The sequence below is a fragment of the Paracoccus stylophorae genome (assembly GCF_028553765.1).
Classification (GTDB): domain Bacteria; phylum Pseudomonadota; class Alphaproteobacteria; order Rhodobacterales; family Rhodobacteraceae; genus Paracoccus; species Paracoccus stylophorae.
Map to the genome: position 1 here is coordinate 57,672 of NZ_CP067134.1, position 94,829 is coordinate 152,500.

The 94,829-nt window shown below is 66.4% G+C and carries 97 protein-coding genes (2 of these 97 cut by a window edge); 49 read left to right on the plus strand and 48 right to left on the minus strand.

Annotated features, from left to right (window positions below; genetic code table 11):
* On the plus strand, nucleotides 1–45 hold the final stretch of the coding sequence (locus JHW45_RS00260) for an urease accessory protein UreD (protein ID WP_272858985.1). 741 nt of this gene lie to the left of the window's left edge; the window shows 45 of its 786 coding nt (coding positions 742–786); its start codon lies beyond the left edge, outside the window; it ends in the stop codon at nucleotides 43–45.
* Between the two features lie 18 nt (nucleotides 46–63).
* On the plus strand, nucleotides 64–810 hold the full coding sequence (gene ureG, locus JHW45_RS00265; protein ID WP_272858986.1) for an urease accessory protein UreG: 747 nt from the start codon (nucleotides 64–66) through the stop codon (nucleotides 808–810).
* A gap of 85 nt (nucleotides 811–895) precedes the next feature.
* On the opposite strand, the gene JHW45_RS00270 is transcribed toward ureG, so the two are convergent.
* On the minus strand, nucleotides 896–1,312 hold the full coding sequence (locus tag JHW45_RS00270) for a CHRD domain-containing protein (protein WP_272858987.1): 417 nt from the start codon (nucleotides 1,310–1,312) through the stop codon (nucleotides 896–898).
* Between the two features lie 280 nt (nucleotides 1,313–1,592).
* Here JHW45_RS00270 and JHW45_RS00275 point away from each other — a divergent pair, with 280 nt between their 5' ends.
* The gene (locus JHW45_RS00275; RefSeq protein WP_272858988.1) at nucleotides 1,593–2,717 is read left to right on the plus strand and encodes a patatin-like phospholipase family protein; all 1,125 of its coding nucleotides are present in this window, start codon (nucleotides 1,593–1,595) and stop codon (nucleotides 2,715–2,717) included.
* Between the two features lie 33 nt (nucleotides 2,718–2,750).
* On the opposite strand, the gene JHW45_RS00280 is transcribed toward JHW45_RS00275, so the two are convergent.
* From JHW45_RS00280 to JHW45_RS00315, 8 genes are all read right to left on the minus strand, one after another.
* Nucleotides 2,751–2,963 carry a hypothetical protein gene (locus tag JHW45_RS00280; RefSeq protein WP_272858989.1) on the minus strand — a complete coding sequence of 71 codons (213 nt, stop codon included), beginning with the start codon at nucleotides 2,961–2,963 and terminating at the stop codon, nucleotides 2,751–2,753.
* Nucleotides 2,960–3,310, minus strand: a complete 351-nt coding sequence (locus JHW45_RS00285; RefSeq protein ID WP_272858990.1) for a hypothetical protein — start codon at nucleotides 3,308–3,310, stop codon at nucleotides 2,960–2,962. Before JHW45_RS00285 ends, JHW45_RS00280 begins: the two co-directional genes overlap by 4 nt.
* Nucleotides 3,307–4,212 (minus strand): peptidylprolyl isomerase, encoded by a 906-nt coding sequence (locus tag JHW45_RS00290; RefSeq protein ID WP_272858991.1) that lies wholly within the window; start codon nucleotides 4,210–4,212, stop codon nucleotides 3,307–3,309. The genes JHW45_RS00285 and JHW45_RS00290 overlap by 4 nt, the downstream gene beginning before the upstream one ends.
* Nucleotides 4,209–4,994: a respiratory nitrate reductase subunit gamma gene (narI, locus tag JHW45_RS00295; protein WP_272858992.1), complete on the minus strand. Its 786-nt coding sequence runs from the start codon at nucleotides 4,992–4,994 to the stop codon at nucleotides 4,209–4,211. The genes JHW45_RS00290 and narI overlap by 4 nt, the downstream gene beginning before the upstream one ends.
* A gap of 13 nt (nucleotides 4,995–5,007) precedes the next feature.
* Nucleotides 5,008–5,706, minus strand: a complete 699-nt coding sequence (gene narJ / locus JHW45_RS00300) for a nitrate reductase molybdenum cofactor assembly chaperone (protein ID WP_272858993.1) — start codon at nucleotides 5,704–5,706, stop codon at nucleotides 5,008–5,010.
* Complete coding sequence (gene narH / locus JHW45_RS00305; protein WP_272858994.1) at nucleotides 5,703–7,229, minus strand: nitrate reductase subunit beta; 1,527 nt, start codon at nucleotides 7,227–7,229, stop codon at nucleotides 5,703–5,705. The genes narJ and narH overlap by 4 nt, the downstream gene beginning before the upstream one ends.
* A complete protein-coding gene (locus JHW45_RS00310) occupies nucleotides 7,226–11,011 on the minus strand; it encodes a nitrate reductase subunit alpha (protein WP_272858995.1) in 3,786 nt (1,261 codons plus the stop codon). Before JHW45_RS00310 ends, narH begins: the two co-directional genes overlap by 4 nt.
* 422 nt (nucleotides 11,012–11,433) lie before the next feature.
* On the minus strand, nucleotides 11,434–13,011 hold the full coding sequence (locus JHW45_RS00315; protein ID WP_272858996.1) for an AfsR/SARP family transcriptional regulator: 1,578 nt from the start codon (nucleotides 13,009–13,011) through the stop codon (nucleotides 11,434–11,436).
* Nucleotides 13,012–13,107: 96 nt separating this feature from the next.
* Here JHW45_RS00315 and JHW45_RS00320 point away from each other — a divergent pair, with 96 nt between their 5' ends.
* The 4 genes from JHW45_RS00320 to JHW45_RS00335 all read left to right on the plus strand — a co-directional run bounded on the left by JHW45_RS00320 (nucleotide 13,108) and on the right by JHW45_RS00335 (nucleotide 16,826).
* The gene (locus JHW45_RS00320; RefSeq protein WP_272858997.1) at nucleotides 13,108–14,253 is read left to right on the plus strand and encodes a phosphatase PAP2 family protein; all 1,146 of its coding nucleotides are present in this window, start codon (nucleotides 13,108–13,110) and stop codon (nucleotides 14,251–14,253) included.
* Complete coding sequence (locus tag JHW45_RS00325) at nucleotides 14,253–14,468, plus strand: hypothetical protein (RefSeq protein WP_272858998.1); 216 nt, start codon at nucleotides 14,253–14,255, stop codon at nucleotides 14,466–14,468. Before JHW45_RS00320 ends, JHW45_RS00325 begins: the two co-directional genes overlap by 1 nt.
* Nucleotides 14,465–16,219 carry a hypothetical protein gene (locus JHW45_RS00330; protein WP_272858999.1) on the plus strand — a complete coding sequence of 585 codons (1,755 nt, stop codon included), beginning with the start codon at nucleotides 14,465–14,467 and terminating at the stop codon, nucleotides 16,217–16,219. The genes JHW45_RS00325 and JHW45_RS00330 overlap by 4 nt, the downstream gene beginning before the upstream one ends.
* A gap of 166 nt (nucleotides 16,220–16,385) precedes the next feature.
* Nucleotides 16,386–16,826: a hypothetical protein gene (locus JHW45_RS00335; protein WP_272859000.1), complete on the plus strand. Its 441-nt coding sequence runs from the start codon at nucleotides 16,386–16,388 to the stop codon at nucleotides 16,824–16,826.
* A 127-nt stretch (nucleotides 16,827–16,953) separates the two neighbouring features.
* On the opposite strand, the gene JHW45_RS00340 is transcribed toward JHW45_RS00335, so the two are convergent.
* Genes JHW45_RS00340 through JHW45_RS00370 form a run of 7 tightly spaced genes read right to left on the minus strand, consistent with a single transcriptional unit; the run spans nucleotide 16,954 to nucleotide 23,913 of the window.
* A complete protein-coding gene (locus tag JHW45_RS00340; protein ID WP_272859001.1) occupies nucleotides 16,954–17,586 on the minus strand; it encodes a PqiC family protein in 633 nt (210 codons plus the stop codon).
* Nucleotides 17,587–17,590: 4 nt separating this feature from the next.
* On the minus strand, nucleotides 17,591–19,945 hold the full coding sequence (locus JHW45_RS00345) for an MlaD family protein (protein WP_272859002.1): 2,355 nt from the start codon (nucleotides 19,943–19,945) through the stop codon (nucleotides 17,591–17,593).
* 26 nt (nucleotides 19,946–19,971) lie between these two features.
* Nucleotides 19,972–20,628: a paraquat-inducible protein A gene (locus tag JHW45_RS00350; protein ID WP_272859003.1), complete on the minus strand. Its 657-nt coding sequence runs from the start codon at nucleotides 20,626–20,628 to the stop codon at nucleotides 19,972–19,974.
* Nucleotides 20,625–21,305 (minus strand): paraquat-inducible protein A, encoded by a 681-nt coding sequence (locus JHW45_RS00355; RefSeq protein ID WP_272859004.1) that lies wholly within the window; start codon nucleotides 21,303–21,305, stop codon nucleotides 20,625–20,627. Before JHW45_RS00355 ends, JHW45_RS00350 begins: the two co-directional genes overlap by 4 nt.
* 57 nt (nucleotides 21,306–21,362) lie before the next feature.
* On the minus strand, nucleotides 21,363–23,156 hold the full coding sequence (locus JHW45_RS00360; protein ID WP_272859005.1) for a histidine kinase dimerization/phosphoacceptor domain -containing protein: 1,794 nt from the start codon (nucleotides 23,154–23,156) through the stop codon (nucleotides 21,363–21,365).
* Between the two features lie 7 nt (nucleotides 23,157–23,163).
* The gene (locus JHW45_RS00365) at nucleotides 23,164–23,730 is read right to left on the minus strand and encodes an RNA polymerase sigma factor (RefSeq protein WP_272859006.1); all 567 of its coding nucleotides are present in this window, start codon (nucleotides 23,728–23,730) and stop codon (nucleotides 23,164–23,166) included.
* Between the two features lie 36 nt (nucleotides 23,731–23,766).
* Complete coding sequence (locus JHW45_RS00370; protein ID WP_272859007.1) at nucleotides 23,767–23,913, minus strand: NepR family anti-sigma factor; 147 nt, start codon at nucleotides 23,911–23,913, stop codon at nucleotides 23,767–23,769.
* A 97-nt stretch (nucleotides 23,914–24,010) separates the two neighbouring features.
* On the opposite strand from JHW45_RS00370, the gene JHW45_RS00375 reads away from it, so the two are divergent.
* Nucleotides 24,011–24,814 carry a response regulator gene (locus JHW45_RS00375; protein WP_272859008.1) on the plus strand — a complete coding sequence of 268 codons (804 nt, stop codon included), beginning with the start codon at nucleotides 24,011–24,013 and terminating at the stop codon, nucleotides 24,812–24,814.
* Between the two features lie 15 nt (nucleotides 24,815–24,829).
* Here the strand turns inward: JHW45_RS00375 and JHW45_RS00380 are convergent, their stop codons facing one another.
* The 4 genes from JHW45_RS00380 to JHW45_RS00395 all read right to left on the minus strand — a co-directional run bounded on the left by JHW45_RS00380 (nucleotide 24,830) and on the right by JHW45_RS00395 (nucleotide 27,898).
* A complete protein-coding gene (locus JHW45_RS00380; RefSeq protein WP_272859009.1) occupies nucleotides 24,830–25,702 on the minus strand; it encodes a YihY/virulence factor BrkB family protein in 873 nt (290 codons plus the stop codon).
* A gap of 63 nt (nucleotides 25,703–25,765) precedes the next feature.
* Nucleotides 25,766–26,470, minus strand: coding sequence for a DNA polymerase III subunit epsilon (gene dnaQ, locus JHW45_RS00385; RefSeq protein WP_272859010.1), 705 nt, complete (start codon nucleotides 26,468–26,470; stop codon nucleotides 25,766–25,768).
* Complete coding sequence (gene coaE, locus JHW45_RS00390; RefSeq protein WP_272859011.1) at nucleotides 26,463–27,047, minus strand: dephospho-CoA kinase; 585 nt, start codon at nucleotides 27,045–27,047, stop codon at nucleotides 26,463–26,465. The genes dnaQ and coaE overlap by 8 nt, the downstream gene beginning before the upstream one ends.
* A complete protein-coding gene (locus JHW45_RS00395; protein ID WP_272859012.1) occupies nucleotides 27,044–27,898 on the minus strand; it encodes a shikimate dehydrogenase in 855 nt (284 codons plus the stop codon). The genes coaE and JHW45_RS00395 overlap by 4 nt, the downstream gene beginning before the upstream one ends.
* Nucleotides 27,899–28,375: 477 nt before the next feature.
* Here JHW45_RS00395 and JHW45_RS00400 point away from each other — a divergent pair, with 477 nt between their 5' ends.
* The 7 genes from JHW45_RS00400 (at nucleotide 28,376) to JHW45_RS00430 (ending at nucleotide 35,638) form a co-directional block, all read left to right on the plus strand.
* Nucleotides 28,376–28,822, plus strand: coding sequence for a CopD family protein (locus JHW45_RS00400; protein WP_272859013.1), 447 nt, complete (start codon nucleotides 28,376–28,378; stop codon nucleotides 28,820–28,822).
* A gap of 128 nt (nucleotides 28,823–28,950) precedes the next feature.
* Nucleotides 28,951–30,222: a transcription termination factor Rho gene (gene rho, locus JHW45_RS00405; RefSeq protein ID WP_272859014.1), complete on the plus strand. Its 1,272-nt coding sequence runs from the start codon at nucleotides 28,951–28,953 to the stop codon at nucleotides 30,220–30,222.
* A gap of 10 nt (nucleotides 30,223–30,232) precedes the next feature.
* Nucleotides 30,233–31,498, plus strand: coding sequence for a tRNA uridine-5-carboxymethylaminomethyl(34) synthesis GTPase MnmE (mnmE, locus tag JHW45_RS00410; protein ID WP_272859015.1), 1,266 nt, complete (start codon nucleotides 30,233–30,235; stop codon nucleotides 31,496–31,498).
* 12 nt (nucleotides 31,499–31,510) lie between these two features.
* Complete coding sequence (mnmG, locus tag JHW45_RS00415; RefSeq protein WP_272859016.1) at nucleotides 31,511–33,370, plus strand: tRNA uridine-5-carboxymethylaminomethyl(34) synthesis enzyme MnmG; 1,860 nt, start codon at nucleotides 31,511–31,513, stop codon at nucleotides 33,368–33,370.
* Nucleotides 33,367–33,963: a 16S rRNA (guanine(527)-N(7))-methyltransferase RsmG gene (rsmG, locus tag JHW45_RS00420; RefSeq protein ID WP_272859017.1), complete on the plus strand. Its 597-nt coding sequence runs from the start codon at nucleotides 33,367–33,369 to the stop codon at nucleotides 33,961–33,963. The genes mnmG and rsmG overlap by 4 nt, the downstream gene beginning before the upstream one ends.
* Nucleotides 33,956–34,741, plus strand: coding sequence for a ParA family protein (locus tag JHW45_RS00425; protein WP_272859018.1), 786 nt, complete (start codon nucleotides 33,956–33,958; stop codon nucleotides 34,739–34,741). Before rsmG ends, JHW45_RS00425 begins: the two co-directional genes overlap by 8 nt.
* A gap of 3 nt (nucleotides 34,742–34,744) precedes the next feature.
* Complete coding sequence (locus JHW45_RS00430; RefSeq protein WP_272859019.1) at nucleotides 34,745–35,638, plus strand: ParB/RepB/Spo0J family partition protein; 894 nt, start codon at nucleotides 34,745–34,747, stop codon at nucleotides 35,636–35,638.
* Nucleotides 35,639–35,673: 35 nt separating this feature from the next.
* On the opposite strand, the gene JHW45_RS00435 is transcribed toward JHW45_RS00430, so the two are convergent.
* Genes JHW45_RS00435 through rph form a run of 4 tightly spaced genes read right to left on the minus strand, consistent with a single transcriptional unit; the run spans nucleotide 35,674 to nucleotide 38,552 of the window.
* Nucleotides 35,674–36,033 (minus strand): YbaN family protein, encoded by a 360-nt coding sequence (locus tag JHW45_RS00435; protein ID WP_272859020.1) that lies wholly within the window; start codon nucleotides 36,031–36,033, stop codon nucleotides 35,674–35,676.
* Nucleotides 36,034–36,035: 2 nt separating this feature from the next.
* Nucleotides 36,036–37,241 carry a radical SAM family heme chaperone HemW gene (gene hemW, locus JHW45_RS00440; protein ID WP_272859021.1) on the minus strand — a complete coding sequence of 402 codons (1,206 nt, stop codon included), beginning with the start codon at nucleotides 37,239–37,241 and terminating at the stop codon, nucleotides 36,036–36,038.
* On the minus strand, nucleotides 37,234–37,842 hold the full coding sequence (gene rdgB, locus JHW45_RS00445; protein WP_272859022.1) for an RdgB/HAM1 family non-canonical purine NTP pyrophosphatase: 609 nt from the start codon (nucleotides 37,840–37,842) through the stop codon (nucleotides 37,234–37,236). The genes hemW and rdgB overlap by 8 nt, the downstream gene beginning before the upstream one ends.
* The gene (gene rph, locus JHW45_RS00450; RefSeq protein WP_272859023.1) at nucleotides 37,839–38,552 is read right to left on the minus strand and encodes a ribonuclease PH; all 714 of its coding nucleotides are present in this window, start codon (nucleotides 38,550–38,552) and stop codon (nucleotides 37,839–37,841) included. Before rph ends, rdgB begins: the two co-directional genes overlap by 4 nt.
* A 72-nt stretch (nucleotides 38,553–38,624) precedes the next feature.
* Here rph and hrcA point away from each other — a divergent pair, with 72 nt between their 5' ends.
* The 18 genes from hrcA (at nucleotide 38,625) to JHW45_RS00540 (ending at nucleotide 54,488) form a co-directional block, all read left to right on the plus strand.
* Nucleotides 38,625–39,680, plus strand: coding sequence for a heat-inducible transcriptional repressor HrcA (gene hrcA / locus JHW45_RS00455; protein WP_272859024.1), 1,056 nt, complete (start codon nucleotides 38,625–38,627; stop codon nucleotides 39,678–39,680).
* An 8-nt stretch (nucleotides 39,681–39,688) separates the two neighbouring features.
* Nucleotides 39,689–40,222: a nucleotide exchange factor GrpE gene (locus tag JHW45_RS00460; RefSeq protein WP_272859025.1), complete on the plus strand. Its 534-nt coding sequence runs from the start codon at nucleotides 39,689–39,691 to the stop codon at nucleotides 40,220–40,222.
* A gap of 129 nt (nucleotides 40,223–40,351) precedes the next feature.
* Nucleotides 40,352–40,936 (plus strand): S-(hydroxymethyl)glutathione synthase, encoded by a 585-nt coding sequence (gfa, locus tag JHW45_RS00465; protein WP_272859026.1) that lies wholly within the window; start codon nucleotides 40,352–40,354, stop codon nucleotides 40,934–40,936.
* A gap of 99 nt (nucleotides 40,937–41,035) precedes the next feature.
* Nucleotides 41,036–42,163: an S-(hydroxymethyl)glutathione dehydrogenase/class III alcohol dehydrogenase gene (locus JHW45_RS00470; protein ID WP_272859027.1), complete on the plus strand. Its 1,128-nt coding sequence runs from the start codon at nucleotides 41,036–41,038 to the stop codon at nucleotides 42,161–42,163.
* Nucleotides 42,164–42,241: 78 nt separating this feature from the next.
* Entirely contained in the window at nucleotides 42,242–42,880 is a 639-nt protein-coding gene (locus JHW45_RS00475) for an ATP-dependent Clp protease proteolytic subunit (protein ID WP_272859028.1), read from the plus strand.
* The gene (locus tag JHW45_RS00480; RefSeq protein ID WP_272859029.1) at nucleotides 42,877–43,401 is read left to right on the plus strand and encodes a GNAT family N-acetyltransferase; all 525 of its coding nucleotides are present in this window, start codon (nucleotides 42,877–42,879) and stop codon (nucleotides 43,399–43,401) included. Before JHW45_RS00475 ends, JHW45_RS00480 begins: the two co-directional genes overlap by 4 nt.
* Nucleotides 43,391–44,224 (plus strand): S-formylglutathione hydrolase, encoded by an 834-nt coding sequence (gene fghA, locus JHW45_RS00485; protein ID WP_272859030.1) that lies wholly within the window; start codon nucleotides 43,391–43,393, stop codon nucleotides 44,222–44,224. Before JHW45_RS00480 ends, fghA begins: the two co-directional genes overlap by 11 nt.
* Nucleotides 44,225–44,392: 168 nt before the next feature.
* Complete coding sequence (locus JHW45_RS00490) at nucleotides 44,393–46,246, plus strand: methanol/ethanol family PQQ-dependent dehydrogenase (protein ID WP_272859031.1); 1,854 nt, start codon at nucleotides 44,393–44,395, stop codon at nucleotides 46,244–46,246.
* Nucleotides 46,247–46,357: 111 nt separating this feature from the next.
* Nucleotides 46,358–47,041 carry a c-type cytochrome, methanol metabolism-related gene (locus tag JHW45_RS00495; protein WP_272859032.1) on the plus strand — a complete coding sequence of 228 codons (684 nt, stop codon included), beginning with the start codon at nucleotides 46,358–46,360 and terminating at the stop codon, nucleotides 47,039–47,041.
* Nucleotide 47,042: 1 nt separating this feature from the next.
* Nucleotides 47,043–47,855 (plus strand): quinoprotein dehydrogenase-associated putative ABC transporter substrate-binding protein, encoded by an 813-nt coding sequence (locus JHW45_RS00500; protein WP_272859033.1) that lies wholly within the window; start codon nucleotides 47,043–47,045, stop codon nucleotides 47,853–47,855.
* Nucleotides 47,852–48,385 (plus strand): PQQ-dependent catabolism-associated CXXCW motif protein, encoded by a 534-nt coding sequence (locus JHW45_RS00505; RefSeq protein ID WP_272859034.1) that lies wholly within the window; start codon nucleotides 47,852–47,854, stop codon nucleotides 48,383–48,385. Before JHW45_RS00500 ends, JHW45_RS00505 begins: the two co-directional genes overlap by 4 nt.
* Nucleotides 48,386–48,506: 121 nt before the next feature.
* A complete protein-coding gene (locus JHW45_RS00510) occupies nucleotides 48,507–49,709 on the plus strand; it encodes an ABC transporter substrate-binding protein (RefSeq protein WP_272859035.1) in 1,203 nt (400 codons plus the stop codon).
* A complete protein-coding gene (locus JHW45_RS00515) occupies nucleotides 49,706–50,665 on the plus strand; it encodes a YVTN family beta-propeller repeat protein (RefSeq protein WP_272859036.1) in 960 nt (319 codons plus the stop codon). Before JHW45_RS00510 ends, JHW45_RS00515 begins: the two co-directional genes overlap by 4 nt.
* Before the next feature lie 142 nt (nucleotides 50,666–50,807).
* A complete protein-coding gene (locus tag JHW45_RS00520; protein WP_419181873.1) occupies nucleotides 50,808–51,272 on the plus strand; it encodes a cupredoxin domain-containing protein in 465 nt (154 codons plus the stop codon).
* Nucleotides 51,273–51,336: 64 nt separating this feature from the next.
* Complete coding sequence (locus JHW45_RS00525) at nucleotides 51,337–52,062, plus strand: ABC transporter ATP-binding protein (protein ID WP_272859038.1); 726 nt, start codon at nucleotides 51,337–51,339, stop codon at nucleotides 52,060–52,062.
* Nucleotides 52,059–52,880, plus strand: coding sequence for an ABC transporter permease (locus tag JHW45_RS00530; protein WP_272859039.1), 822 nt, complete (start codon nucleotides 52,059–52,061; stop codon nucleotides 52,878–52,880). The genes JHW45_RS00525 and JHW45_RS00530 overlap by 4 nt, the downstream gene beginning before the upstream one ends.
* The gene (locus JHW45_RS00535) at nucleotides 52,877–53,470 is read left to right on the plus strand and encodes a hypothetical protein (RefSeq protein WP_272859040.1); all 594 of its coding nucleotides are present in this window, start codon (nucleotides 52,877–52,879) and stop codon (nucleotides 53,468–53,470) included. The genes JHW45_RS00530 and JHW45_RS00535 overlap by 4 nt, the downstream gene beginning before the upstream one ends.
* A 112-nt stretch (nucleotides 53,471–53,582) precedes the next feature.
* Nucleotides 53,583–54,488 (plus strand): ornithine cyclodeaminase family protein, encoded by a 906-nt coding sequence (locus tag JHW45_RS00540; protein ID WP_272859041.1) that lies wholly within the window; start codon nucleotides 53,583–53,585, stop codon nucleotides 54,486–54,488.
* Here the strand turns inward: JHW45_RS00540 and JHW45_RS00545 are convergent.
* From JHW45_RS00545 to JHW45_RS00560, 4 genes are all read right to left on the minus strand, one after another.
* Nucleotides 54,485–56,113, minus strand: a complete 1,629-nt coding sequence (locus JHW45_RS00545; protein ID WP_272859042.1) for a Na/Pi cotransporter family protein — start codon at nucleotides 56,111–56,113, stop codon at nucleotides 54,485–54,487. The two genes, JHW45_RS00540 and JHW45_RS00545, sit on opposite strands and share 4 nt — an antisense overlap.
* A gap of 147 nt (nucleotides 56,114–56,260) precedes the next feature.
* Nucleotides 56,261–56,953, minus strand: a complete 693-nt coding sequence (locus JHW45_RS00550; protein WP_272859043.1) for a 5'-nucleotidase, lipoprotein e(P4) family — start codon at nucleotides 56,951–56,953, stop codon at nucleotides 56,261–56,263.
* A 62-nt stretch (nucleotides 56,954–57,015) separates the two neighbouring features.
* On the minus strand, nucleotides 57,016–57,789 hold the full coding sequence (locus JHW45_RS00555) for a 5'-nucleotidase, lipoprotein e(P4) family (RefSeq protein WP_272859044.1): 774 nt from the start codon (nucleotides 57,787–57,789) through the stop codon (nucleotides 57,016–57,018).
* Nucleotides 57,790–57,911: 122 nt separating this feature from the next.
* Nucleotides 57,912–58,496 (minus strand): LolA family protein, encoded by a 585-nt coding sequence (locus JHW45_RS00560; RefSeq protein ID WP_272859045.1) that lies wholly within the window; start codon nucleotides 58,494–58,496, stop codon nucleotides 57,912–57,914.
* A gap of 193 nt (nucleotides 58,497–58,689) precedes the next feature.
* Here JHW45_RS00560 and JHW45_RS00565 point away from each other — a divergent pair, with 193 nt between their 5' ends.
* The 3 genes from JHW45_RS00565 to JHW45_RS00575 are packed head-to-tail and all read left to right on the plus strand — an operon-like array spanning nucleotide 58,690 to nucleotide 62,057.
* Nucleotides 58,690–60,006 (plus strand): MFS transporter, encoded by a 1,317-nt coding sequence (locus JHW45_RS00565; protein ID WP_272859046.1) that lies wholly within the window; start codon nucleotides 58,690–58,692, stop codon nucleotides 60,004–60,006.
* Between the two features lie 53 nt (nucleotides 60,007–60,059).
* A complete protein-coding gene (locus JHW45_RS00570) occupies nucleotides 60,060–61,034 on the plus strand; it encodes a glutathione S-transferase family protein (protein ID WP_272859047.1) in 975 nt (324 codons plus the stop codon).
* A 48-nt stretch (nucleotides 61,035–61,082) separates the two neighbouring features.
* Nucleotides 61,083–62,057: a cation diffusion facilitator family transporter gene (locus JHW45_RS00575; protein ID WP_272859048.1), complete on the plus strand. Its 975-nt coding sequence runs from the start codon at nucleotides 61,083–61,085 to the stop codon at nucleotides 62,055–62,057.
* Between the two features lie 342 nt (nucleotides 62,058–62,399).
* On the opposite strand, the gene JHW45_RS00580 is transcribed toward JHW45_RS00575, so the two are convergent.
* Entirely contained in the window at nucleotides 62,400–63,086 is a 687-nt protein-coding gene (locus tag JHW45_RS00580) for a response regulator transcription factor (protein ID WP_272859049.1), read from the minus strand.
* A gap of 135 nt (nucleotides 63,087–63,221) precedes the next feature.
* On the opposite strand from JHW45_RS00580, the gene ribA reads away from it, so the two are divergent.
* Nucleotides 63,222–64,280, plus strand: a complete 1,059-nt coding sequence (ribA, locus tag JHW45_RS00585) for a GTP cyclohydrolase II (RefSeq protein WP_272859050.1) — start codon at nucleotides 63,222–63,224, stop codon at nucleotides 64,278–64,280.
* Nucleotides 64,277–64,795, plus strand: coding sequence for a L,D-transpeptidase family protein (locus tag JHW45_RS00590; protein ID WP_272859051.1), 519 nt, complete (start codon nucleotides 64,277–64,279; stop codon nucleotides 64,793–64,795). The genes ribA and JHW45_RS00590 overlap by 4 nt, the downstream gene beginning before the upstream one ends.
* A gap of 9 nt (nucleotides 64,796–64,804) precedes the next feature.
* Here the strand turns inward: JHW45_RS00590 and JHW45_RS00595 are convergent, their stop codons facing one another.
* Nucleotides 64,805–65,458: a YggS family pyridoxal phosphate-dependent enzyme gene (locus JHW45_RS00595; RefSeq protein WP_272859052.1), complete on the minus strand. Its 654-nt coding sequence runs from the start codon at nucleotides 65,456–65,458 to the stop codon at nucleotides 64,805–64,807.
* A 71-nt stretch (nucleotides 65,459–65,529) separates the two neighbouring features.
* Complete coding sequence (locus tag JHW45_RS00600) at nucleotides 65,530–66,498, minus strand: porin (protein WP_272859053.1); 969 nt, start codon at nucleotides 66,496–66,498, stop codon at nucleotides 65,530–65,532.
* A gap of 269 nt (nucleotides 66,499–66,767) precedes the next feature.
* Between JHW45_RS00600 and JHW45_RS00605 the strand changes: the two genes are divergently transcribed.
* From JHW45_RS00605 to JHW45_RS00625, 5 genes are all read left to right on the plus strand, one after another.
* Nucleotides 66,768–67,244, plus strand: coding sequence for a DUF3576 domain-containing protein (locus JHW45_RS00605; protein ID WP_272859054.1), 477 nt, complete (start codon nucleotides 66,768–66,770; stop codon nucleotides 67,242–67,244).
* Nucleotides 67,245–67,348: 104 nt separating this feature from the next.
* Entirely contained in the window at nucleotides 67,349–69,886 is a 2,538-nt protein-coding gene (gene leuS, locus JHW45_RS00610; protein WP_272859055.1) for a leucine--tRNA ligase, read from the plus strand.
* On the plus strand, nucleotides 69,873–70,388 hold the full coding sequence (gene lptE / locus JHW45_RS00615; RefSeq protein WP_272859056.1) for an LPS assembly lipoprotein LptE: 516 nt from the start codon (nucleotides 69,873–69,875) through the stop codon (nucleotides 70,386–70,388). Before leuS ends, lptE begins: the two co-directional genes overlap by 14 nt.
* On the plus strand, nucleotides 70,385–71,413 hold the full coding sequence (holA, locus tag JHW45_RS00620) for a DNA polymerase III subunit delta (RefSeq protein WP_272859057.1): 1,029 nt from the start codon (nucleotides 70,385–70,387) through the stop codon (nucleotides 71,411–71,413). Before lptE ends, holA begins: the two co-directional genes overlap by 4 nt.
* Nucleotides 71,410–72,621: a BaiN/RdsA family NAD(P)/FAD-dependent oxidoreductase gene (locus tag JHW45_RS00625; RefSeq protein WP_272859058.1), complete on the plus strand. Its 1,212-nt coding sequence runs from the start codon at nucleotides 71,410–71,412 to the stop codon at nucleotides 72,619–72,621. Before holA ends, JHW45_RS00625 begins: the two co-directional genes overlap by 4 nt.
* A gap of 6 nt (nucleotides 72,622–72,627) precedes the next feature.
* Here JHW45_RS00625 and JHW45_RS00630 read toward each other — a convergent pair whose 3' ends face one another.
* From JHW45_RS00630 to glpD, 10 genes are all read right to left on the minus strand, one after another.
* Complete coding sequence (locus JHW45_RS00630) at nucleotides 72,628–73,215, minus strand: glutathione S-transferase family protein (RefSeq protein ID WP_272859059.1); 588 nt, start codon at nucleotides 73,213–73,215, stop codon at nucleotides 72,628–72,630.
* A 97-nt stretch (nucleotides 73,216–73,312) separates the two neighbouring features.
* Nucleotides 73,313–73,894, minus strand: a complete 582-nt coding sequence (locus tag JHW45_RS00635) for a transglycosylase SLT domain-containing protein (RefSeq protein WP_272859060.1) — start codon at nucleotides 73,892–73,894, stop codon at nucleotides 73,313–73,315.
* 70 nt (nucleotides 73,895–73,964) lie between these two features.
* Nucleotides 73,965–75,440, minus strand: coding sequence for a glycerol kinase GlpK (glpK, locus tag JHW45_RS00640; RefSeq protein WP_272859061.1), 1,476 nt, complete (start codon nucleotides 75,438–75,440; stop codon nucleotides 73,965–73,967).
* A gap of 65 nt (nucleotides 75,441–75,505) precedes the next feature.
* Complete coding sequence (locus JHW45_RS00645; protein WP_272859062.1) at nucleotides 75,506–77,218, minus strand: ABC transporter substrate-binding protein; 1,713 nt, start codon at nucleotides 77,216–77,218, stop codon at nucleotides 75,506–75,508.
* A 40-nt stretch (nucleotides 77,219–77,258) separates the two neighbouring features.
* Nucleotides 77,259–77,522 (minus strand): DUF2160 domain-containing protein, encoded by a 264-nt coding sequence (locus JHW45_RS00650; RefSeq protein ID WP_336385813.1) that lies wholly within the window; start codon nucleotides 77,520–77,522, stop codon nucleotides 77,259–77,261.
* A gap of 232 nt (nucleotides 77,523–77,754) precedes the next feature.
* On the minus strand, nucleotides 77,755–78,576 hold the full coding sequence (locus JHW45_RS00655; RefSeq protein WP_272859064.1) for a carbohydrate ABC transporter permease: 822 nt from the start codon (nucleotides 78,574–78,576) through the stop codon (nucleotides 77,755–77,757).
* Nucleotides 78,576–79,442 carry a carbohydrate ABC transporter permease gene (locus JHW45_RS00660; RefSeq protein WP_272859065.1) on the minus strand — a complete coding sequence of 289 codons (867 nt, stop codon included), beginning with the start codon at nucleotides 79,440–79,442 and terminating at the stop codon, nucleotides 78,576–78,578. Before JHW45_RS00660 ends, JHW45_RS00655 begins: the two co-directional genes overlap by 1 nt.
* Complete coding sequence (locus JHW45_RS00665) at nucleotides 79,442–80,533, minus strand: ABC transporter ATP-binding protein (protein WP_272859066.1); 1,092 nt, start codon at nucleotides 80,531–80,533, stop codon at nucleotides 79,442–79,444. The genes JHW45_RS00660 and JHW45_RS00665 overlap by 1 nt, the downstream gene beginning before the upstream one ends.
* A gap of 21 nt (nucleotides 80,534–80,554) precedes the next feature.
* Nucleotides 80,555–81,625 (minus strand): ABC transporter ATP-binding protein, encoded by a 1,071-nt coding sequence (locus JHW45_RS00670; RefSeq protein ID WP_272859067.1) that lies wholly within the window; start codon nucleotides 81,623–81,625, stop codon nucleotides 80,555–80,557.
* Complete coding sequence (gene glpD, locus JHW45_RS00675; RefSeq protein WP_272859068.1) at nucleotides 81,622–83,172, minus strand: glycerol-3-phosphate dehydrogenase; 1,551 nt, start codon at nucleotides 83,170–83,172, stop codon at nucleotides 81,622–81,624. Before glpD ends, JHW45_RS00670 begins: the two co-directional genes overlap by 4 nt.
* A 140-nt stretch (nucleotides 83,173–83,312) precedes the next feature.
* On the opposite strand from glpD, the gene JHW45_RS00680 reads away from it, so the two are divergent.
* Entirely contained in the window at nucleotides 83,313–84,074 is a 762-nt protein-coding gene (locus tag JHW45_RS00680) for a DeoR/GlpR family DNA-binding transcription regulator (RefSeq protein WP_272859069.1), read from the plus strand.
* A gap of 185 nt (nucleotides 84,075–84,259) precedes the next feature.
* Here the strand turns inward: JHW45_RS00680 and JHW45_RS00685 are convergent, their stop codons facing one another.
* Nucleotides 84,260–84,559 (minus strand): winged helix-turn-helix domain-containing protein, encoded by a 300-nt coding sequence (locus JHW45_RS00685; protein ID WP_272860656.1) that lies wholly within the window; start codon nucleotides 84,557–84,559, stop codon nucleotides 84,260–84,262.
* Nucleotides 84,560–84,798: 239 nt separating this feature from the next.
* Here JHW45_RS00685 and JHW45_RS00690 point away from each other — a divergent pair, with 239 nt between their 5' ends.
* Nucleotides 84,799–85,980, plus strand: a complete 1,182-nt coding sequence (locus tag JHW45_RS00690) for an acetyl-CoA C-acyltransferase family protein (RefSeq protein WP_272859070.1) — start codon at nucleotides 84,799–84,801, stop codon at nucleotides 85,978–85,980.
* A 338-nt stretch (nucleotides 85,981–86,318) separates the two neighbouring features.
* Here JHW45_RS00690 and JHW45_RS00695 read toward each other — a convergent pair whose 3' ends face one another.
* From JHW45_RS00695 to JHW45_RS00715, 5 genes are all read right to left on the minus strand, one after another.
* The gene (locus JHW45_RS00695) at nucleotides 86,319–86,921 is read right to left on the minus strand and encodes a queuosine precursor transporter (RefSeq protein WP_272859071.1); all 603 of its coding nucleotides are present in this window, start codon (nucleotides 86,919–86,921) and stop codon (nucleotides 86,319–86,321) included.
* 208 nt (nucleotides 86,922–87,129) lie between these two features.
* On the minus strand, nucleotides 87,130–87,960 hold the full coding sequence (locus JHW45_RS00700) for an esterase-like activity of phytase family protein (protein WP_272859072.1): 831 nt from the start codon (nucleotides 87,958–87,960) through the stop codon (nucleotides 87,130–87,132).
* A 41-nt stretch (nucleotides 87,961–88,001) separates the two neighbouring features.
* Nucleotides 88,002–88,865 (minus strand): penicillin-insensitive murein endopeptidase, encoded by an 864-nt coding sequence (gene mepA / locus JHW45_RS00705; RefSeq protein ID WP_272859073.1) that lies wholly within the window; start codon nucleotides 88,863–88,865, stop codon nucleotides 88,002–88,004.
* Nucleotides 88,862–90,232: an MFS transporter gene (locus tag JHW45_RS00710; protein WP_272859074.1), complete on the minus strand. Its 1,371-nt coding sequence runs from the start codon at nucleotides 90,230–90,232 to the stop codon at nucleotides 88,862–88,864. The genes mepA and JHW45_RS00710 overlap by 4 nt, the downstream gene beginning before the upstream one ends.
* Nucleotides 90,233–90,278: 46 nt before the next feature.
* The gene (locus JHW45_RS00715; RefSeq protein ID WP_272859075.1) at nucleotides 90,279–90,839 is read right to left on the minus strand and encodes an acyl-CoA thioesterase; all 561 of its coding nucleotides are present in this window, start codon (nucleotides 90,837–90,839) and stop codon (nucleotides 90,279–90,281) included.
* A 134-nt stretch (nucleotides 90,840–90,973) separates the two neighbouring features.
* Between JHW45_RS00715 and JHW45_RS00720 the strand changes: the two genes are divergently transcribed.
* Together JHW45_RS00720 and recQ are read left to right on the plus strand one after the other, a co-directional pair.
* Nucleotides 90,974–91,267: a YggT family protein gene (locus JHW45_RS00720; RefSeq protein ID WP_272859076.1), complete on the plus strand. Its 294-nt coding sequence runs from the start codon at nucleotides 90,974–90,976 to the stop codon at nucleotides 91,265–91,267.
* Nucleotides 91,267–93,330 carry a DNA helicase RecQ gene (recQ, locus tag JHW45_RS00725; RefSeq protein ID WP_272859077.1) on the plus strand — a complete coding sequence of 688 codons (2,064 nt, stop codon included), beginning with the start codon at nucleotides 91,267–91,269 and terminating at the stop codon, nucleotides 93,328–93,330. Before JHW45_RS00720 ends, recQ begins: the two co-directional genes overlap by 1 nt.
* A gap of 12 nt (nucleotides 93,331–93,342) precedes the next feature.
* On the opposite strand, the gene JHW45_RS00730 is transcribed toward recQ, so the two are convergent.
* Entirely contained in the window at nucleotides 93,343–93,801 is a 459-nt protein-coding gene (locus JHW45_RS00730; protein ID WP_272859078.1) for a DUF302 domain-containing protein, read from the minus strand.
* Nucleotides 93,802–93,877: 76 nt separating this feature from the next.
* Here JHW45_RS00730 and msrP point away from each other — a divergent pair, with 76 nt between their 5' ends.
* Nucleotides 93,878–94,774, plus strand: a complete 897-nt coding sequence (msrP, locus tag JHW45_RS00735) for a protein-methionine-sulfoxide reductase catalytic subunit MsrP (protein ID WP_272859079.1) — start codon at nucleotides 93,878–93,880, stop codon at nucleotides 94,772–94,774.
* A protein-coding gene (locus tag JHW45_RS00740; RefSeq protein WP_272859080.1) for a protein-methionine-sulfoxide reductase heme-binding subunit MsrQ crosses the window boundary here: on the plus strand, nucleotides 94,774–94,829 show its beginning. Its footprint extends 565 nt past the window's final position; the window shows 56 of its 621 coding nt (coding positions 1–56); its start codon is at nucleotides 94,774–94,776; its stop codon lies off the right edge, out of view. The genes msrP and JHW45_RS00740 overlap by 1 nt, the downstream gene beginning before the upstream one ends.

Below are 94,829 nucleotides of genomic sequence, written 5' to 3' on the forward strand. Positions count from 1 at the left end.
CTGACCGGCGGATTGACCCGCCTTGGCCCGCCTTGGGCGATTTGACATGAAGGAGATCACGACATGACGGACAAGGATCAGAACGGAACCCGCGCCCTGCGTCTGGGCGTGGCCGGGCCGGTCGGCACCGGCAAAAGCTCGGTCATTGCGACGCTGTGCCGGCATCTGCGCGACGAGTTCGACCTGGGCGTCATCACCAACGACATCTACACCGACGAGGATGCGCGTTTCCTGAAATCCGAAGGCGTCCTGCCCGAGGACCGCATCCGCGCGGTCGAGACCGGCGCCTGCCCGCACACGGCGATCCGCGACGACGTGACCATGAACCTGATGGCGGTCGAGGATATGGAACGCGATTTCGCGCCGCTGGACATCGTGCTGGTCGAAAGCGGCGGCGACAACCTGACCGCGACGTTTTCGCCCGCACTGGTCGATGCGCAGCTGTTCGTGCTGGACGTGGCCGGTGGCGGCGACGTGGCGCGCAAGGGCGGGCCGGGCATCGCGCGCGCCGATCTGCTGATCATCAACAAGATCGATCTGGGCGAATATGTCGATGTGGACGTGGCGCAGATGGTCGCGGATGCCGAAAAGGCCCGCGACGGCGCGCCGGTCCTGGCGCTGTCGCGCAAGCGGCCCGAAACCATCGACCGCCTGTGCGACTGGGTCCGCCAGCTTCACGCGCGCCATGCGCGCGGCGATCACACCCCGGTCGATCCCGGCCCGATGGCCCCGCATCATCACGCCCATGACGATGGCCACGGGCAGGGCCATCATCACCACGGCCACGATCACGCGCATCACCACGACTGACCGCCGCGGCTGAACCATGAAAAAAGGGCGGGATCGCATCCCGCCCTTTCCGATCTGTCAGCCGGGTCGGCTGTCTGACCCTACGTCATTCCGCCGCGGCAAGCTGCCCGCGGATTTCGCCGTCCGGATACTCTTCGGTGTGGACGTTCACGTAATATTGCCCGTCCTGCAATTCGCCGATCTGTTCATCGGTGATGTCGGCGCTGCCTTCCATGATGGAATCGGACATGTCGATGACCGGCGGCGCATTCTCATCCTCGCCCGCAGGGCCATGGATATGCGCGGCGGTCGGCTCTCCGGTCAGGTCCTGAACGCTTACCGTCCACGACACCGTCTTGGCCTCGGTATCGACGGTCACATCGGCGCTGCCGGTCGCGGCGCTTTCATTCGCCGGAACCTCGGACGCGCCGCTCAGATCGGCGGTGTATTTCATCTCTTCCGCTAGGGCCGGCAGCGCGAACATGGCGCAGGCGGCAATCGCGGCGGTGGATTGTCTGATCATCGGCAACAGCATTGTGGAATCCTCCTGTTTCCCGTGTGGCCAGACAACGCGGGTCCGGGCGACAAGTTTCCGCCCGTGGCCCGTTCCGCCGCCGATTCACCCCCGGATCACCCGACCGTGACCGGACGCGGCTTGTTCGGGCTTGGCGGCCACCCCTTGTCCTGCGGACAGAACGACAGGATCGCGCCTCCGGTCCGTCCCTGCATGGCCGGTTGATCTTGCCGGCGGATCGAATAGGCTTGGGCTTTTCCAAACGTCATTGCAGATGCCACGATCACCCTTGCCCCGACCCAAGATCGCGCTTGTCCTGCAAGGCGGCGGCGCGCGCGGCGCCTATCAGATCGGGGCGCTGAAGGCGGTGGCGGAAATCACCCGGCGGAAACGGTCGCCGTTCCAGATCGTCTGCGGCTCGTCGGTGGGCGCGATCAACGCGGCCCCGTTCGCCGCAAGCTCGGGCGATATCCAGCACGGCATCCGGCACCTGGAACGGCTGTGGCGCGGGCTGCATTGCGGCAAGGTCTATGACGCGCGCGGCCTGACCCTGTTCGGGACAAGCGCGCGGTGGGTCTGGACGCTGCTGTTCGGCCATCTGGGCGCCGAGGCGCCGGCCGCGCTGCTGGACAACGCACCCTTGGGCCGGCTGCTGGAGCGCGAGTTCAACCGCCGCCACATCGTCGGCGCGATCCGGTCGGGCGTGCTGCATGCGCTGTGCATCACCGCCTCCAGCTATGACGAGGGCAAGGCGATCACCTTTTTCGAGGGCGCGCCCGAACTGCGCAACTGGGAGCGCGCCCGCCGCCGCGGCGTGCGCGCCGATATCGGCCCCCGGCATCTTCTGGCGTCCTCGTCGCTGCCCTTTGCCTTCGCGCCGGTGCGGGTCGGGGACCGGTTCTTCGGCGACGGCTCGTTGCGGCTGACCGCGCCGCTGTCGCCCGCCATCCACACCGGCGCGGACCGGATCATGATCATCGCCGCCCGCGACAACCGCCCCGATCAGCCCGATCCCGCCGCCGCATCGCCGACATTCGGCGAGATGATCGGCCACGCGCTGGACATCCTGTTCAACGACAACCTGGACTCCGACCACGAGCGGCTGTCGCGCATCAACCACACCCTGTCCCTGCTGACCGACGAGGCGCGGTCGCAGACGCCGCTGCGCAACATCGACACGCTGATGCTGTCGCCGTCCCACGATCTGCGCAGCATCGCCAGCCGCTATCAGCACGAATTGCCGCGCGCGATCCGGCTGATGATGCGCAGCGTCGGATCGTGGGGCAGCGATGGGCGCCTGGTCAGCTATCTGCTGTTCGAGGCCGGCTATATCGGCGCGCTGATCGACCTTGGCCATGACGACACGATGGCCCGCGCCGACGAGATCCGCGAATTTCTGGATGTGCGCGCGTGAGTTTCGCCCGCCCGAAAACGTCCCCGGATCGCCTCAGCCGACGATGATATAGATCGCCGCCAGCACGCAGATCACGACCACGACCAGCCAGGCTACCGGCCAGCCGCCGCCTTCCTCGCGCTGGACCGATGCGCTTTCGGCAGGCGGGCGGGTCGGGGTGTCCGTGTCCCGAGAGGTGTCGGTGCGCGATTGCAGATCGGGATTCAGCCCGCCGCGGTCGGCATCGTCGGCTTTCTTGTCGGTCATCGCGTGTCTCCTTCATGTGCCGGCGCGGCTGGCGGGGTGCGTGCGGGCCGCAGGGACGCTGCGGCCGCATCCATGGCGTCCAGCCGCCAGCGCATCATCGTCAGCAGCAGGCTTCGACCGGGATCGTCGGCGTCGCGCAGTCTTGAGACCAGCATCGCCCAATCCTCTTCGCCCGCGCGTTCCGAGAACGCGGCGACAGCCTCGCGGGCCAGATCGCCGGGCTCCCTGCCGTGCGCCGCGGCCTCGCGCTGAACCCTGTCCCACAGATCCGGATCGGCGGGCTTCAGCCAGGATGCGATATCGGCGCCCGAATCGCGGGCGGCGGCAAGAACGTCGCCCAGCATCATGGCCCTTCCTCCGGTTCGATGACGATCCCCTCGATCCGCGCCTGATTGGCGAGATGGGCGACATAGCGGGCGGCGCCCATCGTCCAGGCGCGGGCGGCCAGCATGTCGGCGATCTTGTCGTGAACCGCCTCGAAGGGCAGGATATGGCCCTCGATGCGACGCGCCAGCCGGACCACGTGCCAGCCAAAGCGCGACCGGATCGGTCTGCGGCAGGTTTCGCCGGGCGCAAGCGATTCGATGGCCTGCTGCATCTCGGGCACCAGTTCGCCGCGCCGCACCTGTCCCAAGGTGCCGTCCTGCTGCGCCGAGGGGCAGGCGGACAGTTCCCGCGCGGCGGCGGCGAAGGCGGTCGCATTGTCGCCGACCTCGTTCGCGATCCGGCGCGCCTCGATGCCGGCGGCGGACCATGCCTGCGGGCCGTCGCCATCGGGTTCGATCAGGATATGGGATGCCTCGAACAGATCCGGCGTGCGGAACCGTTCGCGGTTGGCGTCGTAATAGCGGCGGCAGGCCGCCTCGTCAGGCTCGTCCGGCGCCACGTTGGCGTCCAGCAGATCCGAGATCAGCGCATCCGCAGCGGTTGCGGTGCCGTGATCGTCGCCGGGACTTGCGGACAGATCCAGCCGCCGCGCCTCCTGCAGCATCAGTTCGCGCACCGCCAGCGCGCGGGCGGCCTCGCGCCACGCGGCGTCCGCGTCGGCGGCCGGGTGGTGCTGGATTTCCCGGGCGATGGCGTCGGGGTCGATCTGGACCCCGTTCACGCGCACCACCGAGAATGTCGGGGGCGGCGGCGCGCGACGCGCGGGCGCGGCCCCGCCGCAGCCGTTCGATTGACAGGCCTGCATCATCTGGGGCTGCGGGCGCGGGTCCGGTTTCAGCCTTGGAACTTCATGTCTGCTCATGCGCCTGATCCTCCGCTTTCGGATGCCTGCCGGGCCACGGTCTGCCCGCCTGCCGGGCGCGCGGGGCCGGGCGGGATGTTGCGGCTTTCGCCGATGGGATGGCGCGAGCGCACGATCTGATAGCCGGGGCGGAAGAAGAACCAAATCGGCACGCTCCAGATATGGACCAGCCGCGTGAAGGGGGTGATCAGGAACAGCGTCAGGCCCAGCACGATATGCAGCTTGAAGATCCAGGACACCTCCTCGATCATTCCGGGCGCGGTGGCGTCGAACAGGACGATCGCGTTGGCCCAGCCCATCAGCTGCACCATCTCGCTGCCGTCAAGATGCTGGGCAGACCACCAGATCGTGCCGACGCCCAGCACCAATTGCAGCCACAACAGCACCAGCACCGCGATATCGCCGATGGAGGAACTGCGCCGGATGCGCGGGTCGAACAGGCGCCGGTGCAGCAGCAGGGACGCGCCGACCAGTGCGGCCAGACCGGCCAGCCCGCCGATGGCCATGGCGGTCAGCTGTTTCAGCATGTGGGGCACGCCGAACACCTCGAACACCCAGATCGGGGTCAACAGCCCGATGAAATGCCCCACGAAAAGGACCAGCACGCCCATGTGGAACAGGTTCGAGCCGATCATCATCTGACGCCGGCGCAGGAACTGGCTGGACTGCGACCGCCACGAATACTGATCGGCGTCGAAGCGCAGGATCGAACCGACGATCAGCACCGTGATGGCGAAATAGGGATACCAGCCGAAGGCCAGTTGGTTCAGAAATCCGCTCATTCTTTCCTCCTCCTCAGCTTCTGGTGCCGCGTGCTGCGGTCATCGCCTTGCCCTTGGCGCGCAGGCGGGCGACGATTCCGGTCGGTCCCCCCATGTCGTGCGCGCCCGAGAAGGTGACCTCCTTCTCCTCCCATTCCTCGTCGATCAGCGCCGGATCTTCCGACGGCACGTTCTTCTGCAATTCGTCCAGCGCGTCGCGGTCGGGCACGGCGTTCGCCAGCGCCAGGATCGCGCCGAAGACGGCGGCATAATCCGAATCCCGGTCGCGCAGCCGCGCGTCCAGCGCGGCAAACACATGGGCGGGCTGGCCCAACGTCTCGCGCGCCTCGGGCGCGGGCAGGCAGGATGCGTATTCCAGGAAGATCGGAATGAAATCGGGCAATTCCTGCGAATCGAGCAGCAGCCCCGCCTCGATATATTGCTGGTTCAGGTCCAGCATGGCCTGTCCCCGCTCGCGGTTTTCGCCGTGAACATGTTCGAACAGGTGCAGCGACAAGGCGCGCGAGCGGTCGAACAGGTCGGTATAGCCGGCCTGCGCGTCGATCACCTCGTCGCGCTGCAACCGGTCGAGGATCGGCTCCAGCCCGTCCCGCGCCTGTCGGGGCAGCGCCGCTTCGCTATCCAGCGCCGCGCGAATGTCGCCGATATGTGCGCGAAGTTCCGCGGACGGATAGCTTAGCAGCGCGGCGAGTGTGCGTAATGTCAGCCTCATGTCGGCGAATCCATATAGGGTTTTCTGGGTGTCCGTTTCGAGCCGCCGAACAGGTTGGTCTTGCTGGACCCGCCGCGCGGCTCGCGAAAGGCAAAGCCCGCCGACCCGCGCAGCGCATAGGCATCCTCTTCCACCTCGCGGTGGGTCGTGGGGATGACATAGCGATCCTCGTAGGCGGCAAGCGCCATGGTCTTGTACATGTCCTCGATCATGTCCTGGGTAAGGCCGACGCGTTCGGGGATCGAGGGGTCGATCCGCCCCTCGACGCTTTTGGCGCGCATATAGGCGCGCATGGCCAGCATCCGTTCCAGCGCGCTGGCCACCGGGGCCTCGTCGCCGGCCGTCAGCAGGTTCGCCAGATAGCGCAGCGGGATGCGCAGGCTGCGCACATCGGGCATCCCGTCCCGGCCGCTGATCTTGCCGGCCTCGTGCGCCGACTGGATCGGCGACAGCGGCGGCACATACCACACCATTGGCAGGGTGCGGTATTCGGGATGCAGCGGGAAGGCGATCTTCCAATCCATCGCCATCTTCCAGATCGGCGAACGCACCGCCGCCTCGATCCACTGGTCGGGAATGCCCTGTGCGCGCGCCTCGGCCTGCACCTCGGGATCGTGCGGGTCAAGGAAGACGCCAAGCTGCGCCGGATACAGATCCTTGGGGTCCTCGACCGAGGCCGCGGCCTCGATCTTGTCGGCGTCATACAACACGACCCCCAGATAGCGGATGCGCCCGACGCAGGTTTCCGAACAGACCGTCGGCTGTCCCGTCTCGATCCGGGGATAGCAGAAGATGCATTTCTCGGATTTTCCGGTGGACCAGTTGTAATAGATCTTCTTGTAGGGACAGCCCGACACGCACATCCGCCAGCCGCGGCATTTTTCCTGGTCGATCAGCACGATCCCGTCTTCCTCGCGCTTGTAGATCGCGCCCGAGGGGCAAGAGGCAAGGCAGGACGGGTTCAGACAGTGCTCGCACAGGCGCGGCAGATACATCATGAAGGTTTCTTCGAACTGGCCGTAGATCTCCTTTTCGATGCCTTCGAAATTGTAATCGCGGCTGCGGCTTGAAAACTCGCCGCCCAGCATGTCCTCCCAGTTGCCGGACCATTCGATCTTGTTGATGACCTCGCCGGTCAGCAGCGATCGCGGCTTGGCCGAGGGCTGCGCCTGCATCTCGGGCGCTTTCTGAAGCCAGTCGTATTCGAATGTGTAAGGCTCGTAGAAATCGTCGATCTCGGGCAGATGCGGGTTGGCGAAGATCTTGGCAAGGATCCGCCATTTCGACCCCTGACGCGGCACGATGCGGCCGTTCTTCCGGCGGACCCAGCCCCCTTGCCAGCGGTCCTGGTTTTCCCAGTCCTTGGGATAGCCGATGCCGGGTTTGGTCTCGACGTTGTTGAACCAGACGTATTCCACCCCCTCGCGGTTGGTCCACACGTTCTTGCAGGTGACCGAACAGGTGTGACAGCCGATGCATTTGTCGAGGTTCAGCACCATCGAGATCTGCGCGCGAATCTTCATGCCTGTGCTCCTGTCGTGTCCTGCATGGGGGCGGATCGGCTTTCGTCGGCCGCGCCATCCTCGGCCGGGTCGTGCGAGGCCTTGTCGAACCAGTTGACCTTGCTCATCTTGCGCAGGATCACAATCTCGTCGCGGTTCGCGCCGACGGTGCCGTAATAGTTGAAGCCATAGGCAAGCTGCGCATAGCCGCCGATCATGTGGGTGGGCTTCATGTTGATCCGCGTGACCGAGTTGTGGATGCCGCCGCGCTGGCCGGTCATCTCCGAGCCCACCACGTTCACCAGCTTTTCCTGCGCGTGATACATGATGCAGGAACCGGGCATGATCCGCTGGCTGACGATGGCCCGCGCCGTCAGCGCGCCGTTTATGTTGAACGCCTCGATCCAGTCATTGTCGACGATCCCGGCTTCGCGGGCGTCGTCCTCGCTGATCCAGACGGCGGGACCGCCGCGGTTGAGGCTGAGCATGATGAGGTTCTCGGTATAGGTCGAGTGGATGCCCCATTTCTGGTGCGGCGTCAGGAAGTTCAGCTGGATTTCCTTGTTCCCGTTGGGCAGCTTGCCCAGTGCCGCGGCAACGCTGCGGGTGTCGATGGGCGGCTTCCACGTCACGAACGCCTCGCCGAATGCCCGCATCCAGTGATGATCCTGGTAAAGCTGCTGCCGTCCGGTCAGGGTCCGCCACGGGATCAGTTCGTGCACGTTGGTCCAGCCGGCGTTATAGCAGACCTTTTCGCTTTCGATCCCGGACCAGGTCGGGCTGCTGACGATCTTGCGCGGCTGGCTGACGACGTCGCGGAAACGGATCTTTTCCTCTTCCTTGCCCTCGGCCAGATGCGCATGGCTGCGCCCCGTCGCCTTCGACAGCGCCGCCCAGGCCTTCAGGGCCACCTCGCCGTTGGTTTCCGGCGCCAGCATCAGGATCGTTTCGCAGGCGTCGATATCGGCGTCGATCTTCGGGCGGCCCTTGGCCGGGCCGTCGGCGACGGTTCCGTTCAGCCGGCCCAGCAGGTCGACCTCATGCCCGGTGTCCCAGTTCAACCCCTTCGATCCGTTGCCCAGCTTTTCCAGCGCCGGCCCAAGCGAGGTGAAGCGGGCAAAGACCTCGGGATAGTTCCGCTCGACCAGGGCCACGCTTGGCATCGTCTTGCCGGGGACCGGTTCGCATTCGCCGCGACCCCAGTCCTGCGGCACGTAGGGCTGGGCAAGCTCGCCCGGGCTGTCGTGCTGGATCGGGGTCAGCACGACGTCATGTTCGACGCCCAGCACTTCGGGGGCGACCTCGGAAAACGCCTGCGCCAGACCGCGGAAGATGTTCCAGTCGCTGCGCGCCTCCCATGACGGGTCCACGGCGGCCGTCAGCGGGTGGATGAAGGGATGCATGTCCGTGGTGTTGAGATCGTGTTTCTCGTACCAGGTCGCGGTCGGCAGCACGATGTCGGAATAGAGGCTGGTGGTGGACATGCGGAAATCGATGTTCACCATCAGGTCAAGCTTTCCGACCGGCGCCTTGTCGTGCCAGACGACCTCGTCGGGGCGCACCAGCCCCTCGGCCGTGTCGGTGCCGATCACGCCATGCATCGAGCCGATGAAATGCTTGAGGAAATATTCGTGGCCCTTGCCGCTGGCCCCCAGCACGTTCGAGCGCCAGAAGAACATGTTGCGCGGCCAGTTCCGGGGATGGTCGGGATCGGCATTCGCAAAGCTCAGCTCTTTCGATTTCAGCTTCGCGGCCACGGCCTCGCCGGCATTGCCGCCTTCCTTGGCCAGCTCCGCACCGACCGTCAGCGGGTTCTGGTGCAGCTGCGGCGCCGAGGGCAGCCAGCCCATCCGTTCGGCGCGCACGTTGTAGTCGATCATCGCGCCGGACCAGTCGCCTTCGGGTGCGGTGGGCGACAGAAGCTCGGACACCTTCATCGATTCGTATCGCCACTGATCGCTGTGGGCATAGAAGAAGCTGGTGCCGTTCATCTGCCGCGGCGGCCGCGTCCAGTCCAGCGCGAAGGCCAGGGGCAGCCAGCCGGTCTGCGGGCGCAGCTTTTCCTGGCCCACGTAATGCGCCCAGCCACCGCCCGACTTGCCGATGCAGCCGCACATCACCAGAAGCTGGATGATGCCGCGATAGCTCATGTCCATGTGATACCAGTGGTTCAGCCCGGCCCCCAGGATCACCATCGACCGGCCCTGCGTGGTTTCCGCGTTCTGGGCGAATTCACGCGCGATCTGGATGATCGCATCACGCTTGACCCCCGTCACCTTCTCGGCCCAGGCAGGGGTGAACGGCACATCGTCGTTGTAATCCGTGGCGACGTTCTCGCCGCCAAAGCCCCGGTCCAGCCCGTAATTGGCGCAATAAAGGTCGAACACCGTCGCCACCTTGACCCGGCCGCCATCCCTGGTCGCGATCTCGCGCACGGGAATGTTGCGGGTCAGGACCTGTTCGTGGGCGGTCGCGGTCCAGTCATGCGCGGCCGTTCCGCCGAAATAGGGGAATCCGACCGGCTCGATGGCGTCGTGACGGTCGGCCAGCGTCAGCGTCAGCCGGATGTCGCGGCCCTGGCCGTCCTTTTCCTCCAGGTTCCACTTGCCCGATTCGCCCCAGCGATAGCCCGAGGACCCAAGGGGCGCGACCAGTTCACCGCTGTTCTCGTCGATGCCGACCGCCTTCCAGTCGGGGTTGTTGGTCTCGCCCAACGCATCGGGCAGATCGGCGGCGCGCAGCATCCGGTCGGGCACAAGCTGTCCGTTTCGTTCGCTCAGCGTCACAAGCAGCGGGAAATCGGAATATTTGCGCGTATAGTCGGTGAAATATTCCGACTTCCGGTCAAGATAGAACTCGCGCAGCGCGACATGGCCCAGCGCCAGCGCCAGGGCCGCATCGGTGCCCTGCTTCGGATGCAGCCAGATATCGGCGAATTTGGCCGCCTCGTTATAATCGGGCGCGATCACCGCCGATTTCGCGCCGCGATAGCGCACCTCGGAATAGAAATGCGCATCGGGCGCCCGCGTCATCGGGACGTTCGACCCCCAGACCAGCAGAAAGCCGGCATTGTACCAGTCGGCCGATTCCGGCACGTCCGTCTGTTCGCCCCAGGTCTGCGGACTGGACGGCGGCAGGTCGCAATACCAGTCATAGAAGCTGAGGATCGTCCCGCCCAACAGGCTGAGATAGCGGCTGCCGGCGGCGTAGGAGATCATCGACATCGCCGGAATGGGCGAGAAGCCCGCCACCCGGTCGGGGCCGTATTCGCGCACCGTATAGGCGTTAGCGGCGGCGATCATCTCGTTGATCTCGTCCCAGCTGACGCGCACAAAGCCGCCGCGCCCGCGTTTCGACACCCAGTCGCGACGCTTGTCGGCATCCTCGACGATCGAGCGCCATGCCGCGACCGGGCTCATCTGGGCCCGCGCCGCGCGCCAGTGGCGGATCAGCCGGGCGCGCGCCAGCGGATATTTCACCCGCGTCCCGGAATAGAGATACCAGGAATAGCTGGCCCCGCGCGGGCAGCCGCGCGGTTCGTGGTTGGGCAGGTCCGGGCGGGTGCGCGGATAGTCGGTCTGCTGCGTTTCCCATGTCACGATGCCGCCCTTGACATAGATCTTCCAGGAACAGGACCCGGTGCAGTTCACGCCGTGGGTCGAACGCACGATCTTGTCGGCCGCCCAACGCTTGCGATAGGCGTCCTCCCATGCGCGGCTTTCGTTCGTGGTGATGCCGTGACCTTCGGAATATTTTTCACGCTTGGCGCGGAAGAAGGTCAGGCGGTCGACGAAATGGCTCATGGGTGGATACCTCTTCCTTCCAGATGGGTCGTTGCCGGATGGGCCGGCGATGCGGCAGCCCCGGTCATCCAAGATGTCGTGCAGGCGGGAAAACGGGCGGCGGGGCGCGCGCACCATGAAGAAAAGGCGATCCGCGAAGCTTCGCCCGATGCGGGCCATGGCGTCGTGTGCGTCACGCTGGCGTCCCCCTTGTTCCGGGCCGATGACGCGGCGAGGTCGGTGGACCTCATCCTGCGTCGTGGCCGGGTATGGACACAGCTTTATCAGGACGCGGCCACCGTTCCTTGACTTAGATCAAGGATGGCCGCGTGCACCCGATGATTCGCGCGCAATCGGAAGGACGTGCATCGCCGCCGGTCAGGACGCTGACTTTCTTCGGGTTTTCGGTGGTGTCAGCCCCGTCGCGCCGGGGAATCGCGCCTCTAGATCAGCCCGGATCGCGTGATCCCCAGCAGTTTCCCCTCGCGCAGCGAATCGACCGGATAGCTGGGGCTGGCCATCAACTCCAGCGTGAAATCGGGTTCCAGCTTTTTCAGCGATTGCAGCGCCTGTTGCGCGCCGGCCTGATCGTTCAGGTGAAAGCGCAGGGCCGACAGGAACCGCAGCGCGGGCCGGTTGTCGGGCGCGTGCTGATGCACCGCCTCAAGATGGCGCAGCGCGTTCGTGTAATCCCCGCGCTGCAACGAGGCCAGCCCGATTTCCATGTGCCAGTTCGCCGGGTTCAGGTTGGAATACGCGCTTTGCAGACCCGCCTGCGCCTCGGCCGCGGCCTGATCGAACCGGCGGATGCGCGACAGCGACCGCGAATAGGCCAGCCGCGCCATCGGGTTCTGCGGGTCCAGCTGCACCGCGCGGCTGGCGAATTCGAAGGCCAGTTCGCTGTGACGCTTGTTGATGTCGACATGCGGGTGCGCCAAATAGGATTCGACGAACGAGCTGACCGCGAACGCCGTCGCGTTCAGCGGCCCCTGATCCCGCGCCTGCGCCGACAGATCGGCGGCCTCGGCCAGCGTGCCCAGCGGATCGTCGGTCAGCCTTTCGAATGTCAGCGTGCTGCGCAGCCACGCCCGCAGCGACAGCACCACCGCCGGGTTGATCCGCTCTCCGACATTGGCAAGCGTCCGGTCCGCCCGCAGCAGCCGGTCCTTGGTAAAGCTGAAAATGTCCGAGAACGAGATGCTGAGAACCGCGTCATAGGTCGCGGCGGCATCCATCACCCGCACCACCGCCAGACACACATTCGCCGCGAATTCGTGCATCTTGGCGGTCACGTCCCGCATCTGCCACTGAAAGCGGCGCGAGAACATGATCCGCCCGCTGGGCTGATGGGTGATCTTCACGACCAGATCGAAATCGTCGTCGCTGCGGCTGGCAAGGGATTCGACGATCAGCGCCGATCCCGCGGCCTGGCTGCGATCCGTCACCACCTCGACCGGCAGCAGATCGGCGACGCGGCCCAAAGCCTCGGACATGATCATCTCGGCCATGACCGCCGCGCCCTCGTCCACGCCGGCGGCGGGCCGGGCGACGATGGTCGGAAAACGGTCGTCGGGTCCGGGCGCGGAGGACACGACCGGGGCGTGGGCCGCCATGTGCTGACGGACATCGCGGATCCAGTCCTCGAATTCGGGGTCGTCGATATCCAGATCGGACGCGAATTCGGGAACCTGCCCGTCCAGCGACAGTCTTGCGGTCAGGTCCAGCGCAAGCATGTCGCCATCCAGCCCGACCCAGCCCGGTCCCGTCGTCAGGGTGTCGCGATATTTGCCCAGGGCGAGACGAATCTCGCGCAGCACCTGACGCAGGCTGGCATTGCCGTGTTCGGGGTCGCGGTCGCTGAACAGCAGATCCTGCAACCGGGACCGGGTGACGCGCATGCCGTGGGATGCGCCGATGATGGCCAGCGCCCCGCGCGCCTTCATGCCGCGCGGATTCAGGTTTTCGCCGTCGGGGCCGACCATTTCGACCGGCCCCATCAGCCGAAGTGTCAGCCTTGGCATCCCCCCACCCGAGACGAAGAAGGTTAATGGTATGTTTTGGCGCGATTTTACCGTAAACTGACAAAACCGTTGGCCAGACAGACAGGAAAACACATTATGTCTATCCTTAACGCTAACAACGCCAACAATGCAAATAATGCCAACAACGCCAATAATGCGAATAACGCCAATAATGCAAATGCCATCGGAAATGGCGGCCCCTCGCCGCTGCTGACCGCGGCCCTGATGCGCAGCCGGGACGCCATCGCCGGGGCCGAGCTGATCACGCCTGCCTCTGGCGAACCCTCGGCGCTGGACATGGCGCAGCGGTTGCGGCGGCTGGCGGGCGATGATCGCGCGGCGGTGCTGACCGGCGAATTGCTGGAGGATCTGTCGTTCGAGTTTGCACCTGACGACCCGGACCAGACGACCACGCGCATGGTGACGGTGCTGCGCCGGGCGGCGGGGGGCGACGCGCGGAACGCAAGCTATACGCCGCTGGTGGCGATCACCCGGCCCGGCCTCGACGATTTCCGCAATGCGGTGCAGATCGTCGCCAACTATGCCGAGTTGCGGGCCGACCGGCTGGCCGAGATCCAGACCCAGACACAGGTTCTGGTGCCGTTCTTCGCCAGCATCCTGCCGATCGAGCCGGGCCGGTCGGACAACATCCTTGAAATGCTGGCGATGGCGCAGGACATGGCGACCTTCGTGGTGATGCGCGTCAAGCTGGCGCTTGGATGCCCGCGCGTGACGCAGTTCAGCGACCGCATCCAGCCGATGATCGCCTGCCCCACCCACGCCACGCTGCCCAGCGGCCATGCGACGCAGGCGTTCACATTGGCCACCGTTCTCAGTCTGTTGCAGGACCCCGGCGCAGAGGTTGCCGCAGACAGCCAGCTTTACCGGCTGGCCTGCCGGATCGCGATCAACCGCACCGTCGCCGGCGTGCATTTCCCCGCCGACAGCGCGGCCGGCGCGATCCTGGGCATCCAGCTGGGCCGGTATCTGGCCGCGCGCGCTTATGCGCCGGACGCGGACGGGCAGGTCGGATCGGCCAGCTTCGACGGCACCGAATTCAAGGATGGCGACCGCGCGCAGGATTTCCATTACGACATCCTGAACCGGATGCTGGACCCCGATCACCCCCAGCACGTGCCCTCGGCCAGCTTTCCCGACGACGCCAGCGGCGCGCGGCCCGCGCCGATGTGGCGCTCGGTCTGCGCGGCGGCGCTTGGGGAATGGCAGAACAGGTGGAGCTGATGGTTGAATGGAACCCGACGCGGCAGGATCGTCCGGCGACACGGTGGACCCCGCCGCTAAACGCCTACGAAAGCGATTTGCCCGGCGTCTCGGCCTATCTGCATTACTGGCTGGACTTGCGGCATGCGCGAAACGAGGCTGCCGCCGACACCGAACCCGCCGCGGAGATGCGACAGGCGCTGAACCGGCTGGTCAGGCAGGGCTTTGGCCCATGATCGCGCACGCCACCATCTCGGCGTTCGAGGCGTTTCTGAACGATCCCTCGGGCATCCTGCCGGACGACGCGATCAATCCCGATCCGCAGCCGATGGGCGACCAAGACCTGTCCGATCCGGCCCTGGCCTATCTGGCGGACGAGGCGCTGCCCGATCCCGAATCCGGCTGCATCATCGGCATTGTCGATGACGCGATTCCGTTCGCGCATGAACGGCTGCGGCTGGCGAACGGGCGCACGCGGATTGCCTCGATCTGGGTGCAGGATGCGCGGTTCCGGCCGGAATCGGGGGCCGGCATCGACCTGTCCTCGGGGATCGAGCTGCGCGGCGCCGAGATCGACGCCCTTCTGGCCGACGCCGCCGCCGGGCACCTGCCCGGCGAGGACGCGATCTATCGGCGCAGCGGCGTGATCGACATGACCCGCGAAAGCGTGCAATCCGCCGCCTTCGCGGCGGGGCACGGCGCGGCGGTCGCGGGTCTGGCGGCGGGGTTCGCGCCGGGCGATCCGGCGGCGCGCAACCATCCGGTTCTGGCGGTCAACCTGCCGCCGAAAGTGACCGAGGATTCGATGGGCCAGCTGTCGCCCATCTCGATCCTGTCGTCCTTCCTGTTCATCATCATCCGCGCCCATCGCCTGTGCCGGTTCATCGAGGTTCGGCGCAACCTGCCGCAAGGCTCGGTCCGGCTGCCTGTGGTCATCAATCTCAGCTTCGGCCTGACGGCGGGCGCGCGCGACGGGTCAAGCCAGATCGAAAGCTTCATGGACGCGGTGTCCCGGCAGGGCGCGCCGGGGCTGGGGCCGATCCATTTCGTGCTGCCGACCGGCAATCACCGCCTTGCCCGGCTGAGCGGCCGTCTGAAGCCGGGCGAGGATCTGGGCTGGCGGCTGCCGCCCGACGACCGCACCGTCACCCCGCTTGAGGTCTGGGGTCCGCCGCTGGACGCCCTGCCCGACGACAGGTTGCAGATTTCGCTGACGCCGCCCGGCATGGCTGCGGCGACGACGGAATTTACGTCGAACGGCGATCTGTCCTTTCTGACCGGTGCCGGGGATCGCGAGCTGGCGCGCGCCTATTACCAGCCGCGACAACGACCCGACGGCACGTGGCGCGAAAGCGTCACGGTGATGATCCGGCCCACCTGTCCCGAACGGCTGGACGAGCCCTGCGCGCCGTCGGGCGAATGGCGCATCGGCATCGGCGGATCGTCGCACCCGGCGGAATACGAAATCTGCGTGCAGCGCGACGAGGTGATTCGCGGCTTTCACCGCGAGGCGCGGCAAAGCTGGCTGTACGATCCCGACTACCGCGTCCATGACGAAAGCGGCCGGATCATCAGGACCGATGCCCAGAATGGCGGGCATCCCAAGGTGCTGCGGACCGGCGCGTTCAACGCCTATGCCGGCGGCGATTGCACCTTGCGGAGCGGCGCGGCGGTGCAGCAGGACATGCAGCTTGCCGCCTATTCCTCGCTGCTGCCCGACGATCAGGGCGGCGACACGCTGGCCCCGGTGGACCGTTCCGTCACGCATCCCGGCATGATCGTCTGCGCGCGGGGCAGCGGGTCGTTCGATCTTCTGTCGGGAACGTCGATGTCTGCCCCGCAGATGACGCGCTGGCTGGCCGCACAACTGGCAGCGGGCCAAGGCCTGCCCGACCGGGCGGCGATTCGCGCCCTGGCCGAATCGCTGTCCCATATCGGCGGCCCGACGCCGGTTCTGGACGATCTGAACCACTTTCCCCCCTACTGAATCGCGAAAATCGCACTGCATCGGGGCGATTTGTGCAATTTTCACGCCGATCGGGCGTTCGGATTCACGCCGCTTTCACGGCGATGGTGCAAAACTTCCTCAACACCGCGATCAACGGCCCGAACGGGTTCCGGCGACCGCGGCCAACGCAGAGGGGGGTCAGACGATGTCTGCCACACCGAAATCGAACTTCAACAACGTGATTGCCGCCCTTCAGCTTCTGGGCTCGGCACCGGGGGGTGCAGAGAATGAGCCGGTTCGCCGGGCTCTGGAAACCCTGGGGGCGGCATCGCCGGGGCGGTCGGAACCGGAGGCTCCTCTGTCCGGTTCCGACCGCCCTACCTGGACCGCGTTCCGGCGGATCGAGCGGGAAAACCGTCTTCTGATCGACCATGCCGAAATGCTTGCCTGCGCGCTTGGCGCCTGTCCGAACTGCTGGGGCACGATCCCCGATTGCGAGGATTGCGGCGGCATTGGCAAACCCGGCGCGTTCGGCCCGGACCGCGCCTGTTTCGATCACTATGTCCTTCCGGTCATCACCCGCGTCATGGGGTGCCAGGCCGATTCCCCGAAGGACGACCAGGATCCCGCGCGCATGTCTGCGTAAGGCGGGTCCACCCTGTGAGGTTCACGTTTTAAAAAGTTTCCTCCTGTTCGGTTTGTCTCACAGGTGGCGTGGCGGATGGCCCGGAGAGAGGGCCATCCGCCAAAGTTTTTACGGCTCCGGCCTGCGCCTAGAACAGCGGGTCCAGCGCGAAGGGATCGGCGGTGGCGGCGCGCGTGGCGATGGTGCGCCCCGGCCCCGACAGGGTGGCGATCTGGCGCGCAAGCTGCGCGATGGCCTGCGACAGGGCCGCCGCAATCGCCGAAGGATCGTCGCTGGCCAGCGGCACCGAGATGTCGAAGCTGCGGGCGTGGTTGGCCGCGCCGCCGGCGGCGTCGGCCACGAAATAGCGCCCGCTGAGGCGATAGACCCCGTTCGCCTGCGCCAGCGCCTTTTCCACCCGCACCTCCAGCACGCGCTGCGGCGGCTCGGCCAGGGGCCACGGCTCTCCGATGACGGTGGCGCCCGACTGGTCCGAGATCGACCGCGCCAGCGCCAGCGTAAAGGCGCGGCGCGGGCCGTCGGCCCACAGATTGTCGGGCGAGGATCGCACCGCCCCATCCGCCGTCTGCCACATCACCTCCTGGTCCGCGGCGTATTCGGGCAGCGACACGTCCTTCAGTTCGGCGGTGCCCAGCCGGTTGGCGACCTGCGCCCCCGTCGCCGGCGGGTCGATCAGGAATCGGCCGGTCTTTTCGGGGTTCGAACAGGCCGTCAGCGCCAGCGTCGTCAGGATCAGCGCGGCGGATATGCGTTTTGTCATCGTCTTACCGTCCCAGAATGAAGGCGCGCGGGTTGCGTTCGATCATCCGCACCAGCGACCCGAAACTTTCGGTCGCACGGCGCAGTTCGCGCAACATGCTGATTGCCTCGGTGTTGAAGGCAGACCGGTCGCCATAGGCCGCAAAGACCGAATCCGCCCGCGCGGCGGTGTTTTGCAGCCGCTGGACCAGCTGCGGCAATTGCTGGACCGATTTGGCGACCTCGTCGGCGGCGACGCTGGCCGAGGCCAGCGCCTGGTTCAGACTGCCCGCGGCGTTGCCGTCGCGCAGATCGTTCAGCAGGCCCGACGCGGCCTCCAGCGTCGACGACAGGTTGCGCGGCAGCTGTTCGGCATCCTCGCTGCCCAGCATCGCGCGCAGATCGGCCAGTATGCCTTCGGCCTGCGCGCTGATCTGGGCGAAATCGACCTCGTTGACGCTGGCTGCCGCCGCGTCGATCTGGTCCACCATCTCGGGGACATCGACCGCCGCCTCCTGGACGGAACGGAAGGCGGCTGTCGCCTCGTCGATCATGCGGCCCAGATTCTCGCCCGCGCCCGATTGCTGGATATCGCCCGCCAGCGTCTCGACCTGCGCCGCGGCGCTGTCCAGCGTCTCGACAAGGGCGGTGATCCGCTGCGGCAGCGCCTCGGCCTCGGGGGTGCCGATCACGTCGCGCACATCCTGCAACGTCGCGTCAAGCTGCGCGCCGATAGAGGCGAAATTCACGTCCTGCACCGATGTCGCGGCCGTTTGCAGCGACTCGAGGATCGCGGGCAGCCGGTCGGCCGCCTCGTTCAGCTTGGCCGCGACGCTGCTGGCCGATTCCAGCGCGGCGCCGGCATTGTCCGCCGCACCGCTGGCGCGAAATTCCTGCACGATCCCGCGCACATCGGCAAGCGCGGTCCGCGCCTCGTCGATGGTGCTGCGCAGGCTTTCCGGGATCGCCCGCGTCTCGTCGGACGCCGCCAGCGCGGTCACGCTGTTCATCATGTCGGTCGCGGATTTCAGCACCTCCTCGATCGGCAGGTTGCCGATCCGGGTCAGGAAACCCTGCGCGGTCTGGGTAAAGTCGGAAATGTCACCCTCGACCGCGGGAATGATCGGATAGGGTTGGGCATCCATGTCGATCCGTGCCTCGGGCGCGTCGGGGACGTTCACCATCTCGATCATCAGCGAACTGCCGAAGAACCCGGCGCTGGCGACGCGCGCGCGAAGGCCGGACCGGACGGCGTCGCGCAGAAACTCCAGCGCCTCGCCCGGCGTCGCATCGGGCGCCAGACCGAGCCGGCTGGGCGAGATCGTGATCGTGACCTGTTGCAGCACATCGGGGCTGGAATCGTCGTCTTCCTCATCGACATGGACGGCCAGTTCGGTCACCTCGCCCACGGCCAGCCCCTGGAAATGGACCGAGGCGCCCTTTTCAAGCCCGCGCACCGAATTGTCCACCAGGACGGTCAGCCGCAACTGACCCTGCTGGTCGGCCACGAACAGGTTGTTGCGGGCGCTGTCCTCGTCGGGTTGCAGGATGAAGACATGACCGCTTTCCACGCGCTGCCCGCCGCTGACCAGCGTGTCGAAGGCGACGCCCCCCTGCAACAGCGACGACAGCGAATTGACGTTGAACGACAGCCCGCGCGGCCCAAGCGACAGCGAAAATCCCGACGTGTCCCAGAACACGGTCGAGGTCGTCAGCCGCCGGTCATGCGGCGCCTCGATGAACGCGTCCGCGACGACGATGCCGTCCTCGGGCGACAGGCGCAGATTTTCCATCCGGCCCACCGCCACCCCGCGATGCAGCACCGGCGCCCCTTCGCTGAGACCGTCGGCGCTGTCCATCGACAGGGTGATCCAGGTGCCCTCGGCATCCTCGCGGATCAGCGGCGGGCGGCTGAGCCCGATGAAATGCGATTCGGGCGTGCTGACCTCGGCGTCCCAATAGCCTTCGATGAACGAGCCGGTCAGCACCGTGTCCAGCCGGGTCACGCCCTGCGCGGTCACCTGCGGGCGCACGATCCAGAACTGCGCCTCGACGTCGATATATTCGGCCACGTCCTTGTCCACGCGGATCTCGACCACGACACGCGACAGGTCCGGCGTGAAATGGACCGCCTCGACCTGCCCGACGGTGATTTCGCGAAAGCGCAGCGTCGTCTCGCCCGGCTGCACGCCGGTGGCGTCGGCGAATTCGACCTCGATCAGCGCGCCGCGGTCGGCATAGGCGTTCCAGGCAACCGCCAGCGTCACGATCAGCGCGATGATCGGCACCAGCCAGATGACGTTGACCCCCGCCTGTGCCGCGCGCACGGCGGTCTTGCGGACGGGGCTTGCCGGCTTCAGCGGCGGTGGCGTGTCGGTCATTCTGCCTGTCGTTCCTGCCGTCTTCTTCAGTCCGTGTCGCGGCTGCGCAAGGGCAGCCCGCGCCAGATCAGCCTTGGGTCGAAGCTTTGCGCGGAAAGCATGGTGAAGGCAACCGACAGGGCAAAGGAAACCGCCGCCGGACCGGGATGGATCGAGGCGACGAAGCCAAGCTGCACCAGCGCCGACAGGATCGCGACCACGAACACGTCGATCATCGACCAGCGGCCGATGAATTCGACCACCTCGAAGATCTTCAGCCGGGTATGGGCCTGCTCGACCGTGGCCGGCCTGCCCGCGACCAGCGCCAGCCAGCTGATCGCGATGAATTTCGCGACCGGCACCACGATCGAGGCGACGAACACGATCGCGGCGATGTCGTAATTGCCGTAATGGATCAACTGCATCACGCCTTCGAAGATGGTCGCTTCGGAATTGCCCTGAAGCCCGGCGAAGGTGCGCGTGCTCATCATCGGGAACAGATTGGCGGGGATATACATGACGATGCCGGCGATCATCCACGCCCACACCGCCTGCAGGCAGCGCCGGTCGGGCGGGGTCAGCCGCGCGCCGCAGCGGGCGCAGACCGTCTCGGACTGGGGCCAGACCCGGCCGCAACTGCGACAGCCGATCAGCCCGGCGCGATGCGCGGTCATCACCGGGGCGCTGGCGGCAGGCGCGCTCATGTCCGCGGGGTCTCGACCATCTCGCGACCGTCGGTGTGCAGGCCGGCATCCTCGATCGCGTCCCAGATCGTCGTCTGCGACATGAAGCCGCGCGAGGCGACGTTAACGACGATCAGCGCGCAGAACGCCCAGAAGGCCGGGCCAAGATGCACCGTGGCCAGCCCGCCGACCTTGATCAGCGCGACCGAGGTGCCGATCACGAAAATCTCGGCCATCGACCAGGGCCGCAGGTTTTCGGACCAGCGAAAGGCGGTCGCCGCATGGCGATAGGGGGCCCGCCCCTGCGCCAGCGGCACCAGCGTATAGACCAGCAGGAACGCGCGCGTCACCGGCAGGCCGACGATCATGATCAGCACCGCCAGCACCAGGGGCAGCAGGATGCCGTCGGCAAAGGCCAGCGCCACGCCGAACAACGATGTCGCGTTGCCGAAGCCCAGACGAGAGATTTCAAGGAACGGAAAGAACACCGCCCCCATCAGCAGCACCATCGAGGTGAAGGACAGCGCGATCAACTGGCTGAACGCGCCGCTGCGCGGGCGGGCCAGCACGGTGCCGCAGCGCACGCAACGGGCGGTTTCGCCGCTGGACAGTTCTTCCTCGACATGCAGGGCGTCGCAGCGGGGACAGGCCATCAGCCCCTTTCCGCAATCCAGATCATAGGGGGCGCGCATGGTCATGGCGACAAGATAGGCGCGTCGCGCCCCGACGCAAGCGTAGCGTGATCACACCGGCGTCTAATGCCGCGCACCCTGACGCGCGGCCGAGGTCAGCACGACGCTGCGATTGTCGCCGACGGCCAGCGGTGTCGCCTCTTCGATGCCGAAACGCAGGCGCAGCACATAGCTGGACCCCTCCATGCCGCTGCTGGCCTCGCCCTCAAGCTGGGTCGAGAAGGCGTCGATCAGCTGGCTGCCCAGCCCGGTGCCCTCGCCCTCGATCTCTTGCGCGCCGATCGAGTTCTCGATTTCCAGCATGCCGGTATGCGGCTCGGGCGCGGTCAGCCGGATGCGGACCCACGGCGCGTCCTCGCCCGGCGGGATGCCGGCATATTTCAGCGCGTTGGTGAACGCCTCGGTCGCCAGCAGCGACAGGGGGACCGCCTGATCGGGCAGCAGGACCATCGGCTGCAACTGCGTCTCGACATGCAGGTTGCTGCCCGGCCCGACCGACGCGTTCACCATCTGGTTGACGATGTCCCCGATCAGCCGGTCCGCCTCGACCGCGTCCAGATGTTCGGCCTGATACAGGTTGCGATAGATCGTGGCCAGCGACGCGACCCGGTCCTGCACCGAACGCAGCACGCGCTTGGCATCGCTGTCCGAGATCATCCGGCTTTGCATGTTGATGATCGAGGCGATCAGCTGAAGATTGTTCTTCACCCGGTGATGCACCTCTTTCAGCAGGACCGTCTTTTCGGTGACGGCATTTTCCATCGCCTCTTCGTCGCGGATCAGGATTCGCGCCATGTTGTGGAATGTCTGGCTGACATCGTAGATCTCGGTCGGCGCGTCGGTCAGGACCGGCGGCGGCTCGTCGCGATTGCCGATGGCAAAGCGCCGCATCTGCCCGCGCAACACGGTGATATGGCGCAGCACCAGCCGGAACACCGCAAAATAGGCCACCGCCAGCGACACCGCCCACAGCGCGACGGGAAACAGCACCGCCCCCATGCGCGACAACTGGAACATCCCGATCCCGGCCAGTTGCGGGCTCCAGCTGCCAAGCGCATAGACAAGGCCGGGCACGACCGGAACCACGGTAAAGACCCGCATCTCGCCGGTATTGGCGCGGGCGCGGAAGGTGGTGTCGTTGCGCGACAGCAGGCTCAGCAGCGGGATATCGGCGGGCAGGATGTCGTCCTCGGCCCCTTCGCTGGCGCTGTCCGAGGTCAGGATTTCGCCCCAGTGGTTGAAGGTGACGATCCGCGCGCCTTCGGTGCCGAAATTAATCGCATGGGTGGACCGCAGCAATTCATGGGTCAGCGAGATGCCGACATAGCCCAGAAGATCGCGGTCGCGATACAGGGGCTGGGCCACCAGAACCACCGACCGACCGCTGACGACCCCGCGCCTGACGGATGTGACCATCGTGCCGGGCGAGGCGATGAATTTCTGATAGGCGGGCGATTCGCGCACATCGGTCACCGCATCGACATCCGGGTTCGAATTGCAGGTGCTAAGTCCGTTCAGCGGCACGAAACCCGCATAGACATAGGTGGCGCTGCGTTCGATGAAATTGCGCATCAGATCGCTGCAATCGCCGCTGCGGCTGAGCACGTCCAGCACCGCCGGGCCCAACGCATCCGCCGACCCCAGCGCGCTGAGCAGCAGGGCGCGTTCGCCCGCCGCCGCCGACGCGGTACGGCCCAGCAGCGCGATTTCGGCGCTGCGCTGCGCCTCGTGCGACAGATGCAGGTTCTGGCCCAGCGAAATCAGGCCGATGGGCAGGATCGCCACCGACAGCAGCGCGCCCAGGCGAAAGCCAAGGCGCCGGGTGAAATCCAGCCTGTCGCGCAGCCCGCGGATCACGCGAAGCCTAGCGCGCGATGGTGTGGTTGGAGGCCATGACGGCCAGCGTCGCCTGATCCGTCATGTCAAGATCGTCGGCGCCTTTCAGCTGCAACAGCTCGGCCAGCTTGCGGCGGCCGCGATTGGCCCGCGACTTGACGGTGCCCACGGCCACGCGGGTCATCTCGGCCGCTTCCTCATAGGAAAAACCCGAAGCGCCCACCAGGATCAGCGCCTCGCGCTGTTCGTCGGGAAGCTGCTGGAATGCCACGCGAAAATCGCGCAGGGCCAGCTTGCCGTCATGTTCGGGCCGGGTCGCCTGCCGGGCGGCGTGGATGCCGTCGGTGTCGCTGACCTCGCGCTTGGTCTTGCGGCGCGCGGAATAGAAGGTGTTGCGCAGGATCGTGAACAGCCAGGCCCGCAGATTCGTGCCCGCCTGAAACTTGTCCATGTTGGTCCAGGCCTTGACGATGGTGTCCTGCACCAGATCGTCGGCGGCCGCACCCTCGCGCGTCAGCGACAGCGCAAAGGCCCGCAGGGCGGGCAGGTGGTCGACCAGCTGATCGCGGGGATCGGTCGTATCGGAATTGTTCATATGGTTATCGCAGCGCCTTCCCGCACAGAGATCATGTCAGTCCTGCTCTCGCAGCTGCTTCAGCAATTCGAGAAACCGGTCCGGAACCTGCTCGGTCGCATCCTGCTCGTATACCCGCCGCAGATTCTCGTCGATCTGCTTTTCGACCGCCTCACGCCGGTTGTCATTTCGCTTTGGTGTCATCTAACTTCTTCTTCCCGCGAATCTTGTGCGCACGCTGTGCAACCTTTAAGCCTGAAAGAAAGTTCCGCAATGCTAGCGAAATTCAAGGATAACTGAAATGGCCCCTGCCGATCTGGCCCAATCCATCGGGCGCGAACTTCCCTATCTGCGCCGCTACGCCCGTGCGCTGACCGGAAGCCAAAGCGCCGGAGACAATTATGCCGCCGCCACGCTGGAGGCAATCCTGACGGATCGGTCCGTGATGGATGGCGAAAACGACACCCGTCTGGCGCTGTTCCGCGCCTTTCACGCGATCTGGCAAAGTTCGGGCCAGCCCGTCCCCGAGGCCGATCTGTCCACCCGCGAACAGCGCGCCCAGGATCACCTGCGCCGGCTGACCCCCAATTCGCGCGAGGCGCTGTTGCTGCGCACCATCGAAGAGCTGCGCTTCGACCAGATCGCCCGCGTCATGCAGATCGATCAGCCCGAAGCCGAAGAGCTGGTCGAGATCGCCCTGAACGAGATGAGCAGCGCCTTGCAGGGCAATGTCATGGTGATCGAGGACGAGATGATCATCGCCATGGACCTGAAAGGAATCGTGCAGGCGATGGGCCATACCGTCACCGGCGTCGCGCGCACGCATCGTCAGGCGATCGAACTGGCCGGATCGTCGCGCCCCGACCTGATCCTGGCCGACATCCAGCTGGCCGACGGATCGTCCGGCATCGATGCGGTGAACGAATTGCTGCGCGATCTGGGCGATATTCCGGTGATCTTCATCACCGCGTTCCCCGAGCGCCTGCTGACCGGCGACCGTCCCGAACCCGCCTTCCTGATCTCAAAGCCCTACAGCGAGGAACAGGTCCGCTCGGCCGTCAGTCAGGCGATGTTCTTTGCCTCGACCGAGGGGATGGAGGCCTGATGCGGGGCGGCCGCCTTATTCGGCGGCCACCTCCTCGCGGGCGCGGCGCGCGGCGCGGATACGATTGCGCCGCGCCAGTTCGACATTGATCAGCGCGCCCAGCAGGACCGAGAATCCGGCCAGATAGAACCACATCAGCAGCGCCACGACCGTCCCGATCGAGCCATAGATGCGGTTATAGCTGTTGAAGCTGCCCAGATAGGCCGAGAACGCCATCGACGCCGCCGCCCACAGGATCGCGGCGAACAGCGCGCCCCAGGTAAAGACCGGGGTGCGCGGCGTCTTGACGTTCGGGCCATAGCGATACAGCACCCCGATCCCGACGATGACCAGGGTGAACATCGCCGCCCACGGCAACGCCGCCACCAGCCAGGCGCGGGCCGGGCCGAGGACCAGATAATTCAGCAGGATCGGCACGATCACGATGGTCGCCAGCCCGGCCAGCGAGATCCCCACGATGGCCAGCGTCAGCCCATAGGCCAGCACGAACCCGAAGATCGTCGAATGGCCGCGCACGCCATAGGCCGCGTTCAGCCCGCGCACCAGCGCATCGACGCCCGCACGCGCCGCCACCGTCGCCACCATGAACGAGATGAAGGACGCCCACCCGATGCTGGTCCGCCCGGTCGAGGTCAGGGATTCGACCTGCGTGTCGATCAGCCCGGCCGCGCCGTCGGGCAGGAATTCATGCGCCACGTCCAGATAGGTCATGATCACGATGGGATCGAACCACAGGCTCCACAGGGCGATGATGGCGGCCAGACCGGGAAAGACCGCGAACATGGCGTAAAACGCCACGCCGGCCGCGATCAGACCCATGTGGATCTTGTCCATCCGTTCGAAGATGGCCGCCCAGAAACCCCAGATGTCTCGAAGAAGATCCAGCATGCGTCCCTTTTCGCCGTCCGGTCCAGCATGTGCCGGGCCACGACGCGGCGCAACCCTGCAACGTCATGTCATCAGCCGCGCCCAGATCGACCCCTCGCCCAGTTTCTGCACGAATTCGGCATGGGCCTGCGCCTCGGCCGGGGTGATGCGGGGGGCCAGCGGCGCGGGCCGGGTCGCGCGGCGCGGGCGGGTGGCGGCAGGATCGCCGGTCGCGTGCGCTTGTCCGGGCCGATGGTCCAGCACCAGATCCGGTTGCCTGCCGCCGATCAGTTCCAGATACACCTCGGCCAGCAATTCGGAATCCAGCAGCGCCCCGTGCAGGTCGCGGCCCGAATTGTCGACGCCGAACCGCCGGCACAGCGCATCCAGCGACGAGGGCGAGCCGGGATATTTCTCGCGCGCAAGCGCCAGCGTGTCCAGCGCGCGGCTCCATGGCAGGGTCGGAAAGCCTGCGCGGCGCAGTTCGGCGTTCAGGAATTTCATGTCGAAACTGGCGTTGTGGATTACCAGCCGGGCATCTTCGGCGATGAAATCGACGAAACCCTGCGCAATCTCGGCAAAGCGGGGCTTGTCGCGCAGGAAATCGTCGCCCAGCCCGTGAATCTCGAACGCCTCTTGCGGCATCGGACGTTCGGGGTTGATATAGACGTGAAAGGTCCGGCCGGTGGGCAGGTGGTTCATCAGCTCGATCGCCCCGATCTCGACGATCCGGTCGCTTTTGTCGGCGTCGAAGCCGGTGGTTTCCGTATCCAGCACGATTTCACGCATTGCTGACCTCGGTGCAGATCCGTTCGACCGCCGCGCGCGCCGCCTCCAGCGTGTCGGTGGGGATGATCCAGTCGGCGCGGGCGCGTTTTTCCGTGTCGGGCATCTGGCGGGCCAGGATCATCTGAAATGTCTCTTCGGTCATTCCGGGGCGCGCCAGAACGCGCTGTCGCTGCCTCTCGGCATCGGTCGAGACCACGGCGACCCCGTCCACCTGATCCTGATAGCCGCCTTCGAACAGCAAGGGAATATCGAGGATCACCAGATCGCGGTCCCGGTGCCGCTCGATAAAGTCCATGCGGTCGGCGGCGACCAGCGGATGCACGATCCGTTCAAGCCGAGCCAACGCGCGGGGATCGGATGCCAGCGCGGCCTTCAGCGCGGTGCGGTCGATCGCGCCCTCGCGCAGCGCGTCGGGAAAGGCGGCCGCGACCGGCGCCACCGCCGCCCCGCCTGCGGCATACAGCCGATGCACCGCCTCATCCGCGTCCCAGACCGGGTGGCCCAGATCGCGAAACATCTGCGCGGTCGTGGATTTTCCCATGCCGATGCCGCCGGTCAGTCCCAGAAGATAGGTCATGCCAGAACCGCCTGACGGGTTTCCTCGTCAACCTCGGGGCGGCGTCCGAACCAGCGTTCGAATCCGGGCGCGGCCTGATGCAGCAGCATCCCCAGACCGTCCACGATCTGACAGCCGCGCGCCTGCGCCTGGGCCAGGAACGGCGTCATCAGCGGGGTATAGACCAGATCGGTGACCAGCGCGCTGTCGGGCAGGGCATCCAGCGGCACGCGCAGCGCCTGTTTGCCGTCCATGCCCAGCGCCGTCGCGTTCACCACCGTCGCCGCATCTTCCAGCATGTGGCCCGCCTGCACCCAGTCATAGACCACCACCCGCGTCCCGAATTCAGCCCTGATCCGGTCGGCGCGCAGCCGGGTGCGGTTGGCGATCCGCAATTCGGTCACGCCGCTGTCCAGCAGCGAGGCAACCACCGCCCGCGCCGCACCGCCCGCGCCGATCACGGCGGCCGGTCCCGCATCGGGCCGCCAGTGCGGCGCGTTCTGCATCAGATTGGCGATGAAGCCGTAACCGTCTGTGTTGTCGGCGTGAATCCCGCCATCGGGGCGAAAGATCAGCGTGTTCGCCGCCCCGATCAGCGCCGCGCGATCGGTGACGGCATCGGCCAGCGCCAGCACGGCCTCCTTGTGCGGGATGGTGACGTTGACGCCTGCAAAGCCCGCGCGCGGCAGGATGCGCAGCACTTCGGCCAGATGCTGGGGCATTACCGGCATCGGCACGTAGTGACCCGCGAGTCCGTAATGCCGCAGCCAGTGCCCGTGCAAAAGCGGAGAGCGCGAATGCGCGACCGGCATGCCGATCACCCCGGCAAGCGGCGCATGGTCGATCCGGGCAGAAACGCTGTCATCGGTCATCGAACACATCCTGACTGTCCCCAAGATTGGCGCAGACTAGGCCGCAACGGGCACGGAAAAAAGACCCGCGCCCCGGTTTCGCCGCTGGTCGCGGCGATTGTGGATGAAACCGGGGAAAAACCTGTGCGGCGGGCGGGGGTAAGCGGGGGTCCGGTCGAAACAGCCGCGATCCGGGCCGGAACCGATGCAGAACGCGGGACCGCGATCCACAGGTGGAAAAAGCGCGGACGGGGCGCTGTATCTGTGTGGAAAAGCGAAGATGCCGCAACTGATCCACAGATTTATCCACACGGTAAGCCATTGTTACTGCAACAATTATCCGACAAAATTATGCGATTTTCCGCAGCTATCCACATTCCGTCAGACTGTGGAACACATGGCCAAAACCCGCACAATCCCGCGATCCACAGCCCCTACTGCAACAACATTCCCTTTTCTTTACTTCTTATTTAAGAGGATGGCCGACGAGGGATTTGCATGACCGACCTGCTGACCAGCCTCTACCCCTATGTAAAGGCGTTTCACATCATGGCAGTGATTTCGTGGATGGCAGGGCTTTTCTATCTGCCGCGCCTGTTCGTCTATCACGCCGAGCGCGGCGGGACTGGGGTAGAGCCGGTCGGCAGCTTCATCATCATGGAAGACAAGCTGCTGTGCGTGATCATGCGCCCGGCCATGATCGCGACATGGCTGAGCGGGCTGTGCCTTGTCCTGACGCCGGGCATCGTCGCCTGGTCGCTTCTGTGGCCGTGGGTCAAGGCCGCCAGCGTGCTGGCGATGACCTGGTTTCATCTGTGGTGCGGGTCCGAACGGATGCGGATGAAGGCGGGAAAGACGCAGGCGGGCCGTCGATACAGGATAATGAACGAGGTTCCGACGCTGCTGATGATCGTCATCGTGTTGTCGGTGATCGTCAAATACTGACCGCTGCGCATTGACTCAGGCCGGATTCGGTCCTATCTGGCGCGGAACCCCGGCCGTCCGGCGCGGGAATCCCCGTTATGACGTTTCTGGAAGCCGTGTCTCTGCTGCGGCGTTTGGGTGAGTATACCATGAGCGAAGATCGCCTCAACCTGTCTGAACTGAAGGCGAAAAGCCCTGCCGACCTGCTGTCGATGGCAGAGGAATGGGAAATCGAGAACGCCTCGACCATGCGCAAGGGCGAGATGATGTTCTCGATCCTGAAAGAGCATGCGGAAGAAGGCTGGGACATCGGCGGCGAAGGCGTGTTGGAGGTCGTGCAGGACGGCTTTGGCTTCCTGCGCTCGACCGAGGCGAACTATCTGCCCGGCCCCGACGACATCTATGTCAGCCCCGACATGATCCGTCTGCACGCCCTGCGCACCGGCGACAGCGTCGAGGGCGTGATCCGTGCACCCGGCGAGAACGAACGTTATTTCGCGCTGACCAAGGTCGAGAAGATCAACTTCGAAGATCCCGCCAAGGCGCGCCACAAGGTCGCCTTCGACAACCTGACGCCGCTGTATCCCGATGAGCGGCTGAACATGGAAATCGAGGACCCGACGATCAAGGATCGCAGCGCACGGATCATCGATCTGGTCGCCCCGATCGGCAAGGGTCAGCGTTCCCTGATCGTGGCGCCGCCGCGCACGGGCAAGACGGTGCTGTTGCAGAACATCGCCCATTCGATCGAGCGCAACCATCCCGAATGCTATCTGATCGTGCTGCTGATCGACGAACGCCCCGAAGAAGTGACCGACATGCAGCGCAGCGTGCGCGGCGAGGTCATTTCCTCGACCTTCGACGAACCGGCCAGCCGGCACGTCGCCGTCAGTGAAATGGTGATCGAAAAAGCCAAGCGTCTGGTCGAGCATAAGCGAGATGTTGTTATTCTTCTGGATTCGATCACCAGACTTGGTAGGGCGTTCAACACGGTCGTGCCAAGTTCCGGCAAGGTTCTGACGGGCGGCGTCGACGCGAACGCACTGCAACGGCCCAAGCGGTTCTTCGGCGCGGCGCGGAACATCGAAGAGGGCGGTTCGCTGACCATCATCGCCACGGCGCTGATCGACACCGGGTCGCGGATGGACGAGGTCATTTTCGAGGAATTCAAGGGCACCGGCAACAGCGAGATCGTGCTGGACCGCAAGGTCGCCGACAAGCGCGTCTTCCCGGCGATGGATATCCTCAAATCCGGGACGCGGAAGGAAGAATTGCTGGTCGATGCGAAGGATCTGCAAAAGACCTATCTGCTGCGCCGGATCCTGAATCCGATGGGCACGACCGATGCCGTCGAGTTCCTGATTTCCAAGCTGAAGCAGACAAAGACGAATGCCGAGTTCTTCGACTCGATGAACGCCTAACGGGGACGTGATGGAGCTTGTGTTTGCCGAAGCCACCCCGCCCGGGCGGGGGGGCGTCTCGGTCGTTCGCATCAGCGGCGCGGGTGCGCGACAGGCGGCGGAGCGGTTGGCCGGTCCGCTGCCGCGCGCCCGCCACGCCTATTTCCGGGTTCTGACCTGCGAAGGGGAGGAGCTGGACCGGGCGCTGGTGATGTGGTTCGAGGCCGGGTCGAGCTTCACCGGCGAAGAGGTCGCGGAGCTGCATCTGCACGGCGCACCGGTCATCGTGCGGCGGCTGACCCGGGCCCTTCTGGATCGCGGCCTGCGTCAGGCCGAGGCCGGCGAGTTTACGCGGCGCGCATTTTTGAACGGGCGCCTGGATCTGGCCGAGGTCGAAGGGCTGGGCGATCTTCTGGAGGCCGAGACGGAGGCGCAGCGGCGGCTTGCGCTGCGCGCGGCGGGGGGTGAGTTGAGCCGGAAGGCCGACGAATGGCGCGCCCTGCTGATCCGGGCCGGGGCGTTGGTCGAGGCCAGCGTGGATTTCGCGGATGAGGATATTCCCGATGAGGTGCCATCGGAGGTTTTCGATCTGCTGGCGCAGCTGCGCGCCGATCTGGACCGGCAGCTTGATGGATTCCCCGCGGCTGAACGGCTGCGATCGGGCTTTGAGGTCGCGATTATCGGTGCGCCGAATGCAGGGAAGTCCAGCCTGATCAACAGGATCGCACGGCGCGAGGTTGCGCTAGTTTCCGAGATCGCAGGGACGACGCGGGATGTGATCGAGTTGCGCATCGATCTGAATGGGATCGCCGTGACGCTGCTGGACACGGCCGGGTTGCGCGACACCAGCGATCACGTCGAAGGCCTGGGCGTGTCCCGCGCCAGGCAACGCGCCCGCGCGGCGGATATCCGGGTTCATGTGTCGCCATCGGGGGACCTGGACGGGGAGTTGTGGTCGGACGGCGATCTGGTGGTGCGCAGCAAATCCGATCTGGCCGATGGCGGAACCGGTCTACCAGTGTCTTCGATGACCGGCGAAGGAGTTTCCGAACTGCTTGCCGCGCTGGATGCGGCCCTGCGGGCGCGAACTGCCGGTGCCGGTCTGTTCAGCCATGAGCGGCAGGTGAGGGCGCTGGATGATGCGCGCCGGGCGCTGACGGGGGTCGGTGGCCAGCCGCCGGAGTTGATTGCCGAGGCGATTCGTCAAGTCTCTGCTTCGTTGGATAGGCTGCTTGGCAGAATCGGCGCGGAAGATTATCTGGATGTCATATTCGCGCAATTCTGCGTCGGAAAATGAAAGGTGTTTCACGTGAAACATTTTGATGTCATTGTCACAGGAGGCGGGCACGCGGGGACCGAGGCCGCGTCGGCGGCTGCGCGGATGGGCGTCAGGACGGCGCTGGTGACGATGCAAAAGGACGATCTGGGAGCCTTGTCCTGCAACCCGGCGATCGGAGGGCTTGGAAAAGGCCATCTGGTGCGAGAGATCGACGCGATGGACGGTGCGATGGGTCGTCTTGCGGATAGCGCTGGCATTCAGTTTCGGCTGCTGAACCGTCGCAAGGGGCCGGCCGTCCAAGGTCCGCGCGCGCAGATGGATCGGCGACTCTATCGCGCGGCCGCGAGCGATTTTCTGTCGCGTCACGACAACCTGACGCTGATCTATGGCGAGGTCGCGGAGCTGACAAGCGACGGCACCTCTGTTCATGGAGTTGTGCTGGCGGATGGGACGGCCCTGCTTTCGGACGCGGTGGTGCTGACGACCGGAACGTTCCTCAATGGGATCATCCATATAGGTGACGAAAGTCGGGCTGCCGGGCGCTGGGGAAACGCTGCGTCCAGAAATCTTGCGGCCTCTCTGCTGCGTTTCGACCTGCCGCTGGGCCGGCTGAAGACCGGCACGCCGCCGCGCCTGTCGGGCCGCAGCATCGACTGGGACCGTCTTGAAAAACAGCCGGGCGACGACAGCCCGACGATGTTCTCGTATCTCAGCTCAACCCCGGTCGCGCCGCAGATTTCCTGCGCGATCACTCATACGAACCCCGACACGCATCGGATCATCCGAGAAAATCTGACGCGCTCTGCCATGTATGGCGGACAGATCTCGGGGCGCGGGCCGCGTTATTGTCCCTCGATCGAGGATAAGGTCGTTCGCTTTCCGGATAAGTCGTCACATCAGATCTTTCTGGAGCCGGAAGGGCTGGGCGATGATACCGTCTATCCGAACGGGATCTCGACCTCGCTGCCGGCCGACATTCAAACGGAATATATCCGTTCAATCGTCGGCCTGGAAAACGCACAGATCGTTCAGCCTGGATACGCCGTCGAGTATGACTATGTCGACCCGCGCGCGCTGGATCAGACGCTGAAGCTTCGCGATGTCGAGGGTCTCTATCTTGCCGGGCAGATCAACGGCACCACGGGCTATGAAGAGGCTGCCGCCCAGGGCTTAGTGGCCGGGCTGAATGCCGCGCTTCGGGTGAAAGGCAGCGCGCCGGCCGCGTTCAGCAGGACCGACAGCTATATCGGGGTGATGATCGACGACCTCACCACGAACGGGGTGACCGAACCGTATCGCATGTTCACATCGCGCGCTGAGTTTCGACTGACCCTGCGGGCGGATAATGCCGATCAGCGCCTGACGCCCGTGGCGATGGATCTGGGCTGCGTCAGCGAGGCGCGGCGCGAAAGCTTCGGGCGGCGTCAGGCCGCCTATGTTGAAGCCCGCGCCGTGGCAGAACAGCGGACGTTTTCGCCCAGTCAGCTTCAGAATTTCGGCGTCCATGTCCGTCTGGATGGACAGGCAAGGTCTGTCTTCACGCTGCTGGGAACGGACACCGTGGACGAAGTGCTCCTTTACTCGCTGGCACCAGAACTTCGTAGATTCCCTGACGATACACTGCAACAGCTGCGCAACGACGCGCTTTACCATCAATACAGCGATCGCCAGGCACGTGACGCTGCCGTGCTGCGCGCTGATGAGGCCATCGAACTGCCGTCGGACCTCGATTATACCTCAGTCTCCGGCCTTTCCTCCGAACTTCGCGTGAAGCTGGCCGAGGCGCGACCGACTACGCTGGCCGCGGCATCGCGGATCGAGGGGATGACACCGGCGGCGCTGACGCTGCTGGTGGCGCTGGCGCGACTGGCAAAGCGCCGCTCCGCATGACCATCGATGTTTCACGTGAAACAGAGGAACGGCTGGACGATTATGCGGCGCTGATTCGAAAGTGGAACCCGCGCATCAACCTCGTGGCGCCGGCGACGCTCCCGGATCTGCGCCAACGCCACATCGACGACTGCCTGCAAATCGCACACCACGCGAAGCCCGTGTCCGGCCTTTGGGCCGATCTTGGCAGCGGCGGCGGCCTGCCCGGTCTGGTCGTGGCCATTGCATTTCAAGGTCGCGCGATCCGGTTCACCTTGGTGGAAAGCGATCAGCGCAAGGCCGCATTCCTGCGCACCGCGATCCGGCAGCTGGATCTTGCCGACACAACTGTCCTTTCTTCGCGCATCGAAGCGCTGGAACCCCTGAAAGCCGATCACATATCCGCACGGGCGCTTGCCCCGCTGCCCCGCCTTATGGCATATCTGGACAGGCATCTGGCGATTGACGGGCGGGCTTGGCTGATGAAGGGCGAACAATGGCGATCCGAGGTCGCCGAGGCGCGGAAGCACTGGAACTTTACCGCCGACGTGTTTCCAAGCGCGACAAAGTCCGGAGCCGCCATCATCAATATCAGCGGAGTCTCCCATGTCTGATCGCAATATCGTGGCCATCGCCAACCAGAAGGGCGGGGTCGGCAAGACGACCACGGCGATCAATCTGGGTGCGGCGCTTGCGCAGGCAGGCCATCCGACCATCCTCATCGACCTCGATCCGCAGGGCAATGCCTCGACCGGGCTGGGCATCGATGCGGAACGTCGACAGCGCACCGTCTATGACCTGCTTGCAGGCCCGGAGTCTCTGTCCGAATGCGCCATCGACACAGATGTCCCCCTGTTGCAGATCGTGCCCGCCACCCCGGATCTCTCTTCGGCCGATGTCGAACTGTCTCAGACGACCGAACGGACGCGCCTTCTGCGTCGCAAGCTGGACCGGGCGCCCAAGGGCAGCATCATCCTGATCGACTGTCCTCCCGCCCTTGGCCTGCTGACGGTCAACGCGATGGTGGCCGCAGACAGCGTTCTGGTGCCCTTGCAGGCTGAGTTCTATGCGCTGGAGGGGTTGTCGCAGCTGCTGACGACCGTCAAGCAGGTGCGTCAGACGGCGAATCCCGATCTGCGCATCAACGGGGTGCTGCTGACCATGTCAGATTACCGCAACAACCTGTCGCAACAGGTCGAGGCGGATGCGCGCGCCACACTGGCAGATCTGGTCTATCCCACCGTCATTCCGCGGAATGTGCGCGTGTCCGAGGCGCCGTCCCACGCCCAACCCGTCCTGGACTACGATCCTGCATCCAAGGGCAGCATCGCCTATCGCAAATTCGCCGCCGAGTTCGCGGCGCGTCTCAACCTGGTCGCGGAAGAGGTCTGAACCATGTCCGACAGCAAAACCGCCAAGCGCGGACTGGGCCGCGGCCTTTCGGCGCTGATGGCCGATGTCGAATTGTCCACGCCGGCGGCCGAGACCGCCGGACGCGATCGTACGATGATCCCGATCGAACAGCTGACCGCGAACCCCGATCAGCCGCGCCGCAGTTTCGATCCGCAGGCTTTGCAAGAACTTGCCGATTCGCTGAAGACTCGCGGCGTACTTCAGCCCCTGATCGTGCGTCCGCATCCGGCCGATGACGGCCTGTATCAGATCGTCGCTGGCGAACGGCGGTGGCGCGCGGCGCAGATGGCGCAGCTGCACGAACTGCCGGTCATTATCCGCGATTTGTCCGATACCGAGGTTCTGGAAGTCGCGATCATCGAAAATATCCAGCGCGCCGACCTGAACGCGATCGAAGAGGCGGCGTCTTTTCGGCAATTGATGGATCGCTTTGGCCATACGCAGGAAAGACTGGCCGAGGCGCTGAACAAAAGCCGCAGCCACATCGCCAATCTTCTTCGACTGCTGAACCTGCCCGATCCGGTTCAGGATCTGGTCAAGGACGGCAAGCTGTCGGCCGGTCACGCCCGCGCCCTGATCACTGCGTCGAATCCCGGCCTTCTTGCCCGCAAGGTAATCGAAAAGGGCATGTCCGTCCGCGAAACCGAAGATCTGGTGCGCAGGCAGGCGCAGCCCGAATCGGCGCCGCGCAGGCCGTCAACCCGGCGGGCCGAGAAGGACGCCGATACCCGCGCCCTGGAATCGGATCTGTCCGCGCAACTGAAAATGGCCGTCTCGATCAACCACGCCGGGATGGATGGCGGAACCGTCTCCATCACCTATCGCGACCTCGATCAGCTTGACCGGCTGTGCCAGCTTCTGGGCGGCCACAACTGATACATGTGGGATCTATCGGGCGAGAAACACTATATCTAGTATCTTACTTCGGGCCGGCTGGCCACATATATGCCGACAGCCGTGCACACCGCCGCCTGTCCGCCGACGATCCACAACGGCAGACCCAACCACCAGGTGAAGACGACGCCGGCCGTCATCGCGCCAAGCGCCCAGATCTTTGCGGGCCGGCTGATCGCCCCCCGCTCTTGCCAGGCGCGAACGGGCGGGCCGTAGGTGGGATGATCCATGATCTTCTGGCGCAGCCGCGGAGAGCTGCGCGCGAATGCCCAGGCCGCCACCAGCAGAAAGGGAACGGTCGGCATCACCGGCAGCGCGATGCCGATGATGGCCAGCCCCAGAAACAGCGCGCCGAGGGCGAACCAGACACGGCGCATGGTCAGGCCGCAAGCTGCCGCAGGATCGCGTTCAGGACCGGCCGCCCGGTTCGGGTCGCGGCCAGCCGCCCCGCATCGCGGCGCACCATGCCCAGCTCCTCCAGCTCCGCGACGGCGCGTGCGGACAAGGGCACACCGGCCAAGCGCGCATAACGCGCCTCGTCCATGCCTTCGGCCAGCCGCATCGACATCAACAGATACTCCAAGGCCTGCTCATCCGGGGGAAGGAACGTCCGCAGCGACTCGCCCGTTCCGTCGCGCTCGACCGCGTGCAGCCATTCACCGGGCATCCGATGGGCCTCGGTGGCGTGGCGGCCCTGCGGCAGGGTGATGCGCCCATGCGCGCCGGGGCCCACGGCGGCCCAGTCACCCTGCCGCCAATAGATCAGGTTGTGCCGGCTTTCCGCGTCCGCCGCTGCGTGATTCGAGGTTTCATAGCCCGCCATGCCCGCGCCCGCGCAAATATCCTGCGTGTCCAGATACATGTCCGCAGCCAGATCGTCGTCGGGCAGATCGCGCAGCCGGCCCGCCGCCGCCCGCGCGCCGAAGGCGGTGTCCGGCTCGATGGTCAGCTGATACAGCGACAGATGATCGACCGCCATCGAAAACGCCTCGCTCAATTCGGCGCGCCAGTCATCGCGGCTCTGGTTCTGGCGCGCATAGATCAGATCAAAGCTGACCCGCGCGAAACTGTCGCGCGCGACATCGAACGCCGCCCGCGCCTCCGCGACCGAATGCAGCCGCCCCAGACGCCGCAGATCGTCGTCGTTCAGCGCCTGCACGCCCATCGACAGCCGGTTCACGCCCGCCTCGGCATAACCCGCAAAGCGGGTCTTTTCGACGCTGGTCGGATTGGCCTCAAGCGTGATCTCGATATCGTTGGCAAAACCCCACGCCGCCCGCGCGGCGCGCAGCACCGTGTCCACCGTCTCGGGCAGCATCAAGGACGGCGTACCGCCGCCGAAAAAGATGCTGCCCAGATGCCGGCCCGGCAATTCGTCGCCCAGACGCGCGATCTCGGACGACAGGGCCGCGGCCCATCGGGACTGGTCGATCCGGTCCGTGACATGGCTGTTGAAGTCGCAGTAAGGGCATTTCGCCGCGCAGAACGGCCAATGCACGTAAAGCCCGAACCCGCCGTCGCGCCAGTCGTCGGGCGCGGCTGCGCCGATTGCGGCGCAGGAATTGTCGGGCAGGGGGTCAGGCAAAACAGGCCCCGATCATGCGATTCACGGCAAGCGCGCGATGGCTGAGGCTGTTCTTCTGCTCGGCCGACATCTCGGCCAATGTCTGCTGGTGGCCGTCCGGCATGAAGATCGGATCGTATCCGTGCCCCTCGGCGCCGCGCGGCGGCCAGACGACCTGCCCCGGCAGGACGCCTTCGAACACCTCGTCATGCCCGTCGGGCCACATCAGCACCAGGGTGCAGCGGAACTGGGCGCGGCGCGGCTGGGGCGCGTTCGCGGCCTCCAGCCTTTCCCATGTCCGCGCCATCGCCACGCTGAAATCCCGGCCCTGTCCGGTCTCGGCCCAGTCGGCGGTGTGCACGCCCGGCGCGCCGTCCAGCGCATCGACGCAGATGCCGCTGTCATCGGCCAGCGCGGGCAAACCCGTCGCCGTCACCGCCGCGCGCGCCTTGATCCGGGCATTGCCGACGAAACTGTCCTCGGTCTCGGCCGGCTCGTCCAGCCCGGCCTCGGCCGCGCCGACCGCCTCGACGCCGTAAGGTGCCAGCAGCGCCCGCATCTCGGCCAGCTTGCCGGCGTTATGGGTCGCGACCAGCAGGCGTTTTTCGGCAAACCGCCTCATGCAAGCGCCGCCTTCTGCGCCGCGACCAGATCCGCAATCCCGCTTTCGGCCAGGTCCAGAAGCTGCCCCATCTCGTCGCGGCTGAAGGTCGCGCCCTCGGCCGACATCTGCACCTCGATCAGCCGGGGCTTGCCGGTCATCACGAAATTGCCGTCCGTGCCGGCCTCGCTGTCCTCGGCATAGTCCAGATCGACCACCGGCTGGCCGGCATAGATGCCGCAGCTGACCGCGGCCACGTGATCCATGATCGGATCGCCGGTGACCGCGCCGGCCTTGATCAGCTTGTTCACGGCCAGGCGCAGCGCGACCCAGCCCCCGGTGATCGCGGCGCAGCGCGTGCCGCCATCGGCCTGGATCACGTCGCAGTCGACGGTGATCTGGCGTTCGCCCAATGCCACGCGGTCGATGCCCGCGCGCAGGCTGCGCCCGATCAGGCGCTGGATCTCTTGCGTGCGGCCCGATTGCTTGCCCTGCGCGGCCTCGCGCCGGTTGCGGGTGTTGGTGGCGCGCGGCAGCATTCCGTATTCGGCCGTGACCCAGCCAAGCCCGGTGCCCTTCAGGAAACGCGGCGGATTGTCCTCGATACTGGCCGAACACAGGACATGCGTGTCGCCGCAGCGGATCAGACAGGACCCCTCTGCGTGCCGCATCACCCCGGTTTCGATTGAAATCGGGCGCATTTGGCTTAGATTCCGGCCTGAGGGGCGCATCTGGCATCCTTTCGCTAAGATCTGGCTGCCAGATACAGGGCCGCGCCCCGGTCACGCAAGCCCGTGAGGGATATGAGCCAGGAATCGCTGCTTTCGGAACTCAACGACCGCTCCCGCGAGGTGTTTCGCCGGGTGGTCGAGACCTATCTGGAAACGGGTGAGCCGGTGGGGTCGCGGACCCTGTCGCGGGCGCTGTCGGAAAAGGTCAGCGCGGCGACGATCCGCAACGTGATGCAGGATCTGGAATTCATGGGGCTGCTGGACAGCCCGCATGTCTCGGCCGGGCGGCTGCCGTCGCAGATGGGGCTGCGGCTGTTCGTGGACGGCATGATGGAGATCGACACCGTCGCCCCCACCGACCGCGCCGCCATCGACCAGACGCTGGGCAACGACGATCCCGACACCGGGCTGTTGCTGGACCGGGTCAGCACCGCGCTCAGCTCGATCACCCGCGGCGCATCGCTGGTGCTGATGCCGAAACACGAGGCGCCGATCCGCCATATCGAATTCGTCAGCCTGGCGCCCGACCGCGCGCTGGTGGTGCTGGTCTTTGCCGACGGCCATGTCGAAAACCGCATCTTTACGCCGCCGCCCGGTCAGACACCCTCGTCCATGCGCGAGGCCGGCAACTTCCTGAACGCGATGGCCGAGGGCCGGACGCTGGCCGAATTGCGGTCCCAGATCGGCCAGCAGATCGCCGCCAAGCGGCGCGAGCTGGACGTGCTGGCGGCCGAGCTGGTCGAATCCGGGCTGGCGCTGTGGGACGGCGAGACGGCCGATCCGCGCCTGATCGTGCGCGGCCGCGCCAATCTGCTGGAACGCGAGGCGGCCGATCTGGACCGGATCCGGGTGCTGTTCGACGATCTGGAACGCAAGCGCGACATCGTCGAATTTCTGGAACTGACCGAAAGCGGCGATGGCGTGCGCATCTTCATCGGATCGGAAAACAAGCTTTTCTCGCTTTCGGGTTCCGCTTTGGTAGTTTCTCCCTATATGAATGCCGACCGAAAGATTGTGGGTGCGGTGGGCGTGATCGGACCGACACGGCTGAACTATGGCCGGATCGTGCCGATCGTCGATTACACCGCGCAGCTGGTCGGCCGGGTCTTGTCCGGCCGGAAAGGATGAGTTTGAGAATGACCGAGCAGAACGAACAGCCGACCGACGAGACGATTGAAGATCCGCTGGCCGATCCCGCAGATGACGAGATCGCGCGGCTGACCGCCGAACGCGACCAGTTCCGCGACAAGTGGATGCGCGCCCTGGCCGATGCCGAGAACGCGCGCAAGCGCGCCGAAAAGGATCGCCGCGACGCCGAACAATATGGCGGCTCGCGGCTGGCGCGCGATCTGCTGCCGGTCCACGACGCGCTGAACCGCGCGCTCGAGGCGGCGGGCGAGGAACAGCGCAGCGCGGCGGCCGGCCTGCTGGAAGGGGTCGAACTGACCCTGCGCGAATTGTCGAACGTGTTCTCCAAGCACGGCATCACCATCATCACGCCCAAGCCCGGCGACAAATTCGACCCGACATGGCACGAAGCCATGTTCGAGGCGGCGGTGCCCGGCACCGTCGCGGGCGAGATCATCCAGATCATGGAAAACGGCTTTGCCCTGCACGACCGGCTTCTGCGCCCCGCAAAGGTCGGCGTCAGCTCGACCCCGGCAAGCTGAGCCGTGGCAAGCTGAACCCCCTCGCGCGCCCCGTCATCGCCGGGGCGCTGCCACCTTCCGCCGACTTGCCGATTCTTCCCGTCCGGGCCACGCTGAAGGCGACAATCGGTCTAGCGAAGGGAAGGGACCATGGCCAACACAGACGCGGTCCGAATACATCCCGCCGTCGATGACGGCGTCGCGCGGGGCGATCCGGGCTTCTCCGGCGGCGTGCTGACCTGTCACTGCGCCAGCGATCCGGTCAAGCTGCGGATCGGCGCGCAGACCGCCCACAACCATGTCTGCGGCTGCACCAAATGCTGGAAACCGGAGGGCGCGATCTTCAGCCAGGTGGCGGTGGTGTCGCGCGACGCGGTCGAGATCGTCCAGAACGGCGACAAGCTTGAGGTGGTCGATGCCGACGCGCCCATCCGGCGCTTTCGGTGCCGCGATTGCGGCGTGCACATGTATGGCCGGATCGAGAACAAGGATCACCCGTTCTACGGCCTCGATTTCGTCCACACCGAACTGTCCGCCGAGACCGGCTGGCCCGCGCCCGAATTCGCGGCCTTCGTCAGTTCGGTGATCGAATCGGGCGTCGATCCGGCGCGGATGGACGGGATCAGGTCGCGGCTGCGCGAATTGGGGCTTGAACCCTATGACGCGCTGTCGCCACCGCTGATGGACGCGATCGCCACCCATATCGCCAAACGCTCTGGCGCGCTGCCTGCTTGACGCGGGCGGTGCCGGAACTCACACATCTGACAGGGGGTCGTCCGAACCGGCCCCCTTGGCCATGACCCGCAAGCCGACCGAACCGAGAGGAGAGCGAAGATGAAAACCCGTGCCGCCATAGCCTTCGAGGCAGGCAAACCGCTGGAAGTGATGGAGGTCAATCTTGCCGGCCCGAAAGAGGGTGAGGTTCTGGTCGAGATCAAGGCGACCGGCATCTGCCACACCGACGAATTCACCCGCTCGGGCGAGGACCCCGAAGGGCTGTTCCCCGCGATCCTGGGCCATGAGGGTGCCGGCGTCGTGGTCGAGGTCGGGGCGGGCGTGACATCGGTCAGGCCCGGCGATCACGTCATCCCGCTCTATACCCCCGAATGTCGGGAATGCGCCTCGTGCCTGTCGGGCAAGACCAATCTGTGCACGCGCATCCGCGCAACGCAGGGGCAGGGGCTGATGCCCGACGGCACCAGCCGCTTCAGCCTGGATGACGGCACGCCGATCCATCACTACATGGGCTGTTCGACCTTCTCGAACTTTACCGTGCTGCCCGAAATCGCGGTCGCCAAGGTGCGGCAGGACGCGCCGTTCGACAAGATCTGCTATATCGGCTGCGGCGTGACCACCGGCATCGGCGCGGTCATCAACACCGCCAAGGTGGAAATCGGCGCCAAGGCGGTGGTGTTCGGGCTGGGCGGGATCGGTCTGAACGTCATTCAGGGGCTGCGCCTGGCCGGGGCCGACATGATCATCGGCGTGGATTTGAACGACGACAAGAAAGAGATGGCCGAGCGTTTCGGCATGACCCATTTCATCAACCCGAAGAATGTCGAGAACGTGGTGCAGGAAATCGTCGAGATGACGAAAACCCCGTTCGACCAGATCGGCGGCGCCGATTACAGCTTCGATGCCACCGGCAACGTCAAGGTGATGCGCGACGCGCTGGAATGCACCCATCGCGGCTGGGGCGTGTCGGTCATCATCGGCGTCGCGCCTGCGGGGGCCGAAATCAGCACGCGCCCCTTCCAGCTTGTCACCGGCCGGGTCTGGAAAGGCACCGCCTTTGGCGGCGCGCGCGGGCGCACCGACGTGCCGCGGATCGTGGACTGGTACATGGACGGCAAGATCCAGATCGACCCGATGATCACCCACACCATGCCGCTGGCCGACATCAACAAGGGGTTCGAGCTGATGAACAAGGGCGAATCCATCCGCTCGGTCGTCCTTTACTGATCCTTCCTCGCTGCTTAGGTAATCAGACGGCGGGGCCACGGTCCCGCCGTCGCCATGAGAACAACAAGGAGCAGGCCGATGCGGCATCAGTGGCTGGACGACGACGACGATGACGATGATGACGACGACCACCCGCGCAAGGGCGACAAGGATGGCGGGCTTGGCCTGCCCGAGGGCGACAAGATCGGCAAGCTCTACTTCAAGTCGCGCACGGTGATCGTCGCCGGCGCGATCACCGACAAGCTGGCGCAGCGCACCGTCGCCCATCTTCTGGCCCTGGCCGAGGACAGCGACGAGCCGATCAACATGCTGATCTCCTCGCCCGGCGGGCATGTGGAATCGGGCGACATGATCCATGATGTGATCAAGTTCATCCGCCCGACCGTGCGCACCATCGGGTCGGGCTGGGTCGCCAGCGCGGGGGCGCTGATCTTTGTGGGCGCGGACCGGGAAAACCGCTATTGCCTGCCCAACACGCGCTTTCTGATCCACCAGCCGTCGGGCGGGATCGGCGGCACCTCGTCGGACATGATGATCCAGGCCGAACAGGTGCGGCTGATGCGCGACCGGCTGAACCAGATCTTCGCCGAAGCGACCGGCCAAAGCGTCGAGCGGATCGAAAAGGACACCCACCGCGATTTCTGGCTGAACACGCAAGAGGCGCTGGATTACGGCCTTCTGGGCCGCGTCATCCGCAGCGTGGATGAGCTGACATGACAACCGGCGGGGAGGAGGTGACGATCCGCCCCGCCACAGCGGCCGACCGCGACGCGATCTGGGCGATCCTGCGCCCGGTCTATCGGGACGGCGCGACCTATTGCATGCCGCGCGACGTGTCCCGGCACGAGGCGTTGCAGGACTGGTTCGCCGCCCCCTTCCGGGTCTTCGTGGCCGAAACCGGCACCAGGATCGCCGGCACCAGCCATATCGGCGCCAACCGCCCCGCAGGCGGCGCGCATGTGGCCAACGCCTCGTTCGCGACCGATCCGGCCCTGCGGGGTCGCGGCGTGGCGCGCGCGCTGGTCGAACACGCGAAAGCCTGGGCGCGCGGCAACGGTTTTCGCGCGATGCAGTTCAACTTCGTCGTCGCCACCAACGAAGATGCCGTCCATTTGTGGCAGAAAGCCGGTTTCGCGATTGTCGGACGGCTGCCGGGGGCGTTTCTTCACCCCCAGAAGGGACCGGTGGATGCACTGGTCATGTTTCACGATCTGACAGGAGAGTCGCATGAGCCTTGAAACCGTTTCCGAAAACCGCTGCTTTGGCGGCACGCAGGGCGTCTATACGCACCAATCGGGCGCGACCGGCACGCCCATGACCTTCGGCCTGTTCCTGCCCGAGGCGGCGCAGCACGGCCGGGTGCCGGTGCTGTGGTATCTGTCGGGCCTGACCTGCACGCATGAAAACGCCATGACCAAGGCCGCAGCCCAAGGCTGGTGCGCCGAGGCCGGCATCGCCATCGTCTTTCCCGACACCTCTCCGCGCGGCGACGATGTGGCCGACGACGACGCCTACGATCTGGGCAAGGGGGCGGGGTTCTATGTCAACGCGACCCGCGATCCGTGGAAGCCGCATTTCCGGATGTGGGATTATGTGGTCGATGAACTGCCCGACCTGATCGGCGACAATTTCGCCATCGACCGCGACGCCATGGGCATCACCGGCCATTCCATGGGCGGGCACGGCGCGCTGACCATCGCGATGACCCATCCCGACCGCTATGCCTCGGTATCGGCCTTTGCGCCCATCGCCAACCCGTCGCAATCCGATTGGGGCCGCAAGCAGCTTTCGGCCTATCTGGGCGAGGATGAGGATACCTGGCGCGCGCACGATTCCTCGATCCTGATGACCGAACGCGGCTATCCGGGCGAGGTGCTGATCGACCAGGGCAGCGACGACCAGTTTCTGGACCTGCTGAAGCCCGAGACGCTGGCCCAGGCGATGATGGCGCGGCGTCAGCCCGGCCAGCTCCGCATGCAGCCCGGCTACGATCACAGCTATTTCTTCGTGCAAAGCTTCATGGCCGATCATGTGATGTGGCACGCCGAACGGTTGCTGTAGCACGCTTGCCGATCTTTCCCGGCCGCGTTGCCGTTTGCGCCATCAGACTTAGGGGCCAAATGGCAGCGCGGCGCATTGACGGACGCAGGGGCGCGACCAACACTGCGATCATGGAACGCTGCGGGGGGAGGAAATTCCGCAGCCATGATCCGCAGTGGAGGAACACTCATGAGATATCTGCTGAACAGCGCGGGCATCGCGCTGCTGCTGGCTGGCGCGGCCTATGCGAATGAAAGCGTGATGACCGAAACGGGAAAGCCCGGACAATGGGCGATCCAGACCGGCGATTATGCCAACACCCGCTATTCCGAACTGGACCAGATCAACAAGGACAATGTCGGCGATCTGCGCGTCGCGTGGACCTTTTCCACCGGCGTCCTGCGCGGGCACGAGGGCAGCCCGCTGGTGATCGACGACATCATGTATGTCCATACGCCGTTTCCCAACAACGTCTTCGCGCTGGATCTGGCCAATGACGGCAAGATCCTGTGGAGCTATGAGCCGCAGCAGGACCCCAACGTGATCGCGGTCATGTGCTGCGACACGGTCAATCGCGGCGTCGCCTATGCCGACGGGATGATCCTGCTGCATCAGGCCGACACGACGCTGGTGGCGCTGGACGCCAAGACCGGCGAAGAGAAATGGAAGGTGGTGACCGGCGATCCGTCCATCGGCGAAACCAACACCGCCACCGTCCTGCCGGTCAAGGACAAGGTGATCGTCGGCGTCTCGGGCGGCGAATACGGCGTTCGCGGCCGGGTCACGGCCTATAACCTGGCCGACGGCACCGAACTGTGGAAAGCCTATTCCACCGGCCCCGACGAGGAAATGCTGGTCGATCCCGAAAACACGATGGAGCTGGGCAAGCCCATCGGCGCCGACAGCAGCCTGAACAGCTGGGAAGGCGATCAGTGGAAGATCGGCGGCGGCCCGACCTGGGGCTGGTTCTCCTATGACCCCGATCTGAACCTGTTCTATTACGGCACCGGCAACCCCTCGACCTGGAACCCCAGCCAGCGGCCCGGCGACAACAAGTGGTCGATGACCATCATGGCCCGCGATGTCGATACCGGCATGGCCAAATGGTTCTATCAGATGACGCCGCACGACGAATGGGACTATGACGGCGTCAACGAGATGATCCTGACCGATCAGGAGGTTGACGGCGAACAGCGCAAGCTGCTGACCCATTTCGACCGCAACGGTTTCGGCTATACGCTGGACCGCGAAACCGGCGAGCTGATGGTGGCGAAGAAATTCGACCCGGCGGTGAACTGGGCGACCGAGGTCGTGATGGACCCCGAATCCGATCAATACGGGCGTCCGCAGGTCGTGGCCGAGTTTTCGACCGAACAGAACGGCGAGGATGTGAACTCGACCGGCATCTGCCCGGCGGCCCTGGGATCGAAGGACCAGCAGCCCGCGGCCTATTCGCCCGATACCGGCCTGTTCTATGTGCCCACCAACCATGTCTGCATGGATTACGAACCGTTCCGCGTGGCCTATACGGCGGGCCAGCCCTATGTCGGCGCGACGCTGTCGATGTATCCCGCGCCCGACAGCCATGGCGGCATGGGCAACTTCATCGCCTGGGACAATGTCGCAGGCGAGATCAAGTGGTCGCTGCCCGAACAGTTCTCGGTCTGGTCCGGGGCGCTGGCCACCAAGGGCGGCATCGTCTTTTACGGCACGCTGGAGGGTTATCTGAAGGCCGTGGACGCCGAGACGGGGGACGAGCTTTACAAGTTCAAGACACCGTCGGGCATCATCGGCAACGTGATGACCTACGAACGCGAGGGCAAGCAGTATGTGGGCATCCTGTCGGGTGTCGGCGGCTGGGCCGGCATCGGTCTGGCGGCGGGTCTGACCAATCCCAATGACGGGCTGGGCGCGGTGGGCGGTTATGCCGCGCTGTCGGACTATACCCAGCTTGGCGGCCAGCTGACCGTGTTCGAACTGCCGGGCGAGATGGCAGCCGCCCCCGCCGAAGAGACGACCGAGGGCGACGGCACCAGCGGCTAAGACTTTCGTTCCGCACGAGGGAAGTTGATCTGTGAAAGACCCGTCCCGGCGCTAGACTGGGGCGGGTCTGCTGCAACAGGGCAGATACCCGACATCATCAGGGAGGATTCCATGAAAGCCATCACCAGCCTGACCGCGCTGGTCCTTGGCGCGTCGCTGGCCGGCGCGGCGCTGGCCCAGACCGGCACCGGCGGCGACACACCGCCGGCGCAGGCGGGCGCAGGCGCGGCCGCCGCCGTGTCGGGCAACGCCCCGGCGCAGGGCCAGACGCCGCAGGACGCCCCCGATGCGACGGACGCTGCCGGCACCGATGACGCGACCGCCGACACCGCGCAGAAACCCCTGCCCGAAGGCGTGGACATCACCCCCGACCACACCGAAAACGGCCGCTGGTACAACGCCGAAGGTATCCCGACCTTCAAGATCGAGGATGACGGCACGGTCGATTTCGCCACCTTCAACGGCTATCGCCGATATTCGGCGGAATGTCATGTCTGCCACGGGCCCGACGGCGAAGGCTCGACCTATGCCCCGGCGCTGAAGGATTCGGTGCTGCGGATGGATTATTACGACTTTCAGCAGATCGTCGCCTCGGGCCAGCAACAGGTGAACGCGGCGCAGAACCAGGTGATGCCGGCCTTCGGCACCAACCGCAATGTGTGGTGCTATATCGACGACATATATGCCTATCTTCTGGCGCGCGGCACCGACCAGCTTCCGCGCGGCCGTCCGGCCAGGAAGGGTCCGAAGACCGATGAATTCGCGGCGCAGGAAGATTCCTGCATGTCGATGTGACATGCGCCTGACGATTGCCCTGACCCTGATCGCCCTCTGCGCCGCCGGTTCCGGCGCGGCGCAGGTGGCCGATCTGCGCTCGACCACGCAGTTCCGGGTCTGCGCCGATCCCGCCAACGCGCCGATGTCCACCAAGGACGAAACCGGCTTCGAGAACCGGCTGGCCGACCAGTTCGGGGAATGGCTGGGGCTGCCGGTCAGCTATACGTGGTTTCCGTCCGGGATGGGGTTCATCACGCGCACGCTGCGGGCCGGGAATTGCGACGTGGTCATGGGCTATGCCCAGGGCGACGAACTGGTCCAGAACACCAACCACTACTACACCTCGGTCTTCGGCATCGTCACGCGGACGGGCGGGCCGCTGGCCGGCGTCGATCGCCTGACCGACCCGGCGCTGCGCGACCGGCCCATCGGCGTGATCGCCGGCAGCCCCCCGGCCAGCATCATGGCGCTCGCCGGGCTGGCCAAGGATCTGCAGGGCGCGGCGCTGGTCGTGGACCGCCGCGTGCTGGACCCGGTCGGCGGGCTGATCCAGGGCGTGCGCGACGGCACGCTTGATGCGGCGGTGCTGTGGGGTCCGCTGGCCGGGCCGCGCATCAAGGACGATCCCGACCTGCAATTCACCCCGCTGCTGAAGGAAACCGGCTTTCCGCGCATGTTCTATCGCATCACCATGGGCGTGCGTCTGGGCGAACAGGAATGGAAACGCCAGCTGAACAGCCTGATCCGCCGCCATCAGGACCAGATCGACCAGACGCTGCGCGAGGCCGGCGTGCCGCTGGTGGACGATTACGGCAAGGAGTTGCTGGAATGATCCTGCGCGCGGCCGCCTTGCTGCTGGCGTTTGCCCTGCCCGCCACGGCACAGGTGCCCGAGCCTGCGGGCTTTCGCGGCCCGCCCTATTCCGCGCCGGTTCCCGCAACACTGGCCGGCGCCACCGTCATCGACGGCAAGCAGGCGGTGGCGATGCACGCGCGCGGCGTTATGTTCATCGACGTCTATCCCCGCACCCGCAAGCCGCAGGGCCTGCCCCAGGGAACGATCTGGCGCGAATCGCGCCACCAGACGATCCCCGGCGCGCTGTGGCTGTGGGACACGGGATACGAGCGGCTGGCGGACGCCGAACAGGCCCGGCTGGCCGCCGGGCTGCAACAGGCCAGTTCCGGCGACCGGGCCGCGCCCTTGGTGATCTTCTGCCGCGCCGATTGCTGGCAAAGCTGGAATGCCGGCAAGCGCGCGGTCGCGATGGGCTATACCGGCGTGCACTGGTTTCCCGGCGGGACCGAGGCGTGGCAGGCCGCCTCGGGCGACGATCTGGTCGACGCCGACCCCGTGCAGCCCTGATCCGGCGCGGCGCGGCCCTCAGACCAAAGGCTGATCCAAACATTCCCGATCCGGACGGGAATTTTAATCGGCTTGCCCGACGCCCTTCCCCGACCCAACATGACCCACGGGGAGCAAGAAAATGTTCAAGAGAATCATGGGACTTTTGGCTGGTGCCTGTCTGTGTGCCGGCCCCGCCGCCGCGCAGCAGCAGCCCGAGATGACGGTGATCCGCGCCGCCGTGCTGCGCGTCGATGATCCCGGCCTGCCGCCGATCTCGCGGCTGGATCTGCCGCCCGACGATCTGGGCTTTGCCGGCGCGCGGCTTGCGATCCAGGACAACGACACGACCGGCCGCTTCATGAACCAGGATTTCGAAGCCGACGAGATCGCGGCCGACCCGGACTCCGCCGCGGCCCGGCTTGCCGGGCTTCTGGACGATGGCGTCCAGTTCGTCGTGGTGATGGCCGACGACGCGACCACGCTGGCGCTGTCCGATCAGGCCGGCGACCGGGCGATGATCCTGAACGCGATGGCGCGCGGCGACGATCTGCGCGGCGCGGATTGCCGGTTCAACACCATCCATGTCGCGCCCAGCCACGCCATGCTGGCCGATGCGCTGGCGCAGTTCCTGATCTGGAAGAACTGGCCGCGCTGGTTCCTGATCCAGGGCAGCCACCCCGCCGACACCGCGCTGGCCGACGCCTATCGCCGCGCGGCGGCGAAATTCGGCGCGAAGATCGTCGAGGATCGCGTGTTCGAGGATACCGGCGGCGCCCGGCGCACCGATTCGGGCCATGTGCAGGTCCAGCGCCAGATGCCCGTCTTCACGCAACGGGCCGCCGATCACGACGTCGTCGTGGCCGCGGACGAGGCCGATGTCTTCGCGCCCTATCTGCCCTATCAGGTCTGGGACCCGCGCCCCGTCACCGGCTCGGCCGGGCTGGTGCCGCGCAGCTGGCATCCCGCGATGGAATCCTGGGGCGCCTCGCAGTTCCAGAACCGGTTCGAGGAACTGGCCGGCCGCCCCATACGCGAGGCCGATTACCAGGCATGGCTGGCCCTGCGGATGATCGGCGAGGCGGCGACGCGCACGCAGTCGGGCGATCCGCAGGTGCTGCGCGATTTCATGCTGTCCGACCGGTTCGAGGTCGCGGGCTTCAAGGGCCAGAAACTGACCCTGCGCGACTGGGATCACCAGGTCCGTCAGCCGATCCTGCTGACCACGGGCGCGCTGACCGCCTCGGTCAGCCCGCAGGAACAGTTCCTGCACCAGACCAGCCAGCTTGACACACTGGGCATCGACCGCCCGGAAACCGAATGCCAGTTCCCGGAGGCGCCATGAGACATCTGCTTACCCTGATCCTGTGCCTTGCCGCCGCGCCCGCGATGGCCAACCGCGTCTTCGTCAGCAACGAAAAGGGCAACGACGTCACCGTTCTGGACAGCGACACGCTGGAGGTGATCGGCACCTATCCGGTCGGCAACCGCCCGCGCGGCATCACCATCAGCCCGGACGGCTCCGAACTCTATGTCTGCGCCTCGGACGACGATCTGGTGCGCGTCTTCGACCCCGAAACCATGGAGGAGCTGCACACCCTGCCCTCGGGTCCGGACCCGGAACTGTTCGTGCTGCACCCGTCGGGAAACCCGCTCTATATCGCGAACGAGGACGACAACCTCGTGACCGTGGTAGACACCGAAACCCATCAGGTGCTGGCCGAGATCCCGGTGGGCGTCGAACCCGAGGGGATGGGCGTCAGCCCCGACGGCAAGGTGGTCATCAACACCTCGGAAACCACCAACATGGCGCATTTCATCGACACCGACAGTTTCGAGATTTTCGCCAACGTGCTGGTCGATTCGCGCCCGCGCTTTGCCGAATACAACCATGACGGCAGCAAGCTGTATGTCAGCGCCGAGATCGGCGGCACGGTCAGCGTGATCGACCCCGAAAGCCAGCAGATCGTCCACAAGATCGAATTCGACATTCCGGGCGTTCTGCCCGAGGCGATCCAGCCCGTGGGCGTGCGCGTGACGCAGGACGGCAGGAAGGTGTTCGTGGCCCTGGGGCCGGCCAATCGCGTCGCCATCGTCGATGGCGAGACCGATCGGGTCACCGATTATCTGCTGGTCGGGCAGCGCGTCTGGCAGATGGCCTTCACCCCGGACGAGAAATACCTGTTCACCACCAACGGCAACTCGAACGACGTGTCGGTGATCGACGTGGCGGCCGAACGGGTGGTGAAATCCGTGCCCGTCGGCCAGCAGCCATGGGGCGTGGTGGTGGCGCCGGACTGATGCACCCGAAGACAGGAGGAATGAGATGACCAACGACCTGACCCGCCTGCTGGCGATCCTGATGCTGGGCGCGGGGCTGTCCTCGGCCGCCATGGCGCAGGACACCGCCCCCGACGCCGCCGAACCGGGGGCGTCCGCGACCATGGAACAGGACGACGACGACGATGATGATGATGATGACGACGACGATGAGGCGGAAGCCGATGGCGCCGGCCTGCACGAGGCCAGCGGCAAGTTCGATTACGGCTTTGCCGGCCTGCTGGACCGCGCCAACCGCAGCGATCTGGCGCCGCTGACGCTGGCCGCGGGCCAGCCCGTGGCCGCGGCCGAATACACGCTGGCCTCGGGCGGGTATTACCGCATCGACATCAATGCCGACGGCAGCCAGGAACTGGCGCTGTCGGGGGGCGATTTCTTTCGCGCGGTCTGGGTCAACGAACTGGTCGTCAACGATATCGAGATCCGGCCGATGGGCGTCCACAGCCTTGAATTCGACGATGCCGGCACCGCCACGATGAGCTTTGTGGCCATCGTGCCCGGCCGCTATACGCTGTCGGTGCCCGGCTCGTCGGGCGAAACGATGCAGGCGGTGTTCAACATCCGCTGACCGGGCCGGCACCGGCCCCTTGAACAGGAAGGAACGGGCGGGGCCGCGATGCCCTGCCACCGACATGACCCCCGACGCGCTTGCCATCGACAATGTCAGCCACAGCTTTGGCCGCGTGCAGGCGCTGTCCGATGTGTCGCTGCGGGTCCGGCGCGGCGGGTTCACCGCGCTTCTGGGCGTGAACGGTGCGGGCAAGACGACGCTGTTTTCGCTGATCACCCGGCTTTACGACAACCGCTCGGGCACGATCCGCGTGGCCGGGTACGATCTGCGCGCGCGACCCGCGCAGGCGCTGGCGCGCCTGGGCGTGGTCTTTCAGACCCGCGCGATGGATGCCGATCTCAGCGTGCGCCAGAACCTGGCCTATCACGCCAGCCTGCACGGCATCCCCGCGCGCACGGCGCGCGCCCGGATCCAGCATGTGCTGGACCAGGTGGACCTGACCGACAAGGGCCACGACCGCGTCGGTGCGCTGTCGGGCGGCCAGCAGCGCCGGGCCGAGATCGCGCGCGCCCTGATCCACCAGCCCGACATCCTGCTGCTGGACGAGGCGACGGCCGGGCTGGACGTGAAATCGCGCGCCGAGGTGCTGGCCCTGACCCGCCGCCTGATCGCGCAGAACCAGGTCTCGGCCCTGTGGGCCACCCATATCCTCGACGAGATCCAGCCCGACGACGATCTGGTCATCCTGCATCAGGGCCGCGTGCTGCGTCAGGGCCGCGCCGACGGGATCGCCGGCCGGCAGGGGCTGACGCAGGCGTTTCTGGACTTGACCGGGGTGGTCACATGACCGACATCGCCTTTCCGCCGCGCGCCTGGGCGGTGGCGTTCACCGGCATCACCCGGCGCGAGACGCTGCGTTTCGTCAATCAGCGCGGCCGGTTTCTGGCCGCGCTGGTGCGTCCGCTGGTCTGGCTGTTCATCTTCGCCGCCGGGTTCCGCGCCATCCTGGGCCTGTCGATCACGCCGCCCTATCAGACCTATGTGCTGTACGAGGTCTACGTGACGCCCGGACTGTGCGCGATGATCCAGCTGTTCAACGGCATGCAATCGTCGCTGTCGATGGTCTATGACCGCGAAACCGGGGCGATGCGGACCCTGCTGGTCAGCCCGTTTCCGCGCTGGTTCCTGCTGGCCGCGAAACTGGTCGCGGGCGTCTTCGTGTCGCTGATCCAGGTCTATACGTTTCTGGCGATCGCATGGTTCTGGGACGTGCGGCCGCCGGTCTGGGGCTATCTGGCGGTGCTGCCGGCGCTGATCCTGTCGGGGCTGATGCTGGGGGCGATGGGGCTGTTCCTGTCCTCGGCCATCCGCCAGCTGGAAAATTTCGCCGGGGTGATGAACTTCGTGATCTTCCCGATGTTCTTCGCGTCCTCGGCGCTGTATCCGCTGTGGCGGATGCGCGAAAGCTCGACCCTGCTGCACGACATCTGCGCCATCAATCCCTTTACCCACGCCGTCGAACTGATCCGCTTCGCGCTGTATCTTCAGGTGAACTGGCTGTCGCTGGCGGTGGTGGCGGGGTGTCTGGCGGCGTTTTTCGGCGGCGCGGTCTTGATGTACGATCCCGCCAAGGGGCTGTGGACCCGCAGAAAGGGGGCAAGATGAGACCGATCCTTGCGCTGATCGCCGCGCTGGCGGCCGGCCCGGCCCTTGCGGCCGGCGGCACCGATCCCGAATGGCCCTGCGTCCAGGTGCTGCAACCGCATCTGTCGCTGGGCCAGATCTGGGCCGGTCCGGTGCCCGACGACCGCACCGCCGACCTGGCCCGCGATCCGCAGATCGCGGCGCTGGCGCAGCGGCTGGAACAGCGCCGCCTGCCCATCGAGGATGCCGAGGCCGCGATTGCCGATTTCGCAGCCGATGCCGACAACGCCCGGCTGACCGCGCTGATGCAGGCGATCTTCGACCGGATTCAGCCCGACCGCAGCGCCCTGATCGCCGGCATCGCCCGATACGGTCGCCAGCAGGTCGATCTGGCCCGCCGGATCGAGGATCGGCGCGCCCGCATCGACCGGCTGATGGCGCAAGACAGCCCCGATTTCGACGCCGTCGACGCCGAGGAAAAGGCGCTGGACTGGGACGAACGCATCTTCACCGAACGCCAGCAATCGCTGACCTATGTCTGCGAAACCCCGGTGATCCTGGAACAGCGCGCCTTCGCGCTGGCCCGCGCCATCGCCAGCCATCTGGACTGATCGCGGGGCCGCGCGCGCCGCGAAATCGGCGCGGCGGGCTTGATCGGCGCGCGGTTTCCGCCCAAGGATCGTGAGGCCGGGCCACGCGCGGCGCGAAAACAGGGGGGATGGAATGGTCGCGATCATCGGTGCCGAGGCAGAGGACCGTCTGGACTGGCTTGCCCTGACCGACGCGCTGGCCCACGGCCACACCCTGCCCATGGCCGAGGTGGCCGACAGCTTTCTTTATCGCGGCGAGGATACGTTGCTGACCCGGTCGGCCTGGATCGACGGGCTGGGGCTTGCGATCAAGCCGGCGACGGTGTTTCCCGGCAACCCCCGCGCCGGCCTGCCGATGGTGAACGGCGCGGTGACGCTGCTTGACGACCGGACCGGCCAGCTTCAGGCGCTGGTCGATTTCCATCTGGTGACCCGCTGGAAGACCGCCGGCGACAGCCTGCTGTCGGCGCGGCGTCTGGCGCGACCCGATGCGCGGCAGGCGCTGATCGTGGGGGCGGGCAAGGTCGCCGCCTCGATGGTGCTGGCCTATCGCGCGGCTTTCCCCGACATCCGCATCGCCATCTGGAACCGCACCGCCAGCGCCGCCGCCGATCTGGCCGCCCGCATGAACGCCGAGGCCACGCAGGATCTGCCGGAGGCCGTGGCTGCCGCCGACCTGATCGCCACCACCACCATGGCGCGCGACCCCGTGATCCGCGGCGCATGGCTGAAACCCGGCACGCATCTGGACCTGATCGGCGCCTATCGCCCCGACATGCGCGAGGTGGACGACGAGGCCCTGCGCCGCGCCCGCCTGTTCGTGGACAGCCGCAAGACCACCATCGGCCATATCGGAGAGATCCAGATCCCGCTGGACCAAGGCGTCATCGCCGAATCCGACATTCTGGCCGATTTCTACGATCTGGCCTCGGGCGCCTATGCGCGCCTCTCGGATGACGAGATCACCATCGCCAAGAACGGCGGCGGCGCGCATCTGGACCTGATGACCGCGCGCTATATCCTTGATGCGGCCGCCTAACCCTCGCGCAGGCGGCTTTCGACCAGCAGACCCTCCTCGTCCAGAATCGGATGCGCCACCGCCACGACATGGGCGTTGATCCGTTTCAGGTCGCGCAGCATGTCGAGGTGCAGCGACGAGGTGTCGTGCGATTCCTCGCGCCCCTCGCGCAGGCGGATCAGGTGGCGCTGGGCCGACTGGCGCTCGACATTGCGGATGTCGATCTTGGCCTCCATCAGGCGGCGGGCCAGATCGCGGTCGCGGGTCATGAAGACGGTCTGCGCCATGCGCAGGTTTTCCTGCGTCATCAGGAACATCCGGTCCAGCTCGGCATACCCCTCGTCCGAGAACCACAGCCCCAGCCCGATCTTCTTGCGCACCTCGGGCGCCAGGTTGCGGTCGATGATGTCGCCGATATGTTCCAGATTGATCACGTAATCCAGAATCGTGATCGACCGGCGCTTGTCCTCTTCGCTGGCCTCGCGGCCCAGACGCGACAGATACGACTTGACCTGATGCTGCCTTCGGTCGACGCGCTTTTCCTGCGCCGCGACCTCGGCCAGCGGGGCGGGGTCGTTGCTTTGAAAGGCGTCGCGCGTCTGGTTCAGCATCCGCTCGATCGCGTCGCCGATGGCCAGCGCCTCGCGGCTGGCCCCGGCCAGCGCCAGCGGCGGCGTCTCCAGCGCGCTTTCGTCCAGCCATTGCGGCGCCATGTCGTCGGGCAGATCCTCGATCGGCAGCATGCGCGCCACCAGCCGCGTCACCAGCCCGGTAAAGGGCCAGATCGTCGCCGCCAGCGCGATGTTGAACAGAAGATGCGCCTCGACCGCCAGATCGGTGCGCGGAAACGGCAGCATCCCGATGGCCTCGCCCGCCGGCCCGGCCAGCGGCAGCACCGCCAGACAGCCGATGGCGCGCACCACCAGATTGCCCACCGTCAGCCGCCGCGCCGCGACCGAGGAACGCAGCGTCGCCAGAACCGGCGGCACCGCCCCGCCCAGATTGGCGCCCAGCACCAGCACGATGGTCAGCCCCGGCCCGACCCCAAGCGTCAGGATCAGCAGCACCGCGGCCAGCGACGACGAACAGATCACCGCCAGCCCGGCGGCAAACAGCATCGCGACCGGCCAGGCATCGTCCAGCATGGCCAGAAACGCGGCCATCGCGGGCGCGTTGCGCAGCGGCTCGGTCGCCACCGACAGCAGCGTCAGCGAAATCAGCATCAGCCCGATGCCGATCAGCGCCCTGCCGCTGCCCGACATCGAGGCGCGCGGCTGGCGCGCCAGAACATAGCCGACAAACAGCAGCCCCGGCGCGATCGCCTCGATCCCCGCCGACACGATCAGCGCGGTCAGCGCGGTGCCCACATTCGCGCCCAGCAACGCGATCTGCGCCATGCGCGCCCGGATCATGCCGCGTTCCACGAAGGACGCGGTCATCAGCGCCGTCGCGGTCGAACTTTGCAGCCCCAGCGTCGCGATCAGCCCCGACAGGAAGGCGCGCGGCCCGGTGCGCGTCCCCAGACCCAGGGCCGTCTTTAGCTTGACGCCGAAGGCATCGGTCATGCCGTCCCTGACCAGCCGCAGCCCGAACAGCAACAGCGCCACCGCGCCTGCAAGCTGAAAAAAGACCGTCAGCGACCCCAATTCCCGCGCGCCCCCCTCATCCGTGACATCCGATTTTTGACTGAAAAGTCCAAATAAAAGGTGAACACGGATCCCGCAAAGTCAAGGGCTTCGTCCCGGCGGCGCGGATCTGCCGGGCCGCTTGGCCCCCGCGCCAGCGGCGCAGGCTCAGCGGCGCGGGCGGCTGGGCGCGGTCCAGGGCCGGATCTCGGCCTCCATCCAGGTGCCGTGGGCGGCGTTGGGAAACATGATCCAGTCGTCGCCGAAGCGGTCGGCATGTTCCTCGGCCAGGCGGTGCTGATCGTCCAGCCCGACCCCCGCAAAGGCGCCGTGGAAATCATGCAGCGTGTCGCCCAGTTGCAGGATGATGCGGTGGTCGCGTTCGATGGCGGCGCGGCGTTCGGCCTTGGGCGGGCCGAACAGCTGCACGTGATCGGCGCTGACCTGCGGCAGGTTCAGCCGCGACAGCGTGGCGATGGTCGCCAGCTTGTTTTCGTTGAAACGGTCCGAGACATAGAAAATCGTCACCCCCAGACGGTCGGCCAGATCGAAGAAATCGGCCGCGCCGGGGATCAGGTGCGGATCGCCCTCGCGTTCCCATAATTTCCAGGTTTCGACATTGTCGCCCTGATGGGTCATGGCGTGGGCCATGATCGCGGTGTTGTCCAGGATCGTCTCGTCGATGTCGCTGACCACGGCCAGACCGGCGCCGCGACCGCCCGCCGCATCCACCGCCGCGCGCAGCCGCAGCGTCGCCAGCGCATAGCACTGGCGTTGCAGCATCCGCACCTCGGCCGAACGCTGCTGGTAACGGATCGCCATGGCATGTTCGCGCGGGTGGCGCCGGATCGTGTCGCTCATCAGGGGTCCTTCATGCTGCGCGGCGGACGCTAGGGCCGCCGCGCGAAAAGGTCAAACCGCGCCTATTCCCACGGCTCGATCACCGGCTCGGCCTGCCATTCGGTCAGCGTTGCATCCGACCACGTCCCGTAAGAGGCGTTGGGCAGCACGATCCACATATCGCCCCATTTCGCCGCCTCCTCGTCCACGGTCGCCTTCTGATCCTCCAGCGGGGTCTTGCGGAACCGCCCGTCGAAATCGTGCAGCGTGTCGCCCAGCAACAGCACGATCTGGTGATCCTGCGCGACCAGGTCGCGACGCTCGGTCTTGGGCGGGCCCAGCAGCAGCACCGATTCCTCGCTGACCTGCGGCAGGCCCAGTTCGCTCAGCGTGTCCAGCGTATGCTGTTTCTGCTGGTCCGAGCGGTCCGAGACATAGCGGATCGTCACCCCCAGCCCGTCGGCATGGTCCAGAAACTCCCTGGCCCCCGGCACCAGCGTCGGATCGCCGTCGCGTTCCCAGGGCAGCCAGGTGTCCCAGACGTCATACATGTGACAATCGGCCAGATCGCGCGCCAGAAGCGCGCTGTTGTCGATCACCGTCTCGTCCAGATCGGTGACGACGGCCAGTTTCGCGGGATCGTCCGCACCCTCGACCGCCGCATCCAGCCGCATCGTGGCCAGGTTGAAGGCCTGACGTTGCAGGGCGCGGATCTCGGCCGATTGCTGCTGAAAGCGCAGGCCCATGGAGAATTCCGCGACCGCGCAGTCGTCGGCGGGCGCGGCGCTGTCCTGCGCAAGGGCGGGGCCGGCCAGCAACAGCGCGGGCAGCGCCAGCATCGCGTGGCGATAGATCATGTTCGGGTCCTTTCGATTCGGTTGCGTCCGCGGCCCTGCGGCCGCGACGCCCGCCATGTTGGCGCAGCGCGCGCGCCAAGTCACGCGGCGACCGGCACCGCCCGCCCGCCTTCGCGCGACCCTCAGCGCAGGACGAATTTCGAATCCGGGATCGCGCCGCCCTTGCGCATCTCGCCCAGGATCACCGTGGTCTTCTGGCCGGCATCGTCGGTGACGACCCACTGGCGCAGCTCGGTCGGGCTGGTAAAGACCATCTGGATATTGCCGTATTCCGGATGCGCCGGGTCCTGCGCCGTCACCACGGTGGAATTCTTCGCCTCGGTATATCCCGTCACCATGTTGGCGCGTCCCAGATCGACATTGCGCGCCAGGATGATCGACAGCGGCGTTTTCGACAGCGGATAGCTTTGCGGCCCGCCATTCGACTTGGGATCGACGATGGTGACATTCCCGCCCGAGGCGACGACCAGCGTCTTGTCGTTGTTGTATTCGAACCGCACTCGTCCGGGCCGGCGGATATAGACCGTCCCGGTCGAGATCGTGCCATCCGGGTTCACCTGCGTGAATTCGGCCGTGACCGTGGTCAGGCTGTTCAGATAGCGCGAAATCTCGTTCAGCGGGATCTTGGCGGCCAGGGCCGGAACGGCAAGGCCGAGGCTGAGGACAAGGGCGGCGGCGGGCGCGAAGGCGAAGATGCGTCTGTTCATGGTCGCGATCATATCCATTTCGTTTGCCGGTGCACATCACGTCTGGCGGATGGCACCGGGCGCGAACGCTCGCGGCTTCGTGACGGTTCCGGCGGTGGCGTCCCCCGCGCCGCGATCCGCAAAACCTGCTTGGTGATCGCCGCCATGCCGGCTAAGCAGCAGATCGAGGGGCGAACCGCAAGGGGACAGTGCGATGCAGATGACCGTGGACGAGGCGCTGGCGCGCGGCGGAACCGGCCGGTTCCAGTGGCGGCTTCTGGGCATCTTCGGGCTGGTCTGGGCGGCCGATGCGATGCAGGTCATCGCCGTGGGCTTTGCCGCGCCCTCGGTCGCCGCCACGTTCGGGATCGAGCGTGTGACCGCCTTCCAGATCGGCACCGTGTTCTTTCTGGGCATGTTCGTCGGCGCCTGGGGCTTCGGGCGTCTGGCCGACCGGGTGGGCCGGCGCAACCTGCTGATCCTGACCGTGGCGATGGACGCGGTCTTCGGCCTCGCCTCGGTCTTTGCGCAGGATTTCACCTGGCTTCTGGTGCTGCGCTTTTTGACCGGCGCGGCGGTCGGCGGCACGCTGCCCGTCGATTACGCGATGATGGCCGAATTCCTGCCGCCCCGGAACCGCGGCCGCTGGCTGGTCTGGCTTGAAGGCTTCTGGGCCGTCGGCACCATCGTCATCGCCCTGACCGCCTGGATCGCCGCCGCCAACGGCGCGGTCGCGCCCTGGCGCTGGATCTTCGCCATCGCGGCCCTGCCCGCGCTGATCGGGATCTTCCTGCGCATCTGGGTGCCCGAATCGCCGATGTATCTGGTCCGCAAGGGCCGCACCGATCAGGCGCACAAGGTCCTTGACCGGGTGCTGGCCGCGAACGGCGCGCAGGCCCTGCCGCGCGATGTGACGCTGATCCCCGCGCCGGTGCCCGCCGGGGCGGAAACCTCGATCTTCGCGCCGATGCTGCGCAGCCGCACCATCGGCGTGCTGGCCGTGTGGTTCCTGGTCTCGCTGTCCTATTACGGCGTGTTCGTCTGGGTGCCGGGCCAGCTTGCGACCGAAGGCTTCGGCTTCGTGCGCGGCTATGGCTTTCTGGTGATCCTGGCGCTGGCGCAGATCCCCGGCTATGCGCTGGCCGCCTGGGGGGTCGAGGCGCTGGGCCGGCGCACGACGCTGATGGGGTTTTTGATCCTCAGCGCGGCGGGCTGTTTCCTGTTCACCGTGGCCTCGGGCACCGCGATGGTTGCCAGCGCCCTGATGCTGATGAGCTTTTCGTTGCTGGGCACATGGGGCGCGCTTTATGCCTTTACCCCCGAACTCTACCCCACCCATCTGCGCGGCACCGGCATGGGCACGGCCAGCGCGATGGCGCGTCTGGGCGGGATTCTGGCGCCCAGCATGCTGGCCCTGGTCTTCGCGCGCGGTTTCGGCTTTGCCATCGGCGTCTTCGCGGTGCTGCTGCTGCTGGCGGCGGCGGCGCTGCTGCTGGTCCGGGCCGAAACCCGCGATCAGGCCATCGGCTGAACGAAACCGCAACCCGCCCCGCCCCGTTGGGCTGAAAACACAGGAGGAAAAACATGGGTCAACTGGTCGATGGCGTCTGGAAGGACGAATGGTACGACACCGACAGCCATGGCGGCGAATTCGTCCGCGACACCTCGAAATTCCGCAATTGGGTCACCGCTGACGGCACCCCCGGCCCGACCGGCGAAGGCGGGTTTAGGGCCGAAAGCGGGCGTTACCATCTTTACGTCTCGTATGCCTGCCCGTGGGCGCATCGGGCGCTGATCTTCCGGGCGCTGAAGGATCTTCAGGACCATATCGGCGTCTCGGCCGTCCATCCCGACATGCTGAACGAAGGGTGGGAGTTTCGCGAGGACTTCCCCGGCGCGACCGGCGACCGGCTGTTTGACAGCGACTTCATGCGCGACATCTATCTGCGCGCCAATCCCCGCGCCTCGGGCCGCGTGACCGTGCCGGTGCTGTGGGACCGCGAACGCGACACCATCGTGTCGAACGAAAGCGCCGATCTGATCCGCATGTTCAACCGGGCCTTCGACGGCATCACCGGAAACACCGACGATTACCGGCCCGACCACCTGCAGGACGACATCGACAAGGTGAACGACCGGATCTACGACACCGTCAATAACGGCGTCTACAAGGCCGGTTTCGCCACCACCCAATCGGCCTATGACAAGGCGGTCGGGCCGCTGTTCGACAGTCTGGACTGGATCGAGGGGCTGCTGGCCCGCACCCGCTATCTGACCGGGGACACCATCACCGAGGCCGACTGGCGCCTGTTCACCACCGTCGTCCGGTTCGATTCGGTCTATCACACGCATTTCAAATGCAACCGCCGCCGCATCGTCGATTACCCCAATCTGTGGGGCTGGGCGCGCGAACTGTATCAGTGGCCCGGCGTCGCCCCGACCGTGCGGCCCGACCACTATGTCCGCCACTATTACTACAGCCACAAGACGGTGAACCCGCACCGGATCATCCCCATCGGACCCGATGAGGACTGGACCGCCCCGCATGGCCGCGCCTAGGGGCGGCGCGTCCTGACCCCGCCCGACCCCTCGTCAGAAAGCCGCCGCATGGCACACCGCCACGACCACAGCCACGATCATTCCCACGGGCCGACGCTGTCGCGCGATGCCCCCATCGCCGAACAGCGGTCCAAGGAACGGGCCATCGCCATCGCCGCCGGGCTGACCGGGCTGTTCATGGGGGCCGAGGTGGTCGGCGGCATCGTGTCGGGCAGTCTGGCGCTGCTGGCCGATGCCGGGCACATGCTGACCGATTTCGCCTCGCTGGTGCTGGCGTGGCTGGCCTTTCGGCTGGCGCGGCGTCCGGCCGACTGGAAACGGACCTACGGCTTCGACCGCTTTTCGGTTCTGGCCGCCTTCGTGAACGGCATCAGCCTGCTGGCCATCGCCGCCTGGATCACGATCGAGGCGATCCGGCGCCTGCGCGACCCGTCCGAGGTGCTGGGCGGGCTGATGCTGTGGGTGGCCATCGCCGGGCTGGCCGTGAACATCGCCGCCTTCTGGGTGCTGTCGCGGGCCGAGGGCGACAATCTCAACGTCCGCGCCGCCGCCCTGCATGTGCTGGGCGACCTGCTGGGCTCGGTCGCGGCCATCGTCGCGTCCCTGATCATCATCTGGACCGGCTGGACGCCCATCGACCCGATCCTGTCGGTGTTCGTGGTCCTGCTGATCCTGCGCTCGGCCGTGTCGGTGGTGCGCGAAAGCGGCCATATCCTGCTGGAGGGTGCGCCCCACGGCTTCGACGCCTCGGCCATCGCCGCCGATCTGGAACAGACCGTGCCGGGCGTGCTGCGCGCCCACCACATCCACGCCTGGTCGATCACCCAGGAACGCCCCATGGCCACGTTGGAGGTCGATCTGGCGCCCGGCTCGGACGCCGAGCGCGTGCGCCGTCAGGTCAAGTCGCGCGTGGCCCAGATCGCCCGCATCGACCACGTGACGGTCGAGGTGTCCGAAGAGGCCGAGGGGGCGCATGACCACGACCCCGATTGTGGCACGCCGGCGGACCGCCCCGAACCCTAAGGGCAACGCCCGCAACCGGTGTACGCCCTGTGCACGCGCTGTGCATCACGGGTGCACGGCGTGTGACACGCCCCGCCCTGCATTTGCTGGGCCCTCGCCCCCCTCCGGCCCCGGCGTTGCACCGCGCAACGCCCGCAGCCGTTGCGCAACACCCACAAACGCGAAACCCCGGCGCGGGAAACGCCGGGGCATCAGAGAGAGAGGGTGTGACCGCATCCGCCGGCCACTGGGCTTCGCCGGTGTAACGCGGCAATCCCGGCCCGGTTCCCGCCATTTTCCGGCCATTCCCCATGCGCGGAAAATCGCCTCCCGGGCCGGTATTGCAGGGCCTGCGCCCCGGCTTCAGGCGACCAGCCGATAGCCGCCCGATTCCGTCACCAGCAGACGCGCATTCGACGGGTCCGGCTCGATCTTCTGGCGCAGCCGATAGATATGCGTCTCCAGCGTGTGCGTCGTCACCCCGGCATTATAGCCCCACACCTCGTGCAGCAGCACGTCGCGCGGCACCACCCCGTCCTGAGCGCGGTACAGGAATTTCAGGATGTTGGTCTCCTTCTCGGTCAGCCGGATCTTCTTGTCCTTCTGATCGACCAGCATCTTCATCGACGGCTTGAACGTATACGGCCCAAGCTGAAAGATCGCGTCCTCGGACTGTTCATGCGTGCGCAGCTGCGCCCGCAGCCGGGCCAGCAGGACCGGGAACTTGAACGGCTTGGTCACGTAATCATTGGCCCCCGCATCCAGCCCCAAGATCGTGTCGGCATCGGTGTCGTGCCCGGTCAGCATCACGATCGGACATTTCACGTTCAGCTTGCGCAGCTTCTTGCACAATTCGCGCCCGTCCGTATCGGGCAGCCCCACATCCAGGATCACCAGATCGTAGATGGCGTTCTTCGTCGCCTCGACCGCCTCGGCGCCGGTGCCGGCCTCGACCACGTCGAAGTCGTCCGTCGCGACCAGCTGCTCGGCCAGCGCCTCGCGCAGATCGTCCTCGTCATCCACCAGCAGGATCTTTTTCAGTCCGGCCATGCTTGCCTCCTATGCCTCGGTTGCGCAAATGAGTGGGCCTGCGCCGCCCCGCAGTCCAGCGCCATGTCGAAAATCTCACATGGAGTTGTCGGAAAAAGCCACTATGTTTCAGTTTGTTTCAATCGGACCCGACAGATGAGCCTGATCCCGACCCTTGCCGAAACCGTCTCGCGCGCCCGCGCCGATCTGCGCATGGGCCTGCCGGTGATGATCGGCGGCCATCTGGCGGCGGCGGTCGAGACGCTGTCGGCGACCCGGCTGGCCGACATGCTGCGACTGGGCCGGCCGGTGCTGGCGATCACCGAACGCCGGGCCGAAACGCTGAAGGCGCGCGCCTATGACGACGGGCTGGCCCGCGTCAGGCTGCCGCCGGATGCCGATCTGGCATGGCTGCGCGCGCTGGCCGATCCGGCCAACGATCTGATGACGCCGCTGAAGGGGCCGCTGTTCACCGACCGCGACGGCGACGCGACCCCGCACATGGCCGCGCTGGCACTGGCCAAATCGGCGCAGCTTCTGCCGGCGATGCTGGTCGTGCCGGCCCGTGCGCCCGCCGGGCTGACGGTGCTGGCGCCGGGACAGGTGCTGGCGCAGCTTGCGGGCGAGGCGGCGCTGGCCCCCGTCGCCGCCGCGCGCCTGCCGCTGATGTCGGCCGAACGGTCGCGGCTGCACATCTTCCGCCCCGACGACGGCGCGGCCGAACATTACGCCATCGAGATCGGCGATCCGCCGCGCGACCGACCCGTGCTGGCGCGGCTGCATTCGGCCTGTTTCACCGGCGACGTGCTGGGCAGCCTGAAATGCGATTGCGGCCCGCAACTGCACGCCGCGTTGCAGGCGATGGGCCAGGGGGGCGACGGCGTGCTGCTGTATCTGAACCAGGAGGGGCGCGGCATCGGGCTGGCCAACAAGATGCGCGCCTATGACCTGCAGAACCAGGGTTTCGACACGGTCGAGGCCAATCACCGCCTGGGGTTCGAGGATGACGAGCGTGACTTTCGCATCGGCGCCGCCCTGCTGAAGCGGATGGGCTTTGCGCAGGCGCGGCTGCTGACGAACAATCCGCGCAAGGTGCAGATGCTGGAAACACACGGCATCGAGGTGGTCGAACGCGTGCCGCTGATCGTCCCGCGCAACCGCTTCAACACCGGCTATCTGGACACCAAGGCCGCGAAGTCGGGCCATCTGCTGTGACCCCCGACGATCTGGTCCTGACCCCGCAGGGCATCCGATACCGTGGCCGGGTGTTTGCGTGCAGCATCGGCAAGGGCGGGCTCAGCGCGGCCAAGCGCGAGGGCGACGGGGCCACGCCCACCGGCCGCCACCGGATCACCGGCTTGTGGTATCGGCCCGACCGGCTGCCCCCGCCCGCCCCCTGGGCCCGGCCCATCGGCCCGTCCGATCTGTGGTGCGACGATCCGGCCCATGCCGCCTATAATCGCCATGTCCGCGCGCCGCTGCGCGCCAGCCATGAGGCCTTGCGCCGCGCCGATCCGCTGTATGACGTGATCCTGACGACCGACTGGAACTGGCCCGATGCGGAGCCGGGGCGCGGCTCGGCCATCTTCCTGCATCAATGGCGCAGGCCGGGTTTCGGCACCGAAGGATGCATCGCATTTGCCCGCGCCGATCTGATCCGGATCGCCGCCCGCGCGGCCCCCGGCACGCGGCTGATCGTGCCGGCTTCTTCTTTGTCCAAATACCCGTAACGCAACGCATCAGCCCGCGTCGCGGGCGCCGAAGATGGCCGAGCCGATGCGGACATGGGTCGCACCCTCGGCGATGGCGGTCTCGAAATCGGCGCTCATCCCCATCGACAGCAGGTCCAGCCCGTTGTCCCCGGCCAACCGGCGCAGCAGGCGGAAATGCGGCACCGGATCGGCATCCTCGGGCGGGATGCACATCAGCCCCTGCGGGCTCAGCCCCAGGTCGCGGCACTGGTCCAGAAAGCCGGGCAGCTCATCCGCCAGGATGCCGGCCTTCTGCGGCTCGTCCCCGGTGTTGATCTGGATGAACAGCTGCGGGGTTCGGCCCTGTTCGGCGATCTGGTGGGCCAGCTTGCGGGCAAGGCTGATCCGGTCCAGCGTGTGAATGGCGTCGAACAGCTCGACCGCCGCCTTGGCCTTGTTTGATTGCAGAGGCCCGATCATGTGAACCGACACGCCCGCGAAGCGCTGGCGCCAGTCGGGCCATTTGCCCTGCGCCTCTTGCACGTAATTCTCGCCGAAGGTCCGGTGGCCCGCGTCCAGAACGGCCGTTACGCGTTCGGCGGGTTGCACCTTGCTGACCGCGATCAGCGTGACCGACCCGGCCTCGCGTCCGGCGGCGCGTTCTGCCGCGGCGATGCGGCTTTTGATGTGATCCAGTTCCATGCGCGCAGAAGACAAAAAGAAAAGAGCGGGCGCAAGGCCCGCTCTTTCCATAAGACTTGGTTCCGATTGGATCAGAACTCGAAGCGAACGCCCATGTCGGCGGTCACGTTCTCGCTGTAGTCACGCTGCAGCGAGGCACCCAGACGCGCACCGCCCAGATCGTAGTTCACACCGATACCGAACGCATTGTCGGTTTCGTTGCTGTCGCGGTTGTTGTTCGCGACATAGGCTTCGATGTTGGTCATGCCATCGGCCAGGGTGTAGTCGCCATACAGGGCGAAGGTCTGGCCAACGGCGCCGTATTCGCTGTCGTCTTCATCGTTGGTGTCGATGTAGTTCAGGCCGACACGAGCGTTCGGCATGACGGCATAGCGCGCACCGACGAAGAAGATGTCGTTGTCTTCGAAGCCAGCGCCATTCTGCGTGTAGGCGGCCGACAGTTCCAGAACGTCGTTCCAGGTATAGTCGACGGCAAGGCTGTATTCCTTGTCGATACCGGCAGGCAGGTCATTCGCTTGGTCGGGGTCGATCATCGAGCCCATGACAGTTGCGCCAGCGATTTCATATTTGGCGAACACACCAAGGCGATTGGACGTGTCGTTGGCGCTGTTGCCATATGGATCAGCGTCATAGGCGAAGAAGTCGCCAACCACACCGCTGAAACCAACCGAACGATCATAGGAACCAAGTTCGGTCGCGTATATCAGGCCCGAGCTGTCCATGGCGGTCTCGGTGTTGCCGATTTCGACGGTCAGACCGTTCGAGGTCACCCACAGCTTGCCAGCGTTCAGTTGGCCGGAGTCGTCGCTGTTCTGGTCCCACTGGATGCGGAAGCGCGCACCGAAATCAACGCCCTGATCGGTCGAGGTCGCGGCGTCGATGTTCATCCGCAGACGCGAAATGACCTGCGATTCATTTACGCCCGTGTCGTTTTCGTAATAAATCACACCGGTACGACCGTAGCCCGAGATGGTCACGTCGGCAGCGGCGACGCCGGCGGTCAGAACCAGCGCGGTGGAGGCGATAAGAGCCTTTTTCATGGTGATGTTCCCTCTTGTCTCTCTGATGCCCAAACCGGAACCCCGCCTTGGGTATGTGATGTGTTTCCCCCTTTCCCCGACGCGATGCAACGGATTCACTGCCTTACTGAAATCTTTGCCCAATTCTGTGATGCACAAGGGCCACACATCGGCGTGTGGCGGGCGTGAACGCCGCCCGCGCAACGGTGTGGGCCGCGCGCCAAGGCGCTTGTCGGCGGGGGGCGATCCGCGCTAAGGCTGCGGACGACGCGAAAAACCGGGGGACCCGCATGAAGACCGCACGCGCCGCACGCCTGATCCTCGCAACGACGCTGTGCGCCGGGCTGGCTGCCTGCGGCGGCGGCAACCGGGGCGGCGCGGGCCCCGGACCCGAATCCGACATGCGGCCCGAGGTGCGCGGCACCACGATCTGGGACCTGTTCGGCAACGACGAGAATCCCAACAACACCGTCGGCGTGAACAAGTATCTGTGGAACGCCAGCCTTGAGGTGCTGAACTTCCTGCCGGTGCAGTCGGTCGATCCCTTCACCGGCGTGATCGTCACCGGCTATGGCACGCCGCCGGGCGGCGGGCGGTCCTATCGCGCGACGATCAAGATCAGCGATCCGGCGCTGGATGCGCGCAGCCTGAAACTGTCGTTGCAGGGGCCGGGCGGATCGGCGGTCGAACCGGGCACGGTCCGCGCGGTCGAGGATGCGATCCTGACCCGCGCCCGCCAGCTGCGCATCCGCGACGGGCGTCTGTAACACGGGCCGCGCCGTGCGCGGTCGGGTTGCCTGCGCCGCCACTGGACCCTGCATCCGCCGCCGTATAAACCAAGGCGCGACGAACGATGCCAAAGGTCCCGACGATGCCCTATGATCCCGCCACAGCCGAAGCACGCTGGCAGAAGGCCTGGGCCGACGCGGGCAGCTTTGCCGCCATCCGCGACGGGCGGCCGAAATACTATGTGCTCGAGATGTTTCCCTATCCCTCGGGGCGCATCCATATGGGCCATGTGCGCAACTACACGATGGGCGACGTGGTGGCGCGGTTCAAGCGCGCGCAGGGGTTCAGCGTGCTGCATCCGATGGGCTGGGACGCGTTTGGCATGCCGGCCGAGAATGCGGCGATGGAACAGGGCGGCCATCCGCGCGACTGGACCTACGCCAACATCGCCACGATGCGCGCGCAGCTGAAACCCCTGGGTCTGTCCATCGACTGGAGCCGCGAATTCGCCACCTGCGACGACGACTACGTGGCGCAGCAGCAGGCGCTGTTCCTGGACTTTCTGGAGGCCGGGCTGATCACGCGCAAATCCGCGCAGGTGAACTGGGACCCGGTGGACATGACCGTTCTGGCCAATGAACAGGTCATCGACGGCAAGGGCTGGCGGTCGGGCGCGCCGGTCGAGCGGCGCGAACTGACCCAGTGGTTCTTCCGCATAAGCGACTATTCCGAGGAATTGCTGGCGGCGCTGGACGGGCTGACCGGCTGGCCCGACAAGGTGCGGCTGATGCAGGCGAACTGGATCGGCAAGTCGCGCGGCCTGCAGATCCGGTTCGAGACCGTCGCCGCACCCGAGGAGTTCGCGCGGATCGACGTCTATACGACCCGCCCCGACACGCTGATGGGAGCCAGCTTCGTGGCGCTGTCGCCCGATCATCCGCTGACCCGCGATCTGGCCGCCGCCGACCCCGTCGTGGCGGCCTTCATCCGGGAATGTCGCCGCATCGGCACCACCGAAGAAGCGATCGAGACCGCGCCCAAGCTGGGCTTCGACACCGGGCTGAAGGTGCGCCACCCGCTGGACCCCGACTGGCACCTGCCGATCTGGATCGCGAATTTCGTGCTGATGGATTACGGCACCGGCGCGATCTTCGGCAGCCCCGCCCATGACGAACGCGACCACGAATTCGCGACGAAATACGATCTGCCGATCCGCGCCACGTTCGGCGAACCCGGCATGAGCCGGGACGAGGCCGACCGGATGGTCGCCGCCGCGCCCTTTGTGCCGCCGAAAACCGAACCCGTCACCTATGTGCGCGGCTTCGCGGGCCGCCCCGACCAGACCGGCGAGGCTGCGGTCAACGAAGCGATCGCCCATGCCGAGGCGCAGGGCTGGGGCGAGGGCGTGACCAAATACCGGCTGCGCGACTGGGGCATCTCGCGCCAGCGATACTGGGGCTGCCCGATCCCGATCCTGCATTGCGACGCCTGCGGCACCGTGCCCGAGGCGCGCGAAAACCTGCCGGTGCTGTTGCCGCAGGATGTGGGCTTCGACCAGCCGGGCAACCCGCTGGACCGGCACCCGACATGGCGGCAGGCAAGCTGCCCGACCTGCGGCAGCGCCGCGCGGCGCGAGACCGACACTATGGACACGTTTGTCGATTCCTCGTGGTATTACGCCCGCTTCACCAGCCCCGACGCGCCCACGCCCACGACCCGCGCCGATGCCGATTACTGGATGAACGTCGACCAGTATATCGGCGGCATCGAACATGCGATCCTGCATCTGCTGTATTCGCGGTTCTTCGCCCGCGCGATGGTGAAGACCGGGCATCTGCCCGAGACGGCGAAAGAGCCGTTCGACGCGCTGTTCACGCAGGGCATGGTCACGCACGAGATCTATGTGACCCGCGACGAACGCGGCCGTCCGGTCTATCACCTGCCCGAGGATGTGACCGATGGCCGGTTGGGGGACGGCACGCAGGTCGAGACGATCCCCTCGGCCAAGATGTCGAAATCCAAGAAGAACGTGGTCGATCCGGTCAATATCGTGGCCAGCTTCGGGGCCGATACGGCGCGCTGGTTCATGCTGTCGGACAGCCCGCCCGAACGAGATGTCGAATGGACCGCCGCCGGGGCCGAGGCCGCGCACAAGTTCCTGTCCCGCGTCTGGCGTCTGGCCGACGAGACGCAAGAGGGCGGCGACGACCCCGACCTGGCCCGCGCCGCGCATCGCGCCATTGCCGAGGTGACGAAATTCGTCGAAGGCTTTGCCTTCAACAAGGCGGTGGCCAAGATCTATGAACTGGCCAACGCCATCGCCAAATCGGCCGCAGGCGGCGAATCGCGCAGATCCGCGCTGCGGATCATGGCGCAGCTGATGGCGCCGATGGTGCCGCATCTGGCGGAAGAGGTCTGGGCCAGGGCCGGCGGCGACGGGATGGTCGTGGACGCGGGCTGGCCGCAGGCCGATCCGACGCTGCTGGTCGACGACACGGTGGTCCTGCCGATCCAGATCAACGGCAAGCGCCGGGCCGAGATCAGCGTGTCCCGCGACATGTCCAAGGACCAGATCGAGGCGCTGGTGATGGCCGACGAGACCGTGCAGCGCTTTCTGGAAGGCGCGACGCCGCGCAAGCTGATCGTCGTGCCGGGCCGGATCGTCAATGTGGTCGCCTGAACGCCCGACCCGCCGCGCCGTCGTTCTGGGCGCGCTGGCGCTGGCGGCGCTGGCCGGTTGCGGGCTGACGCCGGTCTACGGTCCGGGCGGCGCGGGAACCCGGCTGTTCGGCAAGGTCCGTCCGCGCGATCCGGCCACCTACGAGGAATTCGGTTTCAATCAGCGGCTGGCCGAACGGCTGGGGCCGGACGATGCCGCGATCTATGACCTCGATTACCGGCTCAGCGTCGGGGTGGTGCCGCAGGCGATCACGCCCGACGAGGTCACGACCCGATATTCGCTGAACGGCACCGTCGATTTCGCGCTGACGGGTGCCGGGGGCCGGGTGCTGACGCGGGGCCGGGTCAGCAGCTTCACCTCGTATTCCACGACCGGCACGACCATCGCCACGCTGGCGGCCGAAGGCGATGCGCGTCAGCGTCTGGCGCGGATGCTGGCCGATCAGGTGGTCACGCGGCTGCTGGCGGCGGCGTCGGGGCTGCCGGCCCGTCCGGCGGAATGAACCTCAAGGGCGCCGAGATCGCCCGCTATCTGGCGCGGCCCGACCCGTCGCGCCCGGCGCTGCTGATCTATGGTCAGGACGCGATGCGGGTGGCGCTGAAACGCGCGCAGGCGGTCGCGGCGCTTGTGGGCGAGCGTGCGGACGAGGAAATGCGCCTGAACCGGCTGGCGGGCGCCGGGCTGAAGAACGATCCGGCCAGCCTGCTGGACGCGATCAAGGAAATCGGCTTCTTCCCCGGCCCGCGCGTCGTTCTGGTCGAGGATACGCCCGACAGCGCCGCCGACGCGGTCAAGGCGGCCCTGGCCGAATGGCAGCAGGGCGATGCGGTGATGGTGGTGACGGCGGGGGGGCTGGGCAAGGCCTCGGCCCTGCGCAAGCTGTTCGAGCCGCACCGCACCGCCGTCGCCGCCCCGATCTATGACGACCCGCCCGGCGAGGACGAGATTCGCAGCTGGCTGCGGGATTCGGGGCTGCGCGACGTCCCGCCCGAGGCGATGCGCGATCTGATGGCGCTGGCGCGCGCGCTGGACCCCGGCGATCTGCGCCAGACCATCGAAAAGATCGGGCTTTACAAACACGGCGACGACACGCCGCTGACGCCGGCCCAGATCGCGCTGATGGCGCCCGCCACGGTCGAGGCGGATCTGGACGAATTGCTGCATGTCGTGGCCGAGGGGCGGACCGATCTTTTCGGCCAGCTGATGCGGCGGATCGAGGGGCAGGGCATCGCCCCGGTCACGCTGGCCGTCGCCGCGCAGCGCCATTTCCGCGCGCTGCACCTGGCCTCGGCCGATCCGCAGGGACCGGGGGCGGGCCTGTCGCGGATGCGGCCGCCGGTCTTCGGCCCGCGCCGCGACCGCATGGCGCGGCAGGCGCAAGGCTGGGGCACCGGTCCGCTGGAAGAGGCGGTGTCGTCGCTGCTGGCGACCGATCTGGCGCTGCGCAGCTCGACCCGGGCGCCGCAGATGGCGCTGGTGGAACGGGCGCTGATCCGTCTGGCGATCGTCGCCCGGGGCCGCAGATGAACGAGGTTCCGGACGCGCTGGTGATCGGCGCGGGGCCGGCCGGGCTGATGGCGGCCGAGATGCTGTCGGACGCCAGCCATCGCGTCGTCGTGGCCGAGGCGATGCCCACGCCCGCGCGCAAGTTCCTGATGGCCGGCAAATCCGGGCTGAACCTGACCAGGGCCCAGCCTGCGGCGGATTTCGCGCGCCATTTCGGCGGCGGCAGCGGGGGCTGTCTGCCCCCGCACCCCCGAGGATATTTCGACGCCAAAGACGGGACCTTCGGCCCGGAGGCGGTGATGGCATGGGCGCGGGGTCTGGGGATCGAGCTGTTCACCGGCTCGACCGGGCGGGTCTTTCCGGTCGGCATGAAAGCCTCGCCGCTGCTGCGGGCGTGGCTGGCGCGGCTGCGCGCGAACGGCGTCGATCTGCGCACGCGCTGGCGGTGGCGGGGCGTGGCGGGCGGGTTCGAGTTCGACACGCCGGCCGGGCCGCGCATCCTGTCGCCGCGCGCCACCGTGCTGGCCCTGGGCGGGGCCAGCTGGCCGCGTCTGGGGTCGGATGCGGGCTGGGTGCCGATGCTGCGCGCGGCGGGGGTTTCGGTCGCCGATTTCAGGCCCGCGAATATGGGGTTCCGGGTCCGCTGGTCGCCGCAGATGGCGCGGCATTTCGGGGCGGCGGTCAAGAACACGGCCATCGTCGCGGGCAGCGCGACCGGCCGCGGCGAATGGATCGTGTCGCGTGCGGGGATCGAGGGCGGCGGCATTTATGAAGTCGCCGCCGCGATCCGCGACGGGGCCGCGGCGCAAATCGATCTGGCACCCGATCTTGACGTCCGCGCGCTGACCCGGCGGCTTGAGGCGGTTCCGGACCGGCTGTCGGTCGGCAACCGACTGCGTCGGGTGCTGCGCGATCCGGTCAAGGTGGCGCTGCTGCTGGAATGGGGCCGGCCATGGCCCGACACGGCGGCCGGATGGGCCGCGCGGATGAAGGCGCTGCCCATGCGCCACGACGGGCCGATGGGGCTGGAGCGGGCGATTTCATCGGCCGGGGGGATCGAATGGTCTGCGGTGATGCCCGATCTGGAACTGCGCGCGCTGCCCGGCGTGTTCGCCGCCGGCGAGATGCTGGACTGGGAGGCGCCGACCGGCGGCTATCTGCTGACCGCCTGCCTGGCGACCGGGCGGCTGGCCGGTCTGGCGGCGTCGCGACATGCCGGCCGTCTCTGACGCGGCCTAGGGCGATGCGATGCGGCGAAAGGCCGGGCGCTGCCGCATCCGGTCCAGAAATTCGGTCAGCCGCGTCTCGACGATGGGGAACCGCGCGCTCAGCGCCCAGATCAGGCAATGGGCCAGGATCAGATCGGGCACCGTCATCCGGTCGCCCATCACGAAATCCCCCTCGCCCATGCGGTGCGACAGCGTCTTCTGGCTGCGCTCGAATTCCCACCGCAGCGTGTTCTTGATCGCGCCAAGACGCATCTCCTCGGGCAGCACGAAGCTGTGGCGCGCCGCCAGCCACAGCGCCGCGTCGAATTCGTCCAGCAGGAACTGGGTCAGGCTGTCCTGCCGCGCCCGGTCCAGCGTGCCGGCCGGCCAGGTGAAATCGCCGTGGCGGTCGGCCAGATAGGTCAGGATCGCGGTCGAATCGGTGATCGGCGTGCCGTCGTCAATCAGCACCGGCACCTTGCCGGCGGGGTTGAATTCGACCACGCCCTCTCCGTGCGGGTTGGCGGGGATGTGGCGATAGGGCTGACCCAGCTCTTCCAGCAGCCACAGCACGCGAAAGGTGCGGCTGTCGGTCTTGCCGATGACGGTATACATCTGCGCCTCCTTCATGCGGCCCGGTCCGCGGCCGGCTGCGTGTCGCGGGCGGGGACCGCGCCCGATCGCGTTCGGCCCGCCCCCCCGATGGAAGGGATCACGCCTTGCCGCAGGACACAAGCTGGGCGCGATACATCTGCGCGCGCTGACCGACATTGCCCGCCACGCGGACCAGCCAGCTTTTGTTCAGATAGGACCGCCGTGCATAGCCCGACCGCCCCTCGTGATAGGCCAGATATTGCGAGGTGGCGTCCCATTTCGACAGGCCCAGGATCCGGGACGATCCGTTCATGTACCAGCCCATGAAATCGGTGGCGTCGTCGATGTCGTTGCGCCGCGCCCGGCCGTTGCCGGTTTCCTTCAGATATTCCTCCCACGTGCCGTCCAGCGCCTGGCTGTAGCCATAGGCGCTGCTTTGCCGGCCGATGGGAATGACGCCCAACGCGTATTGGTGCGGGGTGCGCGCGTCGCCGACGAATTTCGATTCCTGGTGGATCGCGGCCATCTGCACGTGGACCGGTACGCCCCACCGCCGCTCGGTCTTTTTCATCGCGCGCAGATAGGCCGGGCGTTCGGCCACGATGGCGCAGGCGTTGTCCAGATTGCGGGGTGCCTTGTCGCTGCCGCCGCCGCATGACGCGACCAGCCCGACAATCGCCAGTTTCAGAAACCTGTTCATCCTGCCCTCTTGTCGTTTTCCTGCGATCTTAGGCGAAAACGACAAGAGGTGAAATCACAAACCCGGAAGCTCAGACCGCCAGAACCGCCTGAACCGCGCGCCGCCACGCGGAATATCGCCGGTCGCGGGTCGCCTCGTCCATGGCTGGCTTGAACCTGCGCTCCAGCCGCCATGCCTTGGCGTACTCCGCCGGGCCGGGGCACAGCCCGGCGCGGTATCCGGCCAGCCATGCCGCGCCCTGGGCGGTGGTTTCGGTGTTTTCGGGCCGGTCAACCGGCGCGCCGATGATGTCGGCCAGGAACTGCATCGCCGGTTCGCTGGCGGTCATGCCGCCATCGACGCGCAGCACCGCATCGCCCGCCTGCGGCCAGTCGGCGCGCATCGCCTCAAGCAGGTCGCGGGTCTGGAACCCGACGCTTTCCAGCGCCGCGCGGGCGAATTCGGCAGGCCCGGTGTTGCGGGTCAGGCCGAAGATCGCGCCCCGCGCCTCGGGCGCCCAATAGGGGGCGCCAAGCCCGGTGAAGGCCGGCACCATGATGATCTGCTGGCCGTCATCGGCGGCGGCGGACAAGGGCTGGGTCTCGGCCGCCTCGCGGATGATCTTCAGCCCGTCGCGCAGCCACTGGACCACGGCGCCGGCGATGAAGATGCTGCCCTCCAGCGCATAGGTGGTCTGTCCGTCCAGCCGATAGGCGACCGTCGTCAGCAGCCGGTTGTCGGACCGCACGGCCTGATCGCCGGTGTTCAGCAGCGCGAAACAGCCGGTGCCATAGGTCGATTTCATCATGCCGGGTTCGAAACAGGCCTGCCCGACGGTCGCGGCGTGCTGATCGCCGGCCACGCCCAGGATCGGGATCTCGCGCCCGAACAGATCGGCGCGGGTCATGCCGAATTCGTCGGCGCTGTCGCGGATCTGGGGCAGCATCGCCATCGGCACGCCGAACAGCCGGCACATCTCGTCGGACCAGTCGCCCTTGCGGATGTCATACAGCAGGGTGCGGCTGGCATTGGTGGCGTCGGTGACATGGGACCGGCCGCCGGTCAGTTTCCAGATCAGAAAGCTGTCCACGGTGCCGAAGGCCAGCTCGCCCGCCTCGGCCCGCGCCCGCGCGCCCTCGACCCGGTCCAGGATCCAGGCGATCTTGGTGGCGCTGAAATAGGGGTCCAGCAGCAGGCCGGTGGTCGCGGTCACCTGATCCTCGGCGCCCTCGTCCTTCAGACGCTGGATTTCCTCGAAGCTGCGCCGGTCCTGCCAGACGATGGCGCGGTGGATCGGCTGGCCGGTCCGGCGGTCCCAGATCACCACCGTCTCGCGCTGATTGGTGATGCCGATGGCGTCGATGCGCGGATTGTCGGCCTGTTCGATGGCCCCGCGCGCGGTCGCGGCACTGGTCGTCCAGATATCGTCGGGTTCGTGTTCGACCCAACCCGAGCGGGGGAAATGCTGGGCGAATTCCTGCTGCGCGCGGGCCAGAACCCGCAGATCGTCGGTGAAGATCAGCGCGCGCGATGATGTGGTGCCCTGATCCATCGCCAGTATCGTCATGCCCGCCTCCTGTCGCGCGTCAAAAAAGGGGGCGGCCGCGTGGCCGCCCCCATCTGTGCCGTCCGTTATTCCTGCCAGCTTTTCACCAGCTCTTCATAGCTGATGGTTTCCGGCTGCGGCTTTTCGTTGTCCAGCTTCAGCTGCGGGGCCAGGGTGCCGTTTTCCCTGGCATGGTTGTTCCACCATTCCAGGTCATGCTCTTCGGCCATCTTCGGGCCGATATCGCCCTGGATGCCCGCACGCTCCAGCCGCTCCATCACCTTTTCCTGCTCGGCGCACAGGCTGTCCATCGCCTCTTGCGCGGTCTTGGCGCCCGACGAGGCGTCGCCGATGGCCTGCCACCACAGCTGCGCCAGCTTGGGGTAATCCGGCACGTTGGTCCCGGTCGGCGACCAGTTCAGACGCGCGGGCGAGCGATAGAACTCGACCAGACCGCCCAGTTCCGGCGCGCGGTCGGTGAAGCTGTCGTGCTGGATCGTCGATTCGCGGATGAAGGTCAGGCCGACATGGCTTTTCTTGACGTCCACGGTCTTCGAGGTGACGAACTGCGCGTAAAGCCAGGCGGCCTTGGCGCGATCCTCGGGGGTGGATTTCAGGATCGTCCACGACCCGGCATCCTGATAGCCCAGCTTCATCCCCTCTTGCCAATAGGCGCCGTGGGGCGAGGGGGCCATGCGCCATTTCGGCGTGCCGTCCTCGTTCATCACCGGGGTGCGCGGCTTGACCATGTCGGCGGTGAAGGTGGTGTACCAGAACATCTGCTGCGCCACCTCGCCCTGCGCCGGGACCGGTCCCGATTCGCTGAACGTCATGCCCTGCGCGGCGGGCGGGGCATAGGCGTCGATCCAGTCCAGATATTTCTGGATCGCATAGACCGCGGCAGGCCCGTTCGTGTCGCCGCCGCGCGCCACGCAGCTGCCGACGGGGCGGCTGTTTTCATCGACGCGGATGCCCCATTCGTCGACCGGCACGCCATTGGGGATGCCCTTGTCGCCGTTCCCGGCCATCGACAGCCACGCATCGGTGAAGCGCCAGCCGAGGCTGGGGTCCTTCTTGCCGTAATCCATGTGGCCATAGACCTGCTTGCCGTCGATCTCGCGGCCGGTGAAGAACTCGGCAATGTCCTCATAGGCCGACCAGTTGACCGGAACGCCCAGGTCATAGCCGTATTTCTCCTTGAAATCGGCCTTGTTCTGTTCGTCGTTGAACCAGTCGTGGCGGAACCAGTAGAGATTGGCGAATTGCTGGTCGGGCAGCTGATAGATCTCGCCGTCCGGGGCGGTGGTAAAGCTGATGCCGATGAAATCGTCGATGTCCAGATTCGGATTGGTGACGTCGGCGCCTTCGTTTTCCATCCAGTCCGACAGGCTGCGCGCCTGCTGGTAACGCCAATGCGTGCCGATCAGGTCGGAATCGTTGACATAGGCGTCATAGATGTTCTCGCCCGACTGCATCTGGGTCTGCAGCTTTTCGACCACGTCCCCCTCGCCGATCAGGTCGTGGGTGACGTTGATGCCGGTGATCGCGGTGAAGGCCGGGGCCAGCACCTTGGATTCGTATTCATGCGTGGTGATGGTTTCGGACACGACATTGATGTCCATGCCTTGGAAAGGCTCGGCGGCGTCGATGAACCACTGCATCTCGGCCTCCTGTTCCTCTCGGGTCAGGACCGAATTGTCGATCTCGGCATCCAGAAAGGATTTCGCCTCCTCGATGCCGGCCTGTGCGGCGGTGGCCATCAGCGCAAGCGCCATGGCGGTGGTCAGATGAAGTTTCATGGTCTCCCTCCCGTTAAGGTGCCGGTCGTGCCGGCGGTTTTCACACCCAGCGGAACACCGCTGCGGCGTAGATCAATGCGCAGGCCAGCCCGCCCCACAGCGGCGTGCCGATGGCGCCCAGCCAGATCAGGCAGATGAAGGCGCTGCCCAGAAGGCTGATGAACAGCCTGTCCCCGCGCGTGGTGGCGATGCCCAGAACGCCCCTGCGCGGCGATTCGGGGAACCGGATGGCAAGCCAGGTGAACAGGATCAGCAGGCCCGCGATGATGGTGAAGAACAGCGCGCCTGGAAAGGTCCATGCCATCCAGCCGCCCGGATCGAGGCTGCCGAACCAGTCCTTCGCGTCGTCGCGCACGGGCACCAGCGTGGTCAGCCACCACACGAAGCCCAGCCAGATCAGGCCAAGGACGGCAAAGCCGGTATCGACGGATCTGTTCATCGGACGGTCCCTTCTGCGTCCCGCGACGGCCGGGGGCGCTGCCCCCGGACCCCCGAGGTATTTGCAAAGAGGGCGAGGCAGGGCTGCGGCTGTCCCATCACACCCTCCCCAGGGCAAAGCCCTTGGCGATGTAGTTGCGCACGAACCAGATCACCAAGGCACCCGGAATGATGGTTAGGATGCCCGCCGCCGCCAGCACCCCCCAGTCGAGGCCCGAGGCGCTGACCGTGCGGGTCATGGTGGCGGCGATGGGCTTGGCGTTCACCGAGGTCAGCGTCCGCGACAGCAGCAGTTCCACCCATGAGAACATGAAGCAGAAGAAGGCCGCGACCCCGATTCCGCTGGCGATCAGCGGCATGAAGATCTTCAGGAAGAAGCGCGGAAAGGAATAGCCGTCGATATAGGCGGTCTCGTCGATCTCGCGCGGGACGCCCGACATGAAGCCTTCCAGGATCCACACCGCCAGCGGCACGTTGAACAGGCAATGCGCCAGCGCCACCGCGATATGGGTGTCGAAGAGGCCGATGGACGAATAAAGCTGAAAGAACGGCAGCGCGAAGACCGCCGCCGGCGCCATCCGGTTGGTCAGCAGCCAGAAGAACAGATGCTTGTCGCCCAGAAAGCGATAGCGCGAGAAGGCATAGGCCGCCGGCAGCGCCACGGCGATCGAGATGGCGGTGTTCATCACCACATAGATCATGCTGTTCACATAGCCCATATACCACGACGGATCGGTCAGGATGGTGCGGTAATTGTCCAGCGTCGGGTTTCGGGGCCACAGGCTGAAGACGCCCAGGATCTCGTTGTTGGTCTTCAGGCTCATGTTCAGCAGCCAGTAGATCGGCAGCATCAGGAACAGCAGATACAGCGCCATCACCAGCGCCGCGCCCCTGCCTTTGGATTCGGCGACGGCGGCCATTACAGCGTCTCTCCCTCTTTGGTCATCACGGTATAGAAGACGAACGAGATCAGCAGGATCACGAGGAAATAGATCAGGCTGAACGCCGCCGCGGGGCCAAGGTCGAACTGGCCGACCGCCATCTTCACAAGGTCGATGGACAGGAAGGTGGTGGCATTGCCCGGTCCGCCGCCGGTGACGACGAAGGGTTCGGTATAGATCATGAAACTGTCCATGAAGCGCAGCAGCACCGCGATCAGCAGCACGCCCTGCATCTTGGGCAGCTCGATATAGCGGAACACCTTCCAGCGCGACGCCTGATCGATCCGTGCGGCCTGATAATAGGCGTCGGGGATGGATTGCAGCCCGGCATAGCACAGCAGCGCGACGAGGCTGGTCCAGTGCCAGACATCCATCACGATCACCGTGACCCAGGCGTCGATGGGATCGTTGACATAGTTATAGTCGATGCCCAGCCTGGTCAGCGCATAGCCCAGAAGCCCGATATCGACGCGGCCGAAGACCTGCCAGATCGTGCCGACCACGTTCCACGGAATCAGCAGCGGCAGGGCCATCACGACCAGGCAGAACGATGCCCACGCGCCCTTGCGCGGCATGTTCAGCGCCACGAAGATGCCCAGCGGGATCTCGATCGCCAGGATGATGGCCGAGAACAGGATCTGGCGGCCCAAAGCGGCGCGGACGCGGTCGGAATGGATCGTCTCGCGGAACCATTCCAGCCCGGCCCAGAAGAACTGGTTGCCGCCGAACGTGTCCTGGATCGAATAGTTCACGACCGTCATCAGCGGCAGCACGGCCGAGAACGCGACCAGCGCCAGCACCGGCAGCACCAGAAACCAGGCGCGATTGTTCAGTGGCTTGTCCATCAGGCGGCCCTTTCCTGCGTGGCCGGCTGCGCGCGCCAGTCATCGACATAGACATGGGTGTGGGCGGGGTCGGGAATGACGCGGTCCGCATCAGCCGGGATCGGCTGGCCCTCGGGCACGATCACGTTGACCTCTGCGCCCGCGACCTCGCCGCGCACGATCCGGTGGTGGCCTACATCCTCGATCCGCCGGACCGCAAAGGGCAGCCCCGGACCGCCCTGACCGAGGCGCAGGAACTCGGGCCGGATGCCGATCTGCGTGCGACCCTGCAGCGCGCCATAGCCGCGATCCAGCGCGATGCGCGTGCCTGCGACATGCGCGGTGGCGCCGTCGATTTTCGCGTCCAGCAGGTTCATGCCGGGCGAGCCGATGAAATAGCCGACGAACGTGTGTTCGGGCGCGTCGAACAGCGCCTGCGGCGTGCCGGCCTGCACCACCCGCCCGTCATACATCACCACGACCTGATCGGCGAAGGTCAGCGCCTCGGTCTGGTCGTGGGTGACATAGATCATCGTGTGCCCGAACCGGCGATGCAGGTCCTTCAGCTGCGTGCGCAGTTCCCATTTCATGTGCGGGTCGATCACCGTCAGCGGCTCGTCGAACAGGATCGCGTTCACGTCCTGCCGCACCATGCCGCGGCCCAGGCTGATCTTCTGCTTGGCGTCCGCCGTCAGCCCGCGGGCGCGGCGGTCCAGCACCTCGGTCATGCCGATCATCTCGGCCACCTCGGACACGCGTGCGGCGATCACATCCGCCGCCAGCCCGCGATTCTTCAGCGGAAAGGCCAGGTTCTCGCGCACCGACATGGTGTCGTAGACGACCGGGAACTGGAACACCTGCGCGATGTCGCGCTGCGCCGTGGGCAGGTCGGTCACGTCCCTGTCCCCGAACAGCACCCGCCCCTGCGAGGGCACCAGCAGCCCCGAGATGATGTTCAGCAGCGTCGATTTCCCGCAGCCCGACGACCCCAGCAGCGCATAGGCGCCCCCGTCCTGCCAGGTCAGCGTCATCGGCTTCAGCGCCCAGTCCTCGGGCCCCGCCGGCTGGGGAAGATAGCTGTGGGCCAGGTTCTCAAGCGTGATCTGGGTCATGGATCCTCTCCTCGCGCAGGCTCAGGCGGCGTCGGCATAGGGCGCGGCGCGGGCCAGCGCACCGTCGGGCGTGAACAGATAGACATGCGCCGGGTCCAGCCACACGGTCAGGTCCTGCCCGCGTTCCAGCTTGTGGACGCCGTGGACCAGCCCGACCCAGCGGTCGGTGCCGTGGCGCAGATGCAGGAACGTCTCGGCCCCGGTGATCTCGGTCGTCTCCAGCACCGTGGTCAGCGCCAGCGACCCCGGCCTCTCGACCAGCGACAGATGCGCGGGCCGGAACCCGGCGATGTATTCGCCGTCCGGCAGACCGGGCGCGTCCCATTCGGATGTGTGGATCGCGGCCCGCCCCTGGCGCAGCAGGACCTGCTTGAAATTCATCGGCGGGTCCGAAAACACCCGTGCCGTGGTCGCATCGCGGGGCGCGCGATAGACCTGCGGCGTCGGGCCGAACTGGGTGATCCGCCCCTCCCACAGCGTCGCGGTGTTGCCGCCCAGCAGCAGCGCCTCTTCGGGTTCGGTGGTGGCATAGACGAAGATCGCGCCCGATTCCTCGAAGATGCGCGGGATCTCGGCGCGCAGCTCCTCGCGCAGCTTGTAGTCCAGATTGGCCAGGGGCTCGTCCAGCAGGACCAGCCCGGCCTCCTTGACCAAGGCCCGCGCCAGCGCGCAGCGCTGCTGCTGGCCGCCCGACAGCTCCAGCGGGCGGCGATCCAGCATCGGCGTCAGCCGCATCATCGCCGCCGTCGCCCTGACGCGCGCGTCGATCTGGTCCTTCTTCACCCCCATCAGCCGCAGCGGCGAGGCGATGTTGTCGTAAACGCTCATCGAGGGATAGTTGATGAACTGCTGATAGACCATCGCCACGCGGCGATCCTGCACGCGCCGGTCGGTCACGTCCTCGCCGTTCCAGAAGATGCGGCCGCGGCTGGGCCGGTCCAGCCCGGCCATCAGCCGCATCAGCGTGGTCTTGCCGGCCAGCGTCGGGCCCAGCAGCACGTTCATGCTGCCGGGGCGCAGGGTCAGGTCGGTGGGGTGGATATGGGTCCGCCCGCCCGTCGATTTCGCGATGCCGCGCAATTCCAGGGTCATGCCGCCACCCTCTTGCGGATCATCCATTCCTCCAGATCGGCGATCTGCGCCGGCGTCATCCGCAGGCCCAGCTTGGTGCGCCGCCAGACGATATCGTCGGCATGGCGGGCGAATTCATGCGTCATCAGCCAGTTCACCTCGGCCTCGGTCAGGGTGGCGCCGAAATCGCGGCCCAGCCCGGCGGCGCTGTCGGCCCCGTCCAGGACCGCGCCCGCATCGGTGCCATAGGCGCGCACCAGCCGCGTGGCCCAGCCCCCGTCCAGAAACGGAAACTGCTCTTGCAGCGCCTCGATCAGCGCGGACACGCCATCGACCGGGAAATCGCCGCCCGGCAGGGCCACGCCCGCCGTCCAGGCGCGACCCGCCTGCGGAAAATACGGCGCCAGCTTTTCCAGCGCGTGTTCGGCCAGCCGGCGATAGGTGGTGATCTTGCCGCCAAAGACGTTCAGGCAGGGCGCGCCCTCGGCATCCAGCGACAGGACGTAATCGCGCGTCGCCGCCGTGGCCGACTTGGCGCCGTCGTCATACAGCGGGCGCACCCCGGAATAGGTCCAGACGATCTGGCCCCGCGTCACCGGCCGCGCGAAATAGTCCGAGGCGAAATCGCACAGGTAATCCTGTTCCTCGGGCGTGCATTCGGCGTTCAGCGGGCTGCCGTGATGATCGCGGTCAGTGGTGCCGATCAGGGTGAAATCGCCCTGATAGGGGATCGCAAAGATGATCCGCCCGTCATGGCCCTGAAAGAAATACGCCTTGTCGTGGTCATACAGCTTGCGCACGACGATATGGCTGCCGCGCACCAGCCGCACCGTCTCGCGACTGTCCAGATGCGCCACGTCGCGGATCACGTGGCCCACCCACGGCCCGCCGGCATTGATCAGCGCGCGGGCGCGAAAGACGCGCCCATCCTCCAGCGTGACCCGCCACAGACCGTCCTCGCGCACGGCATCCGCCACCTTCGCGCCGACCATCACATCGGCCCCCCGGATCGCCGCGTCGCGCGCGTTCAGCGACACCAGGCGCGCATCCTCGACCCAGCAATCGCTGTATTCATAGGCTTTCTGCAACCGGTCCTGCAACGGGGCGCCCTCGGGCGTGCCGCGCAGCGACAGCGACCGGGTGCCCGGCAGAATCTTGCGCCCGCCCAGATTGTCATACAGAAACAGCCCCGCGCGGATCAGGAAATTCGGCCGATGTCCCCGGTTCCACGGCATCAGCAGCGCCAGCGCCTTGCTGACCGGCGTGTCGGATTCGAACGTCATCTTCGGGTCCAGCGGCAGCACGAAGCGCATCGGCCAGCTGATATGGGGCATCGCACGCAGCAGCACCTCGCGCTCCTTCAGCGCCTCGCGGACCAGCCGGATTTCCAGATATTCAAGGTAACGCAGACCGCCGTGAAACAGCTTCGTGGAACTGGAACTGGTGGCCTGCGCCAGATCGCCCATCTCGGCCAGCCGTACGCTAAGGCCGCGTCCGGCGGCGTCACGCGCGATGCCGCAGCCATTGATGCCGCCGCCAATGATGAACAGGTCGGTCGTCTGCGACATGGCGTCTCCCTCGGGTCGGTGTCATCCGATCATGCGGCCCCCGCGCCTGTCAACGGAAATTTTCGCAAATGCGCGTTTCTATTCGGATTGACAAAAACCGCGCATCGCGGTTCCGTGAAACTCTTTGATGGGGAATGTCGATGGCCCTGAACATCCGCCAGATGGAGATTCTGGAACTGGCCCGCGCGACCGGCCGCGTCGCGGTCGAGGATCTGGCCGAACGCTTTGACGTGACGCTTCAGACCATCCGCCGCGATCTGGGCGAACTGGCCGATCAGGGCGTGCTGGACCGCGTGCATGGCGGCGCGGTGATCCGGTCGGGCGTCAGCAATATCGGCTATGAGGAACGGCGGCGCATGCACGAGGACGCCAAGGCCGCCGTCGCCCGCGCCTGCGCCGCCCGGATTCCCGACAACAGCAGCATCATCATCAATCTGGGCACCACCACCGAGGCGGTGGCCCGCGAATTGCTGACCCACCGCAACCTGACCGTCATCACCAACAACATGAACGTGGCCAATATCCTGGTCGCCAACGAAAGCTGCGAGATCATGGTGGCCGGCGGCGCGCTGCGGCGGTCGGATGGCGGGCTGGTCGGCGATCTGACGACCGAGTTCATGGCCCAGTTCAAGCCCGATTTCGCCATCATCGGCACCTCGGCGCTGGATGCCGACGGCGATCTTCTGGATTTCGACATGGCCGAGGTCCGCGTCAGCCGCGCCATCGCCGCGCTGGCGCGGCGGACCTGTCTGGTCACCGACATCAGCAAGCTGGAGCGTTCGGCCCCGGTCCGCATCATCTCGATGCGCGATCTGGACATGGTCTTCGTGGACCAGAACCTGCCCGCGCCGCTGATGCAGAAATGCGCCGAATGGGACACGCAGGTGATCGTGGCGGACTGATTCGGCGGAACGGCGTTTCCGCGCAACGCCACCGCCCGCAAGCTGTGTACGCCCTGTGCACATTTCGTGCCGCCCTTGTGGACGCCATGTGCAGCCAGATGCCCAGCATTTGCTGGCGTTTCCGCCCCTGCCGCCGGATCGCCGTTGCGCCGTGCCGCCCTGCAACGCGCGCTGCGCGCCCGCGCTCAGCGCGCTGGTTTCAACAGCGCCGCCAGCGCCGCGATCTCATCCGCGCCTTCTGTTTCCAGCAACCTCTCCAGCCGCCGGAACCGCGCCAGAACCTCGCGCCCCGTCGCGGTCAGAACCGCCCCGCCGCCCTGTCTGCCGCCCCTGCTGCTGTCCACGACCGGGCGTGCGAAAGCCGCGTTCATCTCCTCCACCAGCGACCAGGCGCGCTTGTAGCTCATCCCCATCGCCCGCCCCGCCGCGCTGATCGACCCCGCCTCGTCGATCCGCGCCAGCAATTCCGCCTTGCCCGGCCCCATCACCAGCGGCGCATCGTATTCCAGCCGCAACTTGATCCGCGCCCCGCTCACGACCGCCGCCCCGTCAGCATTGCGCGGCCTTGCGCGAAGTCGTCGTTCATCGGGGACCCATCAGGCATGTGATTTTCCCGGCCACGATAGGCGCTTTGCCACGGCCTCGCAAATCCCGGCGACGTTCATTTGTTGCCGCCCGGCCCATCATCGTTATGATCGGACCGCAATCATGTTGGAGGCTTGCCATGTCTGATACCGGAATCGTCATCCTGTCCGGCGCGCGCACCGCGATCGGAACCTTCGGCGGCAGCCTTGCCGCCGTCCCGCCCATCTCTCTGGCCGCGCAAGTCACGCGCGCCGCGATGGAACGCGCCAATGTCTCGCCCGACAAGATCGGGCAGGTCGTCTTCGGCCACGTCATCAATACCGAGCCGCGCGATATGTATCTCAGCCGTGTCGCGATGCTGGATGCCGGGATCCCGGACACGACGCCGGCGCTGAACGTGAACCGGCTGTGCGGGTCGGGCGCGCAGGCGATCGTGTCGGCGGCCCATGCGCTGATGGCGGGCGATACCGACTTTGCCGTCGCCGGCGGCGCTGAAAGCATGAGCCGCGCACCCTATGCCGTCCCCGCCGCGCGCTTCGGCGCCAAGATGGGCGATGCGGTGATGCTGGACATGATGACCGGCGCGCTGACCTGCCCGATGGGCACCGGCCATATGGGCGTGACCGCCGAAAACGTCGCCTCCGAACACGACATCAGCCGCCAGGCGCAGGACGAATTCGCGCTGGAATCGCAAAGACGCGCGGCAGCGGCGATCGAGGCCGGGCATTTCCGCGACCAGATCGTGCCGATCGAGGTCAAGACCCGCAAGGGGATGGTCGCCTTCGACACCGACGAACATCCCAAGCAGACCAGCCTGGAAAAGCTGGGCGGCCTGAAGGCGGTGTTCAAGAAGGACGGATCGGTCACGGCGGGCAATGCCAGCGGCATCAATGACGGTGCCGCGGCGGTGGTTCTGGCCCGTGCCGAGGCGGCCGAGGCGGCCGGTCTGACCCCGCGCGCGCGCATCCTGGGCTATGCCGTGGCCGGCGTGCGCCCCGAGGTGATGGGGATCGGCCCGATTCCCGCGGTCGAGGCGCTGATGAAACGCACCGGGCTGTCGATCGGCGATTTCGACGTGATCGAATCGAACGAGGCCTTCGCGGCGCAGGCGCTGGCGGTCAATCGCGGACTGGGCCTGGATTCGGCAAAGGTGAACCCGAACGGCGGCGCCATCGCCCTGGGCCACCCGGTCGGCGCCACCGGCGCGATCCTGACGGTCAAGGCGCTGTACGAGCTTGAGCGGACCGGCGGCAAGACCGCGCTGATCACCATGTGCATCGGCGGCGGTCAGGGCATCGCGCTGGCCATCCGCACCGTCTGACCGGCGCGCCGAACGACTCAAGAAAAAAGGGCGCGCCCGTCACGACGCGCCCTTTTTTCAAGGCAATGTCTTCGTCCCGCCCCGACATCGCGCCGCCATGAAAGCGGAACGGGCCGCCCTGATCGGACGGCCCGCGAGATCCAAGGAGATGGTCCGGTTAGGGATGGAAGGTTCCGTCCGGTCCCAACCAGGGTTTACGACCATCGGGGTTGCCCTCAGGCCACGGCCCCCCTGACTGTTCCGACACCTCTCTCCACTATCACTCTCGACACTGGACCACCTCCTTTCAATGCGTTGCCGTTGAAGGCCAAGGGTGCCACAGATCGGGAATCTGTCAATCAGATTTCGCGGCGTTTTCGCAACAAGTTGCGTATAATCAACCGAAACGGCACAAGAGCCAGTAGCGCCAGCCCCAGCTTGACCGACCAGTCGGCCGCCGCAAGCGAGATCCACAGCGCCAGTTCGGGCCCGTGACCAAGCAGCGGAACGACCTCGTTCGCCCAGCCCGTATTGGCGTCATGGGGCAGCATCGCGGCGAAGGCGACGGTGAAAAAGATCGCCGTGTCGACCGCCGATCCGATCACGGTCGATGCCAGCGGCGCGACCCACCAGTGCCGGTGGCGCAGCATGTCGAACACCGCCACGTCCAGAAGCTGCGCGGTCAGGAATGCCGCACCCGATCCGATGGCAATGCGCAGCGTGGTCTTGTCCAGCCCCGCCGCGACCAGCGAACACAGGATGCCCACGACGAACCCGGCCAGCACCACGCGCCGCGCCGCGCCCGCGCCATAGACCCGGTTCATCACATCGGTCACCAGAAACGCGAACGGATAGGTAAAGGCGCCCCAGGTCAGCCAGTCGCCGATGACGAACTGCACAAGGATGTTCGAGGCCACGACGATGGCGGCCATGGCACAGATGCCGGGGAGGTAACGGGTCATGGATTTCTTCCGTTTTACAAGGTGGCGGAACAACTCGGCCCCGGAACCGGGACAGCGGCGCATAGGCCATGCGCGGCCGCCGCTGTCAAGCCCGCAGCTGTCAAGCCTGCAGTCCGGCCGCCTCGCCCTCTTTGCAAATACCTGCGGGGGTGAATTGGCCGCAGGCCAAGAGGGGGCCGGCGAGGCCCCCTTTTTCCAACGTCTGCGATCAGTCGCGCAGGCGGTATTCGACCAGCTCCGTGCGCTGCACGAACAGGAAATTGTCGTCCGAGATCATCGTCAGCCGGATGCCCTGGCCGTCGTCCCAGACCGCCAGCCCTTCGAGATTGTCGTATTGCAGCGGCTGCGTGGTCAGCAGGATCTCTTCGTCGGTCGGACCTGCCTCGTCCAGCTTCATGCGCCGCACCCGCGACGAAAAGCCCAGAAGCCCGTGAAAGTCGCGTTCCAGCAGATAGAAATACCCGTCCGGGCCGAAATCCGCGCCCACCGGCAGCCAGCGCGGGTCGCGGCGGATATGGGTCAGCGTGGACCATGTGCCGTCGCGATAGCGCAGCACCGGGAACGGCCGATCCTCGCCGCCGGATCGCTCGGGCAGGGTGATCAGGCTGCCGTCGTCGCGGATGGCCAGCGCCTCCATGCCGGAATTGATCCGCATGCCGGGCAGTTCGGGCGGGCGCGGATGGCGGGTCGCCGGCGCGTCGGGATCGTCATAGCTGGCGATCCGGTCCAGCCCCTCGAAGCTGACCCAGATGCGCCCGTCGCGGCCCATCGCCAGCCCCTCGCTGTCGCCCAGATAGCCGGGTTTCAGCCGCTTGCCCTTGCTGTCCTTCAGATGCGCGCGCCCGGCCACGTTCATGCCGCGGATGCGGCCCTGCGGATCGCGCTGGACGCTGCCCCAATACAGCATGGCCCGGTCGGTCAGGGCATGAAAGCCGATGCCGTCATCGTCGATCTCGATCCCGGAAAAGCCGCCGAAACTGTCCTCGTCGCTGCGCCAGACATGGGTGCCCACATAGTCCACCGTAACGGCCGGCGCCATCGGGGCGCCGGCCGCTGTCAGGATCACCCAAAGGACCGCGATCAGGGCGCGGCTGCGACGGTGCGGCATTGGGCGGGAAGTTCGCTCAGCCGATAGCTGCGCGGATGGCGATAATTCGGATCGGGCGGGCTGGGCTTGACCCGGCCCGGGTCGATCCGGTTCTTGACCCATTCCACGGCCTCGGCGCAGCCGTCGCCGGGCGGCGGCGGGTCCTGATCGCGACAGATCGAGCCTTTGGGGCAGGCCATCCGCACATGAAAATGATAATCGTGACCGTTCAGCGGCCGGATCTTGCGCAGCCAGGCGCGGTTGCCGGTCTCCATCTGGCACATCGCGACCTTGACCACGGGATCGGTGAACACCCGCTCGACCCGCCGGTCGCGGGCGGCGGCGCGCAGGATTGCCATGTGACCGCCATTGAAATTTGGGGACAGGGCCGTGCCGTTCCGGCTGACCGCCGAGACCGACGATATGCTTTCGCGCTGCGCCGGCGACAGGGTCAGCGAGGAGGGCGGAAGCATCCAGATATCGGCGTCCAGCCCCAGCTGGTGGCTGGCATGTCCCGAAATCATCGGCCCGCCCCGCGGCTGGCTGAGATCGCCGATATACAGGCCGCGCCAGCCCGCCTGCTGCGCGGCGCGCGACAGTCCGATCAGGAAATTGACCAGTTCGGGATGGCCCCAGTTGCGGTTGCGCGACAGCCGCATCGCCTGCCAGCTCGGGCCGGTTTCGGGCAGCTGCACGAAACCCTGCCCGCAGCCCTTGGAATAAAAGCCGATGGACACGGCCGGCCCCTGCGAGGCGCTGCGGAACTGGCCGAACACATCCTTGGCCAGGGGTTCGGACATGGCGGGGGCCGCCATGCCCAGGCACAGGGCGGCGGCGGTCAGGAATTTGCGGATCACTGCGTGGCCTCTCCTTCGGGTTTGACCCAGACTAGCAGAAGCAGCGCCAGAAGGAACATCACGATCAACGGAGAGATTCCGATGCGCTGATTGCCGGTCAGGTCGGTGACGGATGCGATCAGGAACGGCGCCAGGAACGCGGTTGCCTTGCCCGACAGGGCGTAAAGCCCGAACCCCTCGGTCGCGCGTTCCTGGGTGGTGTGGCGCACCATCATGGTGCGGCTGGCGGCCTGCAACGCGCCGCCCGCGCCGCCGATCAGCACGCCGCAGACGAAGAAGGTCAGATCCGGCCCGCGCAGCCCGGCCAGCACCGGATTGTCGGGCCAGACCAGACCATAGAACGCAGTGCGGTCCATGCCGACGACGATCAGGCAGACGGCGATCAGCGCCATCGTGCAGGCCACGATCACCGGGCGCGGCCCCCACCTTGCATCGGCCTTGCCGCCCAGCCAGCTGATCAGCGCGGCGGCGATGGCGCTGACGACGCCGAACACGCCGACCAGAAACACCGGCCAGTTCAGGACCGTGCCGGCATAGACCCCGCCGAACCCGTAAAGCGCGTTCAGCGCGTCGCGCGACAGCATCGACGACACCAGCCAGCTGGCAAGGCTGCGGCGATGGCGCAGGCTGCGGATCAGCGCCCACAGATCGCGCATCGCCACCCCCAGCCTGACCGGCGCGCGCTGCGTGCGCGGCTCTTTCACCCACAGGAAGAAGGGGATCATGAAGACCGCATACCACAGCGCCACGAACGGGCCGACAAACCGCGTCCCCTCTCGCAATTCGGGATCCAGCCCGAACAGCGGCGCGATCCCGATCAGCGTGCGACCGTTCGGCGTTTCCTGAAACAGCGTCAGCATGATCGCCAGCGCAACCACACCGCCGATATAGCCAAAGGCATAGCCCGACCCCGACAGGCGCCCGATCTGGTCGCGCGGCGCCAGCCCCGGCAGCAGCGCGTTGGTGAAGATGGTCGCGAACTCCATCCCGATCAGGCCGATCCCGAACAGCGTGACCGCCTGGATCAGCGCGGGCTGTTCCGGCATCAGCAGCCACAGCCCGCCCGCGCCGGCGACGTAAAGCCCGGAAAACAGCCAGATCCACGGCATCCGGCGGCCCGACGTGTCGGCGATGGCGCCCAGCACCGGCGCCAGCACCGCGATCACCAGACCGCTGATCGACAGCCCGTAGCCCCACAGCGACTGCGCCTGCGCGCCCGCCATCGTGCTGCCCGCGCCGATGGTGATGTAGTGCTGCTGGGCGACCTCGGCGAAATAGACCGAGAAGCTGAAGGTCAGCAGCAGCGTGGAATAGGGCTGGCTGGCCCAGTCGAAGAACCACCAGCCCCAGATCCGTCTGCGCTGCATCAAGTCGCCTTTCCTGTCGCGTCGGGCCCATAAGGCCCAAGCGGGCCTAGGCTGACAAGTCCGCTTGTGCGTCCTCGGGGATGACCGGCGGCCAGAGCCGCTGCGCATCGGCGTCGATCCAGGCCGCAACCCAGTCCGGCAGGGACGGGCTGTCGATGTCGTGGCCCATCGCCTGCATCATCCGGTCGGGGGCCACAATACCCTCGGCCGAGGTGATGGCCGAGCGCAGCAGCATGTGGTTGCAGCATTCGCCGCCCTTCCACATCGACTGTTCCATGTAGATGAAGCGGTGGTCCCACCCGATCACGCGCGAGATCATGGTAAAGCGGTCGAACGCCCGGATCCGGCGGCGATAGCGGGTCGAGTTGCCCGCCACCGTGATCCCCCAGCCTTGTTCGCGCAGCACGCGGGTCAGCCCGGCCCGCTGCGCCATCGGGATGCGGCCCAGATCGTACAGCGTCAGGGTGCGGCCGTTGTTCAGCTCGATCCACGGGTCCAGATCCCACGGCCAGCAGCGATGGGTCGAGACATGCGCATCCAGCGGCCCCAGACGCGGTGCGTTGCGGAACTTGATCATTTCCTTGGCAAAGCGGATCAGCGGATACATGGACCACTCCGGTTTCTGGTCGGGACGGGGGTGCAGCCTGACCGCCCTGGCGTCAAGCCGGACGCTGCGGCAAGCGGGTTGCGCCCCGCCGCCGCCGCCGCCATACAGGGCCAGACCGCTGCGAAGAGGGCAAGATGGGAACGCTGTACGAGGCCTTGCAACTGATCCTGCAGGTGGTGTGGTTCGTGATGATCGTCCACATCATCATGTCCTGGCTGATCAATTTCCAGGTGCTGAACCTGCGCCAGCCGCTGGTCGCGCAGATCTGGGACGGGCTGAACCGCCTGCTGGAACCGATCTATCGTCCGATCCGCAACATCCTGCCGAATACCGGCGGGCTGGATCTGGCGCCGCTGGTCCTGTTCATCGTCATCATCATCCTGCAACGCGCGCTGGCCAACAATGCCGGCTTCTTCTACGGGATGTGATGGCCCGCGATCTGCCATCTTCCGATCTGCCGTCGTCCGATCTTCTGCGGCAGGTCTGGGGGTTTGACGGGTTCCGCCCCGGACAGGGCGAGATCGTCGAGGCCGTGGCCCAGGGTCGCGACGTGCTGGCGATCATGCCCACCGGCGGCGGCAAGTCGCTGTGCTATCAGTTGCCGGCGCTGATGCGCGAGGGGGTGACCGTCGTCATCTCGCCGCTGATCGCGCTGATGCGCGACCAGGTCCGCGCCCTGCGCGAGGCCGGGGTGGCGGCGGGCGCGCTGACCAGCGGCAACACCCAGGACGAAACCGACGCGGTCTTCGCCTCGCTGGAGACGCGCGAACTGAAGCTGCTTTACATGGCGCCGGAACGTCTGGCCTCGGGCGGGACGGTGAACCTGCTGCGCCGCGCCGGCGTCACCGCCATCGCCGTGGACGAGGCGCATTGCGTCAGCCAGTGGGGCCATGATTTCCGCCCCGACTATCTGCGCATCGGCGATCTGAAACGCGCGCTGGACGTGCCGCTGTCGGCCTTTACCGCCACCGCCGACGCCGAGACGCGGGCCGAGATCGTCACCCGGCTGTTCGGCGGCGCCGAACCCGTGACCTTTCTGCGCGGCTTCGACCGCCCGAACATCCGGCTGGCCTTTCAGCCCAAGGACGGGCCGCGCCGGCAGTTGCTGGCCTTTGTCGATGCACGGCGCGGCCAGTCCGGCATCGTCTATTGCGCATCGCGCGCGCGGACCGAAACGCTGGCGCGGGCGCTGGCCGATGCCGGTCACAGCGCCGTCGCCTATCACGGCGGGATGGAGGCCGATCTGCGGCGCGAGGTCGAGGGACGGTTCCAGCGCGAGGACGGGCTGATCGTCTGCGCCACCGTGGCCTTCGGCATGGGCATCGACAAGCCCGACATAAGGTGGGTCCTGCATGCCGATCTGCCGAAATCCATCGAGGCGTATTACCAGGAAATCGGACGCGCCGGCCGCGACGGCGATCCGGCCGAGACGCTGACGCTGTACGGTCCCGACGATATCCGCCTGCGCCGGATGCAGGTGGATGAGGGGCTGGCCGACAGCGCCCGCAAAGGGGCCGATCATGCGCGTCTGAACGCGCTTCTGGGTCTGGCCGAGGCGACCGGGTGCCGTCGCCGCCGGCTGCTGGCCTATTTCGGCGACGAGATGGCCGGGGATTGCGGCAATTGCGATCTGTGCCTGTCCCCGCCGAAGCTGTTCGACGGCACGCAGGCGGTGCGCATGGCGCTGTCGGCGATGCTGCGCACCGGCGAACGGTTCGGCGCCGGCCATCTGATCGACATCCTGACCGGCAACCCGACCGACAAGATCCGCGAACGCGGTCACGACAACCTGCCCACATTCGGCGTCGGCCGCGATCATTCCCGCCCGCAATGGCAGGCGATCTTTCGCCAGATGATGGGGCTGGACCTGTGCCGGCCCGACCCCGAACGCCACGGCGCGCTGTTTCTGACCGAGACGGCCCATCCGATCCTGCGCGGCGAGGACAGCGTGACCCTGCGCCACGACACCGCGCTGCGCGCGAAAGGCGGCAACGTGGTCCGCACGCAGGTCGCGGAAGAGGACGAACCGCTGCTGTCGGCGCTGAAGGCCAAGCGTCGCGCGCTGGCCGAGGCGGCGCGCGTGCCCGCCTATGTCATCTTTCCCGACCGCACGCTGATCCAGATGGCGCAGGACCGGCCGTCCGATCTGGACCAGATGGCGCAGGTGAACGGGGTCGGCGCGAAGAAGCTGGAAAGCTTCGGGCTGGAATTCCTGTCAGTCATCGCCGGCGATCAGCCCCGGATGCACCCGCATCGCCGCGCGCTGGCCGGGCGTCCGGAAGGCGCGCTGTTCGACCGCCTGATCGCGGCGCAGACCCGGTTGATGCGGGGCGAGGACGGCACCGGCAAGCCGCTGTCCTGCTCGACCGCGCAGATCCGCCGCATCGCCGAGGCGCGGCCGGCGGATCGCGCGGCGCTGGCCCGCCATCTTGACGAGGCGCGCCTTGAGCGGTTCGCCGCCGTCTTCCTGCGCGAGATCGCCGAAGGCTGAGGCGCGCGCCGCTCAGTTCCGCGTCATGGCGTCGGCGATGATCGCGTCCAGCAGATCCGCCACCGGCTGCATCGAGGCATCGTATCCGCGCCGCCCGACCGTGATCCGGCCCGGCGCCTCCGGCGTCTCGAACAGGAAGATCGCATAGGGGCAGTGCCGGATGTTCAAAGGATCGGCCCGCATCACCCGGCGCGACACGGCGGCCGGACAGAAGCTGTAGACATCGGCATGCGTATAGGGGTCGCCCGCTCCGCCGGGATCGCCGTCGGCGTCCGCCAGCATCTCGGCCACGCGGGTGCGGCCGTCGATCACCAGCCCGGCATCGACGATGGCGTTCTCGACCGCGAAGGCGATATCGTCGAAACTGCCGCCCACCTCGTGCGTCACCGGCGGGGTCACGGCGATGTCATCGGCATGGGCGGTAACGGACAGGACGGCCAGCACGAAGGGTAATAGGAATGTGATGCGCATTTCGGCCTCGCTCAGCGTGTCTGTGCGATGATGGGTCAGCAGAACAGGCCGACGCAAGACATATCGGAGGATGAATATGAAACTTTCATGGTCAGACGTCACGCCGAAGGCCGCGTGGCTGAACCGGCGCAACTTCATGGCGGCGGGCGCGGCCTTCGCCGCCGGACCGGCCGTGGCAATGCAGGGCAAGGCGTCGAAATTCTCGACCGACCAGGACCCGAACACGTTCGAAGAGATCACCAATTACAACAATTTCTATGAATTCGGCACCGGCAAGGAAGACCCGGCCCGCCATGCCGCCGCCATGACCACCGATCCGTGGTCGGTCGAGATCGGCGGGCTTGTGGACCGGCCCGGCGCCTACGGGGTCGAGGATCTGGCCCCCGACGCCGCGCTTGAGGAACGGATCTATCGACTGCGCTGCGTCGAGGCGTGGTCGATGGTGATCCCGTGGATCGGCGTGCCGCTGGCCTCGGTGCTGGACAAGGTGGGCGTGCAGCCCTCGGCGAAATTCGTCGCCTTCGAGACGCTGTATCGCCCCGACGAGATGAACGGCCAGAAATACCCGATCCTCGACTGGCCCTATCGCGAGGGGCTGCGGATCGACGAGGCGATGCATCCGCTGACGATACTGGCCACGGGGCTGTATTCAGATCCGCTGCCGAACCAGAACGGCGCGCCGATCCGGCTGGTCGTGCCGTGGAAATACGGCTTCAAGTCGATCAAGTCGATCGTCAAGATCACCCTGACCGACACGCAGCCGGTGGCGACGTGGCAGGCGATGCAGCCGTCGGAATACGGCTTTTACGCCAATGTGAACCCGCAGGTGAACCACCCGCGCTGGAGCCAGGGGACCGAACGGCGGATCGGGGCCGGGCTGTTCGGCGGCCGGCAAGAGACGCTGATGTTCAACGGCTATGCCGATCAGGTGGCCTCGCTGTATGCCGGCATGGATCTGATGAAGAACTATTGATGACACGCAAACTGAACGATGCGCTGCGCCGTCTGCCGGTCTGGGCGCTGTGGCT

Excerpts from the sequence above, each read along its gene's own strand:
- ureG (WP_272858986.1), top strand. The coding sequence starts at position 64 with ATGACGGACAAGGATCAGAACGGAACCCGCGCCCTGCGTCTGGGCGTG.
- JHW45_RS00270 (WP_272858987.1), bottom strand. The coding sequence starts at position 1,312 with ATGATCAGACAATCCACCGCCGCGATTGCCGCCTGCGCCATGTTCGCG.
- JHW45_RS00280 (WP_272858989.1), bottom strand. The coding sequence starts at position 2,963 with ATGACCGACAAGAAAGCCGACGATGCCGACCGCGGCGGGCTGAATCCC.
- JHW45_RS00285 (WP_272858990.1), bottom strand. The coding sequence starts at position 3,310 with ATGATGCTGGGCGACGTTCTTGCCGCCGCCCGCGATTCGGGCGCCGAT.
- JHW45_RS00290 (WP_272858991.1), bottom strand. The coding sequence starts at position 4,212 with ATGAGCAGACATGAAGTTCCAAGGCTGAAACCGGACCCGCGCCCGCAG.
- narI (WP_272858992.1), bottom strand. The coding sequence starts at position 4,994 with ATGAGCGGATTTCTGAACCAACTGGCCTTCGGCTGGTATCCCTATTTC.
- narJ (WP_272858993.1), bottom strand. The coding sequence starts at position 5,706 with ATGAGGCTGACATTACGCACACTCGCCGCGCTGCTAAGCTATCCGTCC.
- narH (WP_272858994.1), bottom strand. The coding sequence starts at position 7,229 with ATGAAGATTCGCGCGCAGATCTCGATGGTGCTGAACCTCGACAAATGC.
- JHW45_RS00310 (WP_272858995.1), bottom strand. The coding sequence starts at position 11,011 with ATGAGCCATTTCGTCGACCGCCTGACCTTCTTCCGCGCCAAGCGTGAA.
- JHW45_RS00315 (WP_272858996.1), bottom strand. The coding sequence starts at position 13,011 with ATGCCAAGGCTGACACTTCGGCTGATGGGGCCGGTCGAAATGGTCGGC.
- JHW45_RS00320 (WP_272858997.1), top strand. The coding sequence starts at position 13,108 with ATGTCTATCCTTAACGCTAACAACGCCAACAATGCAAATAATGCCAAC.
- JHW45_RS00325 (WP_272858998.1), top strand. The coding sequence starts at position 14,253 with ATGGTTGAATGGAACCCGACGCGGCAGGATCGTCCGGCGACACGGTGG.
- JHW45_RS00330 (WP_272858999.1), top strand. The coding sequence starts at position 14,465 with ATGATCGCGCACGCCACCATCTCGGCGTTCGAGGCGTTTCTGAACGAT.
- JHW45_RS00335 (WP_272859000.1), top strand. The coding sequence starts at position 16,386 with ATGTCTGCCACACCGAAATCGAACTTCAACAACGTGATTGCCGCCCTT.
- JHW45_RS00340 (WP_272859001.1), bottom strand. The coding sequence starts at position 17,586 with ATGACAAAACGCATATCCGCCGCGCTGATCCTGACGACGCTGGCGCTG.
- JHW45_RS00345 (WP_272859002.1), bottom strand. The coding sequence starts at position 19,945 with ATGACCGACACGCCACCGCCGCTGAAGCCGGCAAGCCCCGTCCGCAAG.
- JHW45_RS00350 (WP_272859003.1), bottom strand. The coding sequence starts at position 20,628 with ATGAGCGCGCCTGCCGCCAGCGCCCCGGTGATGACCGCGCATCGCGCC.
- JHW45_RS00355 (WP_272859004.1), bottom strand. The coding sequence starts at position 21,305 with ATGACCATGCGCGCCCCCTATGATCTGGATTGCGGAAAGGGGCTGATG.
- JHW45_RS00365 (WP_272859006.1), bottom strand. The coding sequence starts at position 23,730 with ATGAACAATTCCGATACGACCGATCCCCGCGATCAGCTGGTCGACCAC.
- JHW45_RS00370 (WP_272859007.1), bottom strand. The coding sequence starts at position 23,913 with ATGACACCAAAGCGAAATGACAACCGGCGTGAGGCGGTCGAAAAGCAG.
- JHW45_RS00375 (WP_272859008.1), top strand. The coding sequence starts at position 24,011 with ATGGCCCCTGCCGATCTGGCCCAATCCATCGGGCGCGAACTTCCCTAT.
- JHW45_RS00380 (WP_272859009.1), bottom strand. The coding sequence starts at position 25,702 with ATGCTGGATCTTCTTCGAGACATCTGGGGTTTCTGGGCGGCCATCTTC.
- dnaQ (WP_272859010.1), bottom strand. The coding sequence starts at position 26,470 with ATGCGTGAAATCGTGCTGGATACGGAAACCACCGGCTTCGACGCCGAC.
- coaE (WP_272859011.1), bottom strand. The coding sequence starts at position 27,047 with ATGACCTATCTTCTGGGACTGACCGGCGGCATCGGCATGGGAAAATCC.
- JHW45_RS00395 (WP_272859012.1), bottom strand. The coding sequence starts at position 27,898 with ATGACCGATGACAGCGTTTCTGCCCGGATCGACCATGCGCCGCTTGCC.
- JHW45_RS00400 (WP_272859013.1), top strand. The coding sequence starts at position 28,376 with ATGACCGACCTGCTGACCAGCCTCTACCCCTATGTAAAGGCGTTTCAC.
- rho (WP_272859014.1), top strand. The coding sequence starts at position 28,951 with ATGAGCGAAGATCGCCTCAACCTGTCTGAACTGAAGGCGAAAAGCCCT.
- mnmE (WP_272859015.1), top strand. The coding sequence starts at position 30,233 with ATGGAGCTTGTGTTTGCCGAAGCCACCCCGCCCGGGCGGGGGGGCGTC.
- rsmG (WP_272859017.1), top strand. The coding sequence starts at position 33,367 with ATGACCATCGATGTTTCACGTGAAACAGAGGAACGGCTGGACGATTAT.
- JHW45_RS00425 (WP_272859018.1), top strand. The coding sequence starts at position 33,956 with ATGTCTGATCGCAATATCGTGGCCATCGCCAACCAGAAGGGCGGGGTC.
- JHW45_RS00430 (WP_272859019.1), top strand. The coding sequence starts at position 34,745 with ATGTCCGACAGCAAAACCGCCAAGCGCGGACTGGGCCGCGGCCTTTCG.
- JHW45_RS00435 (WP_272859020.1), bottom strand. The coding sequence starts at position 36,033 with ATGCGCCGTGTCTGGTTCGCCCTCGGCGCGCTGTTTCTGGGGCTGGCC.
- rdgB (WP_272859022.1), bottom strand. The coding sequence starts at position 37,842 with ATGAGGCGGTTTGCCGAAAAACGCCTGCTGGTCGCGACCCATAACGCC.
- rph (WP_272859023.1), bottom strand. The coding sequence starts at position 38,552 with ATGCGCCCCTCAGGCCGGAATCTAAGCCAAATGCGCCCGATTTCAATC.
- hrcA (WP_272859024.1), top strand. The coding sequence starts at position 38,625 with ATGAGCCAGGAATCGCTGCTTTCGGAACTCAACGACCGCTCCCGCGAG.
- JHW45_RS00460 (WP_272859025.1), top strand. The coding sequence starts at position 39,689 with ATGACCGAGCAGAACGAACAGCCGACCGACGAGACGATTGAAGATCCG.
- gfa (WP_272859026.1), top strand. The coding sequence starts at position 40,352 with ATGGCCAACACAGACGCGGTCCGAATACATCCCGCCGTCGATGACGGC.
- JHW45_RS00470 (WP_272859027.1), top strand. The coding sequence starts at position 41,036 with ATGAAAACCCGTGCCGCCATAGCCTTCGAGGCAGGCAAACCGCTGGAA.
- JHW45_RS00475 (WP_272859028.1), top strand. The coding sequence starts at position 42,242 with ATGCGGCATCAGTGGCTGGACGACGACGACGATGACGATGATGACGAC.
- JHW45_RS00480 (WP_272859029.1), top strand. The coding sequence starts at position 42,877 with ATGACAACCGGCGGGGAGGAGGTGACGATCCGCCCCGCCACAGCGGCC.
- fghA (WP_272859030.1), top strand. The coding sequence starts at position 43,391 with ATGAGCCTTGAAACCGTTTCCGAAAACCGCTGCTTTGGCGGCACGCAG.
- JHW45_RS00490 (WP_272859031.1), top strand. The coding sequence starts at position 44,393 with ATGAGATATCTGCTGAACAGCGCGGGCATCGCGCTGCTGCTGGCTGGC.
- JHW45_RS00495 (WP_272859032.1), top strand. The coding sequence starts at position 46,358 with ATGAAAGCCATCACCAGCCTGACCGCGCTGGTCCTTGGCGCGTCGCTG.
- JHW45_RS00500 (WP_272859033.1), top strand. The coding sequence starts at position 47,043 with ATGCGCCTGACGATTGCCCTGACCCTGATCGCCCTCTGCGCCGCCGGT.
- JHW45_RS00505 (WP_272859034.1), top strand. The coding sequence starts at position 47,852 with ATGATCCTGCGCGCGGCCGCCTTGCTGCTGGCGTTTGCCCTGCCCGCC.
- JHW45_RS00510 (WP_272859035.1), top strand. The coding sequence starts at position 48,507 with ATGTTCAAGAGAATCATGGGACTTTTGGCTGGTGCCTGTCTGTGTGCC.
- JHW45_RS00515 (WP_272859036.1), top strand. The coding sequence starts at position 49,706 with ATGAGACATCTGCTTACCCTGATCCTGTGCCTTGCCGCCGCGCCCGCG.
- JHW45_RS00520 (WP_419181873.1), top strand. The coding sequence starts at position 50,808 with ATGGAACAGGACGACGACGACGATGATGATGATGATGACGACGACGAT.
- JHW45_RS00525 (WP_272859038.1), top strand. The coding sequence starts at position 51,337 with ATGACCCCCGACGCGCTTGCCATCGACAATGTCAGCCACAGCTTTGGC.
- JHW45_RS00530 (WP_272859039.1), top strand. The coding sequence starts at position 52,059 with ATGACCGACATCGCCTTTCCGCCGCGCGCCTGGGCGGTGGCGTTCACC.
- JHW45_RS00535 (WP_272859040.1), top strand. The coding sequence starts at position 52,877 with ATGAGACCGATCCTTGCGCTGATCGCCGCGCTGGCGGCCGGCCCGGCC.
- JHW45_RS00540 (WP_272859041.1), top strand. The coding sequence starts at position 53,583 with ATGGTCGCGATCATCGGTGCCGAGGCAGAGGACCGTCTGGACTGGCTT.
- JHW45_RS00550 (WP_272859043.1), bottom strand. The coding sequence starts at position 56,953 with ATGAGCGACACGATCCGGCGCCACCCGCGCGAACATGCCATGGCGATC.
- JHW45_RS00555 (WP_272859044.1), bottom strand. The coding sequence starts at position 57,789 with ATGATCTATCGCCACGCGATGCTGGCGCTGCCCGCGCTGTTGCTGGCC.
- JHW45_RS00560 (WP_272859045.1), bottom strand. The coding sequence starts at position 58,496 with ATGAACAGACGCATCTTCGCCTTCGCGCCCGCCGCCGCCCTTGTCCTC.
- JHW45_RS00565 (WP_272859046.1), top strand. The coding sequence starts at position 58,690 with ATGCAGATGACCGTGGACGAGGCGCTGGCGCGCGGCGGAACCGGCCGG.
- JHW45_RS00570 (WP_272859047.1), top strand. The coding sequence starts at position 60,060 with ATGGGTCAACTGGTCGATGGCGTCTGGAAGGACGAATGGTACGACACC.
- JHW45_RS00575 (WP_272859048.1), top strand. The coding sequence starts at position 61,083 with ATGGCACACCGCCACGACCACAGCCACGATCATTCCCACGGGCCGACG.
- JHW45_RS00580 (WP_272859049.1), bottom strand. The coding sequence starts at position 63,086 with ATGGCCGGACTGAAAAAGATCCTGCTGGTGGATGACGAGGACGATCTG.
- ribA (WP_272859050.1), top strand. The coding sequence starts at position 63,222 with ATGAGCCTGATCCCGACCCTTGCCGAAACCGTCTCGCGCGCCCGCGCC.
- JHW45_RS00595 (WP_272859052.1), bottom strand. The coding sequence starts at position 65,458 with ATGGAACTGGATCACATCAAAAGCCGCATCGCCGCGGCAGAACGCGCC.
- JHW45_RS00600 (WP_272859053.1), bottom strand. The coding sequence starts at position 66,498 with ATGAAAAAGGCTCTTATCGCCTCCACCGCGCTGGTTCTGACCGCCGGC.
- JHW45_RS00605 (WP_272859054.1), top strand. The coding sequence starts at position 66,768 with ATGAAGACCGCACGCGCCGCACGCCTGATCCTCGCAACGACGCTGTGC.
- leuS (WP_272859055.1), top strand. The coding sequence starts at position 67,349 with ATGCCCTATGATCCCGCCACAGCCGAAGCACGCTGGCAGAAGGCCTGG.
- lptE (WP_272859056.1), top strand. The coding sequence starts at position 69,873 with ATGTGGTCGCCTGAACGCCCGACCCGCCGCGCCGTCGTTCTGGGCGCG.
- holA (WP_272859057.1), top strand. The coding sequence starts at position 70,385 with ATGAACCTCAAGGGCGCCGAGATCGCCCGCTATCTGGCGCGGCCCGAC.
- JHW45_RS00625 (WP_272859058.1), top strand. The coding sequence starts at position 71,410 with ATGAACGAGGTTCCGGACGCGCTGGTGATCGGCGCGGGGCCGGCCGGG.
- JHW45_RS00630 (WP_272859059.1), bottom strand. The coding sequence starts at position 73,215 with ATGTATACCGTCATCGGCAAGACCGACAGCCGCACCTTTCGCGTGCTG.
- JHW45_RS00635 (WP_272859060.1), bottom strand. The coding sequence starts at position 73,894 with ATGAACAGGTTTCTGAAACTGGCGATTGTCGGGCTGGTCGCGTCATGC.
- glpK (WP_272859061.1), bottom strand. The coding sequence starts at position 75,440 with ATGACGATACTGGCGATGGATCAGGGCACCACATCATCGCGCGCGCTG.
- JHW45_RS00645 (WP_272859062.1), bottom strand. The coding sequence starts at position 77,218 with ATGAAACTTCATCTGACCACCGCCATGGCGCTTGCGCTGATGGCCACC.
- JHW45_RS00650 (WP_336385813.1), bottom strand. The coding sequence starts at position 77,522 with ATGGCATGGACCTTTCCAGGCGCGCTGTTCTTCACCATCATCGCGGGC.
- JHW45_RS00655 (WP_272859064.1), bottom strand. The coding sequence starts at position 78,576 with ATGGCCGCCGTCGCCGAATCCAAAGGCAGGGGCGCGGCGCTGGTGATG.
- JHW45_RS00660 (WP_272859065.1), bottom strand. The coding sequence starts at position 79,442 with ATGGACAAGCCACTGAACAATCGCGCCTGGTTTCTGGTGCTGCCGGTG.
- JHW45_RS00665 (WP_272859066.1), bottom strand. The coding sequence starts at position 80,533 with ATGACCCAGATCACGCTTGAGAACCTGGCCCACAGCTATCTTCCCCAG.
- JHW45_RS00670 (WP_272859067.1), bottom strand. The coding sequence starts at position 81,625 with ATGACCCTGGAATTGCGCGGCATCGCGAAATCGACGGGCGGGCGGACC.
- glpD (WP_272859068.1), bottom strand. The coding sequence starts at position 83,172 with ATGTCGCAGACGACCGACCTGTTCATCATTGGCGGCGGCATCAATGGC.
- JHW45_RS00680 (WP_272859069.1), top strand. The coding sequence starts at position 83,313 with ATGGCCCTGAACATCCGCCAGATGGAGATTCTGGAACTGGCCCGCGCG.
- JHW45_RS00685 (WP_272860656.1), bottom strand. The coding sequence starts at position 84,559 with ATGGGGCCGGGCAAGGCGGAATTGCTGGCGCGGATCGACGAGGCGGGG.
- JHW45_RS00690 (WP_272859070.1), top strand. The coding sequence starts at position 84,799 with ATGTCTGATACCGGAATCGTCATCCTGTCCGGCGCGCGCACCGCGATC.
- JHW45_RS00695 (WP_272859071.1), bottom strand. The coding sequence starts at position 86,921 with ATGACCCGTTACCTCCCCGGCATCTGTGCCATGGCCGCCATCGTCGTG.
- JHW45_RS00700 (WP_272859072.1), bottom strand. The coding sequence starts at position 87,960 with ATGGCGCCGGCCGTTACGGTGGACTATGTGGGCACCCATGTCTGGCGC.
- JHW45_RS00710 (WP_272859074.1), bottom strand. The coding sequence starts at position 90,232 with ATGCAGCGCAGACGGATCTGGGGCTGGTGGTTCTTCGACTGGGCCAGC.
- JHW45_RS00715 (WP_272859075.1), bottom strand. The coding sequence starts at position 90,839 with ATGTATCCGCTGATCCGCTTTGCCAAGGAAATGATCAAGTTCCGCAAC.
- JHW45_RS00720 (WP_272859076.1), top strand. The coding sequence starts at position 90,974 with ATGGGAACGCTGTACGAGGCCTTGCAACTGATCCTGCAGGTGGTGTGG.
- recQ (WP_272859077.1), top strand. The coding sequence starts at position 91,267 with ATGGCCCGCGATCTGCCATCTTCCGATCTGCCGTCGTCCGATCTTCTG.
- JHW45_RS00730 (WP_272859078.1), bottom strand. The coding sequence starts at position 93,801 with ATGCGCATCACATTCCTATTACCCTTCGTGCTGGCCGTCCTGTCCGTT.
- msrP (WP_272859079.1), top strand. The coding sequence starts at position 93,878 with ATGAAACTTTCATGGTCAGACGTCACGCCGAAGGCCGCGTGGCTGAAC.